General features: G+C 40.8%; 89 protein-coding genes, 1 tRNA gene and 2 pseudogenes (1 of these 92 only partly in view). 42 read left to right on the top strand and 50 right to left on the bottom strand.

Going from position 1 to position 115,343, the window contains the following annotated elements:
- The 5 genes from trxB to CJ263_RS16810 form a co-directional block, all read right to left on the bottom strand.
- On the bottom strand, positions 1 to 949 hold the 5' portion of the coding sequence (gene trxB, locus CJ263_RS16830; RefSeq protein WP_094998332.1) for a thioredoxin-disulfide reductase. It extends 35 nt beyond the left edge of the window; only the first 949 of its 984 coding nucleotides appear in the window; it begins with the start codon at positions 947 to 949; its stop codon lies off the left edge, out of view.
- 130 nt (positions 950 to 1,079) lie between these two features.
- Complete coding sequence (locus tag CJ263_RS16825; RefSeq protein ID WP_094999284.1) at positions 1,080 to 2,210, bottom strand: formylglycine-generating enzyme family protein; 1,131 nt, start codon at positions 2,208 to 2,210, stop codon at positions 1,080 to 1,082.
- A gap of 132 nt (positions 2,211 to 2,342) precedes the next feature.
- Positions 2,343 to 2,996 carry a fructose-6-phosphate aldolase gene (fsa, locus tag CJ263_RS16820; protein ID WP_094998331.1) on the bottom strand — a complete coding sequence of 218 codons (654 nt, stop codon included), beginning with the start codon at positions 2,994 to 2,996 and terminating at the stop codon, positions 2,343 to 2,345.
- 12 nt (positions 2,997 to 3,008) lie between these two features.
- Positions 3,009 to 5,042, bottom strand: coding sequence for a transketolase family protein (locus CJ263_RS16815; RefSeq protein ID WP_094998330.1), 2,034 nt, complete (start codon positions 5,040 to 5,042; stop codon positions 3,009 to 3,011).
- Between the two features lie 397 nt (positions 5,043 to 5,439).
- Positions 5,440 to 6,000: a YceI family protein gene (locus CJ263_RS16810; RefSeq protein ID WP_094998329.1), complete on the bottom strand. Its 561-nt coding sequence runs from the start codon at positions 5,998 to 6,000 to the stop codon at positions 5,440 to 5,442.
- Positions 6,001 to 6,265: 265 nt separating this feature from the next.
- Here CJ263_RS16810 and CJ263_RS16805 point away from each other — a divergent pair, with 265 nt between their 5' ends.
- The 3 genes from CJ263_RS16805 to CJ263_RS16795 are packed head-to-tail and all read left to right on the top strand — an operon-like array spanning position 6,266 to position 9,243.
- Positions 6,266 to 7,438 (top strand): DUF3500 domain-containing protein, encoded by a 1,173-nt coding sequence (locus CJ263_RS16805; RefSeq protein WP_094998328.1) that lies wholly within the window; start codon positions 6,266 to 6,268, stop codon positions 7,436 to 7,438.
- Positions 7,439 to 7,479: 41 nt separating this feature from the next.
- On the top strand, positions 7,480 to 8,346 hold the full coding sequence (locus tag CJ263_RS16800) for an MBL fold metallo-hydrolase (protein WP_094999283.1): 867 nt from the start codon (positions 7,480 to 7,482) through the stop codon (positions 8,344 to 8,346).
- A 12-nt stretch (positions 8,347 to 8,358) separates the two neighbouring features.
- On the top strand, positions 8,359 to 9,243 hold the full coding sequence (locus CJ263_RS16795) for a dienelactone hydrolase family protein (RefSeq protein ID WP_094998327.1): 885 nt from the start codon (positions 8,359 to 8,361) through the stop codon (positions 9,241 to 9,243).
- Here CJ263_RS16795 and CJ263_RS16790 read toward each other — a convergent pair.
- From CJ263_RS16790 to CJ263_RS16780, 3 genes are read right to left on the bottom strand one after another with little or no spacing between them, the layout of a single operon-like run.
- Positions 9,240 to 10,130, bottom strand: a complete 891-nt coding sequence (locus tag CJ263_RS16790) for a transglutaminase family protein (protein ID WP_094998326.1) — start codon at positions 10,128 to 10,130, stop codon at positions 9,240 to 9,242. The genes CJ263_RS16795 and CJ263_RS16790 overlap by 4 nt on opposite strands.
- A gap of 2 nt (positions 10,131 to 10,132) precedes the next feature.
- Entirely contained in the window at positions 10,133 to 12,697 is a 2,565-nt protein-coding gene (locus CJ263_RS16785; RefSeq protein ID WP_094998325.1) for a circularly permuted type 2 ATP-grasp protein, read from the bottom strand.
- A 13-nt stretch (positions 12,698 to 12,710) separates the two neighbouring features.
- Positions 12,711 to 16,034 (bottom strand): transglutaminase family protein, encoded by a 3,324-nt coding sequence (locus CJ263_RS16780; protein WP_094998324.1) that lies wholly within the window; start codon positions 16,032 to 16,034, stop codon positions 12,711 to 12,713.
- A 504-nt stretch (positions 16,035 to 16,538) separates the two neighbouring features.
- On the opposite strand from CJ263_RS16780, the gene CJ263_RS16775 reads away from it, so the two are divergent.
- From CJ263_RS16775 to CJ263_RS16725, 11 genes are all read left to right on the top strand, one after another.
- Complete coding sequence (locus tag CJ263_RS16775) at positions 16,539 to 17,228, top strand: ATP-binding cassette domain-containing protein (RefSeq protein ID WP_094998323.1); 690 nt, start codon at positions 16,539 to 16,541, stop codon at positions 17,226 to 17,228.
- Between the two features lie 108 nt (positions 17,229 to 17,336).
- The gene (locus CJ263_RS16770) at positions 17,337 to 18,137 is read left to right on the top strand and encodes a 3-keto-disaccharide hydrolase (protein ID WP_229702463.1); all 801 of its coding nucleotides are present in this window, start codon (positions 17,337 to 17,339) and stop codon (positions 18,135 to 18,137) included.
- A gap of 33 nt (positions 18,138 to 18,170) precedes the next feature.
- Complete coding sequence (locus tag CJ263_RS16765; RefSeq protein WP_094998322.1) at positions 18,171 to 18,527, top strand: DUF2200 domain-containing protein; 357 nt, start codon at positions 18,171 to 18,173, stop codon at positions 18,525 to 18,527.
- Between the two features lie 150 nt (positions 18,528 to 18,677).
- Positions 18,678 to 19,067 carry a DUF983 domain-containing protein gene (locus tag CJ263_RS16760; protein WP_094998321.1) on the top strand — a complete coding sequence of 130 codons (390 nt, stop codon included), beginning with the start codon at positions 18,678 to 18,680 and terminating at the stop codon, positions 19,065 to 19,067.
- Between the two features lie 8 nt (positions 19,068 to 19,075).
- Entirely contained in the window at positions 19,076 to 19,708 is a 633-nt protein-coding gene (locus tag CJ263_RS16755) for a Crp/Fnr family transcriptional regulator (protein WP_094998320.1), read from the top strand.
- Between the two features lie 71 nt (positions 19,709 to 19,779).
- Positions 19,780 to 20,592: a sulfite exporter TauE/SafE family protein gene (locus CJ263_RS16750; protein ID WP_094998319.1), complete on the top strand. Its 813-nt coding sequence runs from the start codon at positions 19,780 to 19,782 to the stop codon at positions 20,590 to 20,592.
- 125 nt (positions 20,593 to 20,717) lie between these two features.
- Positions 20,718 to 22,133 (top strand): MBL fold metallo-hydrolase, encoded by a 1,416-nt coding sequence (locus tag CJ263_RS16745; protein WP_094998318.1) that lies wholly within the window; start codon positions 20,718 to 20,720, stop codon positions 22,131 to 22,133.
- 124 nt (positions 22,134 to 22,257) lie between these two features.
- Positions 22,258 to 23,667: an MBL fold metallo-hydrolase gene (locus CJ263_RS16740; RefSeq protein ID WP_094998317.1), complete on the top strand. Its 1,410-nt coding sequence runs from the start codon at positions 22,258 to 22,260 to the stop codon at positions 23,665 to 23,667.
- 351 nt (positions 23,668 to 24,018) lie between these two features.
- On the top strand, positions 24,019 to 24,366 hold the full coding sequence (locus tag CJ263_RS16735; protein WP_094998316.1) for a rhodanese-like domain-containing protein: 348 nt from the start codon (positions 24,019 to 24,021) through the stop codon (positions 24,364 to 24,366).
- A 22-nt stretch (positions 24,367 to 24,388) separates the two neighbouring features.
- Positions 24,389 to 24,655, top strand: coding sequence for a heavy-metal-associated domain-containing protein (locus tag CJ263_RS16730; RefSeq protein WP_094998315.1), 267 nt, complete (start codon positions 24,389 to 24,391; stop codon positions 24,653 to 24,655).
- A gap of 91 nt (positions 24,656 to 24,746) precedes the next feature.
- Positions 24,747 to 25,757: a c-type heme family protein gene (locus tag CJ263_RS16725; protein ID WP_094998314.1), complete on the top strand. Its 1,011-nt coding sequence runs from the start codon at positions 24,747 to 24,749 to the stop codon at positions 25,755 to 25,757.
- On the opposite strand, the gene CJ263_RS16720 is transcribed toward CJ263_RS16725, so the two are convergent.
- A complete protein-coding gene (locus CJ263_RS16720) occupies positions 25,754 to 26,638 on the bottom strand; it encodes a sterol desaturase family protein (protein WP_188669477.1) in 885 nt (294 codons plus the stop codon). The genes CJ263_RS16725 and CJ263_RS16720 overlap by 4 nt on opposite strands.
- 200 nt (positions 26,639 to 26,838) lie before the next feature.
- Between CJ263_RS16720 and CJ263_RS16715 the strand changes: the two genes are divergently transcribed.
- The 3 genes and pseudogenes from CJ263_RS16715 to CJ263_RS21305 all read left to right on the top strand — a co-directional run bounded on the left by CJ263_RS16715 (position 26,839) and on the right by CJ263_RS21305 (position 29,305).
- Positions 26,839 to 27,045, top strand: coding sequence for a YgaP family membrane protein (locus CJ263_RS16715; RefSeq protein ID WP_094998312.1), 207 nt, complete (start codon positions 26,839 to 26,841; stop codon positions 27,043 to 27,045).
- A gap of 152 nt (positions 27,046 to 27,197) precedes the next feature.
- Positions 27,198 to 28,506, top strand: a pseudogene (locus CJ263_RS16710) (FAD-dependent oxidoreductase).
- A gap of 181 nt (positions 28,507 to 28,687) precedes the next feature.
- Positions 28,688 to 29,305, top strand: a pseudogene (locus CJ263_RS21305) (DUF2202 domain-containing protein).
- On the opposite strand, the gene CJ263_RS16695 reads toward CJ263_RS21305, so the two are convergent.
- The gene (locus CJ263_RS16695) at positions 29,302 to 30,636 is read right to left on the bottom strand and encodes an OprD family outer membrane porin (protein WP_094998309.1); all 1,335 of its coding nucleotides are present in this window, start codon (positions 30,634 to 30,636) and stop codon (positions 29,302 to 29,304) included. The pseudogene CJ263_RS21305 and the gene CJ263_RS16695 sit on opposite strands and share 4 nt — an antisense overlap.
- A 6-nt stretch (positions 30,637 to 30,642) precedes the next feature.
- On the bottom strand, positions 30,643 to 31,683 hold the full coding sequence (locus CJ263_RS16690; RefSeq protein ID WP_094998308.1) for a c-type cytochrome: 1,041 nt from the start codon (positions 31,681 to 31,683) through the stop codon (positions 30,643 to 30,645).
- A gap of 189 nt (positions 31,684 to 31,872) precedes the next feature.
- On the opposite strand from CJ263_RS16690, the gene CJ263_RS16685 reads away from it, so the two are divergent.
- Both CJ263_RS16685 and CJ263_RS16680 read left to right on the top strand, forming a co-directional pair.
- Positions 31,873 to 32,400 (top strand): DsrE family protein, encoded by a 528-nt coding sequence (locus tag CJ263_RS16685; RefSeq protein ID WP_094998307.1) that lies wholly within the window; start codon positions 31,873 to 31,875, stop codon positions 32,398 to 32,400.
- Positions 32,401 to 32,410: 10 nt separating this feature from the next.
- Positions 32,411 to 33,007 carry a class I SAM-dependent methyltransferase gene (locus tag CJ263_RS16680; protein ID WP_094998306.1) on the top strand — a complete coding sequence of 199 codons (597 nt, stop codon included), beginning with the start codon at positions 32,411 to 32,413 and terminating at the stop codon, positions 33,005 to 33,007.
- A 57-nt stretch (positions 33,008 to 33,064) separates the two neighbouring features.
- Here CJ263_RS16680 and CJ263_RS16675 read toward each other — a convergent pair whose 3' ends face one another.
- Together CJ263_RS16675 and CJ263_RS16670 are read right to left on the bottom strand one after the other, a co-directional pair.
- Positions 33,065 to 35,362, bottom strand: a complete 2,298-nt coding sequence (locus CJ263_RS16675; protein ID WP_094998305.1) for a TonB-dependent receptor — start codon at positions 35,360 to 35,362, stop codon at positions 33,065 to 33,067.
- Positions 35,363 to 35,441: 79 nt separating this feature from the next.
- Positions 35,442 to 35,819 carry a hypothetical protein gene (locus CJ263_RS16670; protein WP_158657186.1) on the bottom strand — a complete coding sequence of 126 codons (378 nt, stop codon included), beginning with the start codon at positions 35,817 to 35,819 and terminating at the stop codon, positions 35,442 to 35,444.
- A 167-nt stretch (positions 35,820 to 35,986) separates the two neighbouring features.
- Between CJ263_RS16670 and CJ263_RS16665 the strand changes: the two genes are divergently transcribed.
- The 15 genes from CJ263_RS16665 (at position 35,987) to CJ263_RS21495 (ending at position 61,292) form a co-directional block, all read left to right on the top strand.
- Positions 35,987 to 37,342, top strand: coding sequence for a cytochrome ubiquinol oxidase subunit I (locus CJ263_RS16665; RefSeq protein WP_094998303.1), 1,356 nt, complete (start codon positions 35,987 to 35,989; stop codon positions 37,340 to 37,342).
- Positions 37,343 to 37,352: 10 nt separating this feature from the next.
- Positions 37,353 to 38,390, top strand: a complete 1,038-nt coding sequence (gene cydB, locus CJ263_RS16660) for a cytochrome d ubiquinol oxidase subunit II (RefSeq protein WP_094998302.1) — start codon at positions 37,353 to 37,355, stop codon at positions 38,388 to 38,390.
- 116 nt (positions 38,391 to 38,506) lie between these two features.
- Complete coding sequence (locus CJ263_RS16655) at positions 38,507 to 39,961, top strand: NAD(P)/FAD-dependent oxidoreductase (protein ID WP_094998301.1); 1,455 nt, start codon at positions 38,507 to 38,509, stop codon at positions 39,959 to 39,961.
- A 171-nt stretch (positions 39,962 to 40,132) separates the two neighbouring features.
- On the top strand, positions 40,133 to 40,339 hold the full coding sequence (locus CJ263_RS16650; RefSeq protein ID WP_094998300.1) for a DUF6132 family protein: 207 nt from the start codon (positions 40,133 to 40,135) through the stop codon (positions 40,337 to 40,339).
- Between the two features lie 215 nt (positions 40,340 to 40,554).
- A complete protein-coding gene (locus CJ263_RS16645) occupies positions 40,555 to 41,859 on the top strand; it encodes a TolC family protein (RefSeq protein ID WP_094998299.1) in 1,305 nt (434 codons plus the stop codon).
- Between the two features lie 32 nt (positions 41,860 to 41,891).
- Positions 41,892 to 42,968, top strand: coding sequence for an efflux RND transporter periplasmic adaptor subunit (locus CJ263_RS16640; RefSeq protein ID WP_094998298.1), 1,077 nt, complete (start codon positions 41,892 to 41,894; stop codon positions 42,966 to 42,968).
- Positions 42,969 to 43,098: 130 nt separating this feature from the next.
- Complete coding sequence (locus CJ263_RS16635; protein ID WP_094998297.1) at positions 43,099 to 46,332, top strand: efflux RND transporter permease subunit; 3,234 nt, start codon at positions 43,099 to 43,101, stop codon at positions 46,330 to 46,332.
- Positions 46,333 to 46,344: 12 nt separating this feature from the next.
- Positions 46,345 to 46,650, top strand: coding sequence for a hypothetical protein (locus CJ263_RS16630; protein ID WP_094998296.1), 306 nt, complete (start codon positions 46,345 to 46,347; stop codon positions 46,648 to 46,650).
- Positions 46,651 to 46,660: 10 nt separating this feature from the next.
- Complete coding sequence (locus tag CJ263_RS16625; RefSeq protein WP_094998295.1) at positions 46,661 to 46,849, top strand: YgaP family membrane protein; 189 nt, start codon at positions 46,661 to 46,663, stop codon at positions 46,847 to 46,849.
- Positions 46,850 to 46,949: 100 nt separating this feature from the next.
- The gene (locus tag CJ263_RS16620) at positions 46,950 to 47,507 is read left to right on the top strand and encodes a YeeE/YedE family protein (protein WP_094998294.1); all 558 of its coding nucleotides are present in this window, start codon (positions 46,950 to 46,952) and stop codon (positions 47,505 to 47,507) included.
- 3 nt (positions 47,508 to 47,510) lie between these two features.
- The gene (locus CJ263_RS16615) at positions 47,511 to 47,924 is read left to right on the top strand and encodes a DUF6691 family protein (RefSeq protein ID WP_094998293.1); all 414 of its coding nucleotides are present in this window, start codon (positions 47,511 to 47,513) and stop codon (positions 47,922 to 47,924) included.
- A gap of 152 nt (positions 47,925 to 48,076) precedes the next feature.
- Positions 48,077 to 48,919: a universal stress protein gene (locus CJ263_RS16610; protein WP_094998292.1), complete on the top strand. Its 843-nt coding sequence runs from the start codon at positions 48,077 to 48,079 to the stop codon at positions 48,917 to 48,919.
- Positions 48,920 to 49,475: 556 nt separating this feature from the next.
- Positions 49,476 to 60,800, top strand: coding sequence for a LamG-like jellyroll fold domain-containing protein (locus CJ263_RS16600; RefSeq protein ID WP_094998290.1), 11,325 nt, complete (start codon positions 49,476 to 49,478; stop codon positions 60,798 to 60,800).
- Complete coding sequence (locus CJ263_RS16595; protein ID WP_229702464.1) at positions 60,745 to 61,143, top strand: type IX secretion system membrane protein PorP/SprF; 399 nt, start codon at positions 60,745 to 60,747, stop codon at positions 61,141 to 61,143. Before CJ263_RS16600 ends, CJ263_RS16595 begins: the two co-directional genes overlap by 56 nt.
- On the top strand, positions 61,071 to 61,292 hold the full coding sequence (locus tag CJ263_RS21495) for a type IX secretion system membrane protein PorP/SprF (protein WP_373288365.1): 222 nt from the start codon (positions 61,071 to 61,073) through the stop codon (positions 61,290 to 61,292). The genes CJ263_RS16595 and CJ263_RS21495 overlap by 73 nt, the downstream gene beginning before the upstream one ends.
- 20 nt (positions 61,293 to 61,312) lie before the next feature.
- Here the strand turns inward: CJ263_RS21495 and CJ263_RS21365 are convergent, their stop codons facing one another.
- From CJ263_RS21365 to CJ263_RS16560, 8 genes are all read right to left on the bottom strand, one after another.
- A complete protein-coding gene (locus CJ263_RS21365) occupies positions 61,313 to 61,447 on the bottom strand; it encodes a hypothetical protein (protein WP_262494255.1) in 135 nt (44 codons plus the stop codon).
- 314 nt (positions 61,448 to 61,761) lie between these two features.
- On the bottom strand, positions 61,762 to 62,196 hold the full coding sequence (locus CJ263_RS16585; protein WP_094998287.1) for a response regulator: 435 nt from the start codon (positions 62,194 to 62,196) through the stop codon (positions 61,762 to 61,764).
- A 5-nt stretch (positions 62,197 to 62,201) separates the two neighbouring features.
- Positions 62,202 to 64,391: a PAS domain-containing sensor histidine kinase gene (locus CJ263_RS16580; RefSeq protein ID WP_094998286.1), complete on the bottom strand. Its 2,190-nt coding sequence runs from the start codon at positions 64,389 to 64,391 to the stop codon at positions 62,202 to 62,204.
- Positions 64,392 to 64,864: 473 nt separating this feature from the next.
- On the bottom strand, positions 64,865 to 65,110 hold the full coding sequence (locus CJ263_RS21300; protein ID WP_229702466.1) for a tyrosine-type recombinase/integrase: 246 nt from the start codon (positions 65,108 to 65,110) through the stop codon (positions 64,865 to 64,867).
- A 336-nt stretch (positions 65,111 to 65,446) separates the two neighbouring features.
- Positions 65,447 to 65,629 (bottom strand): hypothetical protein, encoded by a 183-nt coding sequence (locus CJ263_RS21295; RefSeq protein ID WP_229702465.1) that lies wholly within the window; start codon positions 65,627 to 65,629, stop codon positions 65,447 to 65,449.
- Positions 65,630 to 65,998: 369 nt separating this feature from the next.
- A tRNA-Pro gene (locus tag CJ263_RS16570) sits at positions 65,999 to 66,072 on the bottom strand.
- Positions 66,073 to 66,238: 166 nt separating this feature from the next.
- Positions 66,239 to 67,153 (bottom strand): alpha/beta hydrolase, encoded by a 915-nt coding sequence (locus CJ263_RS16565; protein ID WP_094999281.1) that lies wholly within the window; start codon positions 67,151 to 67,153, stop codon positions 66,239 to 66,241.
- A 50-nt stretch (positions 67,154 to 67,203) separates the two neighbouring features.
- Positions 67,204 to 67,926, bottom strand: coding sequence for a M15 family metallopeptidase (locus tag CJ263_RS16560; RefSeq protein ID WP_094998285.1), 723 nt, complete (start codon positions 67,924 to 67,926; stop codon positions 67,204 to 67,206).
- Between the two features lie 147 nt (positions 67,927 to 68,073).
- Here CJ263_RS16560 and CJ263_RS16555 point away from each other — a divergent pair, with 147 nt between their 5' ends.
- Positions 68,074 to 69,195, top strand: coding sequence for a glycoside hydrolase family 130 protein (locus CJ263_RS16555; protein WP_094998284.1), 1,122 nt, complete (start codon positions 68,074 to 68,076; stop codon positions 69,193 to 69,195).
- Positions 69,196 to 69,233: 38 nt separating this feature from the next.
- Complete coding sequence (locus CJ263_RS16550; protein WP_094998283.1) at positions 69,234 to 70,208, top strand: sugar phosphate isomerase/epimerase family protein; 975 nt, start codon at positions 69,234 to 69,236, stop codon at positions 70,206 to 70,208.
- A 66-nt stretch (positions 70,209 to 70,274) separates the two neighbouring features.
- On the opposite strand, the gene CJ263_RS16545 is transcribed toward CJ263_RS16550, so the two are convergent.
- From CJ263_RS16545 to CJ263_RS16525, 5 genes are all read right to left on the bottom strand, one after another.
- Complete coding sequence (locus CJ263_RS16545) at positions 70,275 to 71,900, bottom strand: sulfatase family protein (protein ID WP_094998282.1); 1,626 nt, start codon at positions 71,898 to 71,900, stop codon at positions 70,275 to 70,277.
- 98 nt (positions 71,901 to 71,998) lie between these two features.
- Positions 71,999 to 72,817: a sugar phosphate isomerase/epimerase family protein gene (locus CJ263_RS16540; protein ID WP_094998281.1), complete on the bottom strand. Its 819-nt coding sequence runs from the start codon at positions 72,815 to 72,817 to the stop codon at positions 71,999 to 72,001.
- A 10-nt stretch (positions 72,818 to 72,827) separates the two neighbouring features.
- Positions 72,828 to 73,550 (bottom strand): gluconate 2-dehydrogenase subunit 3 family protein, encoded by a 723-nt coding sequence (locus CJ263_RS16535; RefSeq protein WP_094998280.1) that lies wholly within the window; start codon positions 73,548 to 73,550, stop codon positions 72,828 to 72,830.
- Positions 73,551 to 73,554: 4 nt separating this feature from the next.
- A complete protein-coding gene (locus tag CJ263_RS16530; RefSeq protein ID WP_094998279.1) occupies positions 73,555 to 75,276 on the bottom strand; it encodes a GMC family oxidoreductase in 1,722 nt (573 codons plus the stop codon).
- A gap of 144 nt (positions 75,277 to 75,420) precedes the next feature.
- On the bottom strand, positions 75,421 to 76,797 hold the full coding sequence (locus tag CJ263_RS16525; RefSeq protein ID WP_094998278.1) for a sialate O-acetylesterase: 1,377 nt from the start codon (positions 76,795 to 76,797) through the stop codon (positions 75,421 to 75,423).
- Between the two features lie 137 nt (positions 76,798 to 76,934).
- On the opposite strand from CJ263_RS16525, the gene CJ263_RS16520 reads away from it, so the two are divergent.
- Complete coding sequence (locus CJ263_RS16520; RefSeq protein WP_094998277.1) at positions 76,935 to 78,314, top strand: Gfo/Idh/MocA family protein; 1,380 nt, start codon at positions 76,935 to 76,937, stop codon at positions 78,312 to 78,314.
- Here CJ263_RS16520 and CJ263_RS16515 read toward each other — a convergent pair whose 3' ends face one another.
- From CJ263_RS16515 to CJ263_RS16490, 6 genes are all read right to left on the bottom strand, one after another.
- Entirely contained in the window at positions 78,315 to 79,331 is a 1,017-nt protein-coding gene (locus CJ263_RS16515) for a LacI family DNA-binding transcriptional regulator (protein WP_094998276.1), read from the bottom strand.
- A 63-nt stretch (positions 79,332 to 79,394) separates the two neighbouring features.
- A complete protein-coding gene (gene xylA, locus CJ263_RS16510; protein ID WP_094998275.1) occupies positions 79,395 to 80,711 on the bottom strand; it encodes a xylose isomerase in 1,317 nt (438 codons plus the stop codon).
- A 10-nt stretch (positions 80,712 to 80,721) separates the two neighbouring features.
- A complete protein-coding gene (locus CJ263_RS16505; protein WP_094998274.1) occupies positions 80,722 to 82,209 on the bottom strand; it encodes a xylulokinase in 1,488 nt (495 codons plus the stop codon).
- 273 nt (positions 82,210 to 82,482) lie between these two features.
- Entirely contained in the window at positions 82,483 to 83,103 is a 621-nt protein-coding gene (locus CJ263_RS16500; RefSeq protein WP_094998273.1) for a response regulator transcription factor, read from the bottom strand.
- 623 nt (positions 83,104 to 83,726) lie between these two features.
- Positions 83,727 to 85,472, bottom strand: a complete 1,746-nt coding sequence (locus tag CJ263_RS16495; RefSeq protein ID WP_094998272.1) for a PorP/SprF family type IX secretion system membrane protein — start codon at positions 85,470 to 85,472, stop codon at positions 83,727 to 83,729.
- 132 nt (positions 85,473 to 85,604) lie between these two features.
- Positions 85,605 to 86,861: a tetratricopeptide repeat protein gene (locus CJ263_RS16490; RefSeq protein ID WP_094998271.1), complete on the bottom strand. Its 1,257-nt coding sequence runs from the start codon at positions 86,859 to 86,861 to the stop codon at positions 85,605 to 85,607.
- Positions 86,862 to 87,123: 262 nt separating this feature from the next.
- Between CJ263_RS16490 and CJ263_RS16485 the strand changes: the two genes are divergently transcribed.
- Positions 87,124 to 87,312: a hypothetical protein gene (locus tag CJ263_RS16485; protein ID WP_094998270.1), complete on the top strand. Its 189-nt coding sequence runs from the start codon at positions 87,124 to 87,126 to the stop codon at positions 87,310 to 87,312.
- A gap of 15 nt (positions 87,313 to 87,327) precedes the next feature.
- On the opposite strand, the gene CJ263_RS16480 is transcribed toward CJ263_RS16485, so the two are convergent.
- A complete protein-coding gene (locus tag CJ263_RS16480) occupies positions 87,328 to 88,158 on the bottom strand; it encodes a DMT family transporter (protein WP_262890572.1) in 831 nt (276 codons plus the stop codon).
- A gap of 258 nt (positions 88,159 to 88,416) precedes the next feature.
- On the opposite strand from CJ263_RS16480, the gene CJ263_RS16475 reads away from it, so the two are divergent.
- Together CJ263_RS16475 and CJ263_RS16470 are read left to right on the top strand one after the other, a co-directional pair.
- Complete coding sequence (locus CJ263_RS16475; protein ID WP_094998269.1) at positions 88,417 to 90,399, top strand: alpha/beta hydrolase-fold protein; 1,983 nt, start codon at positions 88,417 to 88,419, stop codon at positions 90,397 to 90,399.
- A gap of 18 nt (positions 90,400 to 90,417) precedes the next feature.
- Positions 90,418 to 91,929 carry a carboxylesterase/lipase family protein gene (locus CJ263_RS16470; protein WP_094999279.1) on the top strand — a complete coding sequence of 504 codons (1,512 nt, stop codon included), beginning with the start codon at positions 90,418 to 90,420 and terminating at the stop codon, positions 91,927 to 91,929.
- Between the two features lie 90 nt (positions 91,930 to 92,019).
- On the opposite strand, the gene CJ263_RS16465 is transcribed toward CJ263_RS16470, so the two are convergent.
- The 9 genes from CJ263_RS16465 to pcaH form a co-directional block, all read right to left on the bottom strand.
- On the bottom strand, positions 92,020 to 93,825 hold the full coding sequence (locus tag CJ263_RS16465) for a ribonucleoside-diphosphate reductase subunit alpha (RefSeq protein WP_094998268.1): 1,806 nt from the start codon (positions 93,823 to 93,825) through the stop codon (positions 92,020 to 92,022).
- Position 93,826: 1 nt separating this feature from the next.
- Complete coding sequence (locus CJ263_RS16460) at positions 93,827 to 95,101, bottom strand: ribonucleotide-diphosphate reductase subunit beta (protein ID WP_094998267.1); 1,275 nt, start codon at positions 95,099 to 95,101, stop codon at positions 93,827 to 93,829.
- Between the two features lie 433 nt (positions 95,102 to 95,534).
- Positions 95,535 to 96,743 (bottom strand): 3-oxoadipyl-CoA thiolase, encoded by a 1,209-nt coding sequence (gene pcaF, locus CJ263_RS16455; RefSeq protein ID WP_094998266.1) that lies wholly within the window; start codon positions 96,741 to 96,743, stop codon positions 95,535 to 95,537.
- A gap of 4 nt (positions 96,744 to 96,747) precedes the next feature.
- Positions 96,748 to 98,094 (bottom strand): 3-oxoacid CoA-transferase, encoded by a 1,347-nt coding sequence (locus CJ263_RS16450; protein WP_094998265.1) that lies wholly within the window; start codon positions 98,092 to 98,094, stop codon positions 96,748 to 96,750.
- 141 nt (positions 98,095 to 98,235) lie between these two features.
- Positions 98,236 to 99,429, bottom strand: a complete 1,194-nt coding sequence (locus CJ263_RS16445) for a 4-hydroxybenzoate 3-monooxygenase (RefSeq protein ID WP_188669475.1) — start codon at positions 99,427 to 99,429, stop codon at positions 98,236 to 98,238.
- A 167-nt stretch (positions 99,430 to 99,596) separates the two neighbouring features.
- On the bottom strand, positions 99,597 to 100,733 hold the full coding sequence (pcaDC, locus tag CJ263_RS21505) for a bifunctional 3-oxoadipate enol-lactonase/4-carboxymuconolactone decarboxylase PcaDC (protein ID WP_094998264.1): 1,137 nt from the start codon (positions 100,731 to 100,733) through the stop codon (positions 99,597 to 99,599).
- 209 nt (positions 100,734 to 100,942) lie between these two features.
- Positions 100,943 to 102,268, bottom strand: a complete 1,326-nt coding sequence (gene pcaB, locus CJ263_RS16435) for a 3-carboxy-cis,cis-muconate cycloisomerase (RefSeq protein ID WP_094998263.1) — start codon at positions 102,266 to 102,268, stop codon at positions 100,943 to 100,945.
- Between the two features lie 11 nt (positions 102,269 to 102,279).
- Positions 102,280 to 102,819, bottom strand: a complete 540-nt coding sequence (pcaG, locus tag CJ263_RS16430) for a protocatechuate 3,4-dioxygenase subunit alpha (protein ID WP_094998262.1) — start codon at positions 102,817 to 102,819, stop codon at positions 102,280 to 102,282.
- Positions 102,820 to 102,825: 6 nt separating this feature from the next.
- The gene (gene pcaH / locus CJ263_RS16425; protein ID WP_094998261.1) at positions 102,826 to 103,533 is read right to left on the bottom strand and encodes a protocatechuate 3,4-dioxygenase subunit beta; all 708 of its coding nucleotides are present in this window, start codon (positions 103,531 to 103,533) and stop codon (positions 102,826 to 102,828) included.
- 388 nt (positions 103,534 to 103,921) lie between these two features.
- Here pcaH and CJ263_RS16420 point away from each other — a divergent pair, with 388 nt between their 5' ends.
- Positions 103,922 to 104,791: a helix-turn-helix domain-containing protein gene (locus CJ263_RS16420; protein WP_094998260.1), complete on the top strand. Its 870-nt coding sequence runs from the start codon at positions 103,922 to 103,924 to the stop codon at positions 104,789 to 104,791.
- A gap of 293 nt (positions 104,792 to 105,084) precedes the next feature.
- Positions 105,085 to 105,891: a hypothetical protein gene (locus CJ263_RS21155; protein WP_094998259.1), complete on the top strand. Its 807-nt coding sequence runs from the start codon at positions 105,085 to 105,087 to the stop codon at positions 105,889 to 105,891.
- 130 nt (positions 105,892 to 106,021) lie between these two features.
- Here the strand turns inward: CJ263_RS21155 and CJ263_RS16410 are convergent, their stop codons facing one another.
- The 8 genes from CJ263_RS16410 to CJ263_RS16370 form a co-directional block, all read right to left on the bottom strand.
- Entirely contained in the window at positions 106,022 to 107,449 is a 1,428-nt protein-coding gene (locus tag CJ263_RS16410; RefSeq protein ID WP_094998258.1) for a DUF1593 domain-containing protein, read from the bottom strand.
- Between the two features lie 182 nt (positions 107,450 to 107,631).
- A complete protein-coding gene (locus tag CJ263_RS16405) occupies positions 107,632 to 108,087 on the bottom strand; it encodes a hypothetical protein (RefSeq protein WP_158657184.1) in 456 nt (151 codons plus the stop codon).
- Positions 108,088 to 108,141: 54 nt separating this feature from the next.
- Entirely contained in the window at positions 108,142 to 109,074 is a 933-nt protein-coding gene (locus CJ263_RS16400; protein WP_094998256.1) for an STING domain-containing protein, read from the bottom strand.
- Positions 109,071 to 110,126, bottom strand: coding sequence for a nucleotidyltransferase domain-containing protein (locus CJ263_RS16395; RefSeq protein ID WP_094998255.1), 1,056 nt, complete (start codon positions 110,124 to 110,126; stop codon positions 109,071 to 109,073). The genes CJ263_RS16400 and CJ263_RS16395 overlap by 4 nt, the downstream gene beginning before the upstream one ends.
- 103 nt (positions 110,127 to 110,229) lie before the next feature.
- Positions 110,230 to 111,162: a hypothetical protein gene (locus CJ263_RS16390; RefSeq protein WP_094998254.1), complete on the bottom strand. Its 933-nt coding sequence runs from the start codon at positions 111,160 to 111,162 to the stop codon at positions 110,230 to 110,232.
- Between the two features lie 419 nt (positions 111,163 to 111,581).
- Positions 111,582 to 112,562 carry a PDR/VanB family oxidoreductase gene (locus CJ263_RS16385; RefSeq protein ID WP_094998253.1) on the bottom strand — a complete coding sequence of 327 codons (981 nt, stop codon included), beginning with the start codon at positions 112,560 to 112,562 and terminating at the stop codon, positions 111,582 to 111,584.
- Positions 112,562 to 113,626 (bottom strand): aromatic ring-hydroxylating dioxygenase subunit alpha, encoded by a 1,065-nt coding sequence (locus tag CJ263_RS16380; protein WP_199768151.1) that lies wholly within the window; start codon positions 113,624 to 113,626, stop codon positions 112,562 to 112,564. The genes CJ263_RS16385 and CJ263_RS16380 overlap by 1 nt, the downstream gene beginning before the upstream one ends.
- Positions 113,627 to 114,138: 512 nt before the next feature.
- On the bottom strand, positions 114,139 to 115,251 hold the full coding sequence (locus tag CJ263_RS16370) for an alpha/beta hydrolase family protein (protein WP_094998250.1): 1,113 nt from the start codon (positions 115,249 to 115,251) through the stop codon (positions 114,139 to 114,141).
- Positions 115,252 to 115,343: the final 92 nt, after the last annotated feature.

Here is a 115,343-nt window from a genome sequence, read left to right as displayed (position 1 = left end):
CCGAACCTATAGTGGCCAGGTAACGCTCGGCATCCAAGGCCGCCATACATCCAGTCCCTGCTGCGGTAACCGCTTGACGATATTCTTTGTCCTGTGCGTCACCGGAAGCAAAAACACCTGGTATATTCGTTTTGGTGGATTTACCCTTGGTAATAATATAACCCGTTTCATCCATATCCAGTTGTCCTTTAAATATATCCGTATTGGGTTTGTGCCCGATGGCAATAAAAAGTCCGGTAATAGCAATTTCCTCCTTCTCCCCTGTTTGGTTGTTCACCATTCTAAGTCCTTCAACAACTTGGTCCCCCAAAACTTCATCTACTTCCGTGTTATACTTTATCTCGATATTCTTAAGGCTTTGAACCCTGTGTTGCATGGCCTTAGAGGCTCTCATATAATCCTTACGGACCAACATAGTAACCTTATTACAGATATTCGCCAAATAGGATGCCTCCTCGGCCGCTGTATCCCCGGCACCTACAATGGCTACATCCTGACCCTTATAGAAAAAACCGTCACAAACGGCACAGGCTGAAACTCCACCACCTCTTAGCCTTTGTTCACTAGGGATATTTAGGTATTTTGCTGAAGCCCCAGTAGAAATAATAACTGTTTCTGCTTCTATCTGTTTATCATTATCCACGGTAATCTTATGGATTCCCCCTACTTTTTGGCTAAACTCAACTGCGGTTGCCATACCTATCCGAACATCCGTACCAAAACGTTCGGCTTGTTGTTGTAGCTGAACCATCATGGAAGGTCCGTCTATTCCTTCTGGATATCCTGGAAAGTTGTCCACCTCAGTGGTCGTTGTCAATTGGCCTCCAGGCTCCATACCTGTATATAAAACCGGTTTCAAATCTGCTCTTGAAGCATAAATGGCCGCAGTGTACCCTGCCGGTCCAGACCCTATTATCAATGTTTTAACTCGCTCTATTGCTTCCGACATAATATTAAAAATTCTTTGAATTTGTTTTACAAAAGTAGGGTATTGGATAAAAACCTTACATTGAAGTTATTAAAAGTTTTCACCGAAATAGGCTTATCCTAAAAAGTATAAACATAACGAGGTATAGGCGCTAATCGGTCAACATATCTACAGTGGCAACCGTTCTAAAACCGGTATGCTCTAGGGAAGAATCCATACTGGACCCCATCTTGGCCGAAACCCTATAACTAGCACAATAAGAAGCACTGCACAAAAAGGATCCGCCTTTAATGACCTTCTCCTTGGCATAGGGATTATTAGGGGTAAATGGCTTTGTGGCACCCTGCGGATTCTTTTGAACCTCACCCATAGCTTTAACCTCCTTATAGTAATTGGTATTGTACCAATCACTTGTCCACTCCCAAACATTGCCCGCCATATCATAAAGCCCATAGTCGTTTGGGGGATACGATTTGACCGGTGCCCTAAATTCGAACCCATCTGCTTTGGTGTTTGTTACCGGGAACTCCCCTTCCCAAGTATTCGCCCTTTGTTGAAGAACCGAAATATCGTCTCCCCAAAAGAATGTTGTACCCTTCTTCCCTGCCCTAGCGGCTAGCTCCCACTCAGCCTCCGTTGGTAATCGTCTTCCGGCCCATTGGCAGTAGGCCAAAGCATCCTCATAGGATATTTGTACAACCGGGTAGTTTTCCTTACCTATAATATTACTTTCAGGTCCGTTTGGATGTTTCCAATCCGCACCTATGGTCCAATTCCACCATTGTGAAAAATCGTAAAGATTGGGTACTGAGGTTTTTGTTTTTTTAAAGGTCAACGCACCGGGCTGCAAGACCGAATCATGGGGCTTCTCCGTTCCTTCGGGAACCTGCTTCTTTAATTCCTCCCAATCGATTGCTCTTTCTGCCGTGGTCACATAACCCGTCTCGTTTACAAATTTCTCGAATTGTGCATTCGTCACTTCGGTGATATCCATAAAGAAACCATCGACCAAAACATTTATGGCCGGCTTTTCGTGTTGCATGGCCATTTTGTCCTGGGGAACGGCCCCTTGTTTCAACTCTCCGCCCGGAATCCAAACCATACCCTCTGGGGTGTCAACATCATTGGGTTTTTCTACCAATAGGACTGAATCGTTATTAATGACGTTTGAAATCTCCCTTCCGGATTTTGAACTTTCCGTTTCCTTCTTTACCTCCTGCTTACACGCCACCAAACCCACACCTGCGACAATTGACAAAAAGATCCTGAATAATTTGTGCATTTTAATATCTCTTAGGCTACCTGTAAATTTACTTATTATACTCGGGGAAGCCAATAACATCCTTTTTTAACCCAAAGCCAAAAAAAACACCCAACAAGCTGGGTGTTTTTTAGATTATATATAATCCATATTTTAGTTTCCTTTCTTGTAATCTTCAAGGAATTTAGCAAGACCACTATCGGTCAATGGATGTTTTAGAAGCCCCTTAATAGCGGATAAAGGACCTGTCATTACATCTGCACCTATTTTGGCACAATCCAATACGTGCATAATGTGTCTTACGGATGCAGCCAAAATTTCGGTTTCAAAACCGTAATTGTCATAAATAAGACGAATATCAGCTATCAACCCCAAACCATCCGTAGAGATATCATCCAATCGTCCGATAAAAGGGGAAACATACGTTGCCCCCGCTTTTGCCGCCAATAAGGCTTGACCGGCCGAGAAAACTAGGGTTACATTGGTCTTGATTCCCTTATCCGAAAAATATTTACACGCTTTTACTCCTTCAGCAATCATAGGAAGTTTCACTACAATCTGAGGGTTTAGCGCTGCCAATTTTTCACCTTCCTCTACCATTCCATCAAAATCCGTGGAAATAACCTCTGCGCTCACATGACCATCTACCAAATTACATATTTTTTTGTAATGATTCATGATATTTTCCGTTCCGGTAATACCTTCTTTGGCCATTAGGGACGGATTGGTGGTTACACCATCCAAAACCCCCATGTCCTGAGCTTCTTTTATTTCATCTAAATTCGCTGTATCTATAAAAAATTTCATTTTATTTCTGTTTTACTTGTTCAAAAATTCTATTACTTGTTCATAAACCTGATCTCCCGTAAATCCAAATTTTTCATCCAATACACCTGCGGGAGCAGAATATCCAAAATGCTCAAGTCCGAAAACCTTTCCATTTGGACCAGCCAAACCTTCCAGATTAACGGGCAAGCCAGCAGTCAATCCAAATACAGGTTTATTGCCAGGAATCACTTTTTCCTGATATTCCTTTGGTTGCTGCCTAAAAATTCCTTCGGATGGGATAGATGCTATATTGACCTTTAGATTTTTCTTTTCCTCCAATAATTTTGAAGCATCCACGAGCGTAGACACTTCTGAACCATTGGCAATAAGAATTACATCAGGGTCATTTGTTTCCTGCACCAGATACCCTCCTTTTTCAGCACCCAATGCTTCTTCATAGCGATTACCGGATTGGGCGGGCACATCCTTTATATTCTGTCTGGACAATATTAGTCCAGTAGGAGTCTTTCTATTTTCAATGGCCATTTTCCAAGCCACATTGGTTTCTTGGGAATCCGCAGGGCGCAAGGCAACAAAGCTTTGCTCATGACTGTGGTTTTTCAATTTTTCCAATAATCGTATCTGTGCCTCTTGTTCTATGGGCTGATGCGTAGGACCATCTTCACCTACCCTAAAGGCATCGTGTGTCCAGACAAATTTAACGGGCAATTCTTGAATGGCACTTAAACGAATTGCCGGTTTCATATAATCCGAGAATACGAAGAATGTAGCAACAACCGGAATAATTCCCCCGTGAAGGGCTATACCGTTCGCCAGGGCCGCCATGGTCAATTCCGCAACACCGGCCTGTAAAAAAGCTCCAGAAAAATCGCCCTTTTTAAGAATGGAGGTCTTTTTAAGGAAACCATCCGTTTTATCACTGTTGGATAAATCTGCTGAAGAAACAATCATGTTCTCAACGTTTTCTGCCAAATAGGCCAGTACATTGGACGATGCCGCTCTTGTAGCCTGACCCTCCTTCTGGGCGATGGAACCAAAATCCAATTGAGGTAACTTACCATCGAAAAAGCTATCCAATTTGCTTGAGAGCTCCATATTTTCAGCTCTCCACGCATCGATTTCCAATTTTTTGGCATGGGCAGCAGCTCTTTTTCTTCCTACTACATCCTCATAAAATTCTGCTACTTTTTGAAAGATATCGAAAGGATTTTCAACATCCGCACCTAAATTCTTAAGGGTCATTTCATAGTCGGCACCAGTATCCCCAATGGGTTTACCGTGAAGCTCAGTGTGCCCTTCATACATCTCCCCATCTGCTGTAACACAACCCTTACCCATAATGGTATGACCTATAATCAAAGTTGGCTTTTCGGTTTCCGCATTGGCATCTGTCAGGGCTTTTCTGATCTGGTCATGATCGTGACCATCAATTGTAACGACCTTCCAACCCCAAGCTTCATATTTTTTGGCTGTATCTTCAGAGGTTACCTCATCGGTCTTGGACGAAAGTTGCACATCATTGGCATCGTAGAACATAATAAAATTGTTCAATCCCAAGTGTCCGGCAATACGCCCCGCTCCTTGGGAAATTTCCTCTTGAACACCACCATCAGAAATAAACCCATAAACCTTATGGTTCATCCAATCCCCAAAACGAGCCTGTAAAAACTTCGCTGCAATAGCAGCCCCTACACCCATGGTGTGTCCTTGACCAAGAGGACCCGATGTATTTTCAATGCCCCTCGCAACATCAACTTCCGGATGTCCCGGTGTTACAGATTCCCATTGTCTAAAATTGGCAATGTCGTCTTTTTTATAATTTCCCAACAAATAATACTGTGCGTACATTAAGGTAGAAAGGTGGCCCGCGTCCATAAAGAAGCGGTCACGGAACGGCCAGTGCATATCCGCTGGATCGTAATTAAAAAATTCCGAATATAAAATATGCATATAGTCGGCTCCTCCCATGGGTCCACCTGGATGTCCAGAATTTGCCTTTTCTACCATAGCTACGGCCAATGCTCTTATATTATCCGCCGCTAATTGATCAATTTCTTGGTTCATGTATTAATAGGTTCTTTAATTTTTAATTTCTACCAGTATACTTTAAGCTTCAAATATACCCCATTTATGGCGCTATTTAAAATAATTGTGCCACTTATAACTAATATTACGTGTTCAAAATACATTTATAAAAATCTAAGCCGAAATTATATGGTTCACTTTAAAAACAGGGCCAATAGTAGCATAATATCCAACATAAACCTCGATAATCTTATGTCATATGAAATGAATAAGTGCGGTATCGGATTAAATTGGAGATTAATCGCTTTTTGTATTCCCAAGAGCTGTAATTTTTTATCCTTAAGCAAAATAAAACTGTATACAGTAGGCACTTTCCTTGTAATCTACAGACATAAAAAAACCCATTAGAAGTGGGCTTTTATTTTTCTTATACTTTTTATTTTTGTGCCATCTCCAAATTTATGGTAAGGTCCACATCATTGCCAATAGCGGCACTTTCCTCTCCTACCCCAAAATCAATTCTATTGATGGTTCCAGTAATTTTAAGTCCTGCTTTTAACTTTTGACTACGCTGATCCGTAATGACTCCATTTACCTTACCTTCCAAGGTAACGGATTTCGTTACCCCATGAATGGTTAAATCACCCGTCATATTAAAGGTATTGTCACCCGTTTTTTCAACGGATGTAGTTTTAAAGGTCATAGTAGGATAGGTTTCTACATCAAAGAAATCGGCACTTTTCAAATGTCCGTCCCTTCTTTCATTGTCCGTATCAACACTGGCAGTGTTGATTGAAACATCAAAGGATGGATTCATAAAAGTATCATCAGCGGTAGCGGAAATTTCAAATTCATCAAAATTACCATCTACCTCAGAAATCAAGAGATGTGTAATATCAAAACCAACTTTTGAATGCGCTTTGTCTGCCTTCCAAGTAGATTGAGCAGAAAGAATTGAGCAAAACACAAGTGCTACTAGGGATAGATTTTTTTTCATAATGTTCTAAAATTTAGTTGTTTGTACAAATAATAAGACCATAAATAACTCAAAAGGTTTAATCCAAACTTGTTAAAGCTATCATAATTATATATGTCTTCAATATTTAAATATTAAATCCACGAAGAGATAAATGCCAAAACGACATTCAAAGCTCATATTTGACAATTATATCATACCTTTAATACGTTCATGATGAATATTTTAAGTGATACGAAGATAATGTCCAAGCCTGTTAAGTAATAGTTGAACAAACCTTTCATAAATGCAAAAATTAAACATCTTAATGGTTTTAGTGTTATGTATATCCTACGGCCAAACCAAAGCACAAACCAGAGATGCCAGAACCTATTTTAAACAAATGGAGAATAAGGCCCTAGCGGAAAAATTTCAAGGTGTGATTACCTCGGATGGTAAAATTGAAAATCTTTTTCCTATACAGGCTACGGGCATTTCCACAAAACCTATAATTGATGCTGCCAAGCAGTTCTTAAACGGCCTTGATCAAGAGCAATTAAGCCGAACAACCTATCCGGTCGAAGACCTTGAATGGCGTAAATGGTCTAACGTAGATAATGGTATTTATACGAGACAAGGAGTTTCGTTGAAGGAAATGGACCAAAAACAAAAAAATCTGGCATTCGAACTTATGCAAGAATCCTTAAGTGCAAAGGGTCTACAGTTGAGCAGGGACATCATGAAAACGGACCAAACCTTGGCAGAATTGAACAATAGGCCCGATATGTTCGACGAGGAGCTATACTTCTTTACGGTTATGGGGTCCCCATCGCAAACTGAGCCCTGGGGATGGCAATTGGATGGCCATCATTTGGTCATCAACTATTTTGTACTAGGTGACCAGATTGTGATGTCACCGGTGTTCATGGGTGGAGAACCCATTATCACTACAACGGGAAAATATGCCGGTAATACTCTGTTTCAGGATGAACAAAATTTAGGCCTTTCCTTTATGCAGTCACTATCCCCAGAACAGCAGGAAGAAGCAACTTTAAGCAAGGAAAAAAAACATAATAGTAACAAAGGCGAAGCTTCCAAGGATAATATAGTGTTGGATTTTGAAGGTCTTAACGTAAAAAATCTTTCTACTAGTGAAAAAACAGCCTTGCTATTTCTTATAGATCAATATATCAGTAATATGCGAGAAGGTCATCATGAAATAAAAATGGAAGAGATAAAGTCGCATTGGGATGAAACTTGGTTTGCATGGATTGGGAATACCACCGAAGATGCGGTATTTTACTATAGAATTCATAACCCAGTTATCCTTATAGAATTTGACCACCAAGGCGTGGTGGGCGTACCCAATGTAAAGGATAGAGGACCTACCCGAAACCATATCCATACCGTGGTAAGAACGCCAAACGGTAATGACTATGGAAAAGATTTACTCAAACAACATCTGGAGACTTCCCATTGAACCCTAAAAGACTATTTCAGCAAAACTTTAAAATTAATCCAATGCTAAAACTAAAATCACCTTTTATTCTCTTGTTACTTAGTACCTCTGCATTATTGGCTCAACGGGATTTCAGTACCGTTGAAATCACCTCCGAAAAACTAACCGAAAACGTTTACGCACTTTTTGGTGCAGGAGGAAATATAGGATTGGCCATTGGGGAGGATGCCGCCTATCTCATAGATGACCAATTTGGTCCCCTCACGGAAAAAATTGTTGCCCATGTTCAAACAATAACGGACAAGCCTATCAATTTTGTTCTCAATACCCACATGCACGGAGACCACACGGGTGGCAATGAAAATTTGGCCAATGCAGGTGCCTTGGTCATTGCCCATGAGAATGTAAGAAAGCGTATGGAAGGTGCCGAAGAACCTCAGCCCAAGGAAGCCTGGCCAGTGGTTACCTTTAACGACAAAATGACCCTACATCTAAAAAATGGAAAGAGTGTGCATGCTATGCATGTTAATCCCGCCCATACTGATGGGGATACGTATTACTATTTTCCAGAAGATAATGTCATTCACATGGGCGATAATTTTTTTAGTGGTCGCTACCCTTATTTGGACCTGGGTTCTGGCGGTGATATTGACGGATTGATATCGAACACAAAAATGGCTTTGGAACTAATTGACGACGAAACAAAAATCATTCCCGGTCATGGGGCGGTTTCCTCAAAGTCTGATTTGAAGGATTATACCGAAATTTTGATTACCTTGAGGGAACGTGTCAAAGAAGCTAGAGGTACTGGGAAATCCTTGGAGGAAGTACAAAAAATGGGATTGTCCAAGGAATGGGACGAGACCCACGGACAAGGTTTCATCAATGCGGATAGAATTGTGGAATTCATTTATAAATCGGCCGATTAAAATACCATAACCATGAAAAAGTTAAGAAAAGAGGACATCAAACAGGAGGTTTTTGACCTATATGACGACTGTGCCCACAATAGGGTAAGCCGAAGGTTGTTTATTGACAAACTATCTACCTATGCCGTAGGGGGAATAACAGTTTCTTCATTGCTTGGCTTCATTTCACCGGATTATGTGAAGAAAATACAAATAAAGCCCGATGACCCTAAATTAAAATCGGAATATATAAATTATGAATCTCCAAAAGGAGGAGGTTCCATTAAGGCCCTGCTCTCGAGACCGGCCGATTCAGAAGGTCAACTACCGGGCATTGTTGTGGTGCATGAAAATAGAGGATTGAACCCGCATATTGAGGATGTTGGAAGACGTGCGGCTCTGGCCGGATTCATCTCCATTGCTCCGGATGCCCTTACTCCATTGGGTGGTTATCCAGGCAATGATGATGATGGTAGGGAACTACAAAGAAAACGGGATAGGGATGAAATGTTGGAAGATTTCATTGCTGCCTTTGAATATTTAAAAAATCATCCGGAGTGTACCGGTAAAGTAGGGGTCGTTGGCTTCTGTTTTGGCGGATGGATTTCCAATATGATGGCGGTTAAAGTACCTGATTTAAGTGCCGCTGTACCCTTTTATGGAGGTCAGCCTACGGAAGATATCGATAAAATAAATGCCCCTTTATTGCTTCACTTTGGAGAACTGGATAAGCGGGTAAATGAAGGTTGGCCAGCTTATGAAACGGCCTTAAAGGGACATGGTAAAAAATATGAGGCATTTATCTATGAAAATGCAAACCACGGGTTCCATAATGACACTACTCCTAGATATGACCGTGAAGCGGCCGAATTGGCTTGGAAAAGAACAATAGATTTTTTTAAAAAGCATTTGACCTAATCCACCCGGGCAATATCAACAGATACTTTAAGCTTGCTTTTTCCACTACCATAGACCACTCCCTTTAAAGGTGGAACATCATAGTAGTCCCTACCCCACCCCACCACAATATGCTGGTCTTTGGGTATTTGATTATTGGTAGGGTCAAAATCCACCCAACCAAAACCGGGAATGAAAATGGAAAACCATGCGTGAGAGGCATCGGCACCCACCAGTTTTTCTTTGCCCGGTGGCGGAAGTGTTTCTATGTATCCGCTTACGTATCGAGCAGGAAGACCAACAGACCGTATACAGGCTATGGCAATTTGTGCAAAATCCTGACAAACACCTTTTTTCACTTTCATTACCTCTTCAATAGGGGTGGATATACTGGTAAAACCAGAAACAAAATCAAAATCGGTATAAATGCGCTGCATCAATTCATACGCTGCATCAAATACAGAGCGGTTACCCTGAAATGAACGTTCTGCATATTCCTTAATATTCTTATCCGTTCTTCTTATGAATATGGATTCCAAAACATACTGTTTGGCATCCAAAACCGTAGGGTCATGTCCGTTCAAAGCAAAAAGTGCCTCGTCCATGGTAATTTTTCTACAGGCTTCGGAAAAGTAGCTTTCATAAATCGCCCCACAATCCCTAATTATTTTACTCTTCGTGACGACCTTAAGAACATCATGCTCCATCTGAATGGAAAATCGGGTAATATAATTCCCGAAAAAATCGACACGCTCCGTAATTTCCGCGGGTTTGGGGCTAATTTGAATCCTATAATCCAACAATTCCTGTCCTTCCGATTTGCGCGGGCGCAATGTTGCAATGTTATGGCAATAATTGACCGGTGCATTGTATTTATAGGTAGTGATATGCGTTACATTAAAGACCATGCTCAGATTGGAAAAGACTGGGTAAACATTTGTGTTTGTCTATCCGTATGGTTAAAATAGGTTCCAGTAAGGGATTGGGAGGTCTTGTAAAGCAAATCTGAAAGTTCTTCCAACAAGGTATCCAGATCTTCCCGCACCACATCGTTTTTCGTTTTGGTCAAGCATAATTTGGAAGATTCCGATAAACGGAGTTTGGAAAAGGCGCTAAACACATATTTTTGATAGTTGGTCAACTGCTGATCCTTTCTGGAGTGCGGTAACCTTGCAATATCCTTCTGCAATCTTTTGATCATAAACGTCAAGGACCTGGCATACTCCACATCCAAAATCACCAAATCCAGCACATGCTCCAATTGAATATGTGAGCGATAGCTATACCTATAAATGTTCAAACTTTCGTGACTGGTAAGCAGATATTCCAATAAGTCATACTCCACCTGTGTATCATATTTGACGGCCAAAAGGGAGCGGCATTTGGTAATGGCCAACATACTTTGTTCCAATTGCAGACCAATGAAGTAAAGTAACAGGCCCTGCTGCACCATGATACTTTCCTCAATGAGCCCCATGAAGGCAATTAACCGGGTTATTAATTGATTGAGGACCTTTAATATTTTCAATATGGACGGATTTTCCTCATCCTGGAAATTCTGCCATAATTTTTGAATGTTTTCAAAAACCCGCCACATATCCGAAGACCAAAGATTTCGAATGGAGTAGTACGAATTACTGAACATGCCTATGGTATGGGCCAAACTACCTACCCGATCTTTGTCCCGTATTACAGAAAGCATTTCTTCATATGGGTTTTCCATTGCGGGTTTACCTTCCTTTGCCTTTTCCGAAAAGCCTGGATATGTACCCGTAAGGTGGGTAACCGCTTTTAAAAGAACTTGAAGCTTTACGGAGTCCGGTTTGGTGTCCATATTCTGGGCCATGGCCAGCTGACGCATTACTGTGCGAATAAACCTCGCATTCACAAGCGTCCTGCCTACGTAGCGTCCCGCCCAAAAGAGATTTTCTGCCGTTAGGCTGGGTAGATCGTCCAAGCCGGATATAGCTATCGACGATTTTTGTTCCCAGTTCCTATTTTTATCCTCTTTTACAGGCTGATTTTCAACGACCCAAAAATCCTTACTGGTCCCTCCTCTTTGATTGGAAACCCGAACCGTTTTACTATCCGGGGCCACCCTCACGAGTCCGCCCGGCATCACACTATAATGATTTCCAGAAGCTATGGAGAATGCCCGTGTAACCACATTTCTAGGTGTCAACGTACTTCCTAATAAATTGGGTGCTGTGGAAAAATTGATTTGCTCCTGGGCAACGAACCTATAGGGTCTTTCCTTTATTTTTTCTTTCAGGGAATCCAGTTCGGCCAAACTTAAAAACTTACCGAAATATATACTTTCCCTATTGGTTCTATCGATACGTTTGATGACCAAATTGGAGAGGTTGTTCAGTACATAATTCTTTTCCTTTTCCTGACCGCACCACCAAGATGCAATCTGGGGCAAGATCAATTCCTCGTTTAAAAAATACCTTGCTATGGCTGGCATAAAAGGTATCAAACCGGGATTTTCTATAACCCCACTCCCCACTGGATTAATGACCGAAACATTTTTTCTTCGGACTACATCCAAAAGACCCGCAACGCCCAAGTGGGAATCCTCCCTAAGTTCCAAAGGGTCTGAAAAGGCATCATCTACCCTACGCAAAACCACATCAATTCGCTTTAGTCCTTGCAAAGATTTCATCCAAAGAAATCCGTCACGAACCACCAAATCGTTTCCTTGCACCAAGGGATATCCTAAGAACGAAGCCATAAAAGCGTGTTCAAAATAGGTTTCGTTATGTGAGCCCGGTGTCAATATGACAATATTGGGATTATCCCTTTTGATCGGGGAGCTATCAATCAACATTTGATGAAAATCCCTGAAGAAAACCGATAAACGTGAAACGTTCATCTTGGAGTACATTTCAGGAAGTGTCCTACTGGTAGTAGATCGGTTTTCCAAGGCATAGCCCATACCTGACGGGGCTTCGGTCCTATCGTTTACCACCCATAATCTGCCATCCGTACCCCTGGCCAGATCAGCAGCATATATCGAGAGAAGCTTTTCCGTAGTATATTCAATACCAGAACATTGCCGTAAAAATCCTCTATGGCCGTAAATGACTTCATGCGGAATAATACCGTCCTTTATCAGTCTACGCTCACTATATACATCCTTAAGAACCAAATTCAATAACTCGGCCCGTTGTTTTAATCCGGCTTCCACATTTTGCCATTCATTCTGGTGCATGATCAAGGGAACCACGTTTAGGTTCCAAGGACGATGCATTCCCTGTGGGTCGTTGTATACATTGTAAGTGACACCATTTTCCAAAAGCAACCAATCGATATCCTTTTGGCGTCCGGAAAGGCCGTTTTCTCCCAACTTGTCAAAACCTGAAAACAGTTTCTTCCAATACCCCTTTACTTCATTATTGGGATTGAACACCTCATCATTGCCTAGTGTTGTGGAGTAGCTATTTAACCAGCTCGTCTTCGTGGTTGTGGACATTGATTTATTCTAATTACTTCTTTCTTAAATCCGTCACATGAGGATATTCCGGATTTATAGGTATCTCTTTATATACAAATGTATTGGAAGCTACCTTTGGTTGTACCGTTCTACCTGCAAAATTTGTTGAAGGTGCCAATTCCATCGGTGTCACTTCACCTTGGGTATGTCCAAACTCCCAGAAACGGTTTATTCGTCTAGATTCGGCCTCATAGCTGTTGACGGGATAGGTATCATAGGAACGTCCTCCAGGATGTGATACAAAATAAGTGCAACCCCCAATGGACTTTTTGTTCCAATCATCCACAATATCAAATACCAACGGTGTATCTACCCCAATTGTTGGGTGAAGTGCGGACCAAGGTTCCCAAGCCTTGAACCGGACACCTGCCACATATTCCCCTTTGGTTCCCGTAGAACTCAATTCCACTTTGACCCCATTACAAGTTAAGGTATACCGCTCCTCGGTGAAATTTTTCAATTTTACCTGAACCCTTTCCAAGGAGGAATCCACATACCTTGCCGTTCCCCTACCGGACATTTCCTCGCCCAAGACGTTCCAGGGTTCTATGGCCATTCTAAGCTCCAATTGGATTCCGTTGATTTCAACCATACCGTAAAGCGGAAAACGGAATTCAAAAAATGGGTCGAACCAATCTAATTTAAAGGGATACCCTGCATCGTTCAATTGCTCTACGATATCCTTGATATCTTCTTTTACGAAGTGCTCCAACAAGAACTTATCATGCAGTTCCGTACCCCATCGCACCAAATTATGTTTATAGGGATTCTTCCAGAACCATGAGACCAGCGTACGCACCAACAACATCTGCATAAGGCTCATTTGTGCATGTGGCGGCATGTCAAATGCTCGAAGTTCCAAAATCCCCAATCGCCCGGAAGAGGAATCCGGGGAATAAAGTTTATCGATACAAAACTCCGCTCTATGCGTATTTCCCGTAATATCCGTGAGCAAATGCCTGAAAAGTCTGTCTGTTAACCAAAACGGCACTTCCTTATCTTCCGGAATTTGGGAAAAAGCAATTTCCAATTCATACAAATTTTCCAACCTAGCTTCATCTACCCTGGGTGCTTGACTTGTTGGACCGATAAAAGCTCCTGAAAAGAGATACGAAAGACCGGGATGGTGTTGCCAAAAAGTTAATAAACTCCGCAGTAATTGTGGGTTACGGAGCAATGGACTATCCGCAGGGGTAGTTCCTCCTAAAGTAACATGATTACCTCCACCGGTACCCGTATGTTTGCCATCCAACATAAACTTTTCTGTGCCCAACCTGGATTTTTTCGCCTCTTCGTAAAGTTTTAAGGTATTGTCCGTCAACTCCTGCCAGTTGTGTGCAGGATGCACATTTACCTCTATCACCCCCGGATCCGGGGTCACTTTTAAGACTTCCAATCTATTGTCCCTAGGAGGCTCATAACCTTCAAGGATAACCGGTACATTAAGTTGCTTCGCGGTAGCCTCTATACTTGCCACCAAATCCAAAAAATCATCTGCACTATCCAGCGGGGGCAAGAACAAGAACAATTTTGAGTCCCTTACCTCTGCACATATGGCCGTTCTAACATAGGGTTGCTTTTTAATATTTTCATTGATGTTGCCCTCCAAACGCTCCTTTAAATCAGCCGCATACGGCTTTAAGGATGGTTTGGGCTCAAAAAGCTCGGGTTCCGCAGTAGGCTCGGATGGTACTTCTGGTTCCTTCGGAAGCGACTCCAAGGGTAACCGTAGGCCGATTGGCGAATTTCCAGGGCTCAAGAAAAGATGTTTTCCCCTAAATTCCCATGTGTTGGTTATCCAATGGATACCTTTTTTGTTCAGGGGCATTACATGTCCTACTGTTTTACCAACCCCTTGTTCCAAAACTTCACCCAACTTTCTTCGTAAGGCAGTATCCTTTTCATTGTACTCTTTGGGGTCAATATCAGTAGGTAATTTTCTTTCTTCCCATAGAAAATAAAAAGCATCTTCAAAGGCAGGTGCAATGGTGTCCTTTGGACATTTTAAGTAGTCCGCCAAGGTTTTCAAAAATTCTGACGTGATATTTTCCGGAAGATCATATTCTTTGGTAAAAGATGCCAACAAATCCGGATTTTCCCAAATGGGCTTACCATCCTTTCGCCAGTGAATGCCAATCAACCATCTGGGCAAGGGTTCTCCCGGATACCATTTCCCTTGGGCGTGGTGCAACATACCTCCCTTTCCAAAGACTTCCAACAAACGCAGGGACAAAGAGCTCGCCAATTGGCGCTTATGGTCACCATCTGCAGCCGTGTTCCATTCTTCGGATTCCATATCATCTATGGACACAAAAGTGGGTTCCCCACCCATAGTCAATCGCACATCATTTTGTTGCAACTCCTCCTCTACCTTAAATCCTAAATCATATATGGCCTTCCACTGTTCTTCTGTGTAAGGCTTTGTTACCCTGGGTGATTCAAAAATTCGGGTTACTGAATTATCAAATTCGAACTCGGTCTCACAAGGATCCATCAAACCATAAACGGGTGCGGCACTTTCAAAGGAAGGAGTACATGCCAAGGGAATATGCCCCTCACCAGCAAGTAGACCGGAAGTTGCATCCAGACCAATCCAACCAGCCCCAGGTAAATACACTTCTGCCCAAGCGTGTAAATCTGTAAAGTCCTCTTCAGGACCCGATGGCCCATCCAAGGATTTCTCATCCGATTTCAATTGCACCAAATAACCAGAAACAAAACGCGCCGCCAAACCTAAATGTCGCAAGGTCTGCACCAAAAGCCATGCAAAATCCCTACAAGAACCCAATTTTTTGTCCAAGGTCTCCTCACAGGTCTGTACCCCAGGCTCCATACGTATGGTGTAATTCAGATAATTATAAAGATCTTGATTCAATCCAGTTAAAAAATCGATACTTCGCCTAGGTGTTTTATCAATGGTATTGAGCCATTCCTTTAACAAAGGTCCACTCTCAGTTACTTCCAAGTAAGGCAATAGTTCTTTTTTGAGCTCTGGTTTGTAGGTAAACGGAAATTCCTCAACGGACTCTTCAACAAAAAAATCGAAGGGATTAATGGTCTTCATGTCCGCAATAATCTCTACATCTATGGAGAGCTCTTCCGTTTTTTCAGGAAAGACCAAGCGTGCCAAATAATTTCCAAAGGGATCTTGTTGCCAATTAAAGAAATGATTCTCCGGTTTTATTTTAATGGAATAAGCTTCTATGGGCGTTCTACTATGGGGTGCCGGGCGAAGCCTAAATATATGTGGAGAGAGATTTACCCTTCTATCATATTTGTACTTAGTTTTATGTCTGATCGCTACTTTTAGAGCCATATAAATTTACTGTTAACTATTGTACCTAAGATAAAAACTATATCGTCAATTAACGAGGTTTGCGCCTCTTTACTTTGGATTTTTATTCTATACACAGTTAAGGATTCTATTTTTACAGAATTGACAATTTATACACCCATACACCTATGACAATTATTCAGTGAAATATTGATTCCTTATCTTAGGTTTCCGTATTAAAAAGCGTTCATATCCAATTTAAAATTCAAAAAGCCTGAGAATTGTCAAAAACATATTATTGTTCCAAAAAAGAATCCTCCCTTTTGCGTATATACTTGCTTTGGTACTTGGCTTCATAACAAATGGGAAACCCATTACCGTAGGTATCTGTTTTTTAGTATTTCTTCCCATTTTTCATTTGTTCATTTATGAGATTTCGTATAAAAACGAGTACTATTATTACTTCAATCTGGGATTCACAAAGATAGGTCTTTGGGGAAGTACAATTTTTATAGCTACACTCAATTTAATTCTAATTAGCTGTTTATGAAAAATTTACACGTAGACAGCGTTATTAAATACTATGGAAAAAAAAGAATTCTAAATAGCATACATCTTTCGTGTAAAAAGGGTGAGATTGTAGCACTTGTAGGTAAAAATGGCTCGGGTAAATCCACATTGTTAAAAATTCTATTTGGAGTTGAATCCGCAAGCCAAAAATTTATTAAAATAGAAGGTTATATCGTCCGTGGCAATAAAAATTTAAAAAAGCATATTAATTATCTGCCCCAAGAAAATTTCCTGCCCCTCAATATCAAAATAAAGACCATTATCCAACTTTTTCTACCTAAAGAAAAAAGCGACGCTCTCTTTCACAACGAATATATAGTTCCTCTGCTTCAAAAGCAATTTCAGGAATTATCCGGTGGCGAAAAAAGAATATTGGAACTACTTCTTATCCTAAATTCTGAAAAGAGGTATGTTCTACTGGATGAACCTTTTAATGGAGTTTCTCCAATTACTAAGGAATATATATTGAAATATTTATCAAAAAACAGGGCCAAGAAAGGTTATATCATTACAGATCACGACTTTGAGAATGTTTTTAGAATTGCTGACAAAATTGTCTTGCTTGATTGTGGAAACACCATAGAAATTAAGGATTACAGACAATTAGTCAATCTTGGGTATCTATCAGAAACCAATTATCAGCAAATCATGAAAGGCCAATCATAATGGATTTCTAATTTAAATATGTCATTTTTTGATTAGTTGATAAAAAAGAATCCCAGATTGTAGTAAATTTAAAAAATCATTACATTCATTCACCTTAAATATATTTTCGTGAAAATTAAACCGATTTTAACTCTCTTAGCCATTTTTACATCCATTTTAGGGTTTGCCCAACAACCTGATTGGGAAGCCCTCGCAAAGGAATCAAAAAAAACAGAGGTATATGAACCTGTTCCCCAAAAAGTAACTCCCGGAGACTCTTCTAGGGAGGCACCTTCTGATGCCATCATACTTTTTGGTGAAAATAATTTAGAAAAATGGACGTACGACAAGCCAAACAATCCTCAGACTTGGAAAGTGGACAATGGCATACTAACCGTAAACAAAAAAGCGGGTGGTCTGACCACGAAAGATAAATATATGGACTACCAACTTCATTTGGAATATCGCATACCGGAAGATATTACAGGCGAGGGGCAAAGCAGGGGAAATAGCGGAATTTTCTTGGCCTATCTGGGTCTCGATGAAAGTGGACTCTTCGAGGACGGTTATGAAATACAGATATTAGACAACTATAATAATGAAACCTATGTAAACGGACAAGTGGGGTCTATGTACAAACAATCCATACCGCTGGCCAATGCCGCTAAAAAACCTGGCGAATGGCAAACCTATGATATCATTTGGAAAGCACCAAGATTCATGGGAGATGGCAGTTTACTTTCACCTGCGAGCGTAACTGCACTGCACAATGGAGTTTTGGTACAAAACAACTACGAATTAAAAGGAATCACCCCTTGGATAGGCCAACCAAGTTACAGAAAGCACGGTGCTTCCCCTATTCGTCTTCAGGCCCACGGAGACCCCAGCGAGCCCATAAGTTTTAGAAATATTTGGTTAAGGGAGTTATAAATTTTAGGAAAGTACCTTTTATACTACTTTGAAATGTCTGGAGCAAAACATCGAATCTATACTATGTCCTTTGCAGGCGTGTATCCCCACTATATTACCAAAGCTGAGAAAAAAGGAAAAACCAAGGAAGATGTAGATACCATTATTTTCTGGCTAACAGGCTACGATAAAAATTCCTTGGAGAGAATCCTTAAAAATAAAACCAATTTTGAACGCTTTTTTGAGGAAGCCCCAAGATTTAATCCAAATGCTTCCAAGATTACTGGAGTCATTTGTGGGTATCGTGTAGAGGAAATTGAGGACAAACTCATGCAAAAAGTTCGGTATTTGGACAAATTGATTGATGAACTGGCCAAGGGTAAATCGATGGAAAAAATTCTGAGGAAATAGTCGTTTCAATATCGAGGACATTAAAGTGTTAACTTACTGCGATGTATTAAAATGGAACTATTCTAATTTTGGTGATTTGCTAAAATCTATGTAACCAATGTTACCCATTTAACCATTTAGATATTTTATTTTTGCATTAAAATTCCATGAATGTTCGGTAAAGGTTCTAAATTGTACAGTATTCTATTTTTAAAATGTCCAAGATGTCACGAGGGTGAATTCTTGGAAGCCCACCCTTATAAATTAAGTAACTTTAACAAGGTAAAGCAGCATTGCCCAAAATGTAATCTCAAATACAGTATTGAGCCCAGTTTCTATTACGGTAGCATGTACGTGTCTTATGGTGTTGGCGTTGCTGTAGCAATAGCGGTTTTTGTTCTGACTTTAATTTTTGGGTTGGATTTAAGTATATTAGAGGTATTTGGTTCAATAGTGGTTGTTTTGGTATTGGCAATGCCTTGGATTGCTGCCGTATCCAAATCGATATGGGCCAATTTCTTCTTTAGTTATGATAAGGAAATCGCTGAAAAGGTAAAATAAAACTACTAATGATACAGGAGCTTACTGAAAGTTATGGTGGCATTTTTGAAAAAGAACTCATTAATGAAATTGCTCAGGTTGGCACATTTAAAGATGTTCCTGAAGGTCATAAACTCATTGAGATTGGCGACTACATTAAGGGTATGCCCCTTTTGATTTCGGGAGCCATAAAGATTCTAAGAGAAGATAATGATGGTGACGAATTGTTACTCTATTACTTGGAAAAAGGAGATACTTGCTCCATGACCATGGCCTGTTGCATGGGCGATTCAAAAAGTGAAATCCGAGCCATTACCGAAACCGATAGTAAACTTATTATGGTCCCCATACAAAAAATGGAAGAATGGACCGCGAAATATAAATCTTGGCGCAATTTCGTCTTCAATAGCTACCATGAACGATTGAACGAACTTTTAAATACTTTGGATAGTATTGCATTTGATAAAATGGACGCTCGTTTAGTCAATTATTTGAAAGAAAAATCAAGAATCAACAAAGGAAATATCATTAATAACACCCATCAAGAAATAGCCTATGAACTCCACAGTTCCAGGGTTGTAATTTCAAGACTTCTCAAAAAACTGGAACAGATGGGTTCCATTGAATTGCACCGTAATTATATTAAAATACTGGATTTGTAATCGTTTGTAACCAATGTTACTGCATAACCCCTCACTGGGAACTAGCTTCGCACCATTAAATGTAAAATTTCATGGAATTTCTTCATATCCTAGGTTATGTAAGTGCATTGATAATTGGAATATCCTTAGGCTTAATTGGCGGTGGCGGATCTATTCTTGCCGTACCTGTTTTGGCCTATTTGTTTTCAGTTAATGAAAAAGTGGCCACTGCTTACTCACTGTTCATTGTTGGTGCGAGTGCTTTGGTCGGGGGTTGGAAACAACACTTAAAGGGCTTCGTCGATTGGAAAACCGCAGTTGTATTTGGAATTCCGGCCATAATAGGAGTTACCTTGGTAAGGCACTATCTTGTTCCAGTCCTCCCGGACGTGCTTTTCCATATAGGAACCTTTGAATTTACCCGTAGAATGGGAATGTTCGGTCTTTTTGCTATACTGATGTTTCCTGCAGCGTATTCCATGTTAAAGACTAAAAAAGAAATTTTAAAAGAAGGAAAAAGAGAAGTAAAATATAATTATCCCTTAATTCTTGCAGAAGGACTTCTAGTAGGTGCTATCACAGGTTTAATAGGTGCTGGCGGTGGATTTTTGATAATTCCTGCTTTGGTCATTTTGGCCAATGTGGAAATGAAGGTTGCGGTAGGCACATCACTTATTATCATTGCCATTAAATCCTTGATGGGCTTCTTTTTGGGGGATGCCATTACCATGGAAATCAATTGGCAGTTTCTTTTGGTGTTTACAGGACTTTCATTTTTGGGAATATTCATCGGAAGCTATATAAGCAACTATATTGATGGTAATAAATTGAAAAAGGGCTTTGGTTATTTTATATTGGTCATGGCAGTATTCATTTTTTACATGGAATTCTTCATACCTCATTAAAAGATGGATAAAAGCCCTTGCTAGAGCTATTGGATAAGTTTTTATATCCTTATGTAACACAAGTCACTGTATAATTCTTCTTGGATGTTTACTTTTAAAAAGTAAACCATTTAAATTAGCACATCATGAAAGTTGAACAGATTTATACAGGATGCCTAGCACATGCCGCATATTACATTGAAAGTAAAGGAGTTGCCGCCGTATTTGACCCCTTAAGGGAAGTACAGCCTTATTTGGACCGAGCCAAAAAGGACAACGCCCAAATTAAGTATGTTTTTGAAACACATTTTCATGCCGATTTCGTAAGCGGACACCTAGATTTAAAGAAAAAAGCGGGATCCAAAATAGTTTTTGGGCCTGGAGCCAAGCCTGCCTACGAAGCTATCACGGCCGAAGACGGACAAATATTTGAGGTCGGGGATTATAAGGTGAAAGTTATTCATACTCCGGGCCATACCATGGAAAGTACCACCTACCTTCTAATTGATGAACATGGCAAAGAGCATGGTATCATTACCGGTGACACCTTGTTTATCGGGGATGTTGGAAGACCGGATCTGGCACAGCACGTAGTTTCTGAATTGACCGAAGAAAAATTGGCCGGTCATCTTTATGATTCGCTCCGTAATAAAATTATGCCCTTAAGTGATGACCTCATAGTTTACCCCAACCATGGTGCAGGATCTGCATGTGGTAAAATGATGAGCAAGGAAACTACGGACACCTTAGGGCATCAAAAGAAGGTCAATTATGCGCTTAGGCCGGATATGACCAAGGAAGAATTCATAAAGGAGTTACTTACAGGGCTTACTACTCCCCCAGGATATTTCCCCAAGAACGTTTTAATGAATATAAAGGGGTATGAAAGTTTGGACAATATTATGGATAGGGCAACTACCCCCTACTCGCCGGATGCTTTTGAGGCTGTAGCCAATGAAACTGGGGCTTTGGTATTGGATACCAGAAATGCAGAGGATTTTGCAAAGGGCTTTATCCCAAACAGTATTAATATAGGCCTAGAAGGAAGTTTTGCCCAATGGGTAGGTGAAATGATACCGGATATTAAACAGGAAATTCTATTGGTGACCTATGATGGAAAGGAAGAAGAGGCCATCACCCGTTTATCACGTGTAGGTTATGACAATACCGTTGGGTTTTTAAAAGGAGGTTTTGAATCCTGGAAAGATTCCGGTAAGGAGTTTGAAACCGCCAATCGCATTTCCGCCCAAGACCTTGAGGAAGCTATGAATGATGAAAAACCCTTGATCATCGATGTTCGTAAAAAAAGTGAGTACGATTCCGAGCATCTTATCGGTGCCATTAACATTCCGCTTAATGAAATAAATCAACATTTGGCAGAATTTCCAAAAGACAGCACCTTTGTATTGCACTGTGCCGGCGGATATAGAAGTATGATAGCATCTTCCATACTAAAACAACGTGGATGGCAAGATTTTGCGGATGTCAAAGGTGGGTTTGAAGACCTATCCAAAACATCCCTGCCAAAATCGGAATATGTATGTCCGTCCACCATGTTATAACATATACAAGTACAAAAAAGCCCCTTGTTTAAGGGGCTTTTTTGTTATAAATACAATGTAACCTTTGTTACCCATTTAGTAAATTACAATTAGTAGTTTTGTACTCATATTAAAACGTGTAACGATGAAAGTTGAGCAAATTTATACCGGTTGTCTGGCACAAGGCGCATATTACATTGAAAGTAAGGGAGAGGTAGCTATAATCGATCCACTTAGGGAAGTACAACCCTATATGGATAGGGCGAAATCCGATAATGCAAAAATCAAATATATTTTTGAAACACATTTTCATGCCGATTTTGTGAGCGGTCACGTCACATTGGCAAAGGAAACAGGAGCCCCAATTGTTTTTGGTCCAAACGCTAACCCAAACTTTGATGCCATCATTGCAGAGGATAACCAGGAATTTAAACTTGGCGAAGTCACGATAAAGGTACTACATACCCCAGGCCATACTATGGAAAGTACTACCTACCTCTTAAAGGACAAAGACGGAAAAGACCATGCCATATTCAGTGGCGACACCTTGTTTCTAGGTGATGTGGGCAGACCAGATTTGGCTCAAAAAATGGGAGTACTAACCGAAAAGGATTTGGCAGGTTATCTCTATGATAGTCTAAGGGAAAAGATAATGCCACTTTCTGATGATGTTATAGTGTACCCCGCCCATGGTGCGGGTTCTGCCTGTGGTAAAAATATGATGAAGGAAACTGTTGATACCTTGGGCAACCAAAAAAAAATGAATTATGCCCTAAGGGCCGATATGACCAAGGAAGAATTTATCGAGGAAGTAACGGATGGTTTGCTACCCCCTCCCCAATATTTTCCTTTGAATGTACAATTGAACAAGGAAGGATATGAAGATATAGCACAAGTACTTGAAAGAGGAACACGGGCATTGTCCCCACAAGCCTTTGAAGCCGCAGCGAACGAAACAGGTGCTGTCGTTCTGGATGTTAGGAATGCTGCCGATTTTGCAAAAGGGCATATTCCAAGGTCTATTTTCATTGGTCTTGATGGAAGTTTTGCGCCGTGGGTAGGTGCCTTAATTGCCGACGTACAGCAGCCCATATTGTTGGTGGCGCCAAAAGGCATGGAAGAAGAAGCCATAACCCGTCTTTCACGAGTCGGTTTTGATAATACCCTTGGATATTTGGAAGGTGGTTTCGAAGCATGGAAAAAGGCTGCTATGGAATATGATACCGTAAGTCAAGTTGATGCGGATGAATTGAAAACAGCCATGGAAAATGAGGAAGTAAACGTATTCGATGTTCGAAAGAATAGTGAATATCTATCGGAGCATGTTTTGGAAGCCAAAAACACACCTTTGGATTATTTGAACGAACATTTAACAGAGTTTCCAAATAAGGAAACCTTCTTTGTGCATTGTGCCGGGGGCTACAGAAGCATGATTGCGGCTTCCATCTTGAAAAGCAGGGGAATTCATAACCTCATTGATGTTAAGGGAGGTTTTAAGGCCATAAACGAAGCTGGTATTCCCGTTTCGGATTATGTATGCCCTACTACCCTTTAAAAATTTGTAATTTGATGTAAATCAAATACCTTAATAGTGAATTTTTAGTTAGTTAGAGACCCACGGAAGGATTATAAAATTGTTTCTGTGGGTCTTTTTTGTTCTCATTATCCAAGAATAAAATTTTTCACTTTTATATATTTTTTTCCGCTTATGTAACTCTAGTTACTGTTCACCACATATTTGAATTCTACCTTTACAGTACTATGGTAAAACACTATAGTAACAAAAATCGATTAATATTTAGGGATAGGTATTGATTGAATTGTTTTTAATTGGTTGGTTGTTTAAAGGAGATAGGCCAAAAAGTCTGTCTCCTTTTATAAGTACCAACATTTAAACTTTAATAGTATGTCATTTCTTAGTTCACTATTTGGTTCCAAAAGCACAACGGACAATGGAAACATTGTCATTTTGGACAAAAACGATTATGCAAAGGCAATTTCCTCCAATAAGGTTCAATTGGTGGATGTTAGAACTCCCTCGGAATATAATGGGGGACACATTAAAAAGGCCATCAACATAGACTTTTTTAATGCCTCCAATTTTAAAAGCGCTTTTGATAAATTGAATAAAACTCAACCCGTTTACCTATACTGCAGATCAGGAGCTAGAAGCCAGAAAGCGGCCCGAAAACTTGTAGGCATGGGCTTCACCGAAATCTATGATTTGCGAGGAGGTTATAGTTCATGGAACTAAAAGAATATAAAACAATCCAGATATGAAAGCAACAGTAATGGTACAGAATCTAAAGTGTGGAGGTTGCGCAAAAACCATTATCGACAAGGTTTCGGAACTTGAGAATGTTTCCGATGTTCAGGTGGATGTTGACACATCTTCCGTTTCGTTCAACTACCAGGAATTAGATGATGCCCTTTTGGTCAAACAAAGGCTCAAACAGCTTGGATACCCTTCCGTAGATATGAAAAATACCACTAGCTCTATGCTAAAATCCTATTTGAGCTGCGCCAGTGGCAAGATGAAATAAGGTTGCTTTGAGCAACTACAATTTTTTAAACCGATGGTAATACGGTGTGCACGATTACCTTTTATCGATTTAAATAAATACCATTTAAAAAATGAAGAACCTTCTTACACTAGTCTCCATTCTGATATTGGCCAGTTGCAAAAATTCCGATAAAACGGAAAAACCGGTATCGCAGTTAAAAAGTGGCAACCTGGATGTCTATCAGGAAAGTATGCTCAAAGGTAAGGAGTTGATGGAGTCCAAATGCTATGTGTGCCATGGCCCCGAAGCATCGGAAGATTCGAGAATTGCACCTCCTATGGTGGCCATCAAGGCAAGATATCTCATGGGGAATCCCTCGAAAGAGGAATTCGGTAACGCCATTTGGAATTTTGTTGAAAAACCTTCCATGGAAAAAGGGAAAATGAAGGGGGCCCTTAAAAGATTTGGGGTAATGCCCTATCAGCCGTATTCGGAAGAAGAGATACGACTCATATCGGATTACATTTATGAATTTAAAATAGAAGAGCCGGAGTGGTTCAAAGAACATTGGGAAAAAGGCCATGAAAAAGGTAATTATCAACAACAAGGAAAGGATTTTGATACAAAGTTCAAATCCTCTCCAAAAACGGTTAAGGAAATAGGTTTGGAAATGGCCTTGAGCACCCAAAAGGTATTGGGTAAAAACCTGATGGGGAAAATGCAAAAAGAAGGTCCGGTCGCGGCACTTAAGTTTTGTAACGAAAAAGCATATCCCTTAACGGATAGTATGGCTATCGTACATGGAGCCAATATTAAGAGAGTATCGGACAGAGCAAGAAATCCCATGAACCGCGCCAATACCCAAGAGTTGAAATACATTGCATATTTTAAGGAAAGAATCAAAGCCGAGGAAGATTATGAACCTATAAGTGTTGAAATAGGTGACAAGACCAATTTCTACTACCCTATTATAACCAATGATATGTGCCTAAAATGTCATGGTAAAAAAGGAAATGATATAAGAGCCGAGGTCGTTTCCATACTACAAGAAAGGTATCCAGAAGACGAAGCCATTGGTTATTCGGCCAATGAGGTCAGGGGTATTTGGAGCATTGTTTTAGAAGGTGGAAGTCAGCGTTAGGATTTTTTCTTTCCAAGACCAAATCCCGAAATATTTTGTCCTATAAAATCCTTGGGCATGTTTTCGTCTCCAGGATAGCCTAAGGTAATGGTACCACTTTCCTCGGGTACGTAATTGGTCCTAAAAATATAATCCCAAAGACTAAGACTTATTCCAAAATTTACACCATATCGTTTACCCTTGGGTAAATCATAGGCATGATGGTATAAGTGCATGACGGGGTTATTCAACACATATCTCAAGGGACCCCAGGTAATCTTTATATTGGAATGGTTAAAATGACCTATGGCAATAGCCAAGAAGTGAACAATATAGGCTTGTTCAGGCTCAAAACCACCCAAGATCATTACACCAAAAGTTTTTAGGGGTTTGTATAGTATATTTTCCATCCAATGGTATCGCAAATGAGCGGCGAAGCCCATTTCCTTTACACTATGATGCACCTTATGAAAGTTCCATAAGATTTCATATCGATGCAGGAGAATATGGGTGAACCACTGTACAAAATCCAAAATCAGGAAAAAAATCAATAATTGGGACCAAGAAGGCCAGAAAGTAAAATCTATAATAGCCAAGCTTTTGGCGGTTATCCCCATATCTCCAAAAAGAAGTTGTAGCATTCTGTAAACACCGCTTATAACAATTGCAAAAAGGAAAAAATTGAAAAACATATAAAAAGCATCCAGCCAAAAATCCTTTCTAAAAACCTTTTGATCTTTACGCCAGGGGAAGAGAACTTCCAGTCCCCAGACCACTAAGGAAATCAAAATAAGGCCCCAAAAATAATTCGTATACCAAGGCACATCGAAAATAATTGATTTCCAAGTCCAATTAAAAGTGCCGTTTACGGCATTGATAAAAGCATTTAAATATTCCATTATCCTTCTAATTTTGAGATCAAATATAAGTTCTTGCCCAATAAGCTTGAGTAACAATTGTTACAGATTAAAACAAACAATATCACTATCTTGTGTATATGATTTTGAGCATACCTTAAACTCATAAGGTAGGTCGAACTAAACCTCACAGCCTTACGACAATGGTATGCCAAAACAAGTATGAACCAATAAAACTTTAAATCATGAAAAAAAATATGGGAACTGCGGATAAAACTATCCGGATTATCATTGCGCTGGCCGTATTCGCCCTTTATTACTTCAACGTCATTGGAGGCACCTTGGCATACGTATTAATGGCACTGTCTGTCATATTTCTGTTAACCAGCTTTATAAGCTTCTGTCCTCTTTATACTTTGTTCGGCATTAACACCTGTAAAACAAAACAATAATCATATTTTAACTGCGAAAATGCCGGTTTCCTTAAAGGAAACTGGCATTTTTTATGACCCATTTCATATTAATTTAAGCCTATGTAACCATTGTTACATTATTCGTAATAATTACCTTATATATTTAACAGGTTGAATAAAAATTAATAAAAATGAGCTCACATCATCAAATTCTGGTTATTGGAGGTGGAACGGCAGGTATTATGGTCGCATCACAACTTATCAAGCAAAAACACGCTAAGGACGTAGCCATCATAGAACCTTCAAGCACCCATTATTACCAACCTGCCTGGACTTTGGTTGGGGCTGGCACCTATGATTATGATAAGACCTCAAGGCCCATGTCATCCGTGATGCCAAAGAACGCCACCTGGATCAAGGATAAGGCAACCGGCTTCGATCCTGAGAATAATACCGTACATACTAAATCGAGTGGTCCAATTTCCTATGATTATTTAGTAGTGGTTCCCGGATTGGCTTATGATTTTAGCTTGGTACCCGGACTTGGTGAGGCTATGGACAAAGGTGTGGTCTGTAGCAATTACACTGATCCAAGGCACACGTGGGACGTAATCAAGAATTTTAAGGGAGGGACAGCTTTATTTACGCAACCCACTACCCCTATCAAATGCGGTGGAGCTCCACAAAAAATAATGTATTTGGCCGAAAGTTATTTCAGAAAAAGTGGTGTTCGAAACAAAACGGATGTAGTTTTTGCCACTGGAGGGACGGTAATTTTTGGTGTTAAGGAAATTGCCCGTACCCTAATGAAGGTTGTGGATAGAAAAGACATCAACCTTCGGTTTTTCCATAAATTGGTGGCCGTGGATGCCGATAAACAAATAGCTTGGTATGAGTTGGGAAAAGATGTAACGGCAGGTGGCTGCGTAGTTATGGCCGGTGAAGACGATGACAGGCTTTTGGACGAATCCTTCCAGTACAATTACAAGGATGTAAGGGTAACGGTAGAAGGCGACCGATATGGAATCCATTATGATATGCTCCATACGGCACCACCTTCCGTGGCCCCAAAATTCGTGAAGGATTCGGTTCTGGTAAATGAAGCAGGTTGGTTGGATGTAGACCATAAAACGATGCAACATAATTCCTATCCCAATATCTTTGGGTTGGGTGATGTAGCCGCCTTACCTACTGCAAAAACTGGAGCTGCTATCCGTAAGCAGGTGCCCATTGTAGTAGATAACATAGATAAACTGATTAAAACAAAATCCATGGGTTCAAAAGCCTACAATGGATATTCTTCTTGTCCCTTAGTAACCGATTATGGTAAGATGGTTTTGGCAGAATTTGACTATAACAACAATTTTACACCGGATCCAAAATTAAAACAGATGTTGGTTTTTGACTCTTCAAAAGAACACTGGAGATTATGGATGCTAAAAAAAATACGGACTCCCTTATTTGTATTGGAACAAGATGATGAAAGGCCAAGACGTTTAATCAAAACCGAATTGCTACTAACTCAAATTAATCCTTTAGGCCAAAAGTCTAGGGGATTTTTGCTTTATGTTGAGCTAAAAAAAATTGCTAAAAAATTCATAAATAAGCCGTTATGCAACTCTAGTCACAGTATTCCTCCCTCAAATTGAAGAACTTCATGAAATAACTTTAAAAAATTGTCATGAAAGGCTTTAAAATGAATTGCATATCAGGTTTATTGAGTGTTGTACTGTTATTAGCGGCCACATCTTGCGATAAAGATGAAAACAATTCCGTAATTGATAATTCCCTATCAAAAACAGAAGAGAATGCTTTAACTTTTATGATAGAAGAAGAAAAATTGGCCTTGGATACCTACACCTATTTAGGTGAATTGTGGGGTATTAATCAGTTTTTGAATATCCAAAAAAGTGAACAATCCCATGTAAAGGCGGTATCCAATCTAATAGAACGATATGACCTAACATATACCATGTTGCCCGAAGGGGAATTTATAAATGAGGAACTACAAGGATTATACAATAAATTCGTTGTAGACGGAAGCAAATCACAATTGAATGCCCTAATTATTGGCGCTACTATTGAAGATTTAGATATTGTAGATCTTGAAGACCTAAAGCAATAAATTTTCAACGGTGATATTTTAAATGTTTTCGAAAGTTTACAGTGTGGTTCAAGAAATCATCTAAGAGCTTTTGTGGGTACCATAAATCAAATGGGAGGCAACTATACTCCTCAATATTTATCCATGGAAGAATTCATCATCATTATAGAAAATAGTAATGAACGCTGTAATTAAAAGTTGTAGTTAAGAATAAAATCTACGTGTAGCATATCCACCTTGTTGAAGTAGAAGTTGGGATTGTCAGGAATATCTCCATTACCAATTTTACCGGTAACCAAAAGCTCTGGTTTTAAGTTTTTTAGACCCTTTATATTCAAAAACAAGTCCAAGTTGATATGGGTATAGTCCGGCATGGCATATTTATTATTTTCAGCGTCCGTGACCGATGGCTTCCAATGCCTGCCTAAACTTAGGATGCTCTTTACATCCACGTCCTTTCCAACGGACCAAGAATTTCCATAGGTTAATACTACCGCATGATTGTTGGCCGAACCTTCGCTGCGTTCTCTTTTTTGAAAACTGAAAAGGTCTTCCCTACCCCATTCACGGGGTGTTATAAACTGACCTCCCGGTAAAATGTAATCGTACCCTAGGGAAAATCGGGATTTCCCAAATTCATATTTCCATTGTAAACCCAAAATATCTGAGGAGGATTGGGCAAAGTATCTTAACCCCTGAATGGCATTACCCCCGTCCTCTATTCTATTCTGATGTAACCATTCTCCCTGCAACATCCATTTTTCGTTCAGTTTAACACTGGGTTTTAGGTAGATGGCATTATAGATATTGTCCACATAATAATTCCAAAAATCAACCTTAAGCTCTTCTGCAAGTTTAAAATCAGCATTGAACATGAGGATAAAATCAGATTTCGTGTTTCCTGCGTAAAGACTTTCTTCACCAAAAATAAATCTACCTACCGGGTATGTCCCGATACTTTCCCCTATTCCAAAAAAACCTCCCGTAGAACGAGGAGCAATTCCATTCAAAACTCCAAATTGGAATGTTTGGTCCGATTTCATTTTGTATTTATACCAAAACCCCTGAACCAACGTCGGTATCATTCTGCCATCCTGGGGATTGATCAAGGGCGTATTTATTTTCATACGTCCCAAAGTAAACTGATGCCTTTTCAACCGATAGTCCAAATACAACTCTCCCAGTAAGAAAACAGCATCGTTTTCCAAATCTAAGCGATCAAACTGACCTTCTTCATATCTACTTAATTTGCCGGTTACCCCATCCGGAACGGTCAAATCCTGTAAACCTAAATTTGTAGAATTGTACAGTGCCGCCCCCAATGTAAAGGTATTTGAGAACTTCAATTGATATTTTAAGTATCCACCGGTGGAAAGTGCCGTAAAATCCTTTAGTTCATCCTTATTGACAGTATGCATGAAATAACTTCTCCATTGACCGGAAAGTAGCCCTTGAACCTTGGTATTCTTCCTATCCTGGGAATAAATCAAGAACGGAAAAATTAAAAACCAAAATAAATTTCTCATGAATACTTATTTGGACTTTTCAATATTATATTTCTCCTTGTAGTATGCTATTATTGGAGGAAAGGGTCCGTATTTGTGCTGTTCTTGGGAAAAATTGTCCATCCAAGGACCATAAGAAGTAGAAACGGGCTTTAATTTCTTATCGGGAAAATCCTCCTCCGTATTGCTCTTTATGGGACGATCAAAACTATTGATGTATCCCGCTACATGATACGCCTCTTCATCGGTGAGTTTTGGATTTTTATAGGTAGCCAATCCAAAAGGCATATTACTTTTTATAAATTCTGCGGAAGTTATGACCCGATGCATCCCCGCCCCATTGTTAAAACTATCGGGTCCCCACAAGGGTGGGTATAAATACCCTTTGCTTGCATCAGGCTTTTTTATGCCCTGACCGTCCGCTCCATGACAGACCACACATTCCTTATCATATACCGCTTTACCCACGGTTAAATCAACCTTTACTTCAGGTATCTTAATTTTAGGATAGCCTTTGTACTCCTTTTCCTTTTCTTGGGGCAAATCATCACCCAACCATTCCATATAGGCCACAATAGCTCGTATTTCCTCAGAATCTTTTGGCAACTTCCTTCCATTCATGCTTCGCTCCATACAACCATTGATCCGGTCCTGTAAATCACCTATTCTATTTTCCCGACCACGAAATTGAGGAAATCGATCCACCACCCCAACCCATGAACCAGAACCTGCCTGTGTCCCATATTGTAAATGGCAATTGGTACAGGACAGATTATTACCCGCAAATCGGTTATTCGGGTTCTTAGCTTGTGGCCCCATCTGACCCGAAGTTTCGGAAACCAATAAAAAACCTCTCTTTACTGCAGGAGACATACTTCCATCGTCCAAAGCCTTCAACACATTTTTAGGTTGCCACTCCTCAATTTTTTCTTCAACCAAAAGGGTATTTTCTTTAGGAGATGGAGCAGGCCGATACGTCAACAGTGTGATAAAAAGCACCGTAACCAAGATGAGGACGGTTACAAACAACCAAAAAAGACGTCTTACCAAATATCCAAAATGCTCCATAACCCAGTTCCCAAACCTTAAAAGACCAACGAAAATACTATTCGGGCCTATGCCATACAGTAACAATTGTTACAAATAAACCTAAAATGAAAGTATATTTTCGTAAACTTACTTGAAAAATTATTGGGGTGGAAAATCAAATATACATCCCAATCACATTTAGATTAATTCTATAAAACTTAAGGACACATGAAATTTGGAATCAGCGTATTAGTTTCTTTATTATGTATGGGTTTTTCCATGGCACAAGACTGGGAAACTCCTATAATAACAGGGTATGGTAAAATTAAAAGTTTTAAGGATGTAGCGGTTCAACCTGACGCCTCCTTGGAATACAAATTGGTTTTTGATATCACCAGCGAGTCCGAAATGGACGGTGTTAATAAAGGTTTGTGGAAAATTGCCCGACTTATAAACATGCTAGGTTCATCCGGTGTTCCTTCTGATAAGGTACATATTGTAGCCGCCATTCATGGGGGTGCTACCTTTGCCACATTGAGCGACACCAAACATAAAGAAAAGTACGATAAGGTCAATCCCAATACGGAGTTACTGGGTCTCTTGAAAGATTATGGAGTGGAGCTCTATGTCTGCTCCCAGGCCACCGCTGCGCGGAATATTACAGCTGAGGACCTAAATCCCAATACGGAATTGGCGTTGTCTGCCATGACCGTCTTATCCAACTATCAGTTGAAAGGGTATGCCCTAATGCCATAGGTTTTTCTTAATGAAGGATTTTTGGAACCAAAGATATGCCGAGGAAGAATTCGCTTATGGCAAACAACCGAACGAATTCCTTAAGAAGCGATTGGACCTTTTGGAACCAGGTACTCTTTTACTGCCTGCAGAAGGTGAAGGTAGAAATGCGCTTTACGCATTACAAAAAGGCTGGGAAGTAAGTTGTTTCGATTATAGTGAATCTGCTCAAAAGAAAGCGGAAGGGCTTATTAAAGCCTATGGTTTTGATCTTGACTATCAGGTAACCGATATATTGGAATATACCACGGAAACATGTTTTGATGTTCTAGGCTTTAGCTACGTCCACTTTCCCAAGGAAATTAGGGCAAGGGCACATAAGCATCTTATCTCATTTCTAAAGCCAGGGGGAACCATCATTTTTGAGGCCTTTTCAAAATCACAGATGGGTAAACCCTCGGGAGGACCTAAAAACGTGGATATGCTTTTTTCCATAGAGGAAATTAAAACGGAATTCAAAGGCATTCAATTTACCTATTTAGAAGAGTTAAATATCGTATTGACAGAAGGACACTACCATGTAGGCGAAGCTTCAGTAATCCGGTTTATAGGTAAAAAAGGGGACTGATCAAATCGTCCCCTTTTTACAATAGCTTTAAATAAAAAGCCATACAAAAGTTAATACCTAAAATTTATACTGCATAAAAGCGGAAAAATTTCTTCCCGGGTCGTTAATAGGGGTTCTACTAAAATTAGCCTGATTGTTAAAAGCGAAGTTTAAGTGATTGTTATAGGTAACATCAAACAAATTCAAAACCGCCACTCCTAATGAAACATTCTTGATCAGGTTTACGCCTAGACGAACATCCATTACTTCATAACCCGGCGTTACTTGCTCTCCAAAGGAGGGTGCAATATTTTCTTGCTTGGAGGTAATGGTATAATTGGCATTTACCCAAAATTTCTCCGCTTCGTAACCCAGTTTAAACCTGCTCATCAATGGGGGTACCAGAGGCAAGGATTCGTTCAAATCTTTGTTCTTGGCATACACATAGGCCAATTCCGTATTGAAAGTAAAACCATTCCAAAAATCAAATCCCGCCATCACTTCAAACCCGGTTTTATAGGATTCATCCAAATTTTGGAAGACCTTGGGGTTTACCGGTTCATTCGCTGGCATGTACTTTCTGGTCAAGGATTCATCGATGACCGGAACGATATAGTTCTCATACAGTGAGTAATAGAATGACGTACTATAGTTGAAACGGGTGCTATTGACATCCGATAAAGCTATTCTTCCCTTAAACCCAATTTCAAACTGATTGTTAACCTCAGCCTTTAAATTAGGGTTTCCTATATATTCATAAGGATCCTGCCCTACTGTAAAATGATTTATTACGCGCTCAATCATATTTGCGGACCTAACTCCCCTACCATAGGCTACTTCCATTATAAATTCTGTTGAAGGCGCATATTTTATGGAAGTTGTTGCACTTATGTTATGCTCCGTGCGTTTTTCCAGATCTGGATATAAGGCCAGAAAATCATCCGCTGGATCTTTAATTTCCGAAGTCACATTATCGTAACGTATACCAGATGTCCAAAGCGTCTTTGGGCTTAAGGGGTATTTCGTTTCTACAAAAATACCGAGGTCGTTGATATAGGAGTCTTGCCATACTTTATCCACGAATTCGATTGGAGTAGGTAACGGTCCCATCATATTTCTTTTAACCAGCCGTGTACGGACCCCATCCCTAGCAATATTCAAAAAGTCCAACCCTGAATAAACAGAAAGTTTATCATTTGGCGTTAACTTGAGCTCCAGCTTTCCTCCTGCCGTGGTTGCATCAATTTCAGAAATGGCTTCCGTCATCATAAATGTAGGTCTTTTGGTATTGGACATCACATGATCCACGTAGCTATAATACGCCTTGGCCGTGATATTTTTTACCAGACCTTGAAGTCCTGCCAACCTATAATCCAGGGACAACATACTGCTATTATCCTCATTGGTATCCATGGGAAGGCCGGCATGCAAAACATCCCTTCCATAGGATTGCCGCCAATTGGCCTGTAACCTTTGGTTCCCACTAAAATTATAACCCGCTCTTGCACCGTATTCCAGACTTCTAAAAGAGGAGGGTATTTCCGTTCCGTCACCATCTTTATAATTTCCAAAATCCCTAAACCCGAAAGTTCCTCTGATATCATATTTGGAAGTAGCCTGTTGGACTTGGGCAGAGGAGACCATTGAGTTGCCATTACTTTCATACCCTGCATTTACATGCCCACTAAGGCCATATTCGCCGTCCAAAGGTTTTTGGGTAACCATATTGACAATACCTCCAAAAGTAGCCCCATATCGCACCGTATATGGACCTTTAATGATTTCAATCTTTTCTATCTCTTCCGGATTGACGTGCGTGGTAATAGGGTCCATTCTATTGGGACAGGCATGCATTACTTTGATACCCCCATCGAACTGAACATTTAATTGCTCGTACTGCGAAGCCCTAAAACTAGGGTCAATGGCATAGTTGCCTCTTTTTATTAATGAAAATCCATTGATATCTTGAAAAAGGTCGGCCACATTCCTAGGTTGAACGATTTTCTTCACATAATCATTGGTTTCCATAGTAAGAACAGGATCGTCCTTGAACTGACCCGTAACCAGAACTCCCTGAATAGGAATAGGTGACTCCTTCAAGGAGATAATCGTAGTTTCCGAGGAAGGATATACCAGCAGTTCCTTGGTCTCGAACCCCATGAAGGATACCTTCAACAACTGCCCGCTTTCATTGATTTGAAGTTCAAAGTTGCCTTGAGAATCCGTGAAGGTAGGTGAACCACCCTTAACCTGAATATGGGCACCGGACAAGCCTTCGTTCTTTATTTCGGATACTATTTTTCCTTTAAAATTTTGTGCATGAGCAAGGTTGACCAGAAGCAACGCCCCAAGTAACCCAAAATACTTTAGATTCATTTTTAATCTTTATAATTATACATAGGATGTTTACTGTAGGTACCAAAAGCACCTCAGTAATTTGAAATGGAGCAAAACCCTATTGTTTGGGCGGTATAATTATTTTTTTGATGAAATGGAATCTGTAAAAATCTGAATGAAGAAAACGTTTTATTTTAGAAATTGGGAATGTTTCAAAACTTACGGAATCTATGGTATCCAAAAAAAGAATGGTCTCCGTCCTTAGCCAATCCAAATTAAAAGGCTTACGTTCTTCCTGTTCCTTTTTTGCCAACATTTTGGACAGTACACACTTACCATTACATTGCACCTCCGGTCTCGTTTTATTCTCACAAAACCGTTCTACAAAGTCTTCGGTGAACAATGCATAATATCCCATTGTGCCGGCAATTTTAAGGCTACTGGCCATGGTAATTACCAAGAAAAAAGCACAAATGAAAAGACTTCTTGTTTTCACACCGTAAATTTAAGATGCTCAACAAAATTATAAAGTGACTTTGGTCACATTAAAACAAATTGGTTTCAAAAAATTGTGGATGTCCATTTTCTAAAATAAAAACCGCATAAGTTACCCTTGTTACATTAAATTTTAATTTAGTCCTATACATTTGTAAAAATTGCCTTATGGATGTAGAAATTCTTGCCCGGATCCAATTCGCTTTTACTGTAGCATTTCACTATATATACCCGCCATTGAGCATTGGCATTGGTTTGATTATGGTAATCATGGAAGGGTTATATTTAAAAACAGGTAAAAAAGAGTACGAGATTTTAACCCGTTTTTGGTTAAAGATATTTGCCATAACCTTTGGTATTGGTGTTGCTACCGGAATTATAATGGAGTTTGAATTTGGCACCAACTGGGCGGTCTATTCTAAATATGTGGGGGATATTTTTGGAAGTGCACTGGCCGCTGAAGGTTTGTTCGCCTTTGGTTTGGAGAGCACTTTTTTAGGAATTTTGCTTTTTGGTTGGAACCGTGTATCACCAAGAGTGCATTTCATCTCTGCACTTGGTGTTTTTTTAGGTTCCATGTTTTCTGCGGTATGGATCGTTGTTGCCAATAGTTGGCAACAAACCCCTGCAGGATATCATATCGTAGGAGAAGGCTTAAATGCCAGGGCCGAAGTTACGGATTTTTGGGCCATGGTCTTGAATCCTTCAAGTGTTGACCGTATTATACATACTTGGCAAGGGGCTTTTTTAGCAGGGGCTTTTTTGGTGCTGAGCGTACATGCCTATTACCTTTATAAAGGCAGATATATTGTCATTTCAAAGAAGGCCTTTAAGATTGCCCTTTCCGTAGCAACAATTATTTCTTTAACGCAATTGCTTTCAGGGCATAGTTCTGCAGATGGTGTATCTGTGAATCAGCCTGCAAAATTAGCCGCCATGGAGGGTCATTATGAAAAATCCGCTCCTGCTGATTTATATCTACTCGGGTGGGTAGATAATGAAACCCAAGAAGTAACGGGAATAGGTTTACCTGGGGGCTTGTCCTTTTTGGTACATCAGGACTTTAATGAAGCAATACCGGGTTTGAACGCTTTCCCAAAGGATGAAATTCCACCACAGGTCAATGCTGTGTTTCAGTTTTACCATATCATGATTTCCATAGGAATGTTTTTAATTGCTTTGACCCTCTACGCCTGTTACCTTTGGTGGAGAGGAAAACTTTTTGACAAGAAGTGGGTATTGCGCATATTCATTTTTTCGGCCATTTTACCCCAAATAGCCAATCAAGTGGGTTGGTTTACAGCTGAAATGGGGAGACAACCCTGGGTTGTATATGGTCATTTAAAAACTAGTGAAGCGTTTTCACAGGAAGTTTCGTCAAATCAAATCCTATTCTCCCTGATTTTATTCCTGGTGGTATATACCATCTTATTCTTGCTGTTTATATATTCCCTCAACAAAAAGATTAAACATGGTCCGTATACCGAAGCTCAAAATCCAAACGAATTCTTGAAACACGTATAAGCGAAAAGTTATGGAAACATTTCTAGGTATAGATTACCCAACGCTATGGTATTTAGTGGTAGGGTTGTTATTTTCCGGTTATGCAATTTTAGAAGGCTTCGATTATGGCGCAGGGGCATGGCATTTATTTTTTAGGAAAGATTTGAGTAGACGTATAGCGATAAACGCTATTGGACCACTTTGGGACGCTAATCAGGTTTGGTTAATAATTGGCGGAGGAGCTCTTTTTGCCGGTTTTCCGGTGATGTATGCTACTATGCTATCGGCCATGTATATTCCCTTCATGCTGTTTTTAATGTTGCTCGTATTACGTTCAGCAGCCATAAAATTTAGAAGTTCCGAAGAAATGTTATGGTGGCGAAAAATGTGGGATATCGTCTATTTTGTATCCAATACCCTAATAGGATTTCTATTGGGTGTTGTACTTGGCAATATTTTACAGGGATTTGAACTCCATAATAATTTTGAATACAAGGGGGGCATCTTTTTTACTTTTTTAAATCCTTATGCACTGATGACTGGCCTAACGACATTGTCTATTTTTATGACCCAAGGAGCTATATTTCTATTATTAAAAACCGAAGGAAAATTGCATGACAGACTATCTTATCTACTAAAAAAGGGAATGGTTTTCTTCATCATTAGTTTTGCCATGACCTCTTTGTATACACTTATATTCATCCATGGCGTAACCGATAAATTTAAAGAACAACCTTTGTTCTTTGTCCTGCCCGTCCTTGCTTTTTTGGCCGTTGCCAATGTTCCTAGGTTGGTTTCCAAAAAAAGGTATTCTCATGCTTTGGTCTTTTCATCGTTGATTATGGCATTTTTACTCATGTTGGTAGCATTTCAACTGTATCCCGTGCTAATTCCATCAACGATTGACCCAGAGTATAGCGTAACCATTTACAACGCGGCCTCGTCCCAAAAATCATTAGGGATTATGTTGACCATAGTTTTGATAGGTGCGCCACTTTTAGCAGGATATTTTTTGTTTTTATACAAAACTTTTAATGGAAAGGTAAAATTAGACGACACCAGTTATTAAGGTATGAGCCATAACGGTTTCAATGGGAGCATCAAAATTGGTGCTCTTTTTTTTGTGTAACATAAGTAGCTGTAGGAAAGCAGGGTTGGGTTTACATTTAAATTAAAATTAAAACCATGTCAAAAATAGTCATATTGGGTGCTGGTATTTCCGGTCATGTGGCCGCTGCCCATCTTCGCCGTAAATTATCAAAAAAACATGAGGTCGTAGTTGTATCTCCCAATAGTAATTACCAGTGGATACCATCTAATATTTGGGTAGGTGTCGGTAGAATGAAATCTAAAGAGATTTTATTTCCGCTAGAACCCCTATATAAGAAAAAAGGTATTGGCTATAAACAAGCTAAAGTAAAGACCTTTTATCCTGAAGGTGACAAGGAAACGAAAAAACCTTTTGTAAATATTGAATATGTCATGGGCGAACAAAAGGGAGTTACAGAAAAAGTTACGTATGACTACTTAATTAACGCTACCGGTCCAAAGTTGGCTTTTGATATGACCGAGGGATTAAACCCCGGCACTAACAAAGCATATTCCGTTTGTACCTATTCGCACGCAGAACATGCTTGGGAAGCCCTAAATGATTTGATACAACAAATGAAAGCGGGTAAAAAGGCCAAAATCTTAATTGGAACCGGACATGCAAAATCTACCTGCCAAGGGGCAGCCTTTGAATATATTTTGAATGTTGAACAAGAACTAAGACGCCATAATGTGCGTGATAAGGCAGAAATCGTTTGGATTGCCAACGAACCTAAATTAGGTGATTTTGGTATGGATGGTATGCTCATGAGCTACGGCAGCAATATCATGAAATCCAGCGAAATGGTAGAAATGGTCTTTGAGGACCGTGGTATTAAATGGATCATTGGGGCCGGTGTCAATAAGATTGAAGACGGCATTGCTTACTATGAAAACCTGGATGGTGAGTACCTTTCGGAAACGTATGATTTTGCCATGTTGATTCCCGCATTTTCTGGGCATGGTTTTAAAGCCTTTGATAAAGAAGAAAAGGATATCACCGATAAACTTTTCAAGGGTTTTATGATCGTAGACGCAGATTATACACCAAAGCCTTATGAAGAGTGGAGTGTACAAGATTGGCCGGAAACCTATCAAAACCCATCGTATAAGAATATTTTTGCTCCGGGCATTGCCTTTGCTCCTCCGCATGCCATTTCAAAACCAAGGGTCAGTAAAAATGGTACGGCTATCTCCCCTGCCCCACCAAGAACCGGTATGCCCTCTGGTATAACCGCCAAATTGGTTGCAGATAATATCATAGACACTATAAACGGTAAAAAGGAATTGCATCACAAAGGGTCTATGGGTAATATGGGTGCTGCCTGTATAGCATCTGCGGGATACGGTATGACCAAAGGAAGCGGAATCAGTATTACTACCTTTCCTATTGTACCGGATTATAAAAAGTATCCTGACACCCAAGGAAGGCAATTAAATAAAACATTTGGTGAAATTGGTTTGGCTGGGCATTGGTTAAAAATGGCCTTGCACTATGCCTTTCTTTACAAAGCGAAAATGAAACCTTTCTGGTGGCTTATTCCAGAATAAAAAAACAGAGGCAAACTAAAAATCAGATACTATGACACAACGAATCTCAAAATCAAAGCGGTTTTTTATGATGAATCCCATAATCCAATTTTTTAAGTTCATTTGGTTGAGCTTAAAGATATTGGTGATTGTAGCTGGCGGACATGGTGGAACCCGAAACTCAACCAAACCATGACTAAAAAAAATTTAATTCTAACAATTTTAGGTATTGGCATTGGTGCCATTGCCGGGTATATTTATTATAATGAAATTGGTTGTGTGAGTGGTACATGTGCCATAACCTCTAAACCTCTGAACAGTACTTTGTACGGTGGTCTGATGGGAGGATTGTTTTTTGATCTTTTTGCTTCACCCTCCAAAAAGAAATCAGATACATAAACCTGAGTCTTATTTGATTAATTGTTTTAGGGCACTTCAATACATGAAGTGCCCTTTTAATTTTACCATGGTCCTATACAAATTATAAGAATCCAAAAACCAAGTAGCACTATTCCCCCAAAAAAGAATCGCATTAAAAATCCAAATTGGGGTAGGTAACAAAAGTTACTGTGTACGCTATTTTACCGCTCTAACTTTGTCACAAATTAAATAAGATGATAAAGTATACATATATAGGATTACTACTATTCTCCTTTTATGCAGGAATGGCGCAAGAAGCCAAACCCATTACCAAAGAAGACATTTTATCGCAGGTAATAGAGAACAATAATACCATAAAAATGGCCCAACAAGATGTGTTGGCGGCTAAAGGCGATTTTAATCAAACCAATGCCATTTTATTGCCGAACATAAGCGTATCGCATACAGGTATAGCCACCACCAATCCGTTAATGGCCTTTGGTTCTAAACTGAACCAAGAAATATTGACCGCTGCAGATTTTAATCCAGATTTGTTAAACGACCCCAGACAAATTGAAGATTATGCTACGCGCGTAGTGGTACAGCAACCCCTGTTAAACTTTGATGGTTTTTTCCAACGTAAGGCCGCCAAGGCTAAATGGAACGCCACCGAACTACAATCTGAACGTACCCAGGAATATTTGGTGCTTGAAGTGGAAAAGGCTTATATGCAGTTACAGCTTGCCTATAAAACGGTAGAGGTCTTGCAAAAAGCCCAAGAAACGGCCCAAGAGAACCAACGTATTGCCAACAACAGCTTTCAACAAGGATACTTGCAAAAATCAGATGTGCTGGCCGTTGAAGTGCGGGTCACGGAAATTGAAAATCAATTACAATATGCCAAGAGCAATATTCTAAATGCGAGCAACTATATATCGGTAATGACAAACGCCGATGAAAATCAGATTTTAAGACCTACGGATTCTTTAACGGTCAAAGGTGATGACATTACGAATACGGAGTTATCGGAAAACCGAAAGGATATTCAGGCATTAAACTCGGCTGCCGAAGCGTATAAACAAATGCACAAAGCCGATCAAATGTCATTTTTGCCAAGCCTTAATGCCTTTGGAACTTATGAAATGCATGATGATAAGGTGTTTCAAGGCAACGCCAATGGTTACCTATTTGGGGCAGAATTAAAATGGAACCTTTTTGAAGGCAGCAAACGTTTTGGAAAATCCCAAAAAAGTAAGGCGGAATATGACAAGTCCAAATTACAGTTAGAACAATACACTTCTGAAAGTCAGTTAGAATTGAACAAAGCCTTAAGAGGATTGGAAGACGCCAAAAACAAGCTGATACTTACAGCGTTGGCCTTGGAACAGTCTAAAGAAGCATTGCGCATTCGCACGAATAGATTTGAGCAAGGTTTGGAAAAAACGACCGATTTGCTCATGGCCGAAACACAGTACTCGCAAAAACAACTGGAGTATTATGCCACCATTTTTCAACATAATTACGCATTGGCGTACGTACAGTTTTTAACCAAAGGATAAACGAATAACCCCAACAATAAAAAAGTAAACTCATGAATCATAAAAATTACATCATCGGACTTTTAACGATTGCCTTTTTGGCAGCAAGTTGTGGTAGCGAAGAGAAAAAAAACCTAGCGAATACCAGTACTCCCATAAAGGTGGAAACAAAAACCGTTACCGAGGGCGATAGCCGTCCGTTTTTGACCGTAAGCGGAAAGGTAGAAGCGGCCAAAAGCACCAATATCAGTACTCGAATGATGGGATACGTAGATAAAATTTATGTCAAGGTTGGAGATAAGGTACAAGAAGGTCAGCTTTTAATAAGTGTAAACAATGCGGATGTATCCGCAAAATTGGCACAGGTAAATGCTGGTATTGCCGAAGCGACCGCGGCCTTTACAAATGCCGAAAAAGATTTTAATAGGTATACCACATTGTTTAAGGAAAACAGTGCTTCGCAAAAAGAATTGGATGACATTACGGCGAACTACACCATGGCCAAAGCCCGTTTGGAGTCTGCCAAGCAAATGAAGAACGAAGTAAATGCTCAAATGGGATACGCAAATATTAGAGCTCCTTTTGATGGTGTGGTCACCAATAAATTTATTAATGCGGGTGATATGGCCAACCCCGGTATGCCTCTTTTAGAAGTTGAGGCTCCCGGTAAATATCAAATAATGGCCATGGTCCCTGAATCTGAAATTATTGAAATAAAGAATGGTACAGCGGTAACCGTGCAAGTAAAATCTGTGGACAAAATGATAACGGGCAAGGTTACGGAGGTTAGCACCTCCTCCAAAAATACCGGAGGACAGTTTCCGGTAAAGGTAATATTGGACGAATCCGATACGCAAATTCGCTCTGGAATGTACGCTACCGTACAATTTCCAATAACTAAAAGCACCACGAGTTCCGCCATTATGATTCCTGTCGATGCCATCATCAAAAACGGCCAATTGACCGGTATTTACACCATAAGCCAAAGTAACACTGCCCTTTTGCGCTGGGTCCGCCTGGGGCGAACCTTTGGCGATAAGGTAGAGGTATTATCTGGCCTTACTGCCGATGAACAATTCATTGTATCGGCAGAAGGTAAATTATATAACGGAGCTAAAATCTCCAAGTAAAAAACAAGTCCGCGTTAGGGATTGCAGCGGTTACCCCACAGGCACGTTTTTGTGCCGAGGAGTATGAGCGGAAAGCCCGACCATCTGCCCCAAGGCAGATGGAAACGACCAAATAAAATAACTAGAAAGCATGAAGGAAGGTTTAGCTGGCAAAATTGCCAAAATGTTTATAGGCAGCAAGTTAACGGTGCTCCTAATGATCGTTTTCATGGTCATTGGGGTGTATAGCTCGTTTTTGATTCCAAGAGAAGAGGAACCACAAATAGACGTTCCTATGGCCGATATTTTTGTAGGATACCCTGGAGCGAGTCCTACCGAGGTTGAATCACGCGTAATCAAACCCTTGGAGAAACTAATATCGAACATTAAAGGGGTAGAATATGTGTATTCTACTTCTATGAAGGAACAGGGCATGGTGATCGTGCAGTTTTATGTGGGCGAGGACATTGAGCGCTCCTTCGTAAAACTGTACAATGAAATAAACAAGCATATGGACATTATGCCCGATGGCGTCACCTTTCCTTTGGTAAAAACGCGTGCCATTGATGATGTACCCATGCTGGGCCTGACACTTTGGAGCGAAAATTACGACGGCTACCAATTGAGCCAAATGGCCCAAGAGCTGGAAAGTGAGATCAAGAAGGTGAACGATGTGGCGATTACCCATAAAATAGGAAATCAAGACCGTCAGTTACGAGTGGTTTTGGATAAGGATAAATTAGCGGCGAGTGGTCTCGATTTCTTGTCGGTTTCCGAAATGATCAAAGCCAATAATGCGCAATTGAGCTCGGGTAGTTTTGATAAGAACGATACCGAATTCTTGGTGAACACGGGCAAGTTTTTAGCATCGGTTACCGATGTGGAAAATCTTGTGGTAGGAGTGCAACAGAACCAACCAATTTACCTAAAACAAATCGCCAATATTATCGATGGTCCTGAAATTCCGCAAAGTTATGTTTCTTTAGGCTTCGGACAGGCCAGTGATAAGGTAACCGATTATAAATCCGAATATCCTGCGGTGACCATTTCCGTAGCGAAAAGAAAAGGTGCCGACGCCATGAAAATCGCCGATATCGTTATCGACAAGGTTGAGCATTTACGCAGCACCTTGATTCCCGATGATGTACATGTAGAGATTACCAGAAACTATGGGGAAACGGCATCGCACAAAGTTTCTGAACTGTTGTTGCACCTTATTGGCTCTATCATTGCGGTAACCCTAGTGGTGATGTTGGCCATGGGATGGCGTGGTGGTTTGGTGGTTTTTCTATCGGTTCCCATTACGTTTGCCCTTACGCTATTGAGCTATTATATGCTTGATTACACCTTGAACAGGATAACGCTTTTTGCCTTGGTTTTTGTGACCGGTATTGTAGTGGATGACTCCATTATTATTGCCGAGAACATGCACCGGCATTTTAAAATGAAACGCCTTCCCTTTAAACAGGCCGCACTCTATGCGATTAATGAAGTAGGTAACCCTACTATTTTGGCCACATTTACGGTTATTGCCTCTGTATTGCCCATGGCCTTCGTATCCGGGTTAATGGGTCCGTATATGGCACCAATGCCTATAGGGGCTTCCATTGCCATGATATTATCATTGTTTGTGGCATTGACTATTACCCCATACTTAGGTTACATTTTCTTAAGGGAAAAAGATAAAAAAGGCCAAGAGGAGAAAATAGAAAAACCGCTTGAAGAAACTTACATATATAAAATCTATAACAAATTCGAACGCCCGTTAATTGAGAACAAAAGTAAGCGCTGGTTGTTTTTAGGATTGACCTTTTTATTGCTTCTGGGTTCTATGTTACTTTTTTTCACCAAATCGGTAGCGGTAAAGATGTTGCCTTTTGATAACAAGAACGAGTTTCAAGTGGTTATTGACATGCCAGAAGGCACTACCCTTGAACGTACAGGAGTTGTAGCCCAAGAAATTTCACAATACTTGGCAACCCGTCCCGAAGTGGTGAACTATCAAAATTATATTGGTACCTCTGCCCCTATTACCTTCAATGGCTTGGTGCGACATTACGATCTACGTGGTGGTAGCAATATGGCGGATATACAGGTTAATCTGGTAGATAAGGGCGAGCGTTCCGTGCAAAGCCATGATATTGCAAAATTACTACGGCCGGATATTCAAAAAATTGCAGCAAAATACAATGCGAACGTAAAACTGGTAGAAGTACCACCAGGCCCACCAGTGTTATCTACCATCGTAGCAGAGGTATATGGACCTGATTATGAAGAGCAAATCAAGATAGCCAATAATGTTCAAACTATATTGATGAACACTACGGATGTGGTTGATATCGATTGGATGGTAGAGGCGGACCAAACCGAGTATGAATTCATAATAGATAAGGAAAAAGCGATGCTCTATGGTGTGGCCCCGCAACAGATTGCCTATACCATGAACATGGCATTATCCAACAGGGCCATTACCAATTTATACGATGAAAACGCCAGTAACCAAGTTGGTTTGATATTGGCTCTGGACGAAAAGGAGAAATCGACCATCACCGATATTTCCCAATTAAAGATTACCTCCAAGCAAGGTACTATGGTGCCCATTGCAGACTTGGTGGATATTCACGAAACCATCAGCGCAAAAAGCATTTATCGAAAGAACCAAAAACGTGTCGTCTATGTAATGGCGGATATGGCCGGAGCCTTGGAGAGTCCTGCATACGCCATTTTGGGAATGGAGGATAAATTGAAGGAAATCCCATTACCAACAGGGTATCATATTAATGAAATGTATCTGGGCCAGCCAGAATTTGAAGATGACTACACCGTAAAATGGGATGGAGAATGGCAAATTACTTTAGAAGTTTTTAGGGATTTGGGTATCGCCTTTTTAGGAGCCATTATTTTAATATACATCTTGATTGTAGGATGGTTCCAAAACTTTAAGGCTCCAGTGGTTATGATGGTGGCCATTCCCTTATCATTGATAGGAATTATATTAGGCCATTGGATTATGGGGGCCTTTTTCACAGCTACTTCTTTTATCGGTATGATTGCTTTGGCAGGTATCATGGTACGTAATTCGGTCCTACTTATTGATTTCATCAACTTACGGTTAGAGGAAGGGATACCCATTAAACAAGCGGCAATAGAAGCTGGTGCAGTACGAACCACTCCTATTTTGCTTACCGCCGGTACCGTTGTTATTGGTGCATTCGTTATCCTTTTTGATCCTATTTTCCAAGGATTGGCCATATCGCTAATGGGCGGTACGATCGTCTCCACCGTATTGACTCTTTTAGTGGTGCCCTTGGTGTATTATATGATAGAACGTAAAAATTACCCAGAAACAGAAAACATGGATAACCCAAGTAATGATCAAGACTAAAAAAATATACTTATGAAACTACTCATTGTCACCGTTGTAGAAGAATTTGAGAAAGATATTATCCTTCTTTTTAAAAAAGCCGATATAGAAAGTTTTAGCGGTTCCGATATTGAAGGATATAAGAATCATATGGCACTGGTTAGGACCGCTGATTGGTTTTCCAGTGGAAAAAACGGAGTGCAATCCAGCTTATTCTTCTCCTTTACCGAAGATAGGAATATAGACCTCCTATTTACGCTCATAAAAGAGTTCAATAAAAATTTAAAAACCAATAACCCTATCAAGGCGGTTGTGGTTCCTATTGAAAAATCCATTTAAAAAAACAATCATGTTAAATACCTATTTTAGAGTTATCGTTGGAACATTCATTTTATTAAGCGTATTCTTGGCCATCTATGTAAATATCAACTGGCTATGGTTTACAGTATTTATTGGAGTTAATTTAATTCAATCTGCCTTTACCAAATGGTGTTTGTTGGAAACCATTCTTTTAAAATTTGGTTTGAAAAAAAATTAAAACCAAGAACCAATTCAGTTAAGAGTCCATATCCCTTTCTGTAACCCTTGTTACATACAAAACCTGATCATTATCATATATTTGTTCCATAAAAATTGTTATGGACTGGATTTATGAACCCTGGCCCTGGTATGTATCCGGGCCTATGATCGCTTTAGTAATGTTCCTACTGTTGATGGTAGGCAAAAATTTTGGGATGTCTTCCAACTTGAGGACTATGTGTACCATATGTGGTGCAGGTAAAAAAGCTGACTTTTTTAGGTTCGATTGGAAGGCACAACGTTGGAACTTGGTTGTAGTACTAGGTGCTATTATAGGTGGTTTTATTGGTTCACATTTAATGACCGTAGATTCTGCTGTTGCTATTAATCCGGATACGATAAGTACGCTAAACGAACTTGGTTTTAGTAGTGCCGGTAAAACGTATCTACCCACGGAACTATTTGACATGAACGCCATGACCGACATGAAAAGCCTAATACTCTTGAGCCTTGGTGGTTTATTCGTTGGCTTTGGAACGCGTTATGCAGGTGGATGCACCTCTGGTCATGCAATATCTGGGCTGAGCAATTTACAATTACCCTCATTGATAGCGGTTGTCGGGTTTTTTATTGGCGGCTTAATTATGATTCATCTTATTTTTCCATTGATATTTTAAGCTATGAGAACACTATCCTATTTACTTATCGGAATTCTATTTGGAATTACCATGTTCAAATCCGAAGCTGCTTCCTGGTTTAGAATCTATGAAATGTTCAAATTTGAATCCTTTCACATGTATGGTATTATCGGTTCTACGGTGATTATTGGTATCATTTTGGTACAATTAATCAAAAGAATGCCTATTAAATCCTTTTATGGCGAAACGATACAGTTTCCGCCAAAGGCCAAAAGTTTTAGTAGATACATGTTCGGGGGAATTCTTTTCGGACTGGGTTGGGCTTTGGCGGGAGCATGTCCCGGACCCATGTTCACATTGGTAGGCGCGGGTTACGTGCCCATTTTGGTAGTCATAATCGCTTCCATTTTAGGCACTTTCCTATATGGTTTGATTAAGGATAAATTACCGCATTGATTCTGGATGTTAATCACGCTTCAAAAATCTGAGGGTAATTTCAAAATGCCCAAAGAGTAAGTTAAGGATAGATAAATTGATGTGGTATGATTTTTATCATTCCATAATCAAGTCTTATTAACTAGTTTTCGGTTCACACTAAAAATTTACCGATGACTATTTTATATGCTACCGATTGTTCCAAGCACTCCTTAAACACTTTACAGTATGCCCAAAAACTAGCCTTACGGTTAAATGCCAGATTGGTGGTGCTTTTTGTCTATGACATACCACCAATTGCTGGAAAAACCATTAAAACGGAAGAGCAGATCCAACGCAGTCTAAAGAACGAAAAATTGGAAGTTCTAACCCGGTACTACCATGAAAATTCAATTAAGGAAGTGGGTGACCTCACCGTATACCTAAGGGCAGAATATGGGAGTTCCATAGCCCATACCATACTGGAATATACCCTAAATATAGACTGCAATCTATTGATTGTAGGAATGAAGGATGAGCACACCAAAAGAGGTGTGTTTTCAGGAAATATTGCCAATCATTTACTTAAACAAGTGAATTGCAAGTTATTAATTGTACCCAATTCCTTTAAATATAAACCATTGGACTCGATAATGTATGCTACAGATTTTGAACAAGAAGATATTACGGCCATCTATCAGATAAAGCAACTGTTCTCCGATCAAGATCTTTCCATAAAAATTGTGCATGTAGATACGGATACAAAGCTCAAAGGAAAGGAACAACTTGAATGGTTCAAAGAAATGCTACTAGAAAAAGTTCAAGATGATGATATTTCCTTTCACTTGCTAACGGCCAAAACCATTGCCCGAGGTTTACGCATGTTCATTGGGGATGAAAAACCTAATTTGATTGCCTTATTGGAACGTGACGAACACACATTTTTCGGAAAATTATTTCATAAGGATTTAATTAAAACCATGGAATCACAAATAGATATTCCCCTTTTGTCTATTAATCAATTGATCCTGAAATGAATCCAACCATTTCTTTTTCACGCTTTCCTTTTTTTAAAACAGAGCAATATAATTCCCTTCTAGATGGGTATTACCCCACAGATTTCAAGTAGCATACGAGTTATTTTGTTATCGTATTGGAGACCGAATAAATCTTTATATGAATACAATCCAATAGTAAAGATTGTTGAATACGCCTTTCATTTTGTACTCTCTTTGTCATTGATACACATTACCAAACCTTCATAATAAACATTTCCTTTACGGCCAAGGGATACCATATACCCATTCCTTAATTTGATCGACCCATAACGAGGCAAATTCGGTGTCAGCAGAATCCTTGAACAACTATTTTTCTGAAAAGAACTCTTTTTGGCAACATGATGTGCGAAACGAAACAGCTCAACCAAAAAAAACATTTTTTTCTCAATCAAGGATGTAGTCCAGCGATAATATCCTTCGTCAATCGATGTTTTCATACACCAAAACCATACCCCACACAACATTTTGTAAGATTTACCTTATGTTTTTTATAATATTCGCCTCTCAATAAAAAAACCAGGCCTAGTTCCAGATTATGAAAATACAACCCCCATTAAATTTAAAAAATACAAAATCAATTTTATTTTTAGCAATCTTTTGGGCTCTCGGCTCCTTTGTTCTTTTTGCTCAAACAGGCCCGGGAGGTGTATCAAACAACCTTCAGGGTTGGTGGAAAGCCGATGGCCAAGTTTATTCTGATGAGGGAACTACTTTGGCCACAAATTCTGACCCAATCTACCAATGGAGTGATTTTAGTCCAAACGGAAACAATTTCATACAAGTTAATTCAGGTGAACGACCCATTTTCATTGCCGCAACATTGAACTTTAACCCTCAGGCAACATTTGATGGTTCTGAATTTATGGATGGAAGCGGCACAACGGGACTCCCAAATGGGAATAGTGCCCGTTTTATGCGGTTGGTCACGACATCAACAGCTTCTTTTACGGGAAACCACGTGCCCTTTGCACATGGAACAGGTACACAAGATCAAGCCCATGTGGTAGCAGGCTCGGTAAACAGTAATAGTCTAATTTATGGTTCATGGGAAGCTGTGAACGATATTACAAGCCCTAACTTCTGGACACTCGATCAACCTCATATTATTGGTGGTGGCTATGATGGCGTTTCCAACACTTATCTACAAGCCAATGGAACTACATTGGAAACGAGGGATGGAGCACGACCAACGTGGAACACCGTGAACAGCCTTATGCGGATTGGAGCGGACGTGGCCACCACTGCTGGTGAGTTCTGGACCGGAAACATTGCGGAAGTCTTGGTTTATGACACGTATCCTACCTTAATAGAACAACAACAGATTGATAGTTACCTAGCCCTTAAATATGGTATAAGTCTTGACCAAACCTCGGATTTGGATTATTTGGCTTCAGATGGCAGCATTATTTGGGATGCTTCTAACAATACAGGGTACAAAAATGACATTTTTGGAATTGGTCGCGATGACAATTCCAGCTTGAATCAAAAGGTGTCCAAATCAGTTAATACTGGAGCCATATTGACCATTGCGTTGGATACTAATTTTACAAAGGCTAACACAGATGCCAACCGTACTACCGAACATGACAATGACAAGCAGTTTTTAATCGTTTCCAATAATGGTGGGGCAACTACAACGCAAACTACCGAGCTGGAATCCTCCACTGGTTTTAACATCCGTCTGGCCCGTGAATGGAAGATAGATGCCACCAACTTTTCACAAAACATAAGTTTAAAATTTGAGGGCTACGATGATACATGGTCAATCGTCACCAAGGCTGACGGCGATTTCTCCTCTGAGGTATCTACCCTTGGAACGTTGAATGCCGATGGCGAATTTACCACCACAACGGCCTTAGCAGATGGATCAACCTTCACATTGGCCAAATTTCAAAAAGCACCGGGAGGAATCCCATCAGCACTAACCCTATGGTTAAAAGCAGATGAGGGGGTAACAACCGATACAGGAACCTCCATAGATCAATGGGGAGATCAGTCTGGTAAAGATTATGATTTTACGGATAGCGATGGAAATGAAGGACCGGATTTGGTTTCAGGTGTAAACGGTCAGTTTTTTAATTTTAATGATTATGTCAGTCATGCAGCCGCAGGTACCACGGCAAGGAGTCTAAAAAATAGCTCGTCATTAGGAATGGTAGGAACAGATGAAGCTACATTATTTTCTGTAATCCATAAAAATGGCATAAACCAAACCATTTTTACCGCAAAAGATACTAGCGGGAAAATAACACAATTGACCGTTAACGGAGGTTATATAGATGGTAACGATTTTGGACAATTCATCCCTGGTAGTAATGCCCCGGATAATCAAACAATAGTAGGTGGTGTTAGAGATGAAATACCTTCAGATAACCAACAGGAAGGGATTTTTAATGGTAACATTACCAACGACACCAATTCTGGAATGCAAACTTTAAATGATTTTGAAAACAACACGGCAGTAATTGGAACCAATGGTACAAAACACTATCAAGGTCTTGTAGCGGAAATCATTGTCTATCAAGAAAAGCTTTCTGATGCAGATGTACAGAAAGTAAGTTCATATTTGGCTTTGAAATATGGTGTTGCATTAGATCAAACGACTGCGACCGATTATCTTGCCTCTGATGGAACGGTATTCTGGGACGCTTCAGAAAACACCGAATATAAAAATAATATTTTCGGTATCGGTCGCGACGATGCCAGTGGATTAAACCAGAAAGTATCCAAATCAGTCAATTCAGGCAGCATACTTACCATGGCTTTGGATGCTAATTTTACAGCTTCTAACACAGATGCCAGTCGTACTACCGAACACGGCAATGACAAGCAGTTTTTGATTATTTCAAATAATGGTGGGGCTATTACAAATACATATGCCGAAATAGCTGGCACGAATTATAATAGCCATATCTCAAAGGTTTGGAAGACGAATGCAACTACCAATTTTAGCCAAAGTGTCAACCTTAAATTTAATGGCTTTGACGAAACCTGGGCCTTATTAAAAGACGACGATGGTGATTTTAGCTCGGGCGCTAGTTCACTGGGTACGCTCGACTCCAATGGCGAGATTACAGGCGTAGTTTTGGCCAATGTTCACTTCTTGACCTTGGCAAAAGTAGAAAAAGGTCCCGGAGGTATCACCTCCAACATGGCATTATGGTTGCGCGCTGATAGCGGTATTGTTTTGGATACCGGGGTTTCTATTTGGGAGGATCAATCTCTTGGTCAAAACAACCCCGTTCAAGCTATAGCAAATAGTCAACCGATAATTGGTTCAGAAACAATCAACTTTAACCCAAAGGTAAGTTTTGATGGTTCTAATGATATGATGAATTTTGACAATGACCTTGGCCTTACAGGAACCAATGCCTATACCATTTTTGGGATTATGAACATACCCAATGCCGGATCTAAAACTGCCATTCTAGCCACCGATGGTTGTGGTGATGGTTTCGCATGGTATCAAGAAAGTGTAGGTGCAGGATCGGGTTTGATTGGAATCACGCAATGCGGCACGACCGCAGCTTTTGGAAATGCTGTTATCGCCAATGAAACAACCTTAAGGACTGCAACCCGGGCAATTAATGGTGGGCACGATTTCTATAAAGAGGGCGGGAATAAGGTAACTGACATAGGATTGAACTTTGCAAGCCAAAATATGGCTTTAGGTAACACCAATGGGATTTATTCAGATATCCATCTTTCTGAGTTGATTGTTTTTAATACTGAATTAAGCGAAACGGAACGCCAAAAGGTTCATACGTATTTGTCCCTGAAATATGGTGTCACATTGGACCAAACCTCTGGTATAGATTACTTGGCTTCAGATGGCACCGTTATATGGGATGCTTCCAACAATACTGGATACAAAACGGACATTTTTGGTATTGGTCGTGATGATGCGAGTGGCTTGAACCAAAAAATATCCAAATCGGTCAATGAGGGTTCAATTCTTACCGCGGCCTTAGATGACAATTTTACTTTGGCCAACAATGATAACAGTCGTAACACATTACATGCCAACGACAAACAGTTTTTGGTTATTTCAAATAATGGTGGTGCAACTACCACACAAACTACCGAACTGCAAGCCTCCACCGGTTTTAACATCCGTCTGGGACGTGAATGGAAAATAAATGCTACCAATTTTTCACAAAACATAAGTTTGAAATTTGATGGCTATGATGAAAGCTGGTCGGTGATCGCTACCGACAACGGGGATTTCTCTTCGGGAGTAACCGTTATGGGTGCATTAAATGCCAGCGGTGTGTTAACCACTACCGCACCACTAGGTAATGGTAAAAGCTTTACTTTGGCTAGAGTTCAAGAAGCTCCTGGAGGAATCAATACTAATTTAACCTTTTGGGTAAAGGCTAACGAGGGAACCAACATCACTGGTACTGGAGTTGTGTCTACATGGGCAGATCAATCAGGTAATGGCTATGATTTAAGTGAGGCGGTTTCCAACCAAGGTCCTCAATACAACGCCAACGGTATGAACTTTAACCCAGTATCTGATTTTGTGAATGTTAGCAATGGACATATGTCAACGTCGTTGAACATCAATCCTGATGCGTTGGATCCTAAACAAATCTATATTGTATATGATTTAGATGGAAATCCTGCCCATCCGCTTATGGGTAATGATGACAGTAACTATGATACCATGATCGGTCCTGATGGTATAAATGGTAATGGAACAACTGAAACAGCACATTCCGCAGAGGCTACCTCAGATCGTCCACACATTTTGGTCGCAGATTTAAACCACAGTGTAGCAGGTGGCTCATTTGCCCGAGTAGATGGTCAGCAATTTTCTGGTTTTACTTATGATAATGCCAATGGTGGAACACCCGAAACTGCATTAGGAAAAGGATTGCTTACAGATGTTTCTACTTTTCAGGGTAATATAGCCGAAGCGATTATATATGGCGGAGGCACTTTACCAAGTGGTACAACCAGACAACAAATTGAATCCTATCTGGCTCTAAAATATGGGATCTCGCTGGACCAAACATCGCCATTGCATTACTTGGCTTCCGATGGCACTATAATTTGGGACGCTTCCAACAATTCAGGATACAAAACGGATATATTCGGAATTGGCCGTGACGATGCCAGTGCGTTGAACCAGAAAATATCACGATCAGCAAATAACGATAACAGCCCTATTTTGGCGACCACTACCGATTTTATGTCCTCAAATTTAGATGGAAGCAGAACTGGACTCAGTGATGGGAATTTTATGGTGATGGGACACAACAACGGTGCCGAAAACTCATTTACATCAAGCTTTAATGGTGGTACCAATAACCGTTCCGATCGTGTTTGGAAGGTGGATGAGACCGGTACGGTAGGAGACGTGTATTTTGCCGTTCCCTATGAGGCGGCAACCTTCCCATCCGGAGGCACACCTGCAGTTGTCATTTCAAACAACGAGAGCTTTGATGATCAGGACCAGGTGGTGCTTTTAACCTATGACCGTAGTAAAGGTGGGTATTACGCAAAAATTAATCCTGCAGATGGCGATTACCTGGCGTTGGCAATAAGTGATATTTCGGTGGCAATACCTGCCTATTACCGCACACGTTCAGATAATCAAACAGATGGAATAACCAAATATTCTTCTTATGCTGATTTTATTGCCCATACAAATGGTGTATTTACCGGATTTACTCAGACATGGAGTTTTGGAGATAGTTTCTTTGCCGATGGCGTCTATTTTTATAGGACCAATAATATAAATACTTCCGTAACCCGCTATCCAAGTCTTGCTGACCTAGCAGCGGGAACTAACGGAATAGTATATAATTTTACAAGTGGCGGAAACCCTCAGGACTGGAATGACAATGATGAATTCTTTGCATCTGGAGACCTATTTTTCAGAACGGCTTCTTCTACTGGTACACATGGTTTATCGTCGTATCCTTCGTTTGCTGATTTGCTAGCCAATACAAACGAAACTCCTATTGCCTTTTCATCAACATTTAGGTTTGAAGACCAGTTTTTTCATGACGGGCAGTATTTTCTTAGAACTAATACAAACACTACCGATGGTCAACACAAAAGCGTTACGAGATATGCTTCGTTAAATGATTTGGCTAACGATTTAGTTTTTGACACCCAACCCTTTGGCCCCTTTAGTTTAAACGACGATATTTTTGCAGTAGGTATTACGGCTGGATTTACCGTTAGCGAAACAGCTTTAACTATAGCTGAAAATGCAGGAACTGGGACATTTACGGTTGTTTTGGATGCTCAGCCAGCCAACGATGCGGTATTTGATATTGCCAGTGACGACATCGATGAGGCTACAGTTTTCCCGTCTACCTTGACATTTACCTCAGCGAACTGGAATGTTCCTCAAACTGTAACCGTGACAGGGGTGGATGACCACGCAATCCCGAATGACTCAGCAACTATAACAGTATCAGTAAATGCTGACGCTTCCGATGATACATTTGATTCTTTGGGAGACCAGACCATAGCGGTCACCTTGACCGATGTAGAGGCAATTTCGCCAGTTTTCACCAGTCCGACGGCGGCATACAATGTTTCTGTTGCCCAATATTCAGGTACTTTCTTCGATGTATCTTCAGAAGTGGGGTCACCTTATAGCATAGATTTCAGTGCCAATGGTAATAAAATGTTTGTGAGTGGGATTGACTCGAACGTGATTGCGGAGTATTCCCTCTCAACAGCCTTTGATGTATCCACAGCTACCTATAACACCTCACTTACTGGGATGAGCGATAGGACCACTGGTATAAACTTCAACAATAACGGCACCACATTATACTTTGTCGGTGCAGGTTCTTCGGCCAATGTAGTAGAATATGGTCTAAGCGATCCATACGATCTAGCTTCTGCAACACAAACCCAGACCTATGTTGCATCGCAAGCCTCCTCTTATAAGGATGTCACTTTCAATAATGACGGTACAAAGATGTATTTATTGGCCGATAACACACATGTGATCTATGAATACAGTTTAGGTGTTGCCTATGATATATCAACTTCAACTTACACCAGCAATTCCTATACCATCACAGAGCATGAGAGACCAATGGAACTGGATTTCAATTCAGATGGAACCCAACTCTTCATAGTTGCAGATTTTGGACAGATTTTGGCATATGACCTCTCTACACCATTCGATTTATCTTCAATCAGTTATAACAGCATTGCCTTCGATATTAGTTCACAGGAACCCAACGCCTATGGTATGGCATTCTCAGAGGGTGGTGAAAAGTTTTATGTAATAGGCTTTTCAAAGAATGTCTATGAATATGACATGCTTCCCGTTGTCGAATATGCAGAAAATGGAACAAATCCCGTAGTCGACATTGATGCCAATAACGGTAATGGTGGTGCAAATGACGAAGGAATCACTTATGCCTTGGCTACAGGAGGAGACAATGATCTTTTCAGTATAGACGCAGCCACAGGTGCACTTACCTTCCAAGCTTCCCCTGACTTTGAAGACCCTCAGGATGCAGACACTGACAATAATTATGAAATCACAGTCACTGCTACGGACAATGATGGAGATACAGTACAGCACATTACTATTTCTGTTACTGATGTGGATGAACCACCTGTTATCTCCAATTTCTCCCCTATCGCCGCGGGCAATGGAGAGACAGTCACCATTAATGGATCCAACTTTCTTGGAACTACCGAAGTGAATTTTGGGGATACAGCCGCCACTTCATTTACCGTAGTATCCAATACCGAAATAACCGCTGTGGTGGGCACAGGTGCATCGGGCGATATTACTGTGACCAGCCCAGGTGGCAACGATACAGAAACTGGCTTTATTTATAAAGTAGCACAATATGATTTTGAAGGCAATCCAGACGATGCCACAGAAAACAATTATGACGGCACTGAAGTCAATACAATTACTTATAATACGGGTGCTCAAGGCCAAGCAGTATGTTTTGATAATGGCCCAGGTTTTGTAAAACTTCCTGATAATCTTATCAGAAGCCTTTCGGAATTTACCATCTCCTTAAGATTTAAAACAACAGGAACCGGTAGTATTTTAGGATATCAAAATGTACAAGCCAACGTTTCCAATAACCCAAGCAATTATATTCCGATTTTGTTGATTACTTCAGATGGTAAACTGAAAGGCACCTTGTGGACTTCAACCAGCACAAGCATACAGGCCATTTCATCATCTACGGTGAATGATGGTAACTGGCACCAAGTAGATTTTACAGCTGGCACCAATTCAGTATCCATTTATTTGGATGGAAGTTTGGAAGCTAATACAACAGGTGCGGCAGTAGCTCATTTGGATATGATTTACAATCAACTAGGTTTTGCCCATACTAATCAATACAATCTCTCTGCCACAACATGGGAATATTTCAATGGTTGTATTGATGATATGGTAATTTTTGATCGAAAATTGACGGAAGCAGAAATTGAAACCGTAACAGAATTGCCAGAACCTACCGTCATCTCTTTTGACCCTGTAGAAGCTGGTCAAGAAGATACTGTGGTCATCACAGGTACCAACTTTGACGGTGCCACGCAAGTCACTTTTGGTGGAATTGATGCAGCTTCTTACACCGTGGATTCAAGCACCCAGATTACAGCTGTTTTGGGCAACACAGCAGCATCGGGTGATGTGGAAGTGGTTACGGCCGGGGGCACCGCAACTTTGAGTGGATTTACATTTACCTCAAAAACGAATATCACAACATCCGTATCATCATTGAACAGTATTATTTACTGCGGAGGAGAAACGTCCTCTGCGCTTGATTTTGATGTTTCTGCCAGTGATGCCTATCAAGATATGGTCATATCTGCACCTTCAGGTTTTGAAATATCGCTGAACGAAAATAGTGGTTTTGTTTCCAGTCTTATTCTATCACCTGTGGCTAATACAATAGTCAACACAACTATTTATGTTCGTGTAGCTGCCGGTCAGTCCGGTCGACTTTCAGGAAACGTTGCAATAGTCTCAGGAACGGTTGCAGAAAACATTTCAGTAAATGCAGAGACCAATAACTCCCTCTATTTTGATGGGATTGACGATTATGTTAATTTGACTAGTATAACCATACCCGATGGTGCAAGCGACTTTACCATTGAAGCATGGATATTGCCCGATAATTCCAATTGGGACGGGGACTATCACGCTATTATGGGTAATCAACAGGGAGCTATCGAAACTAGAAATCCCTCCTTCTATATTATCGATGGTAAAATTCATATTGACTCATATGAGGACAACACATTGACACGGTTCCCGTTTTTGGAGACGAATCCTTCGATTCTGCAGAATGTCTGGTCACATATAGCATTGGTAAAAGATGGCCTTCAGTTTATTGTTTACGTTAATGGACAAGAGGTCATCACTGCTCCGGCACCGGGTGCGATAAATATTACGGCCCCTTACCAGTTCGGTTTCATTGATAATTATTTTGCCGGAAAGATAGATGATGTTCGTTTTTGGAGCGATTCCCGTACAGCCTCGGAAATCACAAATAACATGAATACTGCTTTAATGGGCAACGAAGCTGGACTTATTGGACATTATAATTTTAATGAAGGGGTCACAGAAGGTAATAATATAGGTCTGACTACATTACCGGATAATACGGCGTCTGCGAATGACGGTACACTTAATAATTTTGCCCTTTCAGGAACCACAAGTAACTGGGTGCAGGGTTATTTTTCCCAAATCTCAGGAGAAAATACAACGGCAATAGGAGGACAAATACAGTTGACACATTTAGAAAGTGGTGGTGTTTGGTCAAGCAATAATACGAACATTGCAACCGTAAATCAATCAGGTCTTGTTACGGGAGTGGCTACTGGAACTGCGAATATCACATATCAACTTTGTGGCCAATCTACCTTTAAGACAGTGGAAGTTAAAAATTCGTCACCAACTATCACTTCCTTCACACCTACCAGTGCAGAAACGGGAGATAACGTGGTCATCACAGGCACCAATTTCAACGGCACAACACAAGTCACCTTTGGTGGCACCAATGCTGCTTCATTTACCGTGGATTCATCCACACAAATAACAGCGGTAGTGGACGAAGGTACCAGTGGAAGCATTGTCGTGACCACAACTGTCGGAACAGCAACCACCACTGGATTTACTTACCTATATCCCGATACTGATGAAGATGGGGTACGGGATGATACCGATAACTGTACCTCTATAGCCAACGCAGACCAAACGGATACCGATGCTGATGGTGATGGTAATGCTTGCGATGATGATGACGACAATGACGGAACCCCAGATGTTGACGATGCCTTTCCATTGGACGAAAACGAGGACACGGATACCGATGGGGACGGAACCGGCGACAATGCCGATACCGATGATGACGGGGATGGTACTCCCGATGCCCAGGATGCATTCCCGTTGGATGAAAACGAGGATACCGATACCGATGGGGACGGAACCGGGGACAACGCCGATACCGATGACGACAATGACGGTACCCCTGATACGGACGATGCCTTCCCGTTGGATGAAAACGAGGACACCGATACCGATGGGGACGGAACGGGCGACAACGCCGATACCGACGATGATGGGGATGGTACTCCAGACACTGATGACGCCTTTCCATTGGACGAAAACGAGGACACCGATACCGATGGGGACGGAACGGGCGACAATGCCGATACCGATGACGACAATGACGGTACCCCTGATACGGACGATGCCTTTCCGCTGGACGATAGCGAGGATACCGATACCGATGGGGACGGAACCGGAGACAATGCCGATACAGATGACGATGGGGACGGAACTCCCGATACCGAGGATGCCTTCCCATTGGATGATTCCGAGGATACCGACACCGATGGTGATGGAACCGGTAATAACGCCGATACCGATGATGATGGGGATGGAACCCCAGATGTTGATGATGCCTTCCCATTGGATGATTCCGAGGATACCGATACCGATGGCGACGGAACGGGCGACAATACTGATGATGATATTGACGGAGATGGAATTCCAAATGATGAGGATTTGTATCCAAATGGTGATGTTGAAGATGCTGACAACGATGGTGTTCCCGATTCAGAGGATGCCTTCCCCAATGACCCAAACGAAAGTGTGGACAGTGATGGAGACGGTCAAGGTGACAACTCAGACCCGGACGATGACAATGACGGCACCCCCGATACCGAAGATGCCTTTCCTCTAGACAACTCCGAAGATACTGACACCGACGGTGACGGAACCGGTGACAACAATGACAATGACATCGATGGAGATGGAATACCAAATGATGAAGATATTTATCCAAACGGTCAAATTACCGACACGGACAATGATGGCGTACCAGATTCAGAAGATGCCTTGCCGAACGACCCCAATGAAAGTGTGGACAGTGATGGCGATGGTATCGGAGACAATGCCGACCCTGACGATGACAACGACGGGGTCCCCGATACGGAGGATGCCTTCCCTTGGGACCCTACTGAGGATACCGATACGGATGGTGATGGAACGGGCGACAACGCCGATAACGATGATGACAATGATGGAATTCCCGATAGCAACGATGATTTCCCAATGGACGGTGCACCCCGCATTATTCCCGCTCAAGCTTTTACCCCTAACGGTGATGGCAACAACGATACTTGGATCGTTCCAGGCATTGGGAACTATCCCAACAATGTTGTGAGGGTGTACAATAGATCTGGCCATGAAGTCTTTGCCGTCAAGGGATACGAAAATGATTGGACGGGAAGTTATAAGGATAATCGGGAGAAGCTCCCCGCTGGGTCTTATCTCTATGTCATTGACCTTGGCGACGGAAGTGCGCCCCTACAGGGATGGATATTCATTAATTATTAAAATCAACATCAACCGAAAATATAATGCAAAAACAAATGAAACGTATCATAAACTATTGATAGCGGTTGCCCTTTTTGCTCTTTCCCTTTCGGCAAGTGCACAGCAGGACCCCAATTACACCTTTTACCGCTATAATATGAACATTTACAACCCTGCCTTTGCGGGAAGTTCCGATGCCGCAGAGTTCTACTTGAGGATTCGAAGGCAATGGGCCGGCATAGAGGGGGCGCCATACTCAATGACAGGACCTTCATCGAACGCCAGACATGGATGGCCATCAATGTCTCCTACTATATCGACTTCGACGATTACCCCAGTTTATATTTCGGGAAAGGGGAAGTGAGCGGGATTCTGGACTTTGGGCAGCGCTTTGAGCTGGGTGCAAGCTACAGGTACGACGAGAGCATCAGCGGGCTATTTCTGTTCAATGTAAGCAACGGCTTCAATTTGGGCTACGCCTACGAGACCTTAAAGAGTCAGTTTCACCAATAAATTATCAGATGAATAGTAATCTACAATTTTAATTCTTCGGAAACCTCCAAGGCAGTTTCAATATCATACGCCAATTCTTCCACAACAGAGATACCATCAAGCTTTCCTGAGGGAAATGAAAACAAGCCATTATCATTTTTTACGGCTATATACATTTGTCTATTTTGAAAAGACATCAATATGGGCTTGTCAAATTTTTCTTTTTAAAATGCAACCAATAGAACAAACACCTAAAGGAATAATTTGTAGTATCGGCCAATTGGTTGGTGGCGATATTTTTGAATACATTTTGGTATAGGACCCCAAACATATTTAGAATGGGAATATGTATTAATATACCTAAAAACTTTTCTCAATAGTTTTTGTTTCATTATATCAATCCCACTAAAAATTTAAATTGGTGACATGGGCTGAACAAGAAACATTCAAAAACCAAAAAGTCCAAATTAGATTAGTTCAAACTAAACTTTCATAACTCTCCCCTATTGATAGCAAGGTTTTTATTTCGATTATCATTTAAAATATTCTTCAAATCACTTTCGTCAATAGGTTTGAACAGGTAATTACTAACCACAGCATATTCCTTTGCCCTTTCTTGGTCTAATGGACTTATCGAAGAACTAACCACATAGATCAGGACCTTTTCTCTATTACTGTGAGGGATTTGAACAAAATCATCAAGAAAACCCCAACCATCTTTGATTGGCATGTTCAAATCCAAAAAGATAACATTGGGAAACTGCTTTTTGGCCCTTAACATATCCAACAAGGCATCTATTGCCTCTTGTCCGTTATAGAATACCATAACTTTTTTTGAAAATTCTAGTTTTTCCATCAAAACCTTCATTCCAAACTGGTGGATGGGATCATCATCCACAATAAATGCACAATTCAATTGATTCATTTAGACTACGCTTTTAATAATTTGACAATAAATCTTGTTCCAGAACCAACTTGGCTCTCCACTGTTATTTTACCTCCCATGGATTCAATTTGATACTTGGTGATAAAAAGTCCAATACCCCGTGCATCATCATTTCCATGAAAGGTTTGGTACATTCCAAAAAGTTTCTGTCCATATTTTTCCATATCTATTCCCATACCATTGTCTTGGACGGATAACATAACATATTTGCCTTCTAAGGTGGCTTGGATAGTAAGTATGGCTTTCCTTTTAAGATCACGATATTTTATGGCATTGGTGACCAAATTCAATATAACACTTTCTAGATAGGCCAAGACTCCTTTGATGGTCAGTTTATTGGGGATATTTATGTTTATTAATACATCATTCTCATTTATCAAAGCTATGATATCGTCCAAAATCTTGTCAACGGTTTTCCTCAGTGGAACCGTACTCAGTTTTTTCTCTGTTTCAAGTTTTACCTGGACCACTTCGTTAAGGTGTGTAATGGTTTCGTTGAGCCCGTTTGAAGCCTTAATCAACATACTTAAGGTATTTTTGCGCTCCTCCTGTCCTAAATCATCATCCAAAAGAAACCCAGTCATCATCGTAAGGTTTGCAGCATGTGAACGAAGGTTGTGGGAAACGATATGTGCAAAATTCAAGAGACTATTGTTTTGGTTTGTGGTTAATTGAAGTATGTTTTTTAATTTCTCCTCGGCTTCGATACGCGATGATATATCCACTATCTGTGATATAAAATGTGAGATTTCTCCATTTAACTTTTTAACCGATGTTACTGTCAGAAGTACGTAAACCAACTGACCCACTTTATTAAAATACCTTTTCTCAATCTGGAATGTGCTTCGTTTTCCTTTAATGATTTCACCTAGAAGGGATAAGTCTATTTCTAAGTCATCTGGATGCGTTATATCCTGAAAAGTCAACTTCAGTAATTCTTCATTTTTGTAACCTAAGCTGTTGCAAAGACTTTGATTGACACTGATGAATTTACCGTCCAAGGCAACAAGGGCCATGCCTATGGAAGAGTTCTCGAATGCTCCTTGAAGGGATTCTTCGATTTTTTCGAGTTGTAATTGCGTAGTCTTTAGTTGGGATATGTCCTGGTTGATGCCAATCATTTTTAATGCACTTCCATCAATATCCCTAATAACCGTGGCCTCAGCTTTTATACACCGTATTTCTCCATTTGGCAATTTAACCCTAAAATTTGTATTGAAATCTTTTTTACCATCAATGGCCTCTTGAACTTCTTTTGAAGATTTTTCAAGGTCCCCGGGAAGGACACAGGCTTCCCAAGCCTCATAGACCCCTTTAAAGTCCGTTTCCTTTATTCCGTACAAATCATACATGTTGGAATCCCATAAAAGTTCATTGTTCGGCAAATCAAGTTCCCAAATTCCAATTCCGGCCTTGTTAGTTGCCAAAATCAAACGGTCACTTACGCTCCTATAATGGATTTCAGCTTTCTTCCTTATATCAATATCCTGAAAAGTACCTGTTATTCTAACGCATTTGCCATCGAGCATTTCAGGCTCTCCAATCGCCCTTACCCAAACTTCCCTACCCGTGGCTGTTACGATTTGAAGTTCCACATCCCATGGTTTACCATTTTCAATCCCTTCCTGGACAAGTACGCTCATGGTCTCTCTGCTAATTCCTTCCTTGTAGAAAGAAATTGCATTTTCTAGATTGGGCTCATAGTCATCGTTGACTTCATGAATTTCCTTAGTTATTTTTGACCAAAAAATAGTGTTATCTATAAGATCCACCTCCCAACCTCCTATTCTTGCAACCTGTTGAGATTTGACAAAAAGTGCTTCTTCAAACTTTTTATCGGTAACGTTCTCTAATACCAATATTAATTCGTCTACTGTACCTTTATCGGATTTTAAAGTTTCTATCTTCCATTCGTACCAAATTGCATCGCCATTCTCTAAAATCACCCTTTTAATATCTGACCTGTTCTCGACTCCCTCCAAGCAATACTTTATGTCCGACAATAATTCCTCAGGTAATTCGTCCATACATTCAAAAAGGGTCTTACCTATAATGGTTTCGGATTGGTTAAAATGGCTCAACCACTTTTCAGAGAAGTCAACAAAAACATAATTAGCGTTCAATACTGCTAATGGAACGGGAATTTTTCTAAGCCGGTTTTGTTTAACGGTCATTGAAATCTTTGTGTTTGCAGAATAAATTCAAGTAAAATGGAAAACAAAAATTGTTATAAATACCTACAATATCGAGAAAAAAAACTGTAACTATATTATTTTTTTACTCACTTAGAAAAAAAACCAAATAAATTTTTGATTGCAACCTAATTACGAGAATTATCTTTGGGGCAGAATGATTGTTTTTATTAATCTTTTTTAATCGAATTTGGGTCAAATTCCCTTTATTTTTTTAGAGAACAAATTATAACACACTTAACCCTTATATACTTGTAAAAAATTCTATCTAGATCAATGAATTAGTTTGGTTGTAGTTTAGTGGTCCCGTTCCATTCGTACAATGCTTCTAAACATTTCTTTTCGATTAAAAACTTTAACCATATTCTTAGGAGTCAAGAAAATAAAACACCACGAAATTGTGTGGTCATCTAGTTTTTCCATTTAGCATAGTCATTACATAATCAAAATAAAATTCATCGGTCCCTTATCAACTTTTTATTTTTTTGTTGTCCCGTTTGGTCTATGAGATTCTTTATGTTCTCCACCATCTTGTGCTCCAGTAAACTCGCATAGATTTGGGCAGTGGACAGTTGGGTATGAACCAACAACTTTGAAACTGTTTCTATCGGGACTCCATTGGATAAGGTTACCGTTGTTGCAAAAGTGTGCCTTGCCGTGTGGAACGTGACCCTTTTACGGACGCCACAGGCTTTACTAATCTCCCTCAGATAGAAATTGACTTTCTAGTTACTGAAAACGGGTAAAAGGACATTTTTTATTGTCCTTTCCGAAGATTCCTCATATTTTCTTGATAATATCCCTTGCTTTAGGCAGCAATGGTATTTTTAGCCGTTCATCGGTCTTCGTCCTTTTGGTGAACTACCAATCATTCCCATCAATATCTTTAATAACATTGTCTGGAGATAGTGCTTTTACGTCAATGTATGACAGGCTCCTATAACAAGAGAAGAGGCTTATTCATCTTTCGGTAATATGGTAGTTCTTTCTGGTTCCCGGGCGTAATGAAGTGTACATGGTCCCGTTGTGGTAGGCAATCAATTGCTTAAATGTCTTGCCTCTCTCGTCCCCCCAAACAACCTTGCTTTTATTGCCACCTTCTTTTCCGCCATCAATAGTCTATGGGATTCAAGTAGACCTGTATAGATTTGGTCCAGGTACTTGTTAAGGGAGATGACATAATTGGAAAGTCCTTTCTCCTTTTGCGGCTGTTGTCCCATAAATTGGACTTGATTTCCCGGTTTATGCAAAATCGGTGCGCTCACCATCGATGGTAATCCTGCAATAGACAATCCGGTTCTCGGATTGCACCTTGTGCTTTCTTATAAAGAAATTGATTGTTAAACAATTGTTTTTCTGCATGTTATAACCTTTTAGAGTATTAATACTGTGAAAGTCAAAACGCAAGAAAACTGGTTCTAAAAGTCATTTAAAGTTAGAACAAGAACTGTAAGTGTTTGCTCCCGATGGGAACACGCTTATTATGATTTTAAATGGTTTTAAATGAATTCAAACGATATGCCCAAAAACACAAAACACTGAAAAATCATAAGATTAACAGTGTTTTGTTTTTACTTGAAAAGGTTAAGTCGGGATGACAGGATTTGAACCTGCGACCACTCGACCCCCAGCCGAGTGCGCTACCGGACTGCGCTACATCCCGAAATAGAATTTAAAAAACCAAATATAGGTTTGCTTTGTAGTTTTTCGACTAGAAACAACCACACCGTAGTGCAGTTTATCCTGAGCGTAGTCGAAGGGCTACATCCCGAATTCGGATGGCAAAAATAAAAAAGTAAAATAGATTACTCCCTATCTTTTTATAAAATTTACTTGCGAAGGCTTTCTATCCATTCAAACATTCTTTCCGTCCAGCCGCGCAAGTGTTCATCATTTCTGGCCAAGGAGAAACCATGTCCTCCTTTGGGATAGATATGCATGGTAGCAGAGACACCGTTGTCCATTAAGGCTTGAAAGAACAGTAAGCTGTTTTCTACCGGTACCGCCCCATCATCCGTAGCATGCATTAAAAATGTGGGAGGTGTGTTCGCAGTTACCTGTTTTTCATTTGAAAAGTGTTCGAGCATAGCTTCTGAAGGACTTTCTCCAATCAAGTTTTTCCTAGACCCTCCATGCGTATTAATCCCAAAAGTAATCACCGGATACCCCAACGCCATAAAATCTGGACGCGCACTTTCATTATCTCCATCGTCTACTTCAGCATATACCCTCTCATCAAAATGGGTTCCCAAAGTAGAAGCCAAATGTCCGCCTGCAGAGAATCCGATAATTCCAATTTTATCCGGTTTTATGTTCCAACCTTCGGCGTTTGCGCGAACAAGTCGTATGGCTCTCTGGGCATCTATTAGGGGAACATTTTGTTTATCTGTCTGAGAAACATCAGATGGAAGTCTATATTTAACAACGATTCCGGCAATTCCCTTACTATTCAAGAACTTGGCAATATCCGTCCCTTCCCAGTCATAGGCCAAAATACCATAGCCTCCTCCAGGGAAAATTAACATGGCTTCTCCAGTTGCATTTCTTTGCGCTGGCAAATACACTTCAATGGTTGGCTTTTGTACCTTACTGATTCTTAATATACCCTCAATTTCATGGATTTCCTTTTCATCAGTTTTTAGCTGATTCGGAATTTTTCCATCGGGCCACAAGGGCATTATAGTGTCTTGTGATTGTACTGTTATGGTCATTAACAGCAAAGTGCCAATAAGTATACTTTTCATGTGTTTAAAAATTATTATTGTCCGTTTTATCCAATAGTTTTCAGAATTATTTATTCGCAGTCCCATTTAAAGTCGGCTATTTTTTCGTTGGATGCCGATGAAAGATTATAATGCCACCACTCGGTCCGTATAGACCAAAATCCGTGTTTTTCCATTGTTTCCTTTAATAGCTTTCTGTTGTCCAGAATCTCTTGTGGAAGGTCCATATTGTCATGATAGGCCCTTTTTCCAAAAAAATCGAAATCGGTTCCCATGTTCAGTTCCTCACCATCCATATCTACCAAGGTGATGTCTACTGCCCCTCCTTTATTGTGAATTGAACCCTTTACCGGATTCGCCACATACTGGGGATTGGGAACAATCTTCCACATCTTATATTGTACGGAGTTTGGCCTATAGCAATCATAAAACTTTATTTTTACTCCCTTTTCCATAAAGTCCTTATTCGCGGCAATCAAGGCCTTGGCCGTTTTAACCCTAGTGTAACATTCCGAACAATCATAGACCTTGGCCTTCAAAAAGTTGTTTTCCGTGGCATAACGCATATCATATGCGAAATCTGCACTGTAGTCCGCCAAACGTATAAAAGTGGTATCCGCCAATCCATCAAAGGACTTTAAATGTACTTGTGGAGATTCCGTTTTTTCGTCCTGGATGATTTTCTTCTCCCCCTTCTTTTCCACTATGTTGGATGTTTCTTCCTTTTCTACCTTTTCACCATTTTTACAGGACAAAAAAGAGAGTAGGACAATGCTGTAAAAAAAATATTTCATCTTGGGTTTTAAGGGGTTTAAAATACATTTATTTCAATCAACTTCCTAGAGTGTCAAAGGATTCAAAACCGATTTCCTGATTGTTCCATCGTCCTAAATCGAATTATTAGTACCTTAACCACTCACAGTCAAACAAAATCCAAAAAAATGTCTTCTAGAATTCTCCCCATAATACTGCTTGCTTTGCTTACTTGTTGTAAAAATACATCTACCGAAACAAAACAAGAAGAAACGGAACCCCTATCCAAATGGATGCTAGGTTTTGAAAAGGCCGATAAAAACCCCATTATGATCCCGGACTCTTCTTTTGTATTTACGGACCCGATGACAGGGAATGTGGTCCAATGGCAAAAAGCGGATGTATTTAATCCGGGAGCCATTGTCAGAAACGATACGGTTTTTCTTCTTTTTAGGGCAGAGGACAATCCCGATGCTATTTTGGGTGGCCGTACTTCCCGGATAGGCTTAGCCTATAGCACCAACGGAATCGACTTCACCAAATATCCGGAACCCGTTTTTTTTCCTCAAGATGATGAATTCAAGAAATGGGATTACCCCGGGGGAATGGAAGATCCCAGGGTCATTGAAACCCCTGATGGCACCTACCTGATGTACTATACCAGTTGGAACAAGGATGTAGCAAGATTGTCGGTTGCTTCCTCAAAAAATCTGAAAACTTGGATCAATTACGGACCCATTTTTCAAAAAGCCTATGATGGTAAATTCTTGGATATTTGGAGTAAATCCGGATCCGTGGTTACCAAATTAACGGATGGCCGATTGATTGCCAAAAAATTCAATGGTAAATACCTCATGTATTGGGGGGAACTTTTCGTAAACCTGGCAGAAAGTGAAAACGGAATCGATTGGACTCCCTTATTGGATGATAACGGAGAGCTGCTTCATGTTTTTAAACCCACTTTAAACAAGTTTGACAGCCATTTAACAGAACCAGGTCCCCCAGCGCTTTACACGGAAAATGGTATTCTATTATTATATAATGGAAAAAACCTATCTGGGGAAGGTGCAACGGATAAGTATCCGGAAGGTACCTACTGCGGCGGACAAGTCTTGTTCGACAAGGATAATCCTTCCAAAATGATTTCCAGACTGGAAACCCCTTTTATTTGCCCAAGCCTACCGCATGAAGTCAGCGGTCAATATAAGGCCGGAACAACCTTTATTCAAGGATTGGTCTATTTTAGGGACCAATGGTTTTTATATTATGGAACAGCCGATTCCATGGTGGGATTAGCGATAAAGGAATAGATTATTTTAGTTATTATTACATATTTTAAAAACATAAAATGAACCAATCAAAAATATCAAGAAGACAGGCAATCAAAAGTGGAAGCCTTTTGGCCCTATCCGTTTCAACAGCATCTGCCTTTGCTAAAAATATATATTCCAAATCCCCACTTGATCATTCCTTACCCTTCCGAGTCAGTTTAAACACTTCAACCTTAATGGCTTATAAGTTACCGGTTGATGTACAGATTGAAAAGGTTGCAGCCGCAGGATTCGACGGTATTGAACTTTGGATGCGGGACATCATGACCTATCTAGATCAAGGAGGAAGCACAGAATCCTTAAAAAGAAAGTTAGAGGAAGGAAATCTTAAACTGGAAAACATCATTGGTTTTTCGGAATGGTGTAGCGATGAATCAGAAAAAAGGGAAAAGGCCATCAACCAACTCCGAGAGGAAATGAATATCATCAAGGAATTGGGTGGTAGTTATATAGCTGCTCCCATAATGGGACTTTCCAAACTGGAACCATCAAAAATGCAGGAATATGCAGACCGATACAAGGCTATCCTGGATTTAGAGGAAGAAACGGGTGTCATTCCCGTACTTGAACTATGGGGCATGGGTGCCCTTCATAAAATTTCGGACTGTGCGCAAATAGTCATAGCAACCGGTCACCCTAAAGCTTCCATACTTTTGGATTTTTATCACGTACACCGAGGTGGAAATTCTTGGGACACCGTTGACGTGATCAATGGGGCCAAATTACCTGTTATGCACATGAACGATTATCCGGCAGAACCTACATACGATAAGTTGACCGATGCAGATCGTGTTCTACCCGGAGAAGGGGTTTGTCCTTTTGACTATGTAGTCCCAAAACTTTATGAAGCCGGTTTCAGAGGTGCATTTTCAGTAGAGCTTTTCAATAAGGGCTATTGGGAATCCATGGACGCCGATACCTTATTGAAAAAGAGTTTTGAAAGTTCGGTGTTGGTGCTGAGTTCAGCTTTACAGAAAGCTGGGCTTTATTAATTGGGTTGAAAAGAATGGTTTATGGTATTGTCCTTTCTAGACTTTTGCCAATCAACGTAAGAACCTCTATTCCATCCTGATTATTTCACTATCCTGATATCCAATTCGTTCTGCCTTGGCTTCTATGGGCATACCAGTTGGCAAAGGCTTTGTGTAGACGTTCCAAATGGAATCCTTAGGGCTTTTCCAAACAATCGTAGCATCCCTTTTAGGTGAAATTAATTCGATTACGGAATCCTTTACCTCAACCTCCAAGGCCGGTAATTTTTGTATTTCTCCATTGGGAAGCCAATTACTGATCAAGTCGCGCTCCGGAATCCTTCCTAAATCCTTGGTATCCTTTATCCATTCATTCAAAATATTACGATAAAAAACTAGGGTATCCTCCATTTCGGGAAGGTCCGCCAGATTGTTTAGTTCATAGGGATCTTTTTGCAAGTCGTACAGTTCTTCCTCAGGTTTATTCGGTTGTAACCAAGCCGCTTGCTCTTCATTCAATTTATCGGCATCAAATAGTTTCCGTAATTCCTGCATCAAAGGCATTTGCTCCCGATAAGATACCGGTAAGGCATGACTCAAATTGGTATTATAGCTTTTGATATATTTAAAACGCTTGCTACGGATGGCCCTTAAACGGTCATATATTTCATCGAATCTATCTGACGTGTGGAACGTATATTTGGGTTTCTTTTTGACCTCATACTTCCCAAATTGTGCCACGCCCTGCATAACTTTTGGCGGTTCAATACCTGCTAGCGAAAGTAGTGTTGGGGCATAATCTATAAAACTTATCAAACGGTCGTCATAGCTTCCTGCATTTTTATTTTTGGGAAATTTAATGATCAAAGGTACTTTTACCCCGGTATCGTACAATGCCCTTTTATGACGTGGAAAGGGTCCTCCATGGTCCCCATAAAAGAAGATAATGGTGTTTTCATAAAGTCCATCCTCCTTTAATTGGTCCAAAATTTTCCCTGCCTGATTATCCAATCTTTTGAGATTGCTGTAATTAACGGCCAAATCATGACGTACCACATCGGTATCCGGAAAGTAGGGTGGCACAGTCAATGCATTTGGGTCCACAAAAATGGAATCCTTTCCCCTAGCCCAAATTTGGGACTCATGGCAAACGGAGTAATTGAAGACGACAAAAAATGGCTGGTCCTTTTTCCGTTTTCGCCAATGGGCCTTATTGCTGCTTTCATCCCAAGCGGCATCTGTCTTTTCAAAATTATAATCCTCTTTGGGGCCATTGGCCGTATAATATCCAATTTTCCGAAGGTATTCCGTAAACATTTTAACTCCTTCCGGTACTACTGGGGAGTAACTGGGTAAACTGTCCAATAGAGGTTCATTGATTGGTGCCCAAGGTTTGTGCGTTCTCATATTATGGGTTCCCAAGGTCGTGGGATACATGCCCGTAATAATCGCACTTCTGGCTGGGGCACACACCGGAACCGGTGCTACCGCATTGGTAAAGACCACCCCATCAGCTGCAAGAGACTCCAAATTAGGCAAGGGAATCGTGGAATCCCCGTACATGGGAAACCATTCAGGAGATTGATCCTCCGCCACTAACCAAACAATATTGGGTAAATCTTCGAAGATCCTATTTGGATCTTCCTTTTCCTTATTGGTACAACCAAACAAGAAAAAAGTTACTAATGCAGTAATCAGATATTTAGGAGACATAAGATTTAAACTATGTTCCCATAAATATATGGTTTTATAAACAAAAAGCCGTTCAAAGTTTCCATTGAACGGCTTTAACTCAATCTATCAATTTTGAACTACTTTAAACTTTTCAAATACTCTAAACTTTCTGGAACCTGTTCCACCACTCGGCTTGATTCATCCTCAATGAACATATACTCCAAACCAAGTTTCTTAGCTTCGGCAACAACGCCAGCAATATCGACCTGACCTGCCCCCAAAACCACATTGGTCTCCACATCTTCATGGCCCGTATTGTTACCTTTTACCCCATGCTCCATGTCCTTTAAATGTAATAAGGTCATCTTACCGGGATATTTTTTCATAAGGGCCACGGGATCTGCGCCACCATGTTTTGCCCAATATACATCAAGCTCAAAAGTGAAGTCCGTGGCATTTTTGGCCATATAATCGAAGAAAGTACCCTCATCATAGGGCCTGAATTCGTAACCGTGGGCATGGTAGGCCAAAGTAAGCCCCTCTTCCTTTAATCGCTTTCCTGCACTATTGAAAACATCCGTAGCATGTTTGGTTTCTTCCAATCCCCAGTTATTTCCGTCATGGGGAACCCAGGCACACATCACATATTTAGCACCAAAATCCTTGGCGTTCTGTATAACCTTGTCCACATTCTTTTCCAAATCTTCGAAACTTGCTCCCACGCTAACCACATGTAGGTTATTTTCTTTCAAAAGACCTTGAAAGTCTTCCATGGGCATACCATAAGTACCCCCACCTTCAATTTTTGAAATACCCCAAGAATTGATAAGCTTCAAAGTTCCTGGGACATCGTCTTTGAATTGGTTCCTTAAACTATACAATTGCAAACCGACTTCCTGAGCATTGGTAGTGATGGCTAAACATGCTATTACCAGTAACGTAAGATATTTTTTCATTTTCTTTTATTTATGTGAGTAGATTGCCTTCATCGTCCCATTCTGCAATGACATTTCGTTTGCTTTGGTCCACACATTTGGCAATCCATTCTGGATCATAGGCCACACCATGTTGGTCCAGAACATCCTGTGGAACCCCGTCCCACACATTGGGTTGATTGCCCTTATAGCCTAAATCTTCTATTCCCACTTTTGAGGTATAGTAGCCCGTTACGGTTAAGCCACGCATCATATAAAAGAATTGAATTTCCAAAGGTTGTTCAGACAGGGGTTTTTCAATGTCGTGCCAACAAATCTCATCACAGATCTGCTTTTGTTGTTCCAAGGTTGCCGATTTAAATTCGGTTCCAAATTCCGTATTGCTTTTATGGTCCAGCCACATCAGACCTCCCAGAAGTGTGGGTGCCATTTCAGGGATATCCTTACCCATAAATTCTACCAAGTCCGGCACACCGGCCTCAATAGGCCCGCCATGGGGTTCCTTCGGAGGAAGTATCACTACACTTAAAGCGGCTATTGTTTCCATTTCATGGTCGTTAAATAAGGTTTCCGCCTGTAACTTTTCCAATCGTTCCAATTCTTCTGGGGTCCTTCCAAAATATTTATCACTGCTTTCCGTGATGGCCTGGTCTATGGTTTCCGTGTTTTCCGTTTTACATGCATTGAAAACCAAACCAGAACCAGCTGCGGCTCCACCTAGAATTAGGGTCTGTAAACTTTTTCTTCTATCCATCTTCTTAAATATTTTGTTGCTTCAATTGTTCAATGATATAGTCCGATGCCCTCCAAGACAATGCCATAATGGTCCATGTACAGTTCTTATCCGCTTGGGAAACGAAAGGCCCTGCATCCACGATGAACACATTATCACAATCGTGTAACTGTTGGTATTTGTTGGTCACGGAAGTTTTTGGGTCATTTCCCATTCGGGTTGTTCCCACCTCATGAATAATCTGTCCAGGAGCCAATAAACCATAGTTCTGGTCCTTTCCTGGCTTTTCACTTAAAGGAATACCTCCCATATTATGAATAAGTTCCTCAAAAGTGTCCTGCATATGCTTGGCCTGGTTTATTTCATACTGGGAATGCTTATAATTGAATTTCAAGACCGGAATACCGTATTTATCTACAGTGGTCGGATCTATTTCACATCGGTTTTCCCTAAAGGCAATAGCTTCACCACGGCCACCAAATCCAATTACGGAACCATAGTATTTTTTGACATCATCCCTTAGGCTATCACCGTATCCTCCCACTTTAAGCCCAAAGAACTTGTTCATGCCATTGGGGTCAAATCCGAAACCATAATTTGGCTGACCCATTCCGCCCCATACCTCAATATGGTAGCCTCTTGGGAAGTCCAGTTTAGAGTTATCACCCCACCATGGAGAATAGACGTGCATACCTCCTACTCCATCTTCATTATAGGAGGTTTTTCGGTTCAATAAACCTGGAATGACACCGGAAGCACTGGCACCTGTGGAATCATGCAAATATCTTCCAACGACATCACTGCTGTTGCCCAATCCGTTGGGGTGTTGTTTACTTTTACTATTCAATAAAATTCGGGCCGAACTACAAGCTGACGCACCTAAGACCACAACCTTACCCTTTAACTTATATTCCTTTCTGTCCTCTTTATTAATGTAGGATACCCCTGTAGCTTTACCTTCTTCATTCGTGGTAACCTCTCGCACCATACAATTGACAAACAGCTTAACCTTACCACCGTTTTTTTGTGCTGGGAAAATAAGGCAGCTTCCGGCTGAGAAATCAGCATATACCTGACAGGAACGACTACATTGACCACAATAAAAACAGACGCCACGCTCGTTATTGATTCTTTTGGTCAACATGGACAACCTTCCAGGAATTACAGGAATTCCTGTCTTTTTGGCCCCATTGATATAAAATAACTCGTGCAGCCTTGGTTTTGGTGGTGGAAGAAAAAATCCGTCCGGATCATTTTCCCTACCTTCTTTGGTGCCAAAAACCCCGATCAGTTTATCCAGCTTATCGTAGTAAGGCTTAATGTCCTCATAGCCTATGGGCCAATCGTCCCCAAGACCATCCCTGGATTTTCCCTTAAAATCTTTGGGTCCAAATCGAAGAGAAATACGCCCCCAGTGATTGGTACGACCACCAAGCATTCTGGCTCTCCACCATTTAAAATCCGTCCCTTCTTCATGGGTATAGGGTTCTCCTTCAACTTCCCAATCTCCCCAAGACTGATCCCATTCGCCAAAAGCCCTATCCGTACCGGCTCCCCTACGAGGAGAGTCATATGGCCATTTTAATTGGGTCATGGTCTTTGGGTCCGCTGGATCAAAGAATGGACCTGCTTCTACTACGGCTACATTCAACCCTGCATCCGCTAACTGTTTGGTAGCCATTCCGCCACCAGCTCCTGAGCCTACAATAATAACATCATACACTTCGGAGGATTCTTTTATCTGCATAATTTGGTCTTTGGTTTATTGTACAATTTAACGAATAATTCAAAAATTAAAGGCCATTGAACTTCTTTGAACGCTTAAATTCATGAATCATGGTATTTAATTATACCAATACTCGAATTATCGTATACTTTAAAAATCATTTAATTATAATTCTTCACTTATGAATGTAGAAGCTGGCAAACCAGAGGAATTAAACAAGTTTGAAATATCAGTACTATGATAAGCATAGCGTACCTTTTTTGGCACTGGGACTTCCTTTGCGTTTAAGGTAACCATTCCATTCTTAATTTTGGCCTTGGCCGGATACCATTTTCCATTCGACGACATTACTTCAAAGTGCTTCAGGTTCTTTCCTTTAATGTTCAAACCGTCGTTATGTTCAAAAGTTACCTCAACTTTATTTTTTACAACTTCGGCTCCCTTAAACAAAGGGCCATAAACCTCTTGATCTATTTTATTGTAATGTTGTTTTAAGGCAATATTTCCCAATCTTATGCCCACATCCAATTTATTTCTTGGATGGATATCCTCTATGGTGCAAATATCGCTTGTCATGGCCATTCCAGTTTTTGGAAATGACAAAGTCCTTCTTTGTTGGTCCCTAACGATACCACCTTCAAGCTCACCGCCATATTTAAAAGGGGCTATTTGCACATAATAAAATGGGAATTCATATCCCCATTTGTTTCTCCAAGAATTTATCATTGTAGAGAATATATTTTCGTAAGATGAAGCATTTGCCGTATTTGCCTCTCCCTGATACCAAATGGTTCCACCTATCTTAAAATTTGTCAAAGGCGCTATCATAGCGTTGTATAAAATGGATTTTTCAATGGGCACCCAAGGGTTTGGTTTAATAAGCTCGTAGGATTGTTGTAAATCAGGATTGTTTTCAAATTCCTCTTCTGGAGTCCACACCTCGGCACAGGAGGCACCCCATGAGGAATCTATCAGGCCAATGGGCACATCCATTTCCTCCTGAATTCTTTGCGCAAAAAAATAAGCGACAGCACTAAAATCCGCCATGGTTTCCGGTGTACAGACCTCCCATTTTCCCACCAAATCATCCTGAGGATATTCCGATGTTCTTTTTTCCACCGTAAATAGCCTGATAGTTGGTTTGTTAGCATTATTAATGGCCTCTTCCTTATTGTCCAAACCACTATTGGCGCTCCATTCCATATTGGACTGTCCGGAACACAACCATACTTCCCCGATTAAAATATTGTCCAAAAGAATCTCATTGGAGTTCCCCTTAAAAGTTATGGTATAGGGACCACCGGCTTTCGGAGTGGCTATTTCAAGGTTCCATTTGGAATTTATTCCCGTTTTTATTTCAAAAGTACCGGCATCCCAACTCGTAGTAATGGTAAATTCCTCACCGGGATGGGCCCAACCAAAAAGATTAACCTTGGATTCCCTTTGCAAAACCATATTGCTAGAAAAAATATGGGGTAGGGCAATTTCGGCCCTAACTGCTGAAAACCAGCAAAGAAACAATACGATAATAATTTGCTTCATAATAATTCATTATTTTAATCCTTTCAAATATATATATTTATTAAAGTCTATGTTAGTTTTCTAACAATATGATATATTTTACATCGTAAAGCAATAACTTACGGTCGAACCAAAAAATAGTACTTAATTACATTAGAATGACCAATACAAAACAAAATTTAGGAAGAAGGAAATTTATCAAAGGGGCATCGGCGGCCTCCTTGCTTTTGTCCTCTATGGGTAGTTATGGATTTGAATTTTTTAAGGATGAAAAGCCCAAAAAAGTGGCATTGATAGGAACCGGTTGGTACGGGACAAGTGACCTTTTTAAATTAATACAAGTGGCCAACGTTGAAGTCGTTTCCCTATGTGATGTGGATTCCAATTTTCTAAATGAAGTGGGGGAATTGGTTTCACAAAGGCAAAAAAACGGGAAAGTCCCAAAGTTATATTCTGATTACAGGGATATGCTTAAAAAGGAGAAATTGGACATCGTACTCATTGGAACTCCAGACCATTGGCATGCCCTAATGTGCATTGATGCCATAAAAGCTGGCGCACATGTATATGTTCAAAAACCTATAAGTGTGGATGTCATTGAGGGAGAGGCCATGGTTGCAGCGGCAAGAAAATATAACAAAGTAGTACAGGTTGGAACGCAAAGAAAAAGTACACCCCATTTGATAGATGCCAAGCAACAAATTGTGGATAAGGGACTATTGGGAAAAATAGGCCATGTTGAAATGTGCTGTTATTATCACATGCGGGCCAATGGAAACCCTCCCGTACAACCTGTTCCCGAATTTTTGGACTATGAAATGTGGACGGGCCCTGCACCGTGGCGACCTTATGACGGAATTCCACATAGAAGATGGTGGAGAACCTTTAGGGAATATGGAAACGGCATTATGGGTGATATGTGCGTCCATATGCTGGATACCGTGCGCTGGATGTTGGATTTGGGATGGCCAAAACGAATAAGTTCCGAAGGAGGTATTTATGTGCAAAAGGATGGGAAGTCAAACATATCGGACACCCAAACTGCCGTTTTTGAATATGATGGTGTAAACTGCGTATGGCAGCATAGGAGCTGGGGTAATCCTGCGGACCCGGAATACCCTTGGGCCTTTATCATTTATGGGGAAAAAGGTGTTTTAAAAGGAAGTACCATGAAGGCCGATTTTATTCCCTATGGTAAAGAAGGTGAACCCGTACATTTTGATGTTCTCTTTGAAAAAGAAAAATATCCTGAAGATTTGGTTGAAAAGGATAATGAACTGAATGCAGCGCCCGCCACAAGAAGACATATGATTGATTTCTTGGAGGCTATTGCCAATGGCACGAGACCTATTGCGGATATAGAAGAAGGACATATTTCCACGGCAAGTTGCATTTTGGCAAACCTATCCATGGATTTAGGGAGACCATTGATTTATGACCCAAGCAACATGTCTATTGTTGACGACCAAGAGGCGACCGATAAATTGCAGCGTGCGTATAGAGGTGAATGGAAGCATCCACATCCGGATACGGTATAGTTACTGTAGCTTTTTTGTAGAGTCCCTAACCAAAAGGCTCGTTTTGACCATTTTGGTCTCGAATGGTCTATCGGGATGTTGAATGCGTTTTATTAAAAGTTCAGCGGCTTTTTCTCCGATAAACTTGCCATGCTGACTTACCATGGTAAGCGATGGCGTGACATATTGGGATAACTGTCCGTTTGTAAAACCTACGATTGAGACGTCATTGGGAACATTATATCCTCGGGATTTTACAATGTGTAGAATTTTCACAGCAGTTATTTCGTCCAGCCCTAGAATACCGTCTATGGGCTTATAATTAAGTAAAAAAGACATGATTAAATCCAAATCATCCTTGGCGGTAAAGTTCACCACTAGCTTTTCATCATAAGGTCTTCCGGCTTCTTCCAAGGCTTTCTTATAGCCTTCATGTCTCAATTTCCCCACGCTGGACTTACCAATAGGAGAAACAAATGCCACATTTTTACATCCAATGTTAAAGAAATATTTGGTGGTCTTGTACCCGGCCTCAAAATCATCAACAATGACCTTATCACATGCAATTAAATCCGAGACCCTATCGAACAAAACCAAGGGGATTTGATTTTCGGCTATTTCCTGAAGTCCCTCTACCCTTTCCTTGACTTGGGTTTCCTCCGCCAAAGAAATGATTAATCCGTCTACGGTACCCGAATCTAAAAATTCCAAGGTTTTCGATTCCTTTTCATAGGATTCATTACTAATACAGCTAATGATATTATACCCGTTTTCATTGGCCACCTTTTCTATACCATAAAGTACTTGAACAAAAAAATAGTTCAATATATTGGGAACAATAACCCCAATGGTCTTGGTACTTCTATTTAAAAGGTTTAACGCAAGCTTATTGGGTTTATAATGCTGCTCTTTGGCATACTCCTGTATCCGCTGTTTTAAGTCCTTACTTATCTCATGGCTATCGTTGACCGCTTTGGATACCGTAGAAATGGAAACATCAAAATACTTCGCTATGTCCTTTAAGGTGATTTTTTTCATTGCTTTAAACTAAAAAGGCCTTGATATTCTTCAAGACCTTTTTTTTGTTAAAAACTCCTTGAATTATATATATTGATTAATAATATTTTCGAACAATTCCTGCTTACCGCTTACCAAAGGTAATTCTCCGTTCTCCTTGGCAATTGCATATAGATCGTTCAAATCTAACTTACCATTTTCAAAATCCTTTCCTTTTCCAGAGTCAAAGGAACTGTATCGTTTTTTCCTCAGACTTGTATAAGCAGAAGAAGTCATTATTTTGTCAGCAGTGATAAGGGCACGTGCAAACGTATCGGCACCACCAATATGCGCCAAGAAAATATCTTCCAAATCTGTAGAGTTACGTCTGATCTTAGCGTCAAAATTTACTCCACCACCTTGTAGGCCTCCGGCTTCCAAGAATACCAACATGGCCTCCGTAGTTTCCAAAATATTATTAGGGAACTGATCGGTATCCCATCCATTTTGATAGTCTCCCCTGTTGGCATCCAAACTACCCAACATTCCAGCTTTACCGGCAACTGCTATTTCATGTTGAAAGGTGTGTTGGGCCAACGTGGCATGGTTTACTTCTATATTTATTTTAAAATCCTTCTCCAATCCGTACTCACGTAGGAAACCAATAGCCGTAGCGGTATCAAAATCATACTGATGCTTCATAGGTTCCATAGGTTTTGGCTCAATAAAGAAATTTCCTTTAAAGCCTTGATTACGGGCATAATCCCTGCACATGGCCAAAAACTGTCCCATATGGTCCAATTCGCGTCCCATGTCAGAATTCAACAAGGACATATAACCTTCTCTACCACCCCAGAACACATAGTTTTCACCATTAAGTTCCATTGTGGCATCCAATGCCATTTTAATTTGTGCCCCGGCCCTCGCCACCACGTTAAATTCAGGGTTGGTGGACGCTCCGTTCATGTACCTTGGGTTGGAAAAACAGTTTGCCGTTCCCCAAAGTAATTTTTTACCTGAAGCCTTCTGCTTTTCCTTGATGTAATCAACAATGGTATTTAATCTTTTTTCCGACTCCAAAAACGTTGGCCCCTCTTGAATCAGGTCAAAGTCATGGAAACAGAAATAATCGAACCCGATTTTTTCAAAAAATTCAAAGGCAGCGTCGGCTTTGTCTTTTGCCGCCTGAATTGGGTCTGAAGATTGGTCCCATTCAAAATTTTGGGTACCCGGTCCAAAGGGATCGGATCCTTGTCCGCAGAAGGTATGCCAATATGCAATTGCGAATTTAAAATGCTCTCGCATTGTTTTGCCCGCAACCACTTGATCCGGATTATAATATTTGAATGCCATTGGATTGTCTGAATCCTTTCCTTCAAATTTGATGGTATCTATTCCCTTAAAATACTGCTTGTCCGCCATTATAATTGTTTTATAAGTTGTTTAATTTTATTTCTAATTCCTTCTTCCAAAGTTGATATGCACTTTGGTATTCCGCCTTATTCTCTAAAGGCTTAAATGTCATTATGTAATCGTTTTCCATGATGGCTTTTCCAAAAACTTCGTAATCCCCATCCTGTAAAAGTCCTGCCCTGGCTGCTCCTATGGCACCCGTAGTATTATAAATTTCAATATCATAGCCGATAAGGGTAGCTACGGTCTCCGAAAAAATTTCAGACCTAAAAAGGTTGTCGTTTCCTGCCCTCATCACATTGACCCGTATACCATCGGATTCCATAATTTCCATCCCATAAACAAACGAAAAGGCGATACCCTCCAGAGCTGCCCTGCAAAGATGTCCTTTGCCATGGTTGTTCAAGTTAATGTTTACCAGACGTGTACCAACTTCCTGATTGTTAAGCATGCGTTCCGCTCCGTTCCCAAAAGGTATGATTACCACACCATCGGAACCTACAGGAACTTCCTCCGCCAATTTGTTCATTTCGTCATAGGACGCCACATCCAAATTGTTGAGTAGCCACCTATACTGGATTCCAGAACCGTTGATGCAAAGTAATTTGCCTATTCTAGAGTCATTTTTGGGATTATAGTTTACATGGGCGAAATTGTTCACCCTTGCACTTTCCTTTACCGACAAACTATCGGTAACGGCATAAACGACCCCAGAGGTACCTCCTGTAGCGGCCACTTCACCCGGATTGAACACATTAAGGGAAAGTGCATTGTTTGGTTGATCCCCCGCCCTATATAAAATTGGAGTGCCAACTTTTAAACCACTTTCAGACGCCCCTTTTTCATGAACTCTGGATTGAATCCCAAAGGTTTCCACGATATCGGGAACCATACTGGTATCCAAACCATAAAATTCCATTAAGAAAGAAGCGATTTCCTTATTTTTAAAATCCCAGAAAATTCCTTCCGAAAGTCCAGAGACCGTCGTGTTTATTTTTCCGGAAAGCCTAAGGGCTATATAGTCACCGGGCAACATGAACTTATGGATTTTGGCAAAAATTTCCGGTTCATTGTCTTTTACCCATTTTAGCTTACTGGCCGTAAAATTCGAAGGTGAATTCAATAAATATTCCGAGCATCTTTCCTCGCCTATCTCTTCAAAGGCATTCTGACCGATGGGTACTGCTCGGCTATCGCACCAGATAATGGAATTACGTAATGGTTTTTTTTCCTCATCCACCACTACCAAGCCGTGCATTTGGTAGGAAATCCCAATACCTATAATAGCTTCGGGGGCAATCTGATGATTCTCCAAGAGCTTTTTGATGCCATTGCAGGCATGAATCCACCAATCCTCCGGATTTTGCTCTGCCCAACCATTTTTTATCGCCAGCATGGACATTTCCGTTTCCGGTTCCTGAACGACATCCACACTTTTACCAGTGCCGGATGCCACCAATGCAACCTTGATGGAAGAACTACCAATATCCAAACCTAAATAATACATATAGAGAGGTGCTTTAGTTGAAATTAAATTTTCCCACCTAAAAATAGTATAAACTAGGCTTTTAGAAGCATGTTCGGAATAAGAATATCTATTGATTAGTTAAATTTATATAGTTTTAATTCATCATTCCTTAGTATTACCAGATTGATATTTAGATATTTATATTTTTTTCGTTATTTACGAAAACTTAACGAAACCCTTTTCGTAGACAAATAAAAAAGCCCCTGAAAACTTTAACATTTTCAAGGGCCTCTACCATAGCACAGGTAGGAATCATAAACTTTGGAGCTTGCTCAAGGCTTCGGACTTAGAGTTTACATCCAATTTCAAATAAATGTTTTGGATATGGAAGTTGACCGTACTGGTAGTGACGAACAATTTGTCCGCAATCATCTTATAGGTGGCACCGTTGCAGAGATAATCTACAATTTGATTTTCCCGCTCAGAAAAGAAGCTAAAGGACTTTTTGTTGTAATTGGAGACCACTTGTTTTACAATATCATTACTGAGTGTGGCCCCCTCCTCCTTTACACTGGTCAAGGCATGGCTAAATTTGTCCGCGGACATAGGTTTGGTCAAGTAGCCGTTTGCTCCTTTTTTAAAGCTTTTCTTGATAAGTTCAAAATCGTTGTTTTCACTTATCATTACGACCTTAACGTTCCAATCTTTTTTCTTGTACAACTGAATGGTATCCAAACCACTAGTACCAGAAAGATCGATTTCTGTGAGTACAATATCAGGCCTGGTCCTGTTAAAATCCTTAAGCGCCTTGCTAGGGCAATTGTAAATTCCCATAAGAATAAATCCGTCAACCGCTCTCAACTGGTTCAAATAGGCTGCATGTAACGTTTCATCTTTTTCTACAATAATAATTTTTAAGTCTTGAGTATTCATAATAATTTAAATTGTCCTGAATGATTTCTTGGTAGAAACCATATCCGGGGGGTTAATATTTGGTAAAACTGGGTATCGATTAGCATAAAAACCCTAGGAATTTTTCAAAAATCACACTAGACCTTTAAGGTTACAGGAGCATTGGTCCTATAATCCACCGGTGATGGTCAAAACACTAAAAGTAAGGGGTCTTAAGAAATTTTATTCTCCAATACCAAATGCTTGGGGATGCAATGTAGGTTTGAGAATAAAATCCATGAAATCTAAAACTTTAAGAAAGTTTAAATTTATTGTCGCCAAGAAGGATTGCTTGTGGGTCGCAAGCTGTAGGTAAAATTTTTCCATGTTAGGGGGATTTGGGGTTAAACAATGGTTTCTAATTTATTTGGGATTGAAATATACTTCTTTAACAACTAGACCTGATAAACTCCTGCATTTTTTCGATAAAATGCACAATCTGGTTGTAGTTCATCGAGATTTTTACTAAAAATAAAAAGGAGGGGCCCAGTTATCCCCCCGGATACTACCCCTCCTTCTGTCGACAATTTACTCAAACATAGAAATACTCAAACTTTTATATTGTCTTTATAGTATGTTACATACACTATATTTTTGTTAATTTTTTAATAGGAATCCCCATCTTCAAAGGTGTTAGAAGCTGTGGCCGTATGCTGATCTACCTGCATAATCCATTTTTCATCATTGTATTTACCATCTAAATTGGAGACAAATGCGTTATGAGCTTCACTTTTATAGTCATAATCCGCTAAGTATACATAGTAAAGACCATTCTCCTTGTTATAAAACTGCTTGGCATCCAAACCCTGACTTTTCAACTTTTGCATAAAGGCATTCAAATACTTCTTGTTGCTATATACATTGGCAATCACATAATATCCAGACTTTATTCCCAGTACATCTGAATCGCCCAACATTTTTATAGGTAGCTTATTGTACTTTTCAAAATCTTCCTCCGCAGCCATCCTAGCATGCTCCTCCTCCATTTTCTTGGCGGCCATCATAGTCCTTTCCTCCAACTTGAAGTTTTGAATGTTGGAATCGACACTATTTTTGATATCGTTCCTCAATAGCCTCACAATGGTCTCAAACTTTTTCTCGAAGGCCAAGGTCCGCGCTTCCTCTATGGAATCCTGTCTCAACATAAGTTCGTCCAAAATCAAACGGTTTTGATAGGCCAAGTCATTGGCATCCGTATTACTTGCGCCATTACTTACCAAAGATGCCTCATCAATTGAAGGTTTGGCTGATTTTTGGGTAGTAGCCAATTCCTTTTTCTCGGTTCTTTGCTCCTTTCTTTGGGCTTTGTCCCGCTCCGAAATCAAATCGGCAATTTGCTCTTCATAATTTCGTACTATGGCATCTATTTTACTGTCATTGGAGCGATCTGCAATGGTGATGGACATATCCTCGTCCTTAAATTTATAGGCCAAGGATACCTCGTGGTTCCAACCTAGATTGGACTCATTTTGGGAAAGGTCCTTCTCTATTAAGTATCCCAAGGACATCTTCTTACTGAAGTTGAACCCCACACCGGCGGACATGCCGTATTCTTGGTCTATCGTTGTTTGCAACCATCCATAATTTGGTAGGTCCAATAAAAGGGAACCTAAATAGTATATGCTTCCATCCTCGTTTTTACCTACTTGTCCCAAAGGCATCAAACGGGCATTTTCAAACAATCCTCTTCCGGCATTGAACGTATGGGTATATTGCATAGAGGCCTTTACACTTCTAGTGGATAGATTGGTCAAAAATTCATCGGTAGTTTGGTTATATCTAAGTAAATCCTCGGCGTAAAGCCCAAAATCGAATTTCCCAATGGATAAGTTGATCCCTGGCTGCACGGCAATTTTACTTTCCTTTCTAGACTCTGCAATTTCCGGGTCCGTTTCAGATATGACCACACGATTTTTATCCAATCCTTGATTGAAATAAGTAACATTGGTACCAAAAGTAAGTGTGCTCTTATCACCAAGTTTTACCGCGGTGGCGTAGTTGGCATTAAAACCAAACTCCTGCACCACTCCTGCCCACTGACTGTAAACACCAATTCCTATGGCCGTTTTATCGTTCAACATATTACTGAAACCTAAAAAATAGTTCTGACTATTGTCATCAAAAGTGGCGTACTGGTTCCTGTGTAAAATATTTAGATAGGATTTGTTCTCCCGTACCAAGGAAAAGGTTGGGTTGATCAAATATCTATTGAAGAACAACTGGTTATGATACGTACTACTGGAGTTTAAATTGGTACCAGTCTCTTGTCCAATTACATTTAGGCTTCCCATAAACATGAATAGGATTAGGGGGAGTCCTATTTTTGCCGATATTTTATGAATATTTTTCATTTGAGTAGGGTTTAACGTTCGAGTAAAATTATCTTCAAAGGATTGGGGGTATTAACATCACATTCTAGGGATGTGGGTTAATTTCCTTTGCGTGGTTCATCATAGAAAAGATTCGGGGGGAATTTCATCTATTTAATTTTCATCCTCAAAAACTGATGATGAGTACTGGGTTCTAGTTTCTGTATTCATGGCTTCCATCAAATGGAAATCCCTAATATTCTTGGTATTATTTTCACCAAAGTAGGAGAACGCGACCATTTCCATGGCCTTGCCATTTCCACCTCTGTTGGACATAACGTAGCCCATACCCTGTTCATTCGTAAATTGAATGGAGAAGTCATCACTAGGACTATTGATTGTGCTACCCATGTTCATGGCCAAGCCTACGTTTCTTTTTTCAACCTCTACCATATAGACATCCAATCCGCCATATCCTTGATGGCCTTCCGAGGCAAAAACCAAGGTGTTTCCTTCCATAACCTTGGGGTACATTTCATTTTTTAACGTGTTCACCTTAGTACCCAAGTTTTTGGCAACTCCAACAATGCCGTTTGACTTTATGGTAGTGACATAAATATCAAACTCTCCAAAGGTTCCTGGCATATTGGAAGCAAAGAAAAGCCTAGTACCATCCTTGGAAATTGCCGGATGCAACGCGGAATATTCCTTTGGACACAATGCCAATTCCTTAATGGATTTCCATTCACCATTTACTTTGTCCGCCCTAAAAATCCGGTGGACTTTTTGCTTTTTAGAAAATATTCCAGTGGTTGGTTTTACCCAAACCTCTTTACTGAAGTAGGCCGTTTTTCCGTCCTTGGTCAACACGGCAGGGCTTTCATAATTAAACTCCTTTACCTTGGGTTTGTCCTGTATTGCAGAAAAATAGGGTCTTTCGTTACCCAAAGAGGCCGTACTGAACTCGGTATCGATTTGCAAGGGCCTAAAATTCTTTCTTTGCGAAAATCGCTTGTTGGAATTTGGGGAAGCGTAGGTCATATGATAGTCAGACTTTACAAGCTCCGTCCAATTCTCGTCCTCTTTTTCCTGCTTTGCCGTTTTTCCCAATTTTGACAGCGCATGGTCATAGCGTTTCTGATAGGAAGAATCTAAATGGCCATCTGGACTAATCTCGCTCAATTTCTCATACCAGAACAAAGCTGTTTCATAGTTGTGCGACAAAAAATGTGCATTACCTAAATCCTGATAAATTTCCTTTTCCGTGTAACCCAAGGATTTTAGGTCCTCGTAGTTTTGGAGCCGTTTTTCCGTTTCGGTCAATTGATGGGTCTCACTGGAAACCACCAAACTGCCCTGGGCATTTAGGGTATAAAAACCTATGAATAGGCTACACCCGATTATCATTTTGTAAGCTAGAGTATTTCTCATAATACTGGGTTTTGGGGTTCAACAGGACAAAGTTCCCAAAAGTGATTCACTCTAGACTTGACAAAAATTCATAGGTTTTCACAGGTTTTTAGCTTTTTTCTTAAAATTTTGTGTATTTCATCGAATTTTTCACACGCTTAATCCAAGAAATCATCGAATCGATTCAGATTATCAGACTGAACTATCAATCTTTTCTCTTAAAAATTTGTTAATAATGTTAATAATTTCTAAATTTAGGTATTAGAACCTAACACTTCGGATGATGAAAACTTCAAAAAATAGCTTGGACGCCAAATTGATGACGGATATTCTAATATTAATGATGTTCATTGCCGCTGCAATTCTTTTTATGCAGTATTCCCAAGAAATAGAAAATGAAATAAGGACTACGGTGCTGAATTCCGTTAATGACATTAACGGGAGCATTGCGGAAACACGTACAGGAAGATAGTATTGGATTTTATTATCAGCGCTTACCGATAAACACATTGGCAACCAAAGCACCAACGATCAGTGCAATGCCCAATATACTAAGGACCGAATAAATATCACCGAACCAAAATACCCCTACGGTAGCGGTAAAGATGACCTCAATATATTTTAATGGAGCTACCAGGGTTGTTTTTGCCACCTGAAACGCCTTGGTCATAAAAAGCTGGCCAAAAAAACCAAAAATACCCAAACTTAATAGTAATATCCATTCGCTTCCTTGAGGTAGGATAAAGTTTTTAATGCTCAATATTCCTCCAACAAGCGTACCTATAAACATAAAATAGTTGACGACTACCAAGGGATGGTCCCCTTTTCCAATCTTTCTAATCAGAACATATACCATACCACTAAAAACAGAGGCTATTAGTACCAATAACAGGCCTGTCGTATTTAAGGAGTCCCCAAAGCCCTTTATTACTAGAACGCCACAGAAAGCAACAACAAATAACAGCCACTGTACAGCCCGCAATTTTTCCTTAAGCAAGAATACGGCGAAAAAAGCCGCAAAGATAGGTGCAATGTATCTTAAAGAAACCGCAGTGCCTACTGGAATATACTTTAGCGACATAAAAAAAAGACTCATGGCCGTGAGTCCGGCAAAAGATCGATAGAGCATCAATTTTCTATTATGTCCTAAAATCGGGATTCCTTTATACAGGATATAGGAGGTAGCCAAAAAAAGCGACCCAATAGATCTGAAAAAAACGATTTCAAAAGTGGGAAAATGGCTCAGGTATTTCACAAACGCATTCATAAGCGTAAATGAAAATGTACTGATGATCATAAAAAGGACGGCTTTTTTCAAAGGGCATATAGCTTGGGGCAAAGTTAAAGGAAGATAATGGGAAAGCGCATAAAACTTCCTTCGAATTCCAAGAAAACTATCCATAAAGCATAGGTCCAACAAGAGAATGAACTAATTTCATATTTTCTTCAATTTGTCAAAATATTCAATAATAAATCATGTAATGTTGATTTTTTGGGCCGAAAAAATAGGTATAAATAAAAAAATCAATATATCATTGTAACAAATTGAGACAATCTATATAAAATGTTGAGATACATGTATATCAAAAGAACAGCCCTTTTACTTATCTATTTTGTTTTTACGAACTTCATATGTGCCCAACAGGAAATAAAACTGTATGAAGGAAAAGCCCCTGGCTCAGAAGAATGGACCTGGAAAAAGGGACTAAGTGAAAAAAATCAATTTAATACTCCTATTGTTTATAATGTAATTGACCCAACTATCACCGCCTACTTACCCCCAAAATCCACAGCAAATGGCACAGCTGTAATCGTTGCTCCGGGAGGTGCCTTTCATACCTTGAGCGTGCAAAGCGAAGGAATTGATGTGGCTAAATGGTTAAATAGTAAAGGTATTGCAGCGTTTGTCCTTAAATATCGTTTGGCAAGAAGTTTTACTGATGACCCTGTAAAGGAGCTGATGGGAAAAATGAGCGATTTTGATGCCCTCGACAAAGAGAACGAACCTATAATTCCCTTGGCCATGGCAGATGGATTAAAAGCCATGGAATATGTTAGGTCAAACGCCAAGGAAATGAATATTGACCCCGATAAAGTCGGATTTATGGGGTTTTCCGCCGGTGGAACGTTGGCGATGTCTGTACTATACAATGCAGATGAAGATACCAGACCTAACTTTGTTGCTCCGATCTATGCTTATGAGCCTGCTGTTATAGGTTCGGATATACCTGCAACTAAAACTCCCATTTATGTAGCGGTTGCAAGTGACGACCAATTGGGGATGGTGCCTTATAGCATCAATATTTACAAAAAATGGTTTGAGGCAGACCAACCTTCCGAACTACATATTTATGAAAAAGGCGGACATGGCTTTGGAATGCGACAACAGGGCATACCCACGGATACTTGGTATGAGCAATTCGGAGCTTGGTTAAAAATGCATGGTTTTATGGAAAAACCTGCCTCCATTTCACCGTTCCAACGTATCCCAAGTCCAAATGATTCTTTGGAATCCGTAGTATGGAGGGAGGACAGTAATTTGCAATTTAATATCTACGCCCCAGAGGCTGAAAAAGTTTCTGTCTCCGGGGATTTCCCAGGAGGGTTTCCCGGTATTACCTTAAAGAAGGATTACCTGGGTGTTTGGTCTGGTCAGACTGAAAACAAAGTCACTCCGGATATTTATACTTATGATTTTAAGGTCAATGAAATCAATACTTTGGATCCCAAAAATAACCTAGTCAAAGAAAGCTTAAATGGTTTTTCAAACCTAGTTGAAATAAAAGGGCCGGAAAACAATTTTCAAACTCGAAAAAACGTACCCCACGGCCGGGTAGAAGAAGTTTGGTATACTTCCCAAAGCCTAAACGGAGCCCAAAGAAGGCTTCATGTTTATCTACCTCCTTCGTATGGTCAACTTAAGAAAAAAGATAAGCTACCCGTTCTTTACTTATTGCACGGAGGTGGTGACAATGATGCCTCTTGGACAACTGCCGGAAGGGCCAACGTTATCTTGGATAATTTATATGCAGAGGGCAAACTGGAACCTATGCTTGTAGTGATGCCGAGCGGACACACGGAGGAGGAAGGGTTTTTCATGGGAGTTGGACCGGACCAAGACCCTTTTTGTAAGGATTTATTAAATGATATTATTCCCTTGATTGAAAGCACCTATCCAGTTTCCACCATTCGTTCCCATAGGGCCATTGCAGGTCTTTCCATGGGAGGTGTGCAGATCTTGAACACCGCACTATGGAATCCAGAATTGTTCGGCTATGTGATCCCCATGAGTACCGGGTACTTTTCTCCCAACATAGCAGAAATAAAGGAAAAGTATGCTGATGTAATGAAAAATGAGGAAATCAATCAATTCGACCTTTTCCAGATTTATATGGGAGGAGAAGAAGATATTGCCTATCAGAACAACTTAAATATGATGGCCATGTTCGATGACTTCGGCATTGAATATAATTACAAGAATGGAGGAAAGGGACATACTTTCCTCACATGGAGACGAAACCTCCATGATTTTGCCCCCTTACTCTTTAAAAACAAGTAAACCACAAGCACAATGATGATGAAAACAAAAATATTAAGCACATTGCTCATAATGCTGTGCTTCGGTATAAAGGCACAAACCATTGTTACAACTCGGGATGGTAAGGTAAAAGGATATAGTATCAACGATATTAGGGTTTTCAAGGGAATACCCTTTGCGCAACCTCCTGTAGGCGATTTGCGTTGGAAAGCCCCACAGCCCGTTGAACCATGGAAGGGCGTAAAGGAGTGTACCGAATTTGGTCCCAGTCCCATCCAGAACAAACCCGAACCATTTTTGTGTTGGACCGAAGAATTTATTGCCAAACCGGAACCCTTGAGCGAGGACTGCCTCTATCTAAACCTTTGGACCCCTGCAAAATCCGAAACCGAAAAACTACCCGTTTTTGTTTGGATTTATGGCGGCGGGCTGAATTCAGGGTCGGCAAATTGTGATATCTATGATGGTGCCCAAATGGCCAAACAAGGAATCGTTTATGTAAGCATCAACTATCGTGTTGGGGTTTTGGGCTTTATGGCGCATCCTGAATTGAGCGAGGAATCAGGCCACAATGCTTCCGGAAACTATGGATTCATGGACCAATTACAGGCCCTGAAATGGGTGAAAAATAACATAGAAGCTTTTGGTGGAGATCCTGAAAATGTAACTATTGCCGGGCAATCTGCCGGTTCTTTCAGTGTCAATGTCCAAATAGCGTCCCCGTTGGCCAAAGGATATTTCCAAAAAGCGATTACCCAAAGTGGAGGTATCTTAAGTGGTAGATTGATGCAGGATTTACCATCGGCTGAACAGCAAGGCTTGTCTTTTCAAAAATTTGCTGGTAAATCATCCATAGCTGATTTAAGAGCTATTCCTGCCAACGAACTACAAAAAATCAGCAGTGAAAGTGCTGTTGGAAGATTTGGGGTGGTTTTGGATGATTATTTCCTCCCTACGGACTTGTTGGAATATTTTAAGGAAGGGAAACAAAATCAAGTGTCCGTTCTTTCGGGTTGGGTTACGGGTGATTCGTCACTTTTTCCCGCAAGTGGTGTCACCACAACGTCCTTCAAAAAAGATGCTTTCGACAACTATGGTGACAGAACTGGGGAATTTTTAGAGTTTTTCCCCGCCAATACCGATGAAGAAGCCACAGCCTCACAAAAAAAATTGAACCTTTTAAACTTCGCTGGTGTCCCCAGTTACTTATTGGCCAAATACATGGACAAAAATGTTTGGCTGTACGAGTTTACCCATGTTCCTACGGATAAGCCTGGTTTTCCCAACTACGGGGCATTTCATACTTCGGAAGTGCCTTTTGCGCTCCATACCTTAGATCAGTGGCAACGGGACTGGAAACCCGAGGAGCGTACCTTGGAAAATCAAATGTCCGCTTATTGGGTCAATTTTGCCAAGAGAGGGAATCCAAATGGTGAAAACCTTCCTGTTTGGAATGCTTATGATATTGATAATGGGAACATCATGGTTTTTGATACGGATTTAGGTATGCAGGATATATACAAAGAGGAATTTGAATTCTTGACTAATTGATTGATTTCTCAAAATCCAAAATCGGATTTATAAGAGGAATAAAAAAGGCCCGTTAAATAGCGGGCCTTTTTTATTGTGTTTTATCCTTTCTTATGCTTCACAGCTTGCACACTCCTTCTTTTGTTTGAATTTCTGTGCGGCGTTCATACTATGCTGATAGTAAAGCGACTTTAACCCTAACTTCCATGCAGTTACGTGAATTTTATTGATTTCCTTAACTGGCATTTCCGGATGAACGATGATGTTCACGGATTGACCTTGGTCAATATGGTTTTGCCTATTTGCCGCCTGATAGATGATATCCATTTGGTCTATTTCCGAATACGTTTTAAATACGTCTTTTTCCTCATCCGTTAAGAAATCCAAGTGTTGAACAGAACCATCAAAATCTCGAATACTTCTCCAAACTTCAGTCGTGTTTTTTCCTTTTTCTTCCAATAAGGCTACTAAATAAGGATTTCTAATCGTCGTTTTCACCTTGGCAATATCCTTTACATAGGTATTGGACCATATTGGCTCTATACCCTGGGATACCTGTCCTAGAATAAATGCTGACGAAGTCGTTGGAGCGATTGCATTCAATGTTGCATTACGTCTTCCATACCCTTTCAATACTTCGGGCTCTCCAAATTTTTGCGCCAATTCCTCAGAAGCTTTATAGGACTTCTCCTTTATAGCCTTGAAAATTTCACTATTTAAATTATATGCTTCTTGGCTATTAAACGCTAGCATTTTGGATTGTAATAAAGAATGCCACCCAAGTACTCCAAGACCTAAAGAACGGTTTTCCTTGGCAAAGTTGTATGCACGTTCCATGAATAAGAACGTTTGACGGTCTTCCCTACTATCGGAATCACGATATACCTCCAATTTTTCACAGAACTCCGTAATTACAGCGTCCAAGAAGTGTACCATTGTTTCTACTGCATCGGTATTTTTCCATTTATCATAATGCAATAGGTTTACGGAAGATAACACACAAACAAAAGACCATTGATCGTTGGATGGCAACATGATTTCCGTACATAGGTTACTCGCATAAATAGGGTGGTTTTTATCCCTATACACATCCGCTGCCCCATTATTGGCGTTGTCCTTGAAGAAAATATAAGGATATCCCATTTCCCCTCTACGCTGCAATACTTTGGCCCAGATAGACCTTTTTTCAGTATCCCCATCCACCATCTCTTGCATCCATTCATTGGTAACCGTTACACCATGGGTCAACTCTTGAATAGGGTTTCCTTCTGTTCCTATTTCCAAGAACTCCTTAATATCTGGATGCTCAACAGGTAAATATGGAGAAAACCGACCTCGACGAACAGAACCTTGGCTTACCACATCTACCATGGATTCAAATAGCTGCATAATGTGAACAGCTCCAGAAGCCTGACCGTTATTTTTTACCTCGGCACCACGATGTCTTATTTTCCCGAAATATCCTGAAGTTCCTCCCCCTAATTTGGACATCATGCCCACTTCTGACTGGGTAAAAAGAATATTACCCATATCATCGTCTATATGCGACCCAAAACAGCTAATGGGTAAACCTCTTTGCTTCCCAAAGTTTGACCAGACCGGTGAAGCTAACGAGTAAAACCCTTCACTCATATACCCATAGAACTTATCAGAAAATCCAGGAATCTTCAGAATGGCCTCTGCCCTATCCGCAATCTCACGAATACGTTCCTCTGGGGTAACTCCTTTTGTAAGGTACCCGGATGCCAAAAAATTTCGGCTGTGTTCGTTTAGCCAGGCAAATCCTTTTCCTTGATTCTTCTCTTCGGACAAGTTTTTCAATGCCTCCTTTCGGGCTTGCACTAATTGGTCGGAACCTTTTAATACTTTTCCTTCCTGTACTACTTCTTTCTCTGAGTTTAGTTTTGTTTCGTTCATGTTAAAATAAGTCGTCGCTGGTTATACTTTGTGTTCTTTTGCTGTAATTTATGGAGCGTTTTACGAAAAAATCCCCATGTTTGGTACCGATAATTTCATCATCAAACCATTCCGTCTGCGCCAATAATTTCTCGTCTACCTCAAATATTTTGTCGATTCCTATACTGTCCAAGGAATCGTTGAATCTCTTTTTAATGAACTCCTTCACCAATACCTTGGGCAAAAAGTCGATTTCGCCTGCCTCAAAAATCCAGTCTATAATATCGCTCTCGGCATCGAAGGCATCCTTGCACATATCCTGAACCATGGTGTGGTATTCCACATCGAACCAATCCGGGTTTTCATCTTTGATGATATTGATAATATCGATACCAAAATCCCCGTGGATTTGTTCCTCTTTGGATGTCGCTTCCACTACATTGGAAATACCTTTCAACATGTTCTTGTATTTATTAAAGGCCATGATGATCAAGAACTGTGAAAACAGGGATACATGCTCTATAAATAGAGAGAATAATAAGATGGATTCCGCATATTCCTTATTATCCTCGCTTTTCGCATTCTTTAGGGCCGTCTCCAAATAATGGACACGCTTCATGATGACAGGCTTCTTCTTTAGGTTTTTGAACTCTTGGTTCAATCCTAGGATTTCCAAAAGATGTGAATATGCATCATGATGTCTTACCTCACTTTCCGCGAACGTGGCACCCACAGAACCTATCTCTGGTTTAGGCATTTTATGATAGATATCGCCCCAAAAGCTTTTTACGGCAACTTCTATTTGGGAAATGGCCAACATGGTATTTTTTATGGCGCTACGCTCCGTATCGTTAAGACGGGTCTTAAAATCCTGTATGTCACTTGTAAAATTGAATTCTGTATGGATCCAATACGAATGCCTTATTGCCGGTACATACTCGTACAATGCAGGATATTCATATGGTTTTAGATTGATACGTTTCTCGAAAATATTTGATTTCCTTTTTTGGGCCTGCTCGTTCCTATATAGGATATACGCCTTGGCAACCTCAAAGAACCCACCTTCCATTAATTTTTTCTCCACAAAATCCTGAACCTCCTCAACCGTTGGTTTGTAGGATGTATCTTTTTCCTTCCTTTCCAAAAGGGCAGCATACACATTTTTGGAAATTTCCTCGGCCTCACCAGGACCACCAAGTTCCACAGCGGTCATAGCCTTTAAAATTGCATTTGTAATCTTGTGTAATTGAAAGGGTTTAGTAGTAAAGTCCCTTTTAATGACTTCTGTTATTTCCATGTTAATAAAAGGTTAAAGTGATACTTTTTTCGAGAGGTATAAAGGTCAAATTTTTAAACCTTCAATAGTTAAATTCCCTCCGAAGTTTTTCAACACTGTTATCAACAATGGCTTTTTGGTAGGCAAATAATGCCAGCTAAAAATTATAATAACTAAAACATTATCAATACTTTAAAAATTAATTTTTAAAGTTTAAAATTAGATGCTGAGGTGTTTTTTATTTTTTTCCCGTGGCAAAAACGTAAAGAACCATCAACTCTTAAAGAAGTATAAAAGGTACCTAAACCTATTGTACTATATTACTGGCCAGTAGCGTAAGAAATTAAGAAAAAATCACCCATTTTACTTTTTTGGATTTAATCAATTCTTGAGTATCTAAAAGTGAAAATTTCAGTACAAAAATTACCTAGGACACGTTTTTATTTTTAAAATTTTACACGGTTCTTTCCACAATCACAGCATACCCCATACCGACTCCCACACACATGGTGGTCAACCCATATTTTCCGCTATTTCTCACCAATTGATTGGTGGCGGCTTGGAGGATTCGTGTGCCGGACATTCCCAAAGGGTGACCAATGGCAATGGCTCCTCCATTCGGGTTTATTCTTGGGTCGTCATCGGCCAATCCCAATTCCCGGGTACAGGCCAGGGCTTGTGCGGAAAAAGCTTCATTGAATTCCATCACGTCCATATCCTTAAGGGAAAGGCCCGTTTTTTCCAAAACCTTTCTGGTGGCATAGACCGGACCAATTCCCATGATTCTCGGTTCTACCCCCACCACTGCCGAAGCTACGATTCTAGCCTTCGGTTTTAGTCCGTATTTCTTCAATGCTTCTTCCGAAACGACCAACATCGCCGCGGCTCCATCATTCAGTCCCGAGGCATTTCCCGCCGTCACCGTCCCGTCCTTTTTAAAGACGGTTCTTAGGGTGGCCAATTTCTCCAACGTGGTATCCGGACGAATAAATTCATCTTGGGTAACCAAAATAGGGTCTCCCTTCCGTTGCGGAATTTCCACAATGCAGATTTCTTCGGCTAAAACGCCATTTTGTTGTGCTTTGGTCGCTTTCATTTGCGAGTTATAGGCAAACAAATCTTGGTCTTCCCGACTGATATTGAACTTTTCCGCCAAATTCTCTGCAGTAACACCCATGGCATCGGTACCGTACATTTCATGAAGCTTTTTGTTCACAAAGCGCCAGCCAAAACTGGAATCTTCCATTTTGGAATCGTTGCCAAATGCGGTTGATACTTTGGAAATTACGTAGGGTCCGCGGGACATGTGTTCCATCCCCCCGGAAATAAATACCTCCCCGTCACCGGCTTTGATGGCCCGATTCGCATGAATCACGGCGGACATTCCTGAGGAGCATAATCGGTTGACCGTTTCCCCGGGAACGGTATAGGGCAAACCGGCCAATAACAGGGCCATTCGAGCAACATTCCGATTGTCCTCCCCTGCTTGGTTATGACAGCCCAAAATAACATCATCAATAGCGTCCTTGGGCAAGTTTGGATATTTTTCTAACAGGGCCTTGATCGGAATGGCCGCCAAATCATCGGCGCGAACCGGGGCCAAAGCTCCTCTAAAACTTCCTATGGGGGTGCGTATTGCGTCTACGATATATGCTTCTTTCATTCGGTTATGCTAATTGTTCAACAAATTTGGCGGCTGTCTTTTCACGGACCTCCTCCAGGCTACTTCCCGGTAAAATTTCCGTTAAGGTCAATTGCCCTTCAATAAATTTAAAGACCGCCAGTTCCGTGATCAGGACATCCACACAGTTAAAATCGGTTATAGGCAAGCTGCAGTTTTCCACAACTTTGGAATTGCCGTCCCTATCGGTATGGCCTAAAGTAATGATTAATTTCTTTGCTCCGGAGGCCAAATCCATTGCCCCGCCCACACCCAACAAAGGCTTTCCGGGTACGGACCAGTTGGCGAGGTTCCCCTGGGCATCAACTTCCAATCCTCCCATAATGGCCACATCAATATGTCCACCACGAATCATGGCAAAACTATCGGCACTATCAAAATAGCTACTGCCCTCCAATGCCGTTACCGGCACTTTACCCGCATTTACGGGATAATGCATCGCTCCTCCCCCATCTTTGGGTTCCGGGCCTACACCCAACATCCCATTTTCGGTATGGAGAATGATACCATCTTCAGGGGTAATATAATCGGCTACCAAGGTGGGGATTCCAATACCTAAATTTACCACATCACCTTTGCTCAATTCCGCAAAGGCACGCTTGGCCATGTTCATCCGTTTTTCATCGACCACTTTTGAGGATCCGACCGATGCCGAGATACCCAAATCTTCCAAAGTTAGTTTGCGTTCTACCAAATAATCCACAAAACAACCCGGGGTATGTATTTCATTAGGGTCCAGCTCGCCCACGGGAACAATTTCCTGTACTTCTGCAATGACAATATCCGCCGCGGTAGCCATGGCACGGTTAAAGTTTTGTTCGGTCATTCGGTATTGCAGATTTCCGGCCGTATCGGCCTTCCAAGCTCGTATAAAGGCTACATTTCCATTAATTCCTTCTATGAATACCTGTTCCTTGCCATCGAGTACTTTAGTTTCCCTGCCTTTTGCAATCAGGGTTCCTGCCGACGTTGGGGTATAAAATCCGCCTATACCTGCACCTCCTGCCCTAATCGCTTCTGCCAGGGTGCCTTGGGGCAATAATTCATATTCCACCCGACCTTCTTGGGCGGCCAATACCGCTTCCCGATTGGAAGTAAAGAAAGAACCGATCATTTTTTTCAACTGTCCGTTGTTCAACAAGCGCCCCCCTCCCATATTGGGTTCCCCTACGTTGTTTGCAATATAGGTAAGGTCCTTTGTCTGTGTCTTGGCCAGTTCGTGAACGATGTTCACGGGGTTGCCCGTCATTCCAAAGCCTCCAACCATTAGGGTATCCCCATTTTTAACAAGACTTGCCGCCTTTTGTGCTGTTATTACAGGTACCGCTTTCAATTCTTTATATTTTTCGGATTAACAATGATAACTTGATTTTTTATCGAGGTCTCGCATCTCGACTGCGCTCGATATGACAGCTCGACCTTACAATTTACATCATAAAAAAACCATTTAATAGCCGTTGAATAGTTCATCATTCTACATTTCAAAGGATTCAAAGGGTAGGCCCACATAATTTTCCGCTATTGTGGTTTTATAGGCTCTGGACACTTTTAGATAATCGAACTTCGCTTTCTGTAAGCGATAAGTAAAGGAACCATGAGCATCTTGCTTGTGGAACAGCTTGGTCATAAAATTGGAAAAATCCTGGGCCCTCCAAATACGCTGCAAAGCGATACGGGTATAGCTTTCCATCTTGACTTCGGAATTATTTGTATAAAAATCTACAAAGGCATCTACCAAGTGTTTTACATCGGCAATGGCAAGGTTCATACCTTTACCACCGGTTGGAGGCACAATATGTGCAGCATCTCCCGATAAAAATAAGCGACCCGATTGCAAACTATCGATCATATGGCTTCGCATAGGCGTAATACCCTTTTCAAAAATGGGACCTTCCTCCAATTCAAAACCGGGGGTGGCCAAGCGTTTGGAAAGTTCGCTCCAGATTCGGTCATCCGACCAATTATCGACCGACTCGTCATTATCTACCTGAATATATAATCGGCTCACCGTTTCCGAACGCAGGCTGTGCAAGGCAAAACCATTCTCGTGGTAGGCATATATCAATTCATCCGTAGACGGTGCCACGTGGGCTAAAATACCCAACCAACTGAAAGGGTAGGTAATGTCATAGGATTGAAAACTTTTATGGGGCAAGGTCTTTCTCCCTATACCGTGAAAACCATCACAGGCCGCCACAAAATCGCACTCCATAATTTCTTCTTCCCCGTCTTTTTCGAAATGGATTTTTGGATTTTTGGTATCAAAATCCACAATTTTGGTTGCTTTGGTCTCAAAGTGCAATTGCCCCCCTTCTTGCAACCAGGCATCTGTCAAATCTTTTACAATTTCCTGTTGGCCATAAATACTTATGGTTCTACCTCCCGTTAATTCCCCAAAAGGAATATGAACACGTTCCTCGTCAAAACTCAAATACACGCCATCGTGAACAATACCTTCCTTTTTCATACGGGCATCCAACCCCAATTCCTTTAAAATGTCCTTGGTGTTCTGTTCTACCAGACCGGCACGCACCCTGCCTTCTACATATTCCCTTGACCGCAATTCAATGATAACGGATTCGATCCCGTACTTTCTCAGCCAATTCGCCAGGACCAATCCGGCCGGACCGGCACCAATAATCCCTACTTGTGTTTTAATGTTGATCATTTCTTACACTTTTTCATATCCTATCTTTAATAGCCTACAGTCTCCTCGAGCGCAGTCGAGAGGTTATTTCATTAATAAGCTTCATTAGGTCTCGCATCTCGACTGCGCTCGATGTGACGGCTCGACCTAACATAAACTCGCTTTATGCATATTTTACAGACAATCCGTTATTCCTTATACTCCAATCCCAGTTCCTCAAAAACCTCCTCTGCCGAATGCATGGCATCGTTGGCGGCGGGCAGGCCACAATAAATACCCGATTGCAAAATCACTTCCTTGATTTCGGCTATCGTGACCCCATTGTTAAAGGCTGCCCGAACATGCATCTTAAACTCCGCCTTTTTATTCAGCGGTACCAGCATGGAAAGGGTAATGAGACTTCGGGTGTGTTTGGATAATCCCGGGCGGGTCCAAATCTCTCCCCAAGCGTATTGCGATATAAATTCCTGAAAATCGGTATTGAATTCGTTTTTATTCCCGTTCGCGCGGTCCACATGGGCACTTCCCAACACCGTACGGCGAACGTGCATCCCTCGGTCAAAACCATCCTCGCCCACGATAAAATCGATCAGGGTTTCCGCGTAGTAGGCCGGTAATTCGGTACTGGGTAAATGCCGGGCGTTAAATACCTTCAGTTGCGCGCCTGCAATTTCCTTTTGCAGGGCTTTCGCCTGTTCCACATTGGTAACCTCATCCTCATCGCCCGTGATAATTAAGGTTTCCACCGAAATCTTTTTAATGTCTTCCCTAAAATCCGCAGCTCCCAAGGCCGCACAACATGCCGTATACCCCACTATCCTATTGGCCAAAAAGATTTCTCTCATTTCCGCAATACGGTAAGGATGCGTACTATGGAATGCCTTGGTAAACCACTTTTCCATTGTGCCATCTACAATGGCCTGCATGCCTTGTTCGTTTATGGTCTTTATGCGATCCTTCCATCCTTCTGCCGTACCAATTTTAGCATCGGTATTGCTGATGATCAACTTGTGCAATCGATTTGGATGGTGAATCCCGAGGTACTGACCTATCATACCCCCCATGGACAATCCGCAGAAATACACTTTATCAATCTTCAATTGGTCCAAAAGGTCGATCACATCCTTACCCAACATTTCAATGGTATAGGGCCCATCGGTCAATTCACTTTGCCCGTGGCCACGGGTATCGTACTGTAACACCCTAAAATATGGCAAGAGGTGCGGCACCAAATCGTCCCACATCGTTAAATCCGCCCCCAAGGAATTGGAGAACATCAGTACGGGACTATTGGGCGTACCTTGTATCTTATAATTGGTCTTCATAGGTTTTTAATTAGACTTTTCTGAGTTCTATACATCATAAATTCATTAAAAAAGGAGAATAAGTCGTTGCAAATTTTAAGGTTGGGCCGTCACATCGAGCGCAGTCGAGATGCAAGGCCTTATCCAGTTTATAATTGCCGATTGACCCCTCGACTGCGCTCGGGGAGACATCACAAAAATTAATTTGCCCATTGACCACAAATAAAGACTTAATTATCGAACTCAGTATTGTATTTTTTTAACACCTTTTCTACCCACTCCACACTATTTCCAATCGCGTTTTCGGCTAAGAACAAGGCGTCCAAATTTTCTAATTGTGGATGCATCTCCTGCACCACTTCCTTTAAATGTTTTTGCTGCTGCATCGCCAAATGACATGCTTTTTTTACGGATTCATGGGCCTGCATTTTTCCGATGGACTTGGACAATTGCAAGGACACCTTCTCTGCATAGATGAGTCCGTTAGTAATCTCGATGTTCTGCAACATGCGCTTTTTATCCACTTCCAGATTCGTAATCAAATCTACCGATTTCTCCAAAGCGCCCGCTGTAAGCTGCATCAAGGTACTCAGGGTTTCCCACTCCGCATGCCAATGTCCGGCGGAGCGTTCGTGTTCCTGAGGCATAGCGCTGAGCATGGTAGCAACCAATCCCGGGGTACGGATGGCATTGCCCAAAATAAGGGCACAGCTCACGGGATTCCGTTTGTGCGGCATGGTACTGGACCCGCCCTTACCTTCTGCCGCCCCTTCAAAGACTTCGGCCACTTCGGTTTGCATCAACAGTGAAATATCCTTGGCCATCTTGCCCAAACTTCCAGAAACAATCCCCAAAAAGGAAGCAAACTCGTTCAGGGAATCACGTTGTGATTGCCATGGAAAAGCAGATTGCAACCCTAAGGCATAGGCCATTTTCTCCTGTACCCCCGTGGTGATGTGGGCATTGCCGCTGCCTACAGCACCGCCCAATTGTATGCTGTACAAATTTTCCTTTAAGTGACCCAAGCGCGACAGATTGCGCGAACAACTTTCCAGCCATCCAGCGGTCTTCACCCCAAAAGTCATGGGTTTGGCCTGTTGCAACAAGGTACGCCCGATCATAATGGTCTCCGCGTGGTCTTTTGTGGTCTGCACCAAAACCTCTTGTAAAGCTTTGAGTTTCGCTTCCATCCACTCCAGATAGTCCTTAATGGTGAGAATGGTGGCGGTATCGATAATATCCTGACTCGTGGCTCCCAAATGCACGTATTTGGAGGCTTCAAAATCCCGATTCTTAATAATCTTGGTAAGTTGCTTGACCAGCGGAATGGCCACATTGCCCCCCAAGACCACATCGGTCTTCAGACTATTGATATCAATCGCATCGACCACACAACAATCGGCTATGATTTTTGCTGCGGCCTCGGGAATGATACCTTCGGACGCTTGGGCTTTTGCCAATTCGGCTTCCACCTTCAACAACGTGGCCACGGCGTACCGGTCCGAAAATAATTCCGTCAGTTCAAGGGCATTAAAGGTATTGGCGTAGAGTGACATTTTATTTCTGGTTAGATTTCAAAAAATACGGTTTCCTGCGTCCCTTGCATGTACATATTGAAGGTATAGCCTTCTCCGTTTTTCTCCGCTATCAGGGTCTGCCTGCGCTCCTTGTCGATTGATTGCAATAGAGCATCTGATTGATTAAGTTCCGCCTCGTCCGAAAAATAGATACGGGTATAGGAATGCAACAATTGCCCGCGCATAAACAAAATTACGTTGATATATGGCGCTTCCCCGTTCACGGATTTCGGTTTTACAGTGGTAAAGGTAAAGGTGTTTCCTTCATCCGTTCCCGTGCCATAGCGACCAAACAGTTTATGTTCGCCATCATCCTGCCAAAGTTCCACCATGGCATCGTCTATGGGGTTGCCATTGCCGTCATACACGGCTCCGGTGATGGTAATGGGAGTTATGTTCGTAAGCCCCTTGGTCATATCATTGTCCGCCAAGCTATCATAGGCGTAGCCGTATTGCTGCGGCGTAAGTCCGTACGCAAAGTAGGGACCTATGGTTTGTGAGGGGGTCTGTTTTTTTAGGGTATCGCTCATGGTCGCTTACAGATTTTCAAAAGGGGTTGCATGTTTTCCGCGCAAAACAATATCAAAACGGTAGCCTAGGGCAAAATTGGGTTCGGTGATGGAAAGGTCGAACTTGGAAATCAACAATTCCCTGCCCTTGGGCGGTACGGCCTTAAAAATAGGGTCGTGTTCAAAAAGTGGGTCGCCCGGAAAATACATTTGGGTAATCAACCTACTCGTAATATCGCCACCAAAGAGTGAAAAATGGATGTGGTTGGGCCGCCATGCATTGGGGTGGTTGCCCCAGGGATAGGCTCCGGGCTTTATGGTATAGAATTTATAATTGCCATGGGCATCGGTCATGCAACGGCCGGTTCCCAAAAAGTTGGGGTCCAACGGGGCATCGTGCTGGTCCACTTTGTGTACGTAGCGCCCGGCGGAATTCGCCTGCCAGAGTTCAATAAGGGTATGGGGCAAAGGATGTCCCTTTTCATTGGTCACCTTTCCGTGTACCACAATACGCTCCCCGATGGCCTCGCCGTCCTTGACCGAATTTTTGGTCAGGTCATGGTCCAAAGCACCCAGTTTAAAATCCTTGAACAGCGGACCACTCAAGCTAATGTCTTTTTTTGGGGGCACCACCAAAGGCTGTAAAGGCGCCCGTAGCAAGGTGGATTTATACGCTTCGTGAAGGTAGGGCGGTTGCACCTCCCTATCAAATTGGTCTAAAAATTCAGAAGCCATTAGTATTAATTTTTAATTATCCCTAATCCACCATAACTGGTTGTCACCTCGAGTCTTTCGGCTTTGCTCAAGATAAACTTAAAGTCGAGAGGTCTATAGGCTCAATTCATTTTAATTAAGGTCTCGCATTTCGACTGCGCTCGATATGACCGCTCGACCTGACACTAAAAGTGTAAGTAAGATTATCAACGGACAATCAATTCATCCATTCAAACCTACTGAAACATTGATGTTTACTCTTGGATATTTTTGTTTTATTATTGTACAAAATAAACATTTTAACCGTTATATATATTGAATATGATATCAGATTATTATTTAATATATTGAAATACATATATTTACTATATTATTTCTAATTGTAGATACTTGTTTTAAATATACATTAATGAACGACCTCCTTCGCTACCAAGGTTTATATGGCGAGCAGCAGTTGCCTATGGTGTCCGATTTCATCCATCTAGAACCCCTACAAGACCGTAGCAAGATCTATGCGTGGGAAATTGAGGAACATATCCACACCGATCTCGTGCAGCTCTTTTTAATTTCCTCGGGAAGTGGCACCCTATATTCCGAAAAGCAAGAAGTCTCCCTAAATGCCCCTTGTACAGTGACCGTACCCGCCAACGTACTGCACGGTTTTCATTTTGAGCCGCACATTACCGGTCATGTCATGACCCTCTCCGTTTCCTTTTACGATACCCTGTTGCCCAACAAGCCCGACCTTACCCGACAATTGGGTCAATTGGCCTGTATTTCCTTTACAGAACGTCCCGAACGTTTTGCGGAGTTCGACTATTGGAAGGACAAGATCCAGCAAGAGATTTTTGACAATGCGCCCGAAAAACTGCTGGCCCTCAAGACCTATTTTGAAATGCTCTACTTGGAACTGTACCGTGAAAAGTTTAGGACCCGAACGGCCGATTTACTCACCAACAACCGCAACTTGGCCTATTTTCAGCAGTTTCAGGAACTCATAAGGCAGCATGCCCAAGACCTGCCCAGCATCAAAACCTTTGCAAAAAAACTGGGCATTACCCAAACCCACCTCAACCGGGTATGCCATACCGTAGCGGGAACCTCTGCCTTAAAAGTGGTGCAGGAATTTACCATCGCGGAGGCCAAAAAATACCTGTTGAACACCTCCTATTCCATTGCGGAAGTGGCCTACTTCCTCAACTTTAACGACCCGGCCTATTTTAGCCGACTTTTTAAAAACCGCGTGGGTGTAGCGCCTGGGGAGTTTAGAAAGGGATAAAAAAAGGCTGTTAGCCGTTGGCTTTTGGCTTTTCCACTTCGACTTCACTTCGGCTCCCTTCGATGTAGTTTACCTTGAGCATTGGGTGAAAAGAAAACATGTTTTCTTTGAGCGCACCTTGCGGAGCAAAACGAAAGGCTCAGGGCAGGCCGCTCAGTGCCCACACTCAGGACAAGCTGCTCCGTATGTCAACCACTACCCAGAAAGACTAGAGAATCAAAATTGTAAGATTTTACGTACTAAATTATATTTCAGGTCGTTATTAGGTAACGAATCAACAAATTCAATTTTAGATGAACTACTACTTTTTTAAAAAAACATTATTATTTGGTTGTGTTATAGGTTTGTTTTTGGCCTGTGAGCCGGAAGACGGAATGGATGGTGCCATGGGACCTCAAGGAATTCAAGGAATCCAGGGCGAACAAGGGCCTCAGGGCAATCAAGGTGAACAGGGACCACAAGGTGAACAAGGCCCACAGGGTGAACAAGGTGAACAAGGAGAACAGGGTGAACAAGGTCCTGCCGGCGAAGATGGCAATGTGAATGTATTTTCTAGCGAATGGATACCCTTCGATTTAAATAATGCATTTGGATTTCTAGATGAACCACGTTTAACCTATTCCGCCAACCTGTTTGTAGAAGATGATCGCTTTACCCCAGAAATTTTAGAATCTTCTTTAATTATGGTGTACACTACTATTAATCCGGATTCCCCGTTAGTGCCCGAAGGAACTCCCTATATTTCTCCATTGCCCCAACTTTTCGTCCATGCCCAAGGGCCTGAAGGCGCCACGGCAAACTTTTTAACGTATTACAATGTCTATGAAGGCAGTCTAGAAATTCGTACCGATTTAAGTTTTACCAATCAGCCTGACTTGGAAGATTCTGGATATCCCATGATAGACGAGGAAACCGCTACATCTTTAGATTATTTAGGCTTCATATTTATTAATTTTATGGGTTATGAGTCCGAAGAATTAGTTCCCTTTAAATTCAGGTATGTGGTGATTCCCGCATCAATGAGTGCCAAGATGAACCGTGGCAACCTAGAAAAAATGCCATACGAAGAATTGGTCGATGCATTGGGAATAGCACCCTAACAGCATACTATCAGACCATTTAAGCAACGTAATACACGAAATCTACAAAAGCCACAATAGACTTGTGGCTTTTTTATTGGAGCATTCTAGGATTTTAGCTTGAGTCCCAATGTCAAGGTGGCCGTACCTGCTATTTAGGCACAACCGTAACGATAACACGTTTGTACCTTGTTAAGGAAGGGCTGCCTTTATCGGAGAGCTTTAAAATAAAATGAAGGGTTTCCTTTTTATCCACATCAGGCGCCGTAAGGTTCACGATATGAACATTCTCCGCCCCCATATAGATTTCCTTTTTATAGGTACTTTCCTCTGGATAGTGAAACCATAAATAACTCAGGTTATCCCCATCTGGGTCGGTGGATTTAAACGCATCCAGACTAAAAGCTTCGCCCGATTTTACGGTAAATTCCTCCGGATGGGTCAGACCGGGAACCGGTGGGTGATTCGCCTCCTCATACGTCATCAAACACCAATCCATACGGGCGGCAAAATCATTTTGAAAATCATCCCTCCATCGCCATAAGGTGGCCTTATTGTTCTTGAACGTCAAGGTATCTCTTTTTACCGTTCTCCCATATTCTTGGGAAACATAGGGCGTATACGTATCATCAACATTCGTCCAAATAGCCCGGGTCTCGGGAGCAATGGTTACGACCGAAGTTCCTTTTTTGGTCTTGTCAAATTCCGGTTTATACAGTGCATATCGGCCGCCCCATGCGCCCCATTCCGGATGTTCGGGTACATTGAGTCCGTTGGGAATCAGGGACAAAAAAGCCGGGGTATCCCCTTCCATGCCCCAAGCCACATCGGGATATTCTGCACCTAAAGGCCCATGGTCCTGCTGAATATTTTCGGCAATCCACGTATTGCTTATGCTACTGTTATCGATTCCGTTGATATAGGTATTGATTCCTGTCCAAGTCGCCGAGTCATAGTGATCTCCCGGGGAAACGATATAAAAAAGTTCGGGAAACGTATTGCGTATCCAAAGGCCGCTGTCATCCTGATCGGAAATCGTATACACCCGCAGTTTTGAAATCATCCGTTGGGCTTCGCTTTTACTTTTCGTTTGTTTTATTTTATGGAGGGATTGCGCCAAGGTATTTACACCGCCCCAAACCGAAATCCACAAGGGGCGATCATCCTTTTCTTCCAAGACCTTAATGATCCATTCGGAACCCTCGGAATCTTTACCGTCGCCTACACCGTCCATACCGTACACCGGAAGTCCCTTTTTGATCAAGGACAACAAGGCTTCCGATTCCGGATAACCGGATTCGTGGGTTAAAAGATTGGGTTGTACTTTTCCATACCCTCGGATCACCCTGGCAATGGACTCCGGGTTTATTTTGTTTTGCATCCAGCATGAGGTGGTTGCCACGAGTCCCTTGATATCGATTTGATTGGAATAGAGCAGCAAACGCACCAAGGACTGTGTATCATCTGGATCGGCCTCAATATCCGTTAGGATAATGACCCTATTTTTTTGATGGGTTTGGGCGAGCGATGAATTGCTGACAAGCAAACAAAAGGAAAGGAACCACAAAAATGTCTTCATAGGAATAAGGTTAACGGTGTAGCACGTGAAAATGCACACCATTTTAGTCTTGATTAAGTTGGTCTAGTTTTTATCAATGGACGCTAAAGTTAATAAAACCGAAGTAACATCGTTACTGCTTATTTACCCAAAAAAGTCGGTGGGTTTAGTAATAATGTAGTTTCCGATAATTAAAGAAAATCTTACTTGTTGGTTTTTATTATCAAATCATTTATTGTTTCAGACTCTTCAATCAGTTTATTGAATATGACATTGGCTTCTGTGTAAATACTGTCCTTGGTAATAATAGAAATTCCATTTTCACAATTATCAGGTTTCAAATTCACTATCTCCTTGGATTCAAACTTCAAAAAATCCTCAACATTCAAAAGTTCAGTCATTTTCTTCCATTTTGAATATTCAGTTTTGCTCTTTATGGTATCAGCTGAATTTCGAGTTCCAGAAATCATCATTGTTGAGTCCTGACTTATTTTTAACAAGTGAAATTCACCTTCCTTACTTCCATTATCTCCACATCTATTCCACTGGAGTATTTCCACTATTTCATTTGCATTTAAAATTCCTTTTTGAGATTTACAATTACTAATCAGACTTATATTAAATAATACGAATGATATGTAAATAACTCGATTTTTCAACTTACTGATTATTTATGAGATATATACGTTGTTACTTATTGGACTTTCGTGTATTTAAAATTCATCGATAATTTCTACAACCTCTTGTGCAAATGGACTGCTATCTATTTGCATTTGTAATACTCTTCTGAAATTATTGAGCTCTTTTTGTTCAATTAATTCTTGAATTTTAGTTCTGCCCTTATAGCTCTTTTGAAGTATTAACTCAATAGCATCGTCAATTCCTGTTAATGTACTTGGCATATCGTACATAATTGCAATTGGGGCATTTTTTTTATCTAATTGAAACCATAAATGATGTTTCCTAAACTTTGCCTCCATTGCATTAGCAGAAAACCCATTTCGTTTATAAAATACTTGCGCCTTTTCGCGTATCATTCCTTTAAGGTCAGCTGGAATAACAACTTTGAGTTTAAAGTCCGTATATTCAGTTTCATCGATGGTCATTTTTTTAGCCGTTTGAACACTTTCAACCAAATCCGCTATAAAATTTTTATAGTAGCCAATAGCCAAAGCTGTCGTTGGATATAAACTTAAATGACCTAATTGATAATGTTCTTCGATTTTTGCCATATAAGTATCGCAAGCATCTTTTATTGAATCTTCATCATTGGTGTCAAATCGTGGCATATAAATTCCATTGAAATCTGTGGGTAATTTTATGCCTTTCTCTACTAACAAAAAAGATTTATGATGACCCATTGCTCCTAAAAATAATGCCATTTCAAGAATGACGTTATCTCTTGGTTCAATTACTAACCGGTCGTTGGTTTCTGTCAAATCATCAGCAGTTGCAACAAAGACACCAAAATCAAAGTAATTCGCCATACGAATCAGATTATCGAAGGTACTTCTGTTTGTTTCCCAAATATCTGGTTCTGACCAAACGAAACAGTCCGCTATATTAGACAAATGTGCTTTGACTTTCTCTGCTATTTCCAATCCTGCACTTGAAGAGCCGATAAATATTTTAGGTCTAATAATCATACAAGTGTTCTTTTAAGATCAACAAAAATCGCCTCTATTTCGGCAAGTAATATTCTCAAATTATCTTTTTTAGACTGCTTGTGTCTAAAGATATATTCTCTCCCATCTACAGAAACAAGATTATTTGCTTTACTGTCATCAGTAGCTATCTCTTTCATTTGATTATAAATTACTGGCACTAATTCATAAAATGATAAGCTTTCGTATTTCGAAGGATTAATATCATAACATATAGCATTTATTTCGAAACTATTTAAGTCTATATCTTGATTTGAATTTGCTTTGCTATTCTTCAAAAATCGAATCATTTTTTTCAACCTACCATTTGTTTCCGAACTTCTTTCGTTAATTCTTTTAATACTCAAAAATGGATAATCTGGATTTTCTTTTGAATCCGTCGTCTTATTGAATATTTGAATACCTCTATAATCTCCTTTATTATTAATTATTGACGAAATATCATCATACCAATTAGCTATTACAATATCTACTTCTCGATTTAAATTCAAGTTTTTAATCTTAATTGCTTTGGGTTTTGATGTATCACAGACACTATAAATTCTATTTAAAACATTTTCGCTATTAATTCTTAAATCTCTTAAATCTTGAATTGAGTTTCCTAAATAAGGTGATGTATTTACCTCTTTTTCTAACTTTTCAATTGAAGACCGGTAATATTTGGACCTTCTTTCTGAGCTTGCCAAAAGTTGCTGAATATTGTTTACATCATACGAATAAAATTTATCTGAAATTGTCAATAAGTCTATATCACTATAACCCCTAATATGTGTATTGGTCATAACAGAGCCTTGATATCTAAATTCAACATTTTCAAGTTCTATACTTAAATGCTCTTTAACTCTTTCTCCAGCATCTTTACTTTTTTGAGTATATTCAGGCTCTACACCTTTCATGGCAAGTCTTATATATATCAAAACTTGACTATAAGAAATCGTTGATAATTCCTCAGAAAAAGCTTTTTTTAATGCGAAATTGTCTGGGTTAATTCTCCCTCTTACACTTGATATTAGTTGTTGATAATCTTTTTGCATTAAATTTTGTTTTTAGTTCGAATGTTTTTTTAGCCTTACAGGTAACGTTTTGGGTATGGTGCGTGTCTCGTAGGGCATGCACTATACCCGTGTTAGTAGCTGACTATTTTTTATCCAAAATTTTTAAAATACTCGATAATAGCTTTTCTGAGTTATTATCGTCTTGACGTACTTTTTCAATTTCTACGGTTGATTCTCCTTTCTTTAAAACGAAATTCCTTTCCGTTTTAGACAAGTCAAGAATAACCTCTTTAAGCGCAGCACTCTCTTCATAAGCTATTGAAGTTCTGAGTGCAACAAGTTTCAAGTCAATGTTTGTTCTCTCATTATTTAGATATTTTATGTCGTCAAGATTCTTTTTATAAATTCTTAAAAAGAAAAACGAAAACAACTCAATAAATAAACTCAATGACAAACGTGGGATAAAATGATAGATAAATGAAGTTGAACTTTCTTGGTTCGATTCAACACCTAATAAAGAATAACCTAAGAAAAAGATAGCTATGAATGTTGTGAAGAATCCGATAGATAAGTTTATATTACTATTTCTGGAGGTACGAAGAACTTCTCTTTCTATTCGTCTTTTCACATCATAAAGTTCTTCTTCTAATGCCTTGTGTTTGATGTCGTCAATTAACCTTGATTCATATTTTTCTTTTATCTGTTCGAAAAGGGTCTCGCTTGTTATTTGGTCAATTTTGGAATCTATAATGTCTTTTATCTTCTCCTCATCAATCTGAATATTCTCCCTGTCTTTTATGATATGATAGAATTCATTTCTCAATCTTTCAAGTTGTCTTCTATAATCAAGATTAGACCTTTGCATTACTTGAGAGTCTTTTGTAAATCCGCCTTGTAAATACACAAAAAGAACTGAAACTAATCCCGTTAAAACCAGGACAACGGAAATTGTAGATACTATTAAAGGATTGAATCTGAAATATTCGATTAAGTCATTTCTAATTAAGAGTCCTAAGAGACCAAAAACGGAATAGATAATTCCGTTTACAATATAGAATCTGTGCTTTTTTGTCATTGTTTAGTTTTTCCGCTTGCTGCCACCAATTGAATAAATGTATAATTATGCATATCCATAGATAAAACAGGCTATGAATAATTATTTTACCATTGCTTATTTATTGTAAAAATTTCAAGAGCTAAAAAAGGAGGGGGAGTATATTTTTAATTCTTATCTGCAATATAAAAATTCTTACAAAAAGGGTAGTACGGTTTTCTGTAAAAGTTGAGGATTAGGTATTTAGTGTAAAATGAGGTCTCGCATCTCGACTGCGCTCGATGTGACAGCTCGACCTGACACTTTTTGGTTTCTGGTTGTTTTGGGGTCTTGCTTCGAGTCACTTCGACTCCCTTCGACATTACGTAGTTAAAGCACTTCTCGACTGCGCTCGAAGTGACAATCCCTTTTTGTATTCCGCTTACGTAAAAAATACATCGCTACTTTCCTCGATAGGCGGTGTCAATGGTGATGCTGCCGTTGGCGACCCTACTGACACAGGCGCACATTTTTTTATTTTCCCCTTTTTCGGCCTCGCTTAAAAAGAAATCCCGGTGGTCTATGTCCCCGGAACACTCCAGAATATCCACTTGGCATAGGCCGCATTCCCCTTTTTTGCAATCGTACATCACATCGATATCCGCAGCTTCCAAGGCATGCAGCAACGTTTCATTTTCCTGCACCTCGATTTGTTTTTTAAACCGGGGGATGGTCACGATAAACTTCTGTGGAGCGAACAATCCGGAAGCCCCAAAGGTTTCATACCGTAGGTTCGTGGTTTCAAAGGGGCTTTCCTCCCAAGTTTTGCGTACGGCGTTCATCAACCCAATGGGACCGCAGAGATAAACTTGCGTCTTAGCATTCACCAATTCCAAAATTTGGGCCGTATCGTAAAAACCCTCAGCATCACTATAATGTAGGGTGAGTCGGTCCCCCAATACCTCCTGCAGGGTTTCAATAAAGGGCATTTCGGCCTGGGACTGCCCCAAATAGAGCATACGCACATTTTTCCCCGGTCGGTCCGCCAATTGCTGCGCCATGCCCACAATAGGCGTAATCCCGATACCACCGGCAATCAAAAGATAGTCCGTCGCCCCAAAGCCCAGTTCAAAATGATTCGCGGGCTGGGATATTTTAATTTTGCTCCCTTTTTTAAGACTCCACATGTATTGGGAACCTCCCCTACTTTGTGGCAAGCGCTTTACGGCAATGGTATAGGGGGCATGGGGTGCATAGCTCCCCACGAGGGAATAACTCCGAATTTCGGGAATATCGTTGATCAATACCGAGACATCCAAATGGGCGCCTACCGTAAATTTTTGGGTTCCGTTCTTGGGCCTAATCCTGAATTGCATCACATTCGCGGCCACCTGTTCGGCGGCCTCGATGGTGGCCTCTTCCCATGTATTTCTGTATCGCATTAGGCTTTTTGTTCCTTTTCCACCATCTTATCCGTGATCCGGCGCGACCACATGGCACCGGCATCGATGTTCAGGTTATAGAATTCACGTTCCGGGTTCGCATTGATGGCGGCTTGCTGTGCTTCCAAAATATCCTCGTCCTGGGCAAAGATTCTCGAAACCCCTTCGCGCAACTCGATCGTATTGCTCTGGTCCTGCAGGTTATAGTTTCGTACAAAGGCCCAAAAGTAATAGCAGGTCTGGTTGGTGGACGGGGTCATCGTATTTAGTACATAGCCGTTCACCCCTTGTGAGCGGTCGCCCTCCGGCGCTCCCGTATCGGCAATGGCCACCCCAACATCGATATTTACCGTACAGGGTGCCTGAAACTTAATGACCTGCCAACGGTCTACGCGTCCGTCGTATTTTATTTTCTTGTTCAGCTGGCTTTTCCAAAACGGTGGTGGGTCAATGCCCTTCATCCATCGGGTCACCGTGGCCGTATGTTCATCGTAATGCACATCAAAAGGCGCTTCGGCCACATTGCGGTCGCCAATACTTCCCGCATGCACAAAGGTTTCATGGGTAAGGTCCATCAGGTTATCGACCACCAATCGGTAATTACACTTTACCTCGATCATCTTGCCATCCCCGGCCCATTCCGGGTCATCGTTCCAATGCATATCCGGGATTTTGGCTTCATCGGCCAGGGCGGGGTCGCCCATCCACACCCAGATAAACCGATATTTCTGTACTGCGGGATAGGAGCGCACACAGGCGGATGGATTTATGGTTTCTTGAGAGGGCATATAGGAACAGCGGCCATCGCTGTTGTATTCCAATCCGTGGTAGCCGCAGACGACGGTATCGTCCCTTAGACTTCCTTTGGAGAGAGGTAATAACCGATGCCAGCAGGCATCCTCCAATACTACGGGGGTACCGTCTTTTTTTCGGTACAGGACCAGTTTCTTATTGCAGACGGTACGTGCCAACAGTTCATGCTTCAGTTCCACATCCCATGCCGTGGCGTACCAGGCATTCATGGGAAAGGATTCATTCATGGTAAAGGTTGTTTTTACGGACATATCCTTTCGTTTATACGTTTATATTTCGATGACTTTTTTGATATTGTGTCACTTTTTTAATTACTACTTTATTTTAAAACATATTGTTTCTCTTCTTTTTTCCATAGATGAAAAAAGAACCAAAAAAATCTAGCCTTCGCATCCTCTCCTGCCAAACTAAGGATGTATCCGCTCCGCCGTTTCCAGACCGCTTGGCTCTTTGGAAACTCCAACTCCCATTTCGCCCGAATCCATCCTTGTTTGGCCACGGAAATGCTACGAGGGCGGTTTAAAGTGTGTGTCTGTTTGCTGAGCTGACATGTGATTTTTATTTAAATGCTATTGATTCCATCTTAAGATACCTATCTCTAAAAATAATTGCAAAACCCGTTTTTGTCCCCTTGAGCTGCCTGTCCTGAGCGCAGTCGAAGGGCAGTCGAAAGGTTCGATGTGACATAGAGACCCATTAAGGGTATAGTTATGGATATGCATACAATTTTATATTAGCTTCAATAATTTTAGAAATAAGCTTTTTATTCTACCGGCCCGGGGATGGGTTTTTTTCCGGTTTCCACCCAACTTAACAAACTTTCAAAGGCCATTTTCGTCTCTTCCGGTGAAAATTGACAGTGTCCCTGACCTTGGGTATAATACACCGATAAAAATTCGGTTTTACCTTGATCAATGACCATATTCTCAAAATTGGTGACGCCGTAATTAGGTGGGATCAACTGATCGTAGATCGTATGCATCAACACCACAGGGGTATCGATATTGCCCGTGCGATCATACTTGCTAAAGATGACACCTGGATCTACCGTAGCCGCCAAACGCTCCGCTTTTTGGTTGACTTCCCAATCATTGGGAAACCCCGAATAGACCGTATTGGTATTGTCAAAAGGATTTCCACCGGACTTTTGGGCCAAATCCCGCAATACATTTTCGTTAAAGAACAAGGAAAAGGGCAAGTCCTGAAATTTAAGGTCGAAACGCTGTGCAAAGGCCACTCCCAAAGCCGAATCCTTTTCTATAATCGCCTTGGTAATCTCCTGTGCCCTCGGCACCATTTTTCTTGGGTCCTGCGCCTCGTAAGATTTTTCCAAATCAAAAATATCCGTAAGGCTGGTGACCACTCCGGGGAACAAACCGTTGAACGTAGCATACATATCGAACTCCTTCCTGCATTGTAAATAAGGTCGGCTGGATAATGGACAGAGCGCCAATCCCCCATCATAATGCTCCCCAAAATTTTCCAACATCGCCAAGGTCACCCCACCACCCATAGAGTGTCCCGCCATAATGGTCTGTTTGGGCTCCCCATATTTTTCGGTAAAATAGTTTCGTAAGGCCTCTGTATCGTCCACCCCTTGCGGCAATGCAAAACCTTGGTAGGCATAGTCCGACGCAGCCACGGCAAAACCTTTGCCCAGAAACAGGCTCATTCTATCCTGAAAATTGGGATCCTCGCTTTGCAAGGGCGTGCCCATAAAGGCGTAGCCATGGGCATACATCACCAAGTTTCCGTTCCAGTCCTCGGGAACGAATATTTTAAATCCGGCACCATTTAGTTCGCCGGTTTCGGTCTTTACGGGGGTTTGGGCCGTTATGGAACCCACAACAAATAAAAGCAATAAAAGTATTCTCATTTTGATATTTTAATTAGTTTCATTTTTATCCTTCAATTCTATTTTTTATCTATACCTGAGTACGGGTTGTCACATCGAGCGCAGTCGAGATG

It is taken from the genome of Maribacter cobaltidurans (assembly GCF_002269385.1).
In the GTDB taxonomy this organism is placed as follows: domain Bacteria; phylum Bacteroidota; class Bacteroidia; order Flavobacteriales; family Flavobacteriaceae; genus Maribacter; species Maribacter cobaltidurans.
This window is presented reverse-complemented; position numbering and strand designations above follow the sequence as displayed.

Bases quoted from the DNA above. Each gene is read 5' to 3' on its own strand.
- CJ263_RS16825 (WP_094999284.1), bottom strand. From the start codon at position 2,210: ATGCACAAATTATTCAGGATCTTTTTGTCAATTGTCGCAGGTGTGGGT.
- fsa (WP_094998331.1), bottom strand. From the start codon at position 2,996: ATGAAATTTTTTATAGATACAGCGAATTTAGATGAAATAAAAGAAGCT.
- CJ263_RS16815 (WP_094998330.1), bottom strand. From the start codon at position 5,042: ATGAACCAAGAAATTGATCAATTAGCGGCGGATAATATAAGAGCATTG.
- CJ263_RS16810 (WP_094998329.1), bottom strand. From the start codon at position 6,000: ATGAAAAAAAATCTATCCCTAGTAGCACTTGTGTTTTGCTCAATTCTT.
- CJ263_RS16805 (WP_094998328.1), top strand. From the start codon at position 6,266: ATGCAAAAATTAAACATCTTAATGGTTTTAGTGTTATGTATATCCTAC.
- CJ263_RS16800 (WP_094999283.1), top strand. From the start codon at position 7,480: ATGCTAAAACTAAAATCACCTTTTATTCTCTTGTTACTTAGTACCTCT.
- CJ263_RS16795 (WP_094998327.1), top strand. From the start codon at position 8,359: ATGAAAAAGTTAAGAAAAGAGGACATCAAACAGGAGGTTTTTGACCTA.
- CJ263_RS16790 (WP_094998326.1), bottom strand. From the start codon at position 10,130: ATGGTCTTTAATGTAACGCATATCACTACCTATAAATACAATGCACCG.
- CJ263_RS16785 (WP_094998325.1), bottom strand. From the start codon at position 12,697: ATGTCCACAACCACGAAGACGAGCTGGTTAAATAGCTACTCCACAACA.
- CJ263_RS16780 (WP_094998324.1), bottom strand. From the start codon at position 16,034: ATGGCTCTAAAAGTAGCGATCAGACATAAAACTAAGTACAAATATGAT.
- CJ263_RS16775 (WP_094998323.1), top strand. From the start codon at position 16,539: ATGAAAAATTTACACGTAGACAGCGTTATTAAATACTATGGAAAAAAA.
- CJ263_RS16765 (WP_094998322.1), top strand. From the start codon at position 18,171: ATGTCTGGAGCAAAACATCGAATCTATACTATGTCCTTTGCAGGCGTG.
- CJ263_RS16760 (WP_094998321.1), top strand. From the start codon at position 18,678: ATGTTCGGTAAAGGTTCTAAATTGTACAGTATTCTATTTTTAAAATGT.
- CJ263_RS16755 (WP_094998320.1), top strand. From the start codon at position 19,076: ATGATACAGGAGCTTACTGAAAGTTATGGTGGCATTTTTGAAAAAGAA.
- CJ263_RS16750 (WP_094998319.1), top strand. From the start codon at position 19,780: ATGGAATTTCTTCATATCCTAGGTTATGTAAGTGCATTGATAATTGGA.
- CJ263_RS16745 (WP_094998318.1), top strand. From the start codon at position 20,718: ATGAAAGTTGAACAGATTTATACAGGATGCCTAGCACATGCCGCATAT.
- CJ263_RS16740 (WP_094998317.1), top strand. From the start codon at position 22,258: ATGAAAGTTGAGCAAATTTATACCGGTTGTCTGGCACAAGGCGCATAT.
- CJ263_RS16735 (WP_094998316.1), top strand. From the start codon at position 24,019: ATGTCATTTCTTAGTTCACTATTTGGTTCCAAAAGCACAACGGACAAT.
- CJ263_RS16730 (WP_094998315.1), top strand. From the start codon at position 24,389: ATGAAAGCAACAGTAATGGTACAGAATCTAAAGTGTGGAGGTTGCGCA.
- CJ263_RS16725 (WP_094998314.1), top strand. From the start codon at position 24,747: ATGAAGAACCTTCTTACACTAGTCTCCATTCTGATATTGGCCAGTTGC.
- CJ263_RS16715 (WP_094998312.1), top strand. From the start codon at position 26,839: ATGAAAAAAAATATGGGAACTGCGGATAAAACTATCCGGATTATCATT.
- CJ263_RS16695 (WP_094998309.1), bottom strand. From the start codon at position 30,636: ATGAGAAATTTATTTTGGTTTTTAATTTTTCCGTTCTTGATTTATTCC.
- CJ263_RS16690 (WP_094998308.1), bottom strand. From the start codon at position 31,683: ATGGAGCATTTTGGATATTTGGTAAGACGTCTTTTTTGGTTGTTTGTA.
- CJ263_RS16685 (WP_094998307.1), top strand. From the start codon at position 31,873: ATGAAATTTGGAATCAGCGTATTAGTTTCTTTATTATGTATGGGTTTT.
- CJ263_RS16680 (WP_094998306.1), top strand. From the start codon at position 32,411: ATGAAGGATTTTTGGAACCAAAGATATGCCGAGGAAGAATTCGCTTAT.
- CJ263_RS16675 (WP_094998305.1), bottom strand. From the start codon at position 35,362: ATGAATCTAAAGTATTTTGGGTTACTTGGGGCGTTGCTTCTGGTCAAC.
- CJ263_RS16665 (WP_094998303.1), top strand. From the start codon at position 35,987: ATGGATGTAGAAATTCTTGCCCGGATCCAATTCGCTTTTACTGTAGCA.
- cydB (WP_094998302.1), top strand. From the start codon at position 37,353: ATGGAAACATTTCTAGGTATAGATTACCCAACGCTATGGTATTTAGTG.
- CJ263_RS16655 (WP_094998301.1), top strand. From the start codon at position 38,507: ATGTCAAAAATAGTCATATTGGGTGCTGGTATTTCCGGTCATGTGGCC.
- CJ263_RS16650 (WP_094998300.1), top strand. From the start codon at position 40,133: ATGACTAAAAAAAATTTAATTCTAACAATTTTAGGTATTGGCATTGGT.
- CJ263_RS16645 (WP_094998299.1), top strand. From the start codon at position 40,555: ATGATAAAGTATACATATATAGGATTACTACTATTCTCCTTTTATGCA.
- CJ263_RS16640 (WP_094998298.1), top strand. From the start codon at position 41,892: ATGAATCATAAAAATTACATCATCGGACTTTTAACGATTGCCTTTTTG.
- CJ263_RS16635 (WP_094998297.1), top strand. From the start codon at position 43,099: ATGAAGGAAGGTTTAGCTGGCAAAATTGCCAAAATGTTTATAGGCAGC.
- CJ263_RS16630 (WP_094998296.1), top strand. From the start codon at position 46,345: ATGAAACTACTCATTGTCACCGTTGTAGAAGAATTTGAGAAAGATATT.
- CJ263_RS16625 (WP_094998295.1), top strand. From the start codon at position 46,661: ATGTTAAATACCTATTTTAGAGTTATCGTTGGAACATTCATTTTATTA.
- CJ263_RS16620 (WP_094998294.1), top strand. From the start codon at position 46,950: ATGGACTGGATTTATGAACCCTGGCCCTGGTATGTATCCGGGCCTATG.
- CJ263_RS16615 (WP_094998293.1), top strand. From the start codon at position 47,511: ATGAGAACACTATCCTATTTACTTATCGGAATTCTATTTGGAATTACC.
- CJ263_RS16610 (WP_094998292.1), top strand. From the start codon at position 48,077: ATGACTATTTTATATGCTACCGATTGTTCCAAGCACTCCTTAAACACT.
- CJ263_RS16600 (WP_094998290.1), top strand. From the start codon at position 49,476: ATGAAAATACAACCCCCATTAAATTTAAAAAATACAAAATCAATTTTA.
- CJ263_RS21495 (WP_373288365.1), top strand. From the start codon at position 61,071: ATGGCCATCAATGTCTCCTACTATATCGACTTCGACGATTACCCCAGT.
- CJ263_RS21365 (WP_262494255.1), bottom strand. From the start codon at position 61,447: ATGTATATAGCCGTAAAAAATGATAATGGCTTGTTTTCATTTCCCTCA.
- CJ263_RS16585 (WP_094998287.1), bottom strand. From the start codon at position 62,196: ATGAATCAATTGAATTGTGCATTTATTGTGGATGATGATCCCATCCAC.
- CJ263_RS16580 (WP_094998286.1), bottom strand. From the start codon at position 64,391: ATGACCGTTAAACAAAACCGGCTTAGAAAAATTCCCGTTCCATTAGCA.
- CJ263_RS21295 (WP_229702465.1), bottom strand. From the start codon at position 65,629: ATGGGACAACAGCCGCAAAAGGAGAAAGGACTTTCCAATTATGTCATC.
- CJ263_RS16565 (WP_094999281.1), bottom strand. From the start codon at position 67,153: ATGAAAAGTATACTTATTGGCACTTTGCTGTTAATGACCATAACAGTA.
- CJ263_RS16560 (WP_094998285.1), bottom strand. From the start codon at position 67,926: ATGAAATATTTTTTTTACAGCATTGTCCTACTCTCTTTTTTGTCCTGT.
- CJ263_RS16555 (WP_094998284.1), top strand. From the start codon at position 68,074: ATGTCTTCTAGAATTCTCCCCATAATACTGCTTGCTTTGCTTACTTGT.
- CJ263_RS16550 (WP_094998283.1), top strand. From the start codon at position 69,234: ATGAACCAATCAAAAATATCAAGAAGACAGGCAATCAAAAGTGGAAGC.
- CJ263_RS16545 (WP_094998282.1), bottom strand. From the start codon at position 71,900: ATGTCTCCTAAATATCTGATTACTGCATTAGTAACTTTTTTCTTGTTT.
- CJ263_RS16540 (WP_094998281.1), bottom strand. From the start codon at position 72,817: ATGAAAAAATATCTTACGTTACTGGTAATAGCATGTTTAGCCATCACT.
- CJ263_RS16535 (WP_094998280.1), bottom strand. From the start codon at position 73,550: ATGGATAGAAGAAAAAGTTTACAGACCCTAATTCTAGGTGGAGCCGCA.
- CJ263_RS16530 (WP_094998279.1), bottom strand. From the start codon at position 75,276: ATGCAGATAAAAGAATCCTCCGAAGTGTATGATGTTATTATTGTAGGC.
- CJ263_RS16525 (WP_094998278.1), bottom strand. From the start codon at position 76,797: ATGAAGCAAATTATTATCGTATTGTTTCTTTGCTGGTTTTCAGCAGTT.
- CJ263_RS16520 (WP_094998277.1), top strand. From the start codon at position 76,935: ATGACCAATACAAAACAAAATTTAGGAAGAAGGAAATTTATCAAAGGG.
- CJ263_RS16515 (WP_094998276.1), bottom strand. From the start codon at position 79,331: ATGAAAAAAATCACCTTAAAGGACATAGCGAAGTATTTTGATGTTTCC.
- xylA (WP_094998275.1), bottom strand. From the start codon at position 80,711: ATGGCGGACAAGCAGTATTTTAAGGGAATAGATACCATCAAATTTGAA.
- CJ263_RS16505 (WP_094998274.1), bottom strand. From the start codon at position 82,209: ATGTATTATTTAGGTTTGGATATTGGTAGTTCTTCCATCAAGGTTGCA.
- CJ263_RS16500 (WP_094998273.1), bottom strand. From the start codon at position 83,103: ATGAATACTCAAGACTTAAAAATTATTATTGTAGAAAAAGATGAAACG.
- CJ263_RS16495 (WP_094998272.1), bottom strand. From the start codon at position 85,472: ATGAAAAATATTCATAAAATATCGGCAAAAATAGGACTCCCCCTAATC.
- CJ263_RS16490 (WP_094998271.1), bottom strand. From the start codon at position 86,861: ATGAGAAATACTCTAGCTTACAAAATGATAATCGGGTGTAGCCTATTC.
- CJ263_RS16485 (WP_094998270.1), top strand. From the start codon at position 87,124: ATGAAAACTTCAAAAAATAGCTTGGACGCCAAATTGATGACGGATATT.
- CJ263_RS16475 (WP_094998269.1), top strand. From the start codon at position 88,417: ATGTATATCAAAAGAACAGCCCTTTTACTTATCTATTTTGTTTTTACG.
- CJ263_RS16470 (WP_094999279.1), top strand. From the start codon at position 90,418: ATGAAAACAAAAATATTAAGCACATTGCTCATAATGCTGTGCTTCGGT.
- CJ263_RS16465 (WP_094998268.1), bottom strand. From the start codon at position 93,825: ATGAACGAAACAAAACTAAACTCAGAGAAAGAAGTAGTACAGGAAGGA.
- CJ263_RS16460 (WP_094998267.1), bottom strand. From the start codon at position 95,101: ATGGAAATAACAGAAGTCATTAAAAGGGACTTTACTACTAAACCCTTT.
- pcaF (WP_094998266.1), bottom strand. From the start codon at position 96,743: ATGAAAGAAGCATATATCGTAGACGCAATACGCACCCCCATAGGAAGT.
- CJ263_RS16445 (WP_188669475.1), bottom strand. From the start codon at position 99,429: ATGATCAACATTAAAACACAAGTAGGGATTATTGGTGCCGGTCCGGCC.
- pcaDC (WP_094998264.1), bottom strand. From the start codon at position 100,733: ATGAAGACCAATTATAAGATACAAGGTACGCCCAATAGTCCCGTACTG.
- pcaB (WP_094998263.1), bottom strand. From the start codon at position 102,268: ATGTCACTCTACGCCAATACCTTTAATGCCCTTGAACTGACGGAATTA.
- pcaG (WP_094998262.1), bottom strand. From the start codon at position 102,819: ATGAGCGATACCCTAAAAAAACAGACCCCCTCACAAACCATAGGTCCC.
- pcaH (WP_094998261.1), bottom strand. From the start codon at position 103,533: ATGGCTTCTGAATTTTTAGACCAATTTGATAGGGAGGTGCAACCGCCC.
- CJ263_RS16420 (WP_094998260.1), top strand. From the start codon at position 103,922: ATGAACGACCTCCTTCGCTACCAAGGTTTATATGGCGAGCAGCAGTTG.
- CJ263_RS21155 (WP_094998259.1), top strand. From the start codon at position 105,085: ATGAACTACTACTTTTTTAAAAAAACATTATTATTTGGTTGTGTTATA.
- CJ263_RS16410 (WP_094998258.1), bottom strand. From the start codon at position 107,449: ATGAAGACATTTTTGTGGTTCCTTTCCTTTTGTTTGCTTGTCAGCAAT.
- CJ263_RS16400 (WP_094998256.1), bottom strand. From the start codon at position 109,074: ATGATTATTAGACCTAAAATATTTATCGGCTCTTCAAGTGCAGGATTG.
- CJ263_RS16395 (WP_094998255.1), bottom strand. From the start codon at position 110,126: ATGCAAAAAGATTATCAACAACTAATATCAAGTGTAAGAGGGAGAATT.
- CJ263_RS16390 (WP_094998254.1), bottom strand. From the start codon at position 111,162: ATGACAAAAAAGCACAGATTCTATATTGTAAACGGAATTATCTATTCC.
- CJ263_RS16385 (WP_094998253.1), bottom strand. From the start codon at position 112,562: ATGCGATACAGAAATACATGGGAAGAGGCCACCATCGAGGCCGCCGAA.
- CJ263_RS16380 (WP_199768151.1), bottom strand. From the start codon at position 113,626: ATGTCCGTAAAAACAACCTTTACCATGAATGAATCCTTTCCCATGAAT.
- CJ263_RS16370 (WP_094998250.1), bottom strand. From the start codon at position 115,251: ATGAGAATACTTTTATTGCTTTTATTTGTTGTGGGTTCCATAACGGCC.